The 115,343-nt window shown below is 54.3% G+C and carries 94 protein-coding genes, 1 other RNA gene, 1 pseudogene and 1 riboswitch (1 of these 97 running past the window's edge); of the genes and pseudogenes, 38 read left to right on the top strand and 58 right to left on the bottom strand.

All coding sequences use genetic code 11. The features are described from left to right. Positions 1 to 501: the 5' portion of a TetR family transcriptional regulator gene (locus C8R21_RS05705; RefSeq protein WP_107761854.1), read on the bottom strand. 144 nt of this gene lie to the left of the window's left edge; the window shows 501 of its 645 coding nt (coding positions 1–501); its start codon is at positions 499 to 501; its stop codon lies off the left edge, out of view. Positions 502 to 595: 94 nt separating this feature from the next. Between C8R21_RS05705 and C8R21_RS05700 the strand changes: the two genes are divergently transcribed. From C8R21_RS05700 to C8R21_RS05680, 5 genes are all read left to right on the top strand, one after another. Next, positions 596 to 1,837 (top strand): efflux RND transporter periplasmic adaptor subunit, encoded by a 1,242-nt coding sequence (locus C8R21_RS05700; protein WP_107761832.1) that lies wholly within the window; start codon positions 596 to 598, stop codon positions 1,835 to 1,837. A 34-nt stretch (positions 1,838 to 1,871) separates the two neighbouring features. Then, positions 1,872 to 4,988 (top strand): efflux RND transporter permease subunit, encoded by a 3,117-nt coding sequence (locus C8R21_RS05695; RefSeq protein WP_107761831.1) that lies wholly within the window; start codon positions 1,872 to 1,874, stop codon positions 4,986 to 4,988. After that, positions 4,985 to 6,409: an efflux transporter outer membrane subunit gene (locus C8R21_RS05690; RefSeq protein ID WP_107761830.1), complete on the top strand. Its 1,425-nt coding sequence runs from the start codon at positions 4,985 to 4,987 to the stop codon at positions 6,407 to 6,409. Before C8R21_RS05695 ends, C8R21_RS05690 begins: the two co-directional genes overlap by 4 nt. A gap of 120 nt (positions 6,410 to 6,529) precedes the next feature. Then, on the top strand, positions 6,530 to 7,738 hold the full coding sequence (locus tag C8R21_RS05685; RefSeq protein WP_107761829.1) for an efflux RND transporter periplasmic adaptor subunit: 1,209 nt from the start codon (positions 6,530 to 6,532) through the stop codon (positions 7,736 to 7,738). Further along, on the top strand, positions 7,735 to 10,908 hold the full coding sequence (locus C8R21_RS05680) for a multidrug efflux RND transporter permease subunit (RefSeq protein ID WP_107761828.1): 3,174 nt from the start codon (positions 7,735 to 7,737) through the stop codon (positions 10,906 to 10,908). The genes C8R21_RS05685 and C8R21_RS05680 overlap by 4 nt, the downstream gene beginning before the upstream one ends. A gap of 80 nt (positions 10,909 to 10,988) precedes the next feature. Here the strand turns inward: C8R21_RS05680 and C8R21_RS05675 are convergent, their stop codons facing one another. Further along, positions 10,989 to 11,135 (bottom strand): type II toxin-antitoxin system RelE/ParE family toxin, encoded by a 147-nt coding sequence (locus C8R21_RS05675; RefSeq protein ID WP_219906616.1) that lies wholly within the window; start codon positions 11,133 to 11,135, stop codon positions 10,989 to 10,991. Positions 11,136 to 11,502: 367 nt separating this feature from the next. Between C8R21_RS05675 and C8R21_RS05670 the strand changes: the two genes are divergently transcribed. Further along, entirely contained in the window at positions 11,503 to 11,805 is a 303-nt protein-coding gene (locus C8R21_RS05670) for a hypothetical protein (protein WP_107761827.1), read from the top strand. An 86-nt stretch (positions 11,806 to 11,891) separates the two neighbouring features. On the opposite strand, the gene C8R21_RS05665 is transcribed toward C8R21_RS05670, so the two are convergent. Next, complete coding sequence (locus C8R21_RS05665; RefSeq protein WP_107761826.1) at positions 11,892 to 12,818, bottom strand: LysR family transcriptional regulator; 927 nt, start codon at positions 12,816 to 12,818, stop codon at positions 11,892 to 11,894. A 141-nt stretch (positions 12,819 to 12,959) separates the two neighbouring features. Between C8R21_RS05665 and C8R21_RS05660 the strand changes: the two genes are divergently transcribed. The 5 genes from C8R21_RS05660 (at position 12,960) to asd (ending at position 19,279) form a co-directional block, all read left to right on the top strand. Then, positions 12,960 to 14,429, top strand: a complete 1,470-nt coding sequence (locus C8R21_RS05660; RefSeq protein ID WP_166636952.1) for a ribulose-bisphosphate carboxylase large subunit — start codon at positions 12,960 to 12,962, stop codon at positions 14,427 to 14,429. A gap of 23 nt (positions 14,430 to 14,452) precedes the next feature. Next, entirely contained in the window at positions 14,453 to 14,887 is a 435-nt protein-coding gene (locus tag C8R21_RS05655) for a ribulose bisphosphate carboxylase small subunit (protein ID WP_107761824.1), read from the top strand. 184 nt (positions 14,888 to 15,071) lie between these two features. Next, the gene (cbbX, locus tag C8R21_RS05650) at positions 15,072 to 16,034 is read left to right on the top strand and encodes a CbbX protein (RefSeq protein ID WP_107761823.1); all 963 of its coding nucleotides are present in this window, start codon (positions 15,072 to 15,074) and stop codon (positions 16,032 to 16,034) included. Positions 16,035 to 16,445: 411 nt separating this feature from the next. Then, entirely contained in the window at positions 16,446 to 18,266 is a 1,821-nt protein-coding gene (locus C8R21_RS05645; RefSeq protein ID WP_107761822.1) for an ABCB family ABC transporter ATP-binding protein/permease, read from the top strand. A gap of 143 nt (positions 18,267 to 18,409) precedes the next feature. Further along, positions 18,410 to 19,279 (top strand): archaetidylserine decarboxylase, encoded by an 870-nt coding sequence (asd, locus tag C8R21_RS05640; protein WP_107761821.1) that lies wholly within the window; start codon positions 18,410 to 18,412, stop codon positions 19,277 to 19,279. Positions 19,280 to 19,519: 240 nt separating this feature from the next. On the opposite strand, the gene galU (C8R21_RS05635) is transcribed toward asd, so the two are convergent. The 8 genes and pseudogenes from galU (C8R21_RS05635) to C8R21_RS05590 all read right to left on the bottom strand — a co-directional run. Next, entirely contained in the window at positions 19,520 to 20,548 is a 1,029-nt protein-coding gene (gene galU, locus C8R21_RS05635; RefSeq protein ID WP_107761820.1) for a UTP--glucose-1-phosphate uridylyltransferase GalU, read from the bottom strand. A gap of 89 nt (positions 20,549 to 20,637) precedes the next feature. After that, complete coding sequence (locus tag C8R21_RS05630; protein ID WP_107761819.1) at positions 20,638 to 22,182, bottom strand: cytochrome B6; 1,545 nt, start codon at positions 22,180 to 22,182, stop codon at positions 20,638 to 20,640. A 226-nt stretch (positions 22,183 to 22,408) separates the two neighbouring features. Then, complete coding sequence (locus C8R21_RS05625) at positions 22,409 to 23,188, bottom strand: Crp/Fnr family transcriptional regulator (protein WP_107761818.1); 780 nt, start codon at positions 23,186 to 23,188, stop codon at positions 22,409 to 22,411. Positions 23,189 to 23,575: 387 nt separating this feature from the next. Then, the gene (locus C8R21_RS05620; protein WP_107761817.1) at positions 23,576 to 23,980 is read right to left on the bottom strand and encodes a DUF4870 family protein; all 405 of its coding nucleotides are present in this window, start codon (positions 23,978 to 23,980) and stop codon (positions 23,576 to 23,578) included. Positions 23,981 to 24,168: 188 nt separating this feature from the next. Continuing rightward, entirely contained in the window at positions 24,169 to 24,957 is a 789-nt protein-coding gene (locus tag C8R21_RS05615) for an MlaA family lipoprotein (protein ID WP_258192272.1), read from the bottom strand. Between the two features lie 303 nt (positions 24,958 to 25,260). After that, positions 25,261 to 26,418, bottom strand: a complete 1,158-nt coding sequence (locus C8R21_RS05605; RefSeq protein ID WP_107761815.1) for a cysteine desulfurase family protein — start codon at positions 26,416 to 26,418, stop codon at positions 25,261 to 25,263. 70 nt (positions 26,419 to 26,488) lie between these two features. Then, complete coding sequence (gene iscR / locus C8R21_RS05600) at positions 26,489 to 26,962, bottom strand: Fe-S cluster assembly transcriptional regulator IscR (protein ID WP_074972651.1); 474 nt, start codon at positions 26,960 to 26,962, stop codon at positions 26,489 to 26,491. 547 nt (positions 26,963 to 27,509) lie between these two features. Further along, positions 27,510 to 28,232 (bottom strand): annotated as a pseudogene (locus C8R21_RS05590) (RNA methyltransferase); the annotation flags it as partial. Positions 28,233 to 28,295: 63 nt separating this feature from the next. Between C8R21_RS05590 and C8R21_RS05585 the strand changes: the two are divergent. From C8R21_RS05585 to mutS, 3 genes are all read left to right on the top strand, one after another. Continuing rightward, positions 28,296 to 29,117, top strand: a complete 822-nt coding sequence (locus C8R21_RS05585; RefSeq protein WP_107761814.1) for an inositol monophosphatase family protein — start codon at positions 28,296 to 28,298, stop codon at positions 29,115 to 29,117. 137 nt (positions 29,118 to 29,254) lie between these two features. Next, a complete protein-coding gene (locus tag C8R21_RS05580; protein WP_107761813.1) occupies positions 29,255 to 31,933 on the top strand; it encodes an MGH1-like glycoside hydrolase domain-containing protein in 2,679 nt (892 codons plus the stop codon). Positions 31,934 to 31,987: 54 nt separating this feature from the next. After that, on the top strand, positions 31,988 to 34,705 hold the full coding sequence (gene mutS / locus C8R21_RS05575; protein WP_107761812.1) for a DNA mismatch repair protein MutS: 2,718 nt from the start codon (positions 31,988 to 31,990) through the stop codon (positions 34,703 to 34,705). A 37-nt stretch (positions 34,706 to 34,742) separates the two neighbouring features. Here the strand turns inward: mutS and C8R21_RS05570 are convergent, their stop codons facing one another. The 13 genes from C8R21_RS05570 to rpsB all read right to left on the bottom strand — a co-directional run bounded on the left by C8R21_RS05570 (position 34,743) and on the right by rpsB (position 47,273). Next, positions 34,743 to 35,237: an FKBP-type peptidyl-prolyl cis-trans isomerase gene (locus C8R21_RS05570; protein WP_074972653.1), complete on the bottom strand. Its 495-nt coding sequence runs from the start codon at positions 35,235 to 35,237 to the stop codon at positions 34,743 to 34,745. Between the two features lie 231 nt (positions 35,238 to 35,468). Then, positions 35,469 to 36,068 carry a ribonuclease HII gene (gene rnhB / locus C8R21_RS05565; RefSeq protein WP_107761811.1) on the bottom strand — a complete coding sequence of 200 codons (600 nt, stop codon included), beginning with the start codon at positions 36,066 to 36,068 and terminating at the stop codon, positions 35,469 to 35,471. Positions 36,069 to 36,099: 31 nt separating this feature from the next. After that, positions 36,100 to 36,540 carry a 3-hydroxyacyl-ACP dehydratase FabZ gene (gene fabZ, locus C8R21_RS05560; protein ID WP_107761810.1) on the bottom strand — a complete coding sequence of 147 codons (441 nt, stop codon included), beginning with the start codon at positions 36,538 to 36,540 and terminating at the stop codon, positions 36,100 to 36,102. A gap of 82 nt (positions 36,541 to 36,622) precedes the next feature. Next, positions 36,623 to 37,150, bottom strand: a complete 528-nt coding sequence (locus tag C8R21_RS05555) for an OmpH family outer membrane protein (protein WP_107761809.1) — start codon at positions 37,148 to 37,150, stop codon at positions 36,623 to 36,625. Positions 37,151 to 37,164: 14 nt separating this feature from the next. Continuing rightward, positions 37,165 to 39,447, bottom strand: coding sequence for an outer membrane protein assembly factor BamA (gene bamA / locus C8R21_RS05550; RefSeq protein ID WP_107761808.1), 2,283 nt, complete (start codon positions 39,445 to 39,447; stop codon positions 37,165 to 37,167). Positions 39,448 to 39,450: 3 nt separating this feature from the next. After that, a complete protein-coding gene (gene rseP, locus C8R21_RS05545) occupies positions 39,451 to 40,818 on the bottom strand; it encodes an RIP metalloprotease RseP (RefSeq protein WP_107761807.1) in 1,368 nt (455 codons plus the stop codon). Between the two features lie 306 nt (positions 40,819 to 41,124). Then, entirely contained in the window at positions 41,125 to 42,312 is a 1,188-nt protein-coding gene (gene ispC / locus C8R21_RS05540; RefSeq protein WP_107761806.1) for a 1-deoxy-D-xylulose-5-phosphate reductoisomerase, read from the bottom strand. A 2-nt stretch (positions 42,313 to 42,314) separates the two neighbouring features. Beyond that, complete coding sequence (locus C8R21_RS05535; RefSeq protein WP_107761805.1) at positions 42,315 to 43,127, bottom strand: phosphatidate cytidylyltransferase; 813 nt, start codon at positions 43,125 to 43,127, stop codon at positions 42,315 to 42,317. A gap of 45 nt (positions 43,128 to 43,172) precedes the next feature. Next, entirely contained in the window at positions 43,173 to 43,970 is a 798-nt protein-coding gene (uppS, locus tag C8R21_RS05530; RefSeq protein ID WP_107761804.1) for a polyprenyl diphosphate synthase, read from the bottom strand. Positions 43,971 to 44,084: 114 nt separating this feature from the next. Then, a complete protein-coding gene (frr, locus tag C8R21_RS05525; protein ID WP_107761803.1) occupies positions 44,085 to 44,642 on the bottom strand; it encodes a ribosome recycling factor in 558 nt (185 codons plus the stop codon). 143 nt (positions 44,643 to 44,785) lie between these two features. Then, positions 44,786 to 45,502: a UMP kinase gene (gene pyrH, locus C8R21_RS05520; protein WP_074972155.1), complete on the bottom strand. Its 717-nt coding sequence runs from the start codon at positions 45,500 to 45,502 to the stop codon at positions 44,786 to 44,788. Between the two features lie 16 nt (positions 45,503 to 45,518). Continuing rightward, positions 45,519 to 46,427 (bottom strand): translation elongation factor Ts, encoded by a 909-nt coding sequence (tsf, locus tag C8R21_RS05515; RefSeq protein WP_107761802.1) that lies wholly within the window; start codon positions 46,425 to 46,427, stop codon positions 45,519 to 45,521. Between the two features lie 90 nt (positions 46,428 to 46,517). Then, positions 46,518 to 47,273 (bottom strand): 30S ribosomal protein S2, encoded by a 756-nt coding sequence (gene rpsB, locus C8R21_RS05510; RefSeq protein WP_107761852.1) that lies wholly within the window; start codon positions 47,271 to 47,273, stop codon positions 46,518 to 46,520. A gap of 519 nt (positions 47,274 to 47,792) precedes the next feature. Here rpsB and C8R21_RS05505 point away from each other — a divergent pair. From C8R21_RS05505 to C8R21_RS05485, 5 genes are all read left to right on the top strand, one after another. Further along, positions 47,793 to 48,212 (top strand): DUF883 family protein, encoded by a 420-nt coding sequence (locus C8R21_RS05505; protein WP_107761801.1) that lies wholly within the window; start codon positions 47,793 to 47,795, stop codon positions 48,210 to 48,212. A gap of 37 nt (positions 48,213 to 48,249) precedes the next feature. After that, a complete protein-coding gene (locus C8R21_RS05500) occupies positions 48,250 to 48,618 on the top strand; it encodes a phage holin family protein (protein ID WP_107761800.1) in 369 nt (122 codons plus the stop codon). Next, on the top strand, positions 48,615 to 48,962 hold the full coding sequence (locus tag C8R21_RS05495) for a hypothetical protein (RefSeq protein ID WP_107761799.1): 348 nt from the start codon (positions 48,615 to 48,617) through the stop codon (positions 48,960 to 48,962). The genes C8R21_RS05500 and C8R21_RS05495 overlap by 4 nt, the downstream gene beginning before the upstream one ends. A gap of 264 nt (positions 48,963 to 49,226) precedes the next feature. Further along, positions 49,227 to 49,517 carry an EF-hand domain-containing protein gene (locus C8R21_RS05490; RefSeq protein ID WP_146162447.1) on the top strand — a complete coding sequence of 97 codons (291 nt, stop codon included), beginning with the start codon at positions 49,227 to 49,229 and terminating at the stop codon, positions 49,515 to 49,517. A gap of 102 nt (positions 49,518 to 49,619) precedes the next feature. Further along, complete coding sequence (locus C8R21_RS05485; RefSeq protein ID WP_181258862.1) at positions 49,620 to 50,207, top strand: shikimate kinase; 588 nt, start codon at positions 49,620 to 49,622, stop codon at positions 50,205 to 50,207. A gap of 55 nt (positions 50,208 to 50,262) precedes the next feature. Here the strand turns inward: C8R21_RS05485 and def are convergent, their stop codons facing one another. The 7 genes from def to smc all read right to left on the bottom strand — a co-directional run bounded on the left by def (position 50,263) and on the right by smc (position 60,057). Further along, the gene (gene def / locus C8R21_RS05480) at positions 50,263 to 50,796 is read right to left on the bottom strand and encodes a peptide deformylase (protein ID WP_107761797.1); all 534 of its coding nucleotides are present in this window, start codon (positions 50,794 to 50,796) and stop codon (positions 50,263 to 50,265) included. After that, positions 50,786 to 51,532 carry an S-methyl-5'-thioinosine phosphorylase gene (locus tag C8R21_RS05475; RefSeq protein ID WP_107761796.1) on the bottom strand — a complete coding sequence of 249 codons (747 nt, stop codon included), beginning with the start codon at positions 51,530 to 51,532 and terminating at the stop codon, positions 50,786 to 50,788. Before C8R21_RS05475 ends, def begins: the two co-directional genes overlap by 11 nt. Positions 51,533 to 51,548: 16 nt before the next feature. After that, positions 51,549 to 52,094 (bottom strand): hypoxanthine-guanine phosphoribosyltransferase, encoded by a 546-nt coding sequence (locus tag C8R21_RS05470; RefSeq protein ID WP_107761795.1) that lies wholly within the window; start codon positions 52,092 to 52,094, stop codon positions 51,549 to 51,551. Between the two features lie 64 nt (positions 52,095 to 52,158). After that, positions 52,159 to 53,052 carry a UTP--glucose-1-phosphate uridylyltransferase GalU gene (galU, locus tag C8R21_RS05465; protein ID WP_107761794.1) on the bottom strand — a complete coding sequence of 298 codons (894 nt, stop codon included), beginning with the start codon at positions 53,050 to 53,052 and terminating at the stop codon, positions 52,159 to 52,161. Positions 53,053 to 53,064: 12 nt separating this feature from the next. After that, positions 53,065 to 55,155, bottom strand: a complete 2,091-nt coding sequence (gene ligA, locus C8R21_RS05460) for an NAD-dependent DNA ligase LigA (protein ID WP_107761793.1) — start codon at positions 55,153 to 55,155, stop codon at positions 53,065 to 53,067. Beyond that, complete coding sequence (locus tag C8R21_RS05455; protein WP_107761792.1) at positions 55,152 to 56,477, bottom strand: cell division protein ZipA C-terminal FtsZ-binding domain-containing protein; 1,326 nt, start codon at positions 56,475 to 56,477, stop codon at positions 55,152 to 55,154. Before C8R21_RS05455 ends, ligA begins: the two co-directional genes overlap by 4 nt. A 7-nt stretch (positions 56,478 to 56,484) precedes the next feature. Then, a complete protein-coding gene (gene smc / locus C8R21_RS05450; RefSeq protein WP_107761791.1) occupies positions 56,485 to 60,057 on the bottom strand; it encodes a chromosome segregation protein SMC in 3,573 nt (1,190 codons plus the stop codon). 143 nt (positions 60,058 to 60,200) lie between these two features. Here smc and queF point away from each other — a divergent pair, with 143 nt between their 5' ends. Beyond that, positions 60,201 to 60,620, top strand: a complete 420-nt coding sequence (gene queF / locus C8R21_RS05445; RefSeq protein ID WP_107761790.1) for a preQ(1) synthase — start codon at positions 60,201 to 60,203, stop codon at positions 60,618 to 60,620. Positions 60,621 to 60,651: 31 nt separating this feature from the next. Here queF and C8R21_RS05440 read toward each other — a convergent pair whose 3' ends face one another. Both C8R21_RS05440 and C8R21_RS05435 read right to left on the bottom strand, forming a co-directional pair. After that, positions 60,652 to 61,791, bottom strand: coding sequence for a PEP-CTERM sorting domain-containing protein (locus tag C8R21_RS05440; RefSeq protein ID WP_107761789.1), 1,140 nt, complete (start codon positions 61,789 to 61,791; stop codon positions 60,652 to 60,654). A 238-nt stretch (positions 61,792 to 62,029) separates the two neighbouring features. Next, on the bottom strand, positions 62,030 to 62,359 hold the full coding sequence (locus C8R21_RS05435; protein WP_107761788.1) for a DMT family transporter: 330 nt from the start codon (positions 62,357 to 62,359) through the stop codon (positions 62,030 to 62,032). Between the two features lie 331 nt (positions 62,360 to 62,690). Between C8R21_RS05435 and C8R21_RS05430 the strand changes: the two genes are divergently transcribed. From C8R21_RS05430 to C8R21_RS05415, 4 genes are all read left to right on the top strand, one after another. Further along, a complete protein-coding gene (locus C8R21_RS05430; protein ID WP_107761787.1) occupies positions 62,691 to 63,854 on the top strand; it encodes a DUF1207 domain-containing protein in 1,164 nt (387 codons plus the stop codon). A gap of 89 nt (positions 63,855 to 63,943) precedes the next feature. Then, positions 63,944 to 65,785: a single-stranded-DNA-specific exonuclease RecJ gene (gene recJ / locus C8R21_RS05425; RefSeq protein ID WP_107761786.1), complete on the top strand. Its 1,842-nt coding sequence runs from the start codon at positions 63,944 to 63,946 to the stop codon at positions 65,783 to 65,785. A 226-nt stretch (positions 65,786 to 66,011) separates the two neighbouring features. Next, complete coding sequence (mfd, locus tag C8R21_RS05420) at positions 66,012 to 69,479, top strand: transcription-repair coupling factor (RefSeq protein WP_107761785.1); 3,468 nt, start codon at positions 66,012 to 66,014, stop codon at positions 69,477 to 69,479. Positions 69,480 to 69,668: 189 nt separating this feature from the next. Beyond that, positions 69,669 to 71,306: a sensor domain-containing diguanylate cyclase gene (locus C8R21_RS05415; RefSeq protein ID WP_258192271.1), complete on the top strand. Its 1,638-nt coding sequence runs from the start codon at positions 69,669 to 69,671 to the stop codon at positions 71,304 to 71,306. Positions 71,307 to 71,309: 3 nt separating this feature from the next. Here the strand turns inward: C8R21_RS05415 and C8R21_RS05410 are convergent, their stop codons facing one another. Further along, entirely contained in the window at positions 71,310 to 72,173 is an 864-nt protein-coding gene (locus tag C8R21_RS05410) for an SH3 domain-containing protein (protein WP_107761784.1), read from the bottom strand. A 511-nt stretch (positions 72,174 to 72,684) separates the two neighbouring features. Here C8R21_RS05410 and serB point away from each other — a divergent pair. Then, positions 72,685 to 73,515 carry a phosphoserine phosphatase SerB gene (gene serB / locus C8R21_RS05405; protein WP_107761783.1) on the top strand — a complete coding sequence of 277 codons (831 nt, stop codon included), beginning with the start codon at positions 72,685 to 72,687 and terminating at the stop codon, positions 73,513 to 73,515. Positions 73,516 to 73,559: 44 nt separating this feature from the next. Here serB and C8R21_RS05400 read toward each other — a convergent pair whose 3' ends face one another. The 3 genes from C8R21_RS05400 to C8R21_RS05390 form a co-directional block, all read right to left on the bottom strand. Further along, entirely contained in the window at positions 73,560 to 76,181 is a 2,622-nt protein-coding gene (locus tag C8R21_RS05400; RefSeq protein WP_107761782.1) for a TonB-dependent receptor, read from the bottom strand. Between the two features lie 125 nt (positions 76,182 to 76,306). Beyond that, complete coding sequence (locus C8R21_RS05395) at positions 76,307 to 77,536, bottom strand: exo-alpha-sialidase (RefSeq protein ID WP_107761781.1); 1,230 nt, start codon at positions 77,534 to 77,536, stop codon at positions 76,307 to 76,309. A 153-nt stretch (positions 77,537 to 77,689) separates the two neighbouring features. Beyond that, on the bottom strand, positions 77,690 to 78,940 hold the full coding sequence (locus C8R21_RS05390) for a dicarboxylate/amino acid:cation symporter (RefSeq protein ID WP_107761780.1): 1,251 nt from the start codon (positions 78,938 to 78,940) through the stop codon (positions 77,690 to 77,692). On the opposite strand from C8R21_RS05390, the gene C8R21_RS15615 reads away from it, so the two are divergent. The 4 genes from C8R21_RS15615 (at position 78,921) to C8R21_RS05375 (ending at position 83,563) form a co-directional block, all read left to right on the top strand. Then, positions 78,921 to 79,127, top strand: a complete 207-nt coding sequence (locus tag C8R21_RS15615; RefSeq protein WP_146162446.1) for a hypothetical protein — start codon at positions 78,921 to 78,923, stop codon at positions 79,125 to 79,127. The genes C8R21_RS05390 and C8R21_RS15615 overlap by 20 nt on opposite strands. A gap of 48 nt (positions 79,128 to 79,175) precedes the next feature. Then, on the top strand, positions 79,176 to 80,168 hold the full coding sequence (locus tag C8R21_RS05385; RefSeq protein WP_107761779.1) for an MraY family glycosyltransferase: 993 nt from the start codon (positions 79,176 to 79,178) through the stop codon (positions 80,166 to 80,168). Position 80,169: 1 nt separating this feature from the next. Next, the gene (locus C8R21_RS05380; protein WP_107761778.1) at positions 80,170 to 82,182 is read left to right on the top strand and encodes a polysaccharide biosynthesis protein; all 2,013 of its coding nucleotides are present in this window, start codon (positions 80,170 to 80,172) and stop codon (positions 82,180 to 82,182) included. Positions 82,183 to 82,294: 112 nt separating this feature from the next. Beyond that, the gene (locus C8R21_RS05375; protein WP_258192270.1) at positions 82,295 to 83,563 is read left to right on the top strand and encodes an NAD(P)/FAD-dependent oxidoreductase; all 1,269 of its coding nucleotides are present in this window, start codon (positions 82,295 to 82,297) and stop codon (positions 83,561 to 83,563) included. Positions 83,564 to 84,089: 526 nt separating this feature from the next. Here the strand turns inward: C8R21_RS05375 and C8R21_RS05370 are convergent. The 3 genes from C8R21_RS05370 to C8R21_RS05355 all read right to left on the bottom strand — a co-directional run bounded on the left by C8R21_RS05370 (position 84,090) and on the right by C8R21_RS05355 (position 91,343). Next, entirely contained in the window at positions 84,090 to 86,159 is a 2,070-nt protein-coding gene (locus tag C8R21_RS05370) for a putative bifunctional diguanylate cyclase/phosphodiesterase (protein WP_107761777.1), read from the bottom strand. Between the two features lie 954 nt (positions 86,160 to 87,113). Continuing rightward, entirely contained in the window at positions 87,114 to 88,967 is a 1,854-nt protein-coding gene (locus C8R21_RS05360) for an ABC transporter transmembrane domain-containing protein (RefSeq protein WP_258192269.1), read from the bottom strand. A gap of 309 nt (positions 88,968 to 89,276) precedes the next feature. Continuing rightward, positions 89,277 to 91,343, bottom strand: a complete 2,067-nt coding sequence (locus C8R21_RS05355) for a TonB-dependent receptor (protein ID WP_107761774.1) — start codon at positions 91,341 to 91,343, stop codon at positions 89,277 to 89,279. Between the two features lie 110 nt (positions 91,344 to 91,453). Further along, positions 91,454 to 91,691: riboswitch (cobalamin riboswitch) on the bottom strand. A 151-nt stretch (positions 91,692 to 91,842) separates the two neighbouring features. On the opposite strand from C8R21_RS05355, the gene C8R21_RS05350 reads away from it, so the two are divergent. From C8R21_RS05350 to C8R21_RS16375, 5 genes are all read left to right on the top strand, one after another. After that, positions 91,843 to 92,043 carry a hypothetical protein gene (locus tag C8R21_RS05350; RefSeq protein WP_074972208.1) on the top strand — a complete coding sequence of 67 codons (201 nt, stop codon included), beginning with the start codon at positions 91,843 to 91,845 and terminating at the stop codon, positions 92,041 to 92,043. Then, entirely contained in the window at positions 92,040 to 92,354 is a 315-nt protein-coding gene (locus C8R21_RS05345; RefSeq protein WP_074972210.1) for a cell division protein ZapA, read from the top strand. Before C8R21_RS05350 ends, C8R21_RS05345 begins: the two co-directional genes overlap by 4 nt. Before the next feature lie 80 nt (positions 92,355 to 92,434). Then, a non-coding RNA gene (gene ssrS / locus C8R21_RS05340) (6S RNA) lies at positions 92,435 to 92,614 on the top strand. A 58-nt stretch (positions 92,615 to 92,672) separates the two neighbouring features. Continuing rightward, the gene (locus tag C8R21_RS05335) at positions 92,673 to 94,166 is read left to right on the top strand and encodes an amidohydrolase family protein (protein WP_107761773.1); all 1,494 of its coding nucleotides are present in this window, start codon (positions 92,673 to 92,675) and stop codon (positions 94,164 to 94,166) included. 341 nt (positions 94,167 to 94,507) lie between these two features. Further along, positions 94,508 to 94,642, top strand: a complete 135-nt coding sequence (locus tag C8R21_RS16375) for a hypothetical protein (protein ID WP_258192268.1) — start codon at positions 94,508 to 94,510, stop codon at positions 94,640 to 94,642. Between the two features lie 59 nt (positions 94,643 to 94,701). Here C8R21_RS16375 and C8R21_RS05330 read toward each other — a convergent pair whose 3' ends face one another. The 3 genes from C8R21_RS05330 to C8R21_RS05320 form a co-directional block, all read right to left on the bottom strand. Continuing rightward, a complete protein-coding gene (locus tag C8R21_RS05330; protein ID WP_258192267.1) occupies positions 94,702 to 95,205 on the bottom strand; it encodes a MaoC family dehydratase in 504 nt (167 codons plus the stop codon). A gap of 2 nt (positions 95,206 to 95,207) precedes the next feature. Next, positions 95,208 to 95,810: a hypothetical protein gene (locus tag C8R21_RS05325; RefSeq protein WP_107761772.1), complete on the bottom strand. Its 603-nt coding sequence runs from the start codon at positions 95,808 to 95,810 to the stop codon at positions 95,208 to 95,210. 333 nt (positions 95,811 to 96,143) lie between these two features. After that, positions 96,144 to 97,439, bottom strand: a complete 1,296-nt coding sequence (locus C8R21_RS05320) for a CapA family protein (protein WP_258192266.1) — start codon at positions 97,437 to 97,439, stop codon at positions 96,144 to 96,146. Positions 97,440 to 97,833: 394 nt separating this feature from the next. On the opposite strand from C8R21_RS05320, the gene C8R21_RS05315 reads away from it, so the two are divergent. Then, positions 97,834 to 99,168, top strand: coding sequence for an alpha/beta hydrolase (locus C8R21_RS05315; RefSeq protein ID WP_107761771.1), 1,335 nt, complete (start codon positions 97,834 to 97,836; stop codon positions 99,166 to 99,168). A 48-nt stretch (positions 99,169 to 99,216) separates the two neighbouring features. Here the strand turns inward: C8R21_RS05315 and C8R21_RS05310 are convergent, their stop codons facing one another. After that, the gene (locus tag C8R21_RS05310) at positions 99,217 to 100,782 is read right to left on the bottom strand and encodes a peroxidase family protein (RefSeq protein ID WP_258192265.1); all 1,566 of its coding nucleotides are present in this window, start codon (positions 100,780 to 100,782) and stop codon (positions 99,217 to 99,219) included. 319 nt (positions 100,783 to 101,101) lie between these two features. On the opposite strand from C8R21_RS05310, the gene C8R21_RS05305 reads away from it, so the two are divergent. Both C8R21_RS05305 and C8R21_RS05300 read left to right on the top strand, forming a co-directional pair. Further along, positions 101,102 to 101,557 (top strand): EVE domain-containing protein, encoded by a 456-nt coding sequence (locus C8R21_RS05305; protein ID WP_074972670.1) that lies wholly within the window; start codon positions 101,102 to 101,104, stop codon positions 101,555 to 101,557. 81 nt (positions 101,558 to 101,638) lie between these two features. Beyond that, positions 101,639 to 102,436: a sulfite exporter TauE/SafE family protein gene (locus C8R21_RS05300; RefSeq protein WP_107761769.1), complete on the top strand. Its 798-nt coding sequence runs from the start codon at positions 101,639 to 101,641 to the stop codon at positions 102,434 to 102,436. A 4-nt stretch (positions 102,437 to 102,440) separates the two neighbouring features. Here C8R21_RS05300 and C8R21_RS05295 read toward each other — a convergent pair whose 3' ends face one another. The 13 genes from C8R21_RS05295 to C8R21_RS05235 form a co-directional block, all read right to left on the bottom strand. Beyond that, positions 102,441 to 103,364: a phosphoribosylaminoimidazolesuccinocarboxamide synthase gene (locus C8R21_RS05295; protein WP_107761768.1), complete on the bottom strand. Its 924-nt coding sequence runs from the start codon at positions 103,362 to 103,364 to the stop codon at positions 102,441 to 102,443. Next, positions 103,333 to 104,553, bottom strand: coding sequence for a 5-(carboxyamino)imidazole ribonucleotide synthase (locus C8R21_RS05290; RefSeq protein WP_107761767.1), 1,221 nt, complete (start codon positions 104,551 to 104,553; stop codon positions 103,333 to 103,335). The genes C8R21_RS05295 and C8R21_RS05290 overlap by 32 nt, the downstream gene beginning before the upstream one ends. Continuing rightward, the gene (gene purE / locus C8R21_RS05285) at positions 104,550 to 105,053 is read right to left on the bottom strand and encodes a 5-(carboxyamino)imidazole ribonucleotide mutase (RefSeq protein ID WP_107761766.1); all 504 of its coding nucleotides are present in this window, start codon (positions 105,051 to 105,053) and stop codon (positions 104,550 to 104,552) included. The genes C8R21_RS05290 and purE overlap by 4 nt, the downstream gene beginning before the upstream one ends. Before the next feature lies 1 nt (position 105,054). Beyond that, positions 105,055 to 105,504: a phosphate-starvation-inducible protein PsiE gene (locus C8R21_RS05280; protein WP_074972236.1), complete on the bottom strand. Its 450-nt coding sequence runs from the start codon at positions 105,502 to 105,504 to the stop codon at positions 105,055 to 105,057. A 159-nt stretch (positions 105,505 to 105,663) separates the two neighbouring features. Beyond that, on the bottom strand, positions 105,664 to 106,443 hold the full coding sequence (locus tag C8R21_RS05275; protein WP_107761765.1) for an HAD family hydrolase: 780 nt from the start codon (positions 106,441 to 106,443) through the stop codon (positions 105,664 to 105,666). Positions 106,444 to 106,454: 11 nt separating this feature from the next. After that, the gene (locus C8R21_RS05270) at positions 106,455 to 107,549 is read right to left on the bottom strand and encodes an L-threonylcarbamoyladenylate synthase (protein WP_107761764.1); all 1,095 of its coding nucleotides are present in this window, start codon (positions 107,547 to 107,549) and stop codon (positions 106,455 to 106,457) included. Continuing rightward, entirely contained in the window at positions 107,549 to 108,301 is a 753-nt protein-coding gene (locus C8R21_RS05265) for an endonuclease/exonuclease/phosphatase family protein (RefSeq protein ID WP_107761763.1), read from the bottom strand. The genes C8R21_RS05270 and C8R21_RS05265 overlap by 1 nt, the downstream gene beginning before the upstream one ends. Positions 108,302 to 108,337: 36 nt before the next feature. After that, positions 108,338 to 109,438, bottom strand: coding sequence for a quinolinate synthase NadA (gene nadA / locus C8R21_RS05260; RefSeq protein ID WP_107761762.1), 1,101 nt, complete (start codon positions 109,436 to 109,438; stop codon positions 108,338 to 108,340). Positions 109,439 to 109,605: 167 nt separating this feature from the next. Next, entirely contained in the window at positions 109,606 to 110,079 is a 474-nt protein-coding gene (nudB, locus tag C8R21_RS05255) for a dihydroneopterin triphosphate diphosphatase (protein ID WP_107761761.1), read from the bottom strand. Positions 110,080 to 110,196: 117 nt separating this feature from the next. Then, positions 110,197 to 111,963, bottom strand: a complete 1,767-nt coding sequence (aspS, locus tag C8R21_RS05250) for an aspartate--tRNA ligase (protein ID WP_107761760.1) — start codon at positions 111,961 to 111,963, stop codon at positions 110,197 to 110,199. Positions 111,964 to 111,993: 30 nt separating this feature from the next. After that, on the bottom strand, positions 111,994 to 112,680 hold the full coding sequence (locus C8R21_RS05245; RefSeq protein WP_107761759.1) for a DUF502 domain-containing protein: 687 nt from the start codon (positions 112,678 to 112,680) through the stop codon (positions 111,994 to 111,996). 28 nt (positions 112,681 to 112,708) lie between these two features. Then, entirely contained in the window at positions 112,709 to 112,996 is a 288-nt protein-coding gene (locus C8R21_RS05240) for an FmdB family zinc ribbon protein (protein ID WP_107761758.1), read from the bottom strand. 572 nt (positions 112,997 to 113,568) lie between these two features. Then, the gene (locus tag C8R21_RS05235) at positions 113,569 to 113,763 is read right to left on the bottom strand and encodes a hypothetical protein (protein ID WP_107761757.1); all 195 of its coding nucleotides are present in this window, start codon (positions 113,761 to 113,763) and stop codon (positions 113,569 to 113,571) included. A 144-nt stretch (positions 113,764 to 113,907) separates the two neighbouring features. On the opposite strand from C8R21_RS05235, the gene relB reads away from it, so the two are divergent. Next, positions 113,908 to 114,135 carry a type II toxin-antitoxin system RelB family antitoxin gene (gene relB / locus C8R21_RS05230; RefSeq protein ID WP_107761756.1) on the top strand — a complete coding sequence of 76 codons (228 nt, stop codon included), beginning with the start codon at positions 113,908 to 113,910 and terminating at the stop codon, positions 114,133 to 114,135. Positions 114,136 to 114,606: 471 nt separating this feature from the next. On the opposite strand, the gene C8R21_RS05225 is transcribed toward relB, so the two are convergent. Further along, on the bottom strand, positions 114,607 to 115,343 hold a 737-nt coding region (locus C8R21_RS05225), incomplete at its 5' end, for an IS3 family transposase (protein WP_107761755.1).

Here is a 115,343-nt window from a genome sequence, read left to right as displayed (position 1 = left end):
ATCAATGGCCAGTTGCACGGGATCGTGAGATGAATGCAGTAACTCCTGAACCCTGGCGCGTTCGTAAACCAGCCTCAACTTCTCCGAAATGTGCGCACAGTTGAATAAAATCTGCTGCAAGACCATGGCGAATTCATCCACGTACTCGCACTTGATCATCATGATTTCGTATATCTGGCGAGTCTCCTTGCTATCCGCCAGAACCTGAATCGTGCCGCACAGGAAATTTTCGATACAGGTGAGAGGATCGTCCACGCCTTCAACCAGCAGGGTATCGTCCATGCGATCGATGAGAGGCAGGAATACCTGCTCGCGCATGGCCTGAATCAGATCGATTTTATTGTTGAAATGCCAGTAGATCGCTCCCCGGGTGACGCCGGCCTCGCGCGCGATATGCTCCATGGTGGTACGGGCGACACCTCGCTCCAGAAAAACCTGGCGCGCCGCATCTATGAGACGCTGCCGTGTCAATTCCGCATTTTCCTTGGTTTTTCGGACCATGTACGAATCGCTATTTACATCTGTGAAGGTTGGTTTATAATTTACATACATACACGTATGTATGCAAGTTCCAAATTTAGCTGCACGGAGCATGATGACAGCCACGCAGGATTATAAAAGTAAACCCGGCAACTCTTTAATGTTCAGCCAGAGAAAAACGCCCGGCCTGCTGCACGCGGTCATGCGGCTTGCCATAAGCATTGCCGCGGGCATCGTCCTGATCGTTACGGTGCCGGGCTGTGGCAAGAAGCCTGAAACGCCCCCTCATCCACCGGCCCTTCCCGTAAGTGTAATCGAGGTTCAACCTACCAGCGTACCCATCAGCGCCGAAGCCGTGGCCCAGACCGAAGGCGCCAAGGAGGTCGAAATACGTCCCCGCGTGGGGGGCATTCTGCTCAAACGCCTGTATGAGGAAGGCGCAGCGGTAAAAGCGGGTCAGTCTCTGTTTCTGATTGATCCGGTACCCTACCGATATGCGCTTGCTCAGGCGAAGGCGCAACTAGCAGAACAGAAAGCCCGCATCATTCAGACCGAGCGCGAAGAAAAACGCCTGAAAGACCTGCTGGATACGCAGGCAATCAGCCAGCGCGAGTATGATAACGCGGTCTCCGATAACGCGATTGCGCATGCCGCGCTCCAGCAGGCCGAGGTGCGCGTGCGCGATGCGGAACTCAGCCTCTCCTATACCTCTGTAACCGCTCCGGTCAACGGCATTTCGGGCCGCTTCCAGTTTTCGGAAGGCGCGCTGGTGGAAGCTAACAACAGCCTTTTGACCACGCTGGTGCAATTGTCGCCGATCTGGGTGCGTTTCAGCCTGTCGAGTAACGAACTAACGCAGCTCGGTGGTCCCCTGACCGAGAAAAAAGTAAAACAGGTGACTTTGATATTGCCGGACGGCTCGGAATACGAAAAGAAAGGGGAACTGAATTTCGCTGCCAGTCAGATCGACCCGCTGCTGGGCACGCAACAACTGCGCGCCACGTTCGAAAATGCCGGACAGCGATTGCTGCCGGGACAGTTTGTCAGGGCGAAAGTGGTCATTGGCCAGCGTGACGGTGTATTCCTCGTCCCGCAGAGCGCAATACAGACGTCTGACCGCGGTCAGTCAGTGTATGTGATCAACGAAAAAAACGAAGCGACTCTGCAGCCGGTGATTACCGGGAAGTGGATGGGTACGGACTGGGTAATCCTTGACGGACTCAAAGCCGGCGATAAAGTCATTGTCGATAACATCATCAAGCTTCGTCCCGGCTCGCCCGTTTCCCCTCACCCGCCCGGAGAAGCACCGGGAATGTCCCCTGCCCCGCTGGATTCCGGTTCCGGCAAAGCCGTTTGAGCAAAAAACCGGGCGGAAAACCGCCGGATAAATCATGACCAGATTTTTTATTCTGCGACCGATATTTGCGTCGGTTATCTCCATTATCATCGTCCTTGCCGGACTCGCCGCCGCATTGCAGCTCCCCATTGCGCAGTATCCGGAGATCGCGCCCCCTACCGTGCTGATAACCGCGACCTATCCCGGCGCCAGCGCTGAAACCTTGACCAAAACAGTGGCCGCCCCCATCGAAGAGCAATTGAGCGGTGTTCAGGACCTTTTGTATTTCAGTTCAAGCGCCGACTCCAGCGGAACGCTGACCATTACTGCAACGTTCGAGGTCGGTACGGACGTTGATCAGGCTACTTTCAATATCAGTAACCGCGTAAACGTCGCGCTACCACGACTGCCGGATGAAGTGCGCCGCACCGGCCTGAAAATTGAGAAGCGCTCCAACGACATCCTGATAGTTTTCATGCTGATCTCGGCCGAGAAAGGCAAATATGATCCGCTCTATCTCAGCAACTATGCCACGCTCAACATAATGGATGAGCTGAGACGTACGGATGGAGTGGGTGATGCCACTGTCTTTGGCGGCCAGGATTATTCCATGCGCATCTGGCTGCATACCGATCGCATGGCCCAACTGGGCGTGACTACCACGGACATCACTGCCGCTATCCAGGCGCAGAACGCGCAATATGCTGCCGGCAAGATCGGTCAGGAACCGGCTCCGCCTGATCAGCAACTGATTTACACCGTAAATGCAAGGGGTCGGCTGATAACACCTGAACAGTTCGGCGATATCATTTTGCGGGCGGATGGCCCGCGCGGGGTCCTCTACCTCAAGGATGTCGCCCGTATTGAGCTGGGGGCGCAAAGCTATGATGTTCGCACGGCCTTGAATGGTCAGCCCGGCGCCGGCATTCCTGTCTTCCTGCAACCCGGGGCGAATGCGCTCGACACGAAAAACGCGCTGGTCGCCAAAATGGAAGAGCTGAAGAAACACTTTCCGGAGGGAATGGACTACGTGGTGCCGTACGATACCAGTCTGTTCGTCAAAGCTTCGATGTGGGAGGTGGTCAAGACGCTCGGCGAAGCGATGGCGCTCGTTCTGCTGGTTGTTTATCTGTTCCTGCAAAGCTGGCGCGCCACGCTGATTCCCATTATTGCCGTGCCCATTTCCCTTGTGGGCACTTTCGCCGGATTGTGGGTATTCGGCTTCTCCATCAACACCCTTACACTTTTCGCCATGGTGCTTTCCATCGGCATTGTGGTGGATGATGCAATCGTCGTATTGGAAAATATCGAGCGGCTGATGGACGAAGAGAAGCTGCCGCCGCTGAAAGCTGCCATTCGCTCCATGGAACAGGTTGCAAGCGCGGTGGTTGCGATTGTCCTGGTACTGTGCGCCGTATTTGTGCCGGTTGCATTCATGGGGGGAATCGCAGGCGAACTGTATCGCCAGTTCGCAGTCACCGTCGCCGTGGCGGTAACCATTTCCGGCTTGGTGGCACTGACCTTGACGCCTGCCTTGTGCGCCATTCTGCTCAAGCATACCCACGGTGAATCCCGGTTCTTTCTTGCGTTCAACAGCGGTTTTCAGCGGGTGACGAATTTTTATATCCGCATGGTCAATATCACGCTGCGCCATAAGGTTATCGGTGCCTTCGTATTCCTAAGTATCATTGTCTTATCGGCCTATCTGTTCAAAACAGTACCGGAGAGTTTCGTGCCGCCGGAAGATCAGGGCTATGTCGTCACCGCAACCATCCTGCCGGATGGCGCCACACTGGCTAGAACAACAAAAACCGCGGAATCGGTGCGAGCGGGGATTGCGGATGATCCAGCCGTGGCCCATCAATTCGTTGTAAACGGCTTCGATCTGATCGGTGGCGGAAATAAAACCAGTTCTGCTACCATGTTCGTCGCATTCAAGGACTGGTCGGAGCGGAAGGCAACAGCGGAGGATATCATCCAGAAGCTGATGGGTATCGGAATGCAGCAGCCGGATGGAATCGCGATCTCCTTCAACCCGCCCACCATCCGCGGGCTGGGAACCGCAGGCGGCTTCGAAGTCTATGTGCAAAGCCGTGGGGGCGCTAATCCGGTTCAATTATCCACAGTGGTGAACAACCTTATCACTGCACTGAACCAGGAACCGAGGCTGGCCGGCATCAATACCTTTTTCCGTCCCACCGTGCCGCAATTCTTCATTGAAGTGGATGAGGAAAAAGCGATTTCTCAGCAAGTGAGAATCGCGGACATTTACGCCACGCTGCAAAGTACGATGGGTTCGCTGTATATCAACGATTTCAATTACTCCGGTCGTACCTACCGGGTGCAAATGCAGGCAGAACCGCAATACCGGATGCATCCCGAGGATCTCGGCAGAGTGTATGTACGCTCACAATCCGGCGCGATGGTACCCATGTCCGCCCTCAGCAAACTCAGCACCATTGTGGGCGCGGAGCAGCTCGAGCGCTACAACGGCCTCCTTGCCGCAAAGATTCTGGGAGGCGGCGCACCTGGGGTGAGTTCAGGCGACGCTATCCGGCTTGTAGAGGAGATTGCGGCAAAAAATTTGCCCGATGACTACCAGATTGCGTGGACGGGACAGGCTTATCAGGAAAAGCGGACCGGCTCAGCCGCAATTTTTGCCTTCAGCTTCGCGATCATAATGGTATTTCTCATTCTTGCTGCCCAGTTCGAGACCTGGGCCCTGCCGCTCGCCGTTATCATGGCGGTGCCTTTTGCTCTTGCGGGCGCCCTGCTTGCCGTTTTGACCCGAGGCATGCCGAACGATATCTATTTTCAAATCGGCCTGATCACGCTCATCGGCCTCGCTGCAAAAAATGCCATTCTGATCGTCGAGTTTGCTACGCAGAAAATGGCTGAGGGTCTGCCTGTGGCACAGGCAGCGGTTGAAGCGGCGCGTTTGCGTTTCCGGCCCATCGTCATGACGTCCATGGCTTTTGTGCTGGGTATCGTGCCGCTGCTGATCGCCACGGGGGCAGGTGCTGCCGCGCGTCGCTCCATGGGGACCGGCGTGTTTGGGGGAATGCTGCTTGCCACTTTTGTTGCAACAATATTTATTCCCTTGTTTTTTACGTGGCTTTCGCGCAAAAATAAAGGTAGGCCAGTCGAAAACCTGTCGCAGGAAACATCATGAAAAACATCGTGGCGAGCCATCGTGGCATGAGAGAGCGCCTGCGGAGCAGGATGGGGTTGTTGCTCTCGACTCTGCTCCTTGCATCCTGCGCAATGGGACCTGACTATATTCGCCCTCATGTCGAAACCTCCGAAAAGTTTCGCATGGCGCAGACGGAGGGGCAATCCATTGCGAACCTGTCCTGGTGGGAATTGCTGCATGATAATCAACTGCAACAGCTCATCCGTCTCGCGCTGGCCCAGAACAAGGATCTCAAGCAGGCGGTAGCAAGCGTTGAAGAGCTGGAGGCACGCCTTGCTACTGCACGCATGGATTTCCTTCCCAAGATGGACGCAAATGCCAATGCACCTGCTTTCGGAACCCTTGGAGGATTCAAGTTCCCTGGATTTCCCACACCTTACAGCTATTTCGGACAGGCGACCCTGAATTGGGAAATTGATATCTGGGGTCGCATTCGCCGTTCGAACGAAGCCGCCCTGGCTGACTTGATGGCACGGGAAGAAAACCGGCGCGCTGTGGTCCTGACCCTGGTAAGTTCGGTAGCGCAGGCGTATTTCGATCTCCTGCAATTCGATATGCAGATGGGTATTGCGCGCAATGCCCTGCACTCATGGGAGGAGTCGGTGGCGCTTGCGCGAGCCCAACTGCGGGGAGGAGTCATTTCCAGGCTTGACCTCGACCAGTTCGAAGCTGAGCGCGCGAATGCAGCCACCCGGGTGGCAGAACTGCAACGGCTGACTGCCCAGAAGGAAAACGAACTGAGTGTATTGGTGGGTAGAAATCCGGTTTCGATAGAACGGGGACGCTCTCTCACGGAGCAGTTGCTAGCGCCAGAGGTGCCAGCCGGGCTTCCTTCCGAACTGTTGCAGCGCCGCCCCGACATCCTGCAGGCGGAACAAACCCTTGCAGCGGCAACCGCCCGGATTGGCGCAGCCAAGGCGGCGCGATTTCCCAAGCTCAATATTACCGGTTTCCTGGGCGTGGCAAGTCCGGCGCTGTCCAATCTCCTCCTTTCAGGGAGCGAATTCGGGGTAGGCGGACTGGGTCTGGCTGTTCCATTGATCAACGCGCAAGCCTTGGGGATGGAGCAGCGCGCAGTGGAAGCACAGGCCAGGCAGATGCTTGCCCAGTACGAACAAACCATACTGCTCGCCTTCAGGGAAGTCGAGGATGCCCTGATCGCGGTAAGCACCGCCAACGAGCAGCGCAAGGCGCAGGAACAGCAGGTGAATGCACTGCGCTCGGCTCTGCATATCGCCGATCTGCGGTATAAGGGTGGTATTACCAGTTACGTGGACGTGCTGCTGGCCAAACGTAACCTGTTCGATGCCGAATTTGCGCTTACGGCAACCCGCCGCCTCCATCTGATATCCGTGGTCCAGCTTTACAAGGCGCTCGGCGGCGGATGGACGCCTGTCTGACGGCATTGGGAACAGTCTGGCGATCCGAAACCTGACCCGCCATAAAAAAATAAAGATTATCATCACCCTCAATCAGCTTATTGTTGCTCCTCCCTTTTCCGCAGCCGACAGGAGACGTACATGAATCTGTCTCGCCCGTGGTTCCTTTCCAGCGGCGTATCTGTCGCCGCTCTAGGCGCCGGACTCATCCTGATCTCCTTTGCCGGTTGTTCCCAGAAAGCATCCCCTCCTCCCCAAGCTGTCCCCGAAGTGGAGGTGATTACCGTCACCACGCAAACTGTTCCCGACGAGCCTGAGTTTATCGGGCAAACACAGGCTTTTCGTCCCGTCGAGATTCGCCCGCAGGTAACGGGAATAATCAAGAAAGTTTTTTTTACAGAGGGGACGAATGTCAAGAAGGGCAACAAACTTTACCTGATCGATCCGGTGCCCTTCGAGGCGAACTATTTCAGCGGAAAGGCGAGGGTCGCGCAGGCCCAGGCCCGCGTCGTTCAGGCAGAGCAGGAAGAAGCGCGCGTAAAACCGCTGCTCGAGGAACAGGCTGTCAGCCGCAAGAGTGTCGATGACGCAGTCGCGGAAACACTGGCAGCCAAAGCAGGGCTGGAGGCGGCGCAAAGTGACCTGATCAGGGCGAAATTCGATCTGGACAATACGATCATCACAGCCCCGGTAAACGGACGGATAGGACGCAGCCATTTCTATGAAGGGCGCCTGGTATCCGCCCAGACAACCCTGCTGACCACCATCGACCAGCTTGATCCCATGTACGTTAATGTCAATGTTCCCGAAAGCTATCTTCTCAGAAGGCGGCGTGAGTTGGCGGAGAAGAAAGTGCAAAGGCCGGATATTTTCCAGTTGCGGGGAGTGATCACCTTTTCCGATGGAAGCGTGTACCCGCAGGAAGGCGTGCTTGATTTCTCCGACGTATCCATACGACCGGAAACCGGTACGCTGGAGGGAAGATTCACGTTTCCGAACCCGGAAGGAGGTTTTTCTCCGGGACAATCCTATTTTTATCCGGGGCAATTTGTTCATGTCCGTGTCAAGGGATATATCCGGACAGAGGCGATCCTGATTCCGCAACGGGCTGTGCAACTGGGACCCCAGGGTTCCTTCGTCTATATCGTCGATGCCGAGAGCAAGGCGCAGTCTCGACCCGTCACAGCGAGCTCATGGCATGGCAAAGACTGGTTGATCGAAAACGGCCTTCGCCCAGGCGAGCAAGTGGTTGTGGAAGGATTACACCGGATCCAGCCAGGAAACCCGGTGAAGGCCATCCCCTACAAAGAGGATCGCTCCGCGAGTGAAATGAGCAGGAAATCGTCATGAACTCCCGCTTTTTTATTGATCGTCCAATTTTCGCGTCCGTCCTGTCCATCATTATTGTCGTGGTGGGGCTCGTTGCGCTGAGAAGCCTGCCGATCGCGCAGTTCCCGGAAATCACGCCACCCATGGTGCAGATCGACGCCGATTACCCCGGGGCGAGCGCAGAAGTTGTTGCGGAATCCGTCGCGCGCCCCATCGAGGTCCAGCTTCCGGGTATCGATAATCTTCTTTATTACGAATCCACCAGCTCGAACGACGGACATATGACCATGAAGCTCACGTTCGAGATCGGAACGGACGTGGATATCGCGCAGGTCCAGACACAGAACAGGCAGCGCCTTGCCGAACCGCAACTTCCGGACGAAGTCGTGCGCCAGGGTATCACCGTGAAAAAAACATCGCCTGATCTTCTGGCGGTCATTGCCCTGAGTTCTTCCGACCCACGGCACGATACCATTTACCTCTCGAACTACGCGCTGCTGCGGGTTCTTGACAACATCAAGCGCCTTCCGGGCGTAGGGGATGCAATTATCTTCGGCAGCCAGAATTACTCCATGCGGCTGATCCTGGATCCTGTCCGCATGGCGCAACTGGACCTCACTCCCACCGATATCGCGGCTGTGGTACGCGAGCAGAACCGGGATTTCCCTGCTGGCAGAGTAGGGCGGGAGCCTTCACCCAAGGGAACAGAGCTTACCATTCCGGTCATTACCCAGGGTCGCATGAGTGAAGTGAAGGAATTCGAGGATATGATTGTAAGGGCGTATCCCGATGGTTCCATGGTGCGAATGCGGGACGTAGCGAGAGTGGAACTGGGCGCGCAATCATATGATCTCGAAGGGAGATGGAACGGAAAGCCCAACACCTTTCTTCTGACTTTTCTTGCCCCCGGCGCCAACGCGCTCGATACGGTTCACCGGGTGCGCCAGGAAATGGACAAGCTCGCGCGCAGTTTCCCAGCGGGTGTCTCCTACGACATACCCTATGACACTACCATATTCATCGACGTTTCCATCAAGGAAGTCCTGAAGACGCTGATCGAAGCAACGCTCCTTGTCATACTGGTCGTTTTTGTTTTTCTGCAAAGCTGGAGAGCGACGATCATTCCAGCAGTCGCGGTTCCTATTTCACTGATCGGAACCCTGGCGGGGATGGCAGCGCTTGGGTTTTCAATCAATACCCTGACTCTGTTCGGCATGGTGCTTGCAATCGGGATCGTGGTGGATGATGCAATCGTCGTGGTGGAAAATGTCGAGCGGCATATGCAGGAGGGGTTGCTCCCCAAAGAGGCGGCCAGGATCGCCATGGATGAAGTGGCGGGCCCCGTCATTGCCATCGTCCTGGTGCTGGGGGCGGTGTTTGTTCCGGTCGCCTTTCTGGGTGGAATCACCGGCGAATTATACAAACAGTTTGCGATTACCATCGCCCTGTCCGTTGCGATATCGGGCTTCGTGGCGCTTACTCTGAGTCCCGCGCTCTGTGCGCTTATTCTCAAGCCGGGGCATGGGGAGCCCGCAAAGTACTGGAAGCTGTTCAACCGGTCGTTTGACTGGATGCAGACACGCTATACAAACGGCGTCGGGATGATATTGAAACGATCCATGATCGCCCTCTGCATTTTTGCCGTCATGATATTCGTCCTCCTTGGCCTGTTCAGAACGGTTCCCGGCAGTTTTCTCCCGGAAGAAGATCAGGGCTATTTCATTACCGTTGTCCAGTTGCCGGATGGAGCTTCCAAGGAACGCACGATTGATGTATTGAGCAAAGTAGAGCAATACTTCCTGTCGATTCCAGCGGTACACTCAACAGATGCGCTGGCCGGGCAGAACTTCGTGTTCGGCACACGGGGGGCGAATCAGGCGACGATGTTCGTTCCGCTCCAGTCCTGGGACATGCGCAAGAGTGCCGGGGAGCATGTCACCGGCCTTATCGCATCCGCCTTCCAGGAGTTTGCAAAGATACCGGAAGCGCTGATTCTTGCCTTCAATGCCCCATCCATCCGGGGACTGGGCTCCACTGGAGGCTTCTCCCTGCAAGTACAGGATCCGAGCGGAGGGGATTTCACAGAGTTTGCCGAGATTACCCAGCAGTTCATCACCAAGGCCGTGGAACATCCTGCTATCGCCGCTGCCAGCACCAATTTTCGCGTAAGTGCGCCCCGGCTTTACGCTCGCGTGGACCGGGAACGCGCCAAAGCCCTGGGTGTACCGATTTCTGAAGTCTTCGACAGCATGCAGGCTTATTTCGGTAACCTTTATGTCAACGACTTCGTGAAATATGGGCGCATCTATCGCGTCCAGACGGAGGCTCTGCCGGAGTACCGATCGAACCCGGAGGACATCGAGAAGATTTACGTGCGTGCACAGAACGACAAAGGCCACGTCATGATTCCGCTCAATTCGGTGATCACCACCGAATTCACCAGCGGGCCTGATCCCGTCACCCACTTCAACGGATTCAATTCCGCACTCGTGCTGGGCGGCGCCGCCCCCGGCTACAGCTCGGGGCAGGCGCTCGATGCGCTGGAACAGATCGCAGATGAGGTATTGACACCAAAAGGTTATACGATCGACTGGAGCGGAATATCCTTCCAGGAACGCCAGGCAGGAGGGAAATCGGTTCTGGTATTCGCCTTCGCCCTGCTCATGGTCTTTCTGGTACTGGCCGCCCTTTACGAGAGCTGGTCAGTTCCGTTCGCAGTGATTCTTGCAATCCCGTTCGGAATTTTAGGCGCACTACTGGCCATCTGGGTTCGTGAATTGACCAACGACATCTATTTCCAGATCGGGCTGGTGACATTGATCGGGTTGTCCGCGAAGAACGCGATCCTGATCGTGGAATTCGCCAATCAGCGGTATGCGGATGGAGAGCCTTTGCTTGACGCCGCGCTCGAGGCGGCACGGCTTCGTTTCCGTCCCATTATCATGACTTCCATGGCTTTTATCCTGGGTGTGTTTCCGCTGGTTGTCGCTTCCGGTGCAGGCGCCGCCAGCCGGAATTCCATCGGGACGGGTGTTTTCGGGGGAATGCTGGCCGCGACCTTTCTTGCCATCTTTTTCGTACCCCTCTTTTTTGTAGTGATAAGAAAAATGACACGTCAGCGCGGGCAACCAGGGGTTGGAGCGTCCCATGCGACATCGGGTAATCCTCCTTCCACCGTTGAAAACGAGTGAGCATGCGGAACGAACGGCATATGTAATATGTGCACCGGCAGCCTTCCGTTCTTGGAGGCTGACGTAGATGAATTTACTCTCTAGTCGCCTGAGGCTGAGGGTTTTCCAGGGAGTTCTGCATCCGCTTTCCTGATTAGCTGTCTGTAAAATCGCTTCTCACTTCCCCCTGATTTATCGCCTGCGATAAGCACAATGGCTCTTCGTTCTGGATCGAAGGCAAAAGCCACCCGCCGTACCTACACTATCTAAGGAATGAAAAAAGACAATTCTAATGAAAAGCGCGGTATCAAAATGCGAGAGCAGGATGAGGCAAAAGGATGAAGCTTCCGGATACCTTACAGCTAGACCTGGATTCTTGAGCAGTGCGAGGCTAGCGAGCCCAGATCTTAACTGCGGGAAGAAAGGCCGGCCCTGTCACGCCATAAGTTTTACCTGGTATTTGCTGATCTCGCCCAACTGACATCAAGGGCATTTTGGCCTAAACTGAAGATAGCGTAGTCTTTCAGAGCCTTTCTTTCAGAGACTATCGCAGGAATTTGCGATTCGTGATTTTGGTAGCCACTATTGGATGGATTTAATCAAGGAGACATCACCATGTCACAAAAACGAAAAATGGGACTCATTATTGCAATCGTTCCTTTTTTAATAGCCACGGGCAGTCTCACAACTGGTGCCAATGCAAGTGAACATGAAGGAGGAAGCGATGCTTCTGTGATGAAAAGAGAAGCAGATGGTAGTGTCAGTAAAAAAGAATTCATGAAACACCACGAGTGGATGTTTGACCAAAACGACAAAAACCATAATGGTAAGCTTGAACCCGATGAAATGAGAAACCTGCACAAAATGGTGAGTAAAATGCATGAGCGCTTTGAACAGGAATATAGACAAAAAAAATAGCTGGCGTATAGGAATTTATTCGAAGCCTTAGCCGACAGTATTTTTACTCTGTCGGCTAAGGCTTGGGGTGGTGTTTAGTCCCGCAGTCAAAATGAGGCGTCAGCCCTGTTGTGTGACATCAATCCGCGAGCCTCTTTCAGCAGAAATTCCTGGAATGCCTGTGCAACGCTGGAGAGCCGCTTGTGCTTTCGATGAACGATATGCCAGTAGCGCATGATGGGAAAATCCTCGACATCGAGAATCTTCAACCGTTTCGTTTCCAGTTCCAGTTCCACTGTATGCAACGAGGTGATGCCCAGACCCATACCGGCCTGGACCGCCTGCTTGATTGCCTCGCTGGTGTCGGTTTCCATTCCCCTGTTGAGTGAAATATGGTGTGATGCGAAAAAACGCTCCATCGCGCCGCGTGTGCCGGATCCTGGCTCCCGCACAAGAAATGTTTCCTGCTCCAGTCGCTTGACTGGAATCCTCCGCACCTTGCATAACGGATGCTCAGGCGGAGCGATGACAACCAGGGGATTCTCCATGAATGATTCGGTTGCAATATCCAGGTCTTCCGGCGGCTGACCCATGATGGCAAGATCGATTACATTGTCGGACAGTTGCTTGAGCACTATTTCACGATTGGATACGTTGAGGCTGACAGTAATATCCGGGTAGCGCTGGCAGAACTTGGCCAGTAGATGTGGGGCAAAATAGTTGGCGGTGCTGACCACTGAAATATTGAGCCTGCCCCGTTCCAGCCCTTTCAGTTCATCGAGCGCCAGTTCCATGTCTGCCAGTTGCTGGGAGATGGCACGGCTGTAATGATAAAGTTCGCGTCCCGCGTCGGTCAGATAGATTTTCTTGCCCATCTGCTCGAATAACGGAAGTTCAATAGTGTCTTCCAGTTGCTTGATCTGCATGGAGACTGCCGGCTGGGTAAGATGCAGACCCTCTGCCGCACGGGAAAAACTCAGGTGGCGAGCAACCGATTCAAAGACCTTTAACTGCCGCAGCGTAATATGCAGCATCTTGCCTCATGGTTCATGGAGAGTGAAAACATATAAGTAAAATGTTATCATAACAATCAAAACACGTGACTGTTATTTATAGTAATACCCATTACAATTCTTTCCGTAGCACCTTTAACTACCCCTATGAGGAGAACTGACATGAGTGAAGAAATTACCGGCAAGGAACGCTACAAATCCGGCGTAATTCCGTACAAGAAAATGGGCTACTGGGATTCCGACTATGTGCCCAAAGATACGGATGTCATCGCCTTGTTCCGTATCACACCCCAGGCAGGGGTAGATCATGAGGAAGCCGCCGCCGCTGTCGCCGGCGAATCTTCCACCGCCACTTGGACAGTAGTATGGACCGACCGTCTGACCGCCTGCGAACTGTATCGCGCCAAGGCCTATCGTTCAGAGTTGGTGCCTAATACAGGTCCCGGTACCAAGACCGAAGCTCAGTATTTCGCCTACATCGCCTATGACCTCGATTTGTTCGAGCCGGGCTCCATTGCCAACCTGACGGCTTCCATCATCGGCAACGTGTTCGGCTTCAAGGCGGTGAAAGCACTGCGTCTCGAAGACATGCGCATCCCCGTGGCTTATCTGAAGACCTTCCAGGGTCCCGCAACCGGTATCGTCGTTGAGCGTGAGCGGCTCGACAAATTCGGCCGGCCGCTGCTCGGCGCCACCACCAAGCCGAAGCTGGGCCTCTCCGGCCGCAACTATGGCCGCGTGGTATATGAAGGACTCAAGGGTGGTCTCGACTTCATGAAAGACGACGAGAACATCAACTCGCAACCCTTCATGCACTGGCGTGACCGGTTCCTGTACTGTATGGAAGCGGTCAACAAGGCCTCCGCTGCTACCGGTGAAGTCAAGGGTCACTACCTGAACGTTACCGCTGGCACCATGGAAGACATGTACGAGCGCGCGGAATTTGCCAAGTCCCTTGGCTCCGTCATCATCATGATCGACCTGGTGATCGGCTACACCGCGATCCAGTCGATGGCGAAGTGGGCACGCAAGAATGACATGATCCTGCACCTGCACCGCGCCGGGAACTCCACCTATTCCCGTCAGAAGAACCATGGCATGAACTTCCGCGTCATCTGCAAGTGGATGCGGATGGCAGGCGTGGATCACATCCACGCAGGCACCGTGGTGGGCAAGCTGGAAGGCGATCCGCTCATGATCAAGGGCTTCTACGATACCCTGCGCGACCGCCATACGCCGGTAAGCCTGGAGCATGGGCTGTTCTTCGAGCAGGACTGGGCTTCACTGAACAAGGTCATGCCGGTTGCTTCGGGCGGTATCCATGCCGGGCAGATGCACCAATTGCTGGATTATCTCGGCGAAGACGTGATACTGCAGTTTGGCGGTGGTACCATCGGGCACCCTCAGGGCATTCAAGCCGGTGCGGTTGCCAATCGCGTTGCGCTGGAAGCAATGGTACTGGCACGCAACGAAGGCCGCGACTATGTGAAGGAAGGCCCCAAGATTCTGGAAGAAGCCGCCAGGTGGTGCACGCCGCTCAAGCAGGCGCTGGAAACGTGGAAGGATATCACCTTCAACTATGAATCCACCGACACCGCCGACTTCGTGCCGAGCGAAACCGCCAGCGTTTAATCGTATCAAGGAGAAACCACATCATGATGACCAATTTTCAAAACCGTCTCACGCAAGGGCAATTTTCCTTTCTGCCCCCGCTGACGGACAAGCAAATTTCGGCGCAAATCAAATACGCGCTGAAGAACGGCTGGGCAATCGGGATTGAATATACCGATGATCCACATCCCCGCAACACGTATTGGGAAATGTTCGGGAACCCGATGTTCGACCTGAAGGACCCCGCGGGTATCCTGCAGGAGATCAACGATTGCCGGAAGACCTATCCGAACCACTACGTCCGTGTCACGGCTTTCGACTCGTCACGCGGTGTGGAAAGCCCGGTTATGTCCTACATCGTCAATCGTCCGAAGAACGAGCCTGGCTTTGGCCTGGTGCGCCAGGAAGTGGATGGCCGGCAAGTCCGCTATACCATCCATTCCTACGCCACGGAAAAACCGGAAGCCGAGCGGTACTGATGACTTCCTCCCCTTCCTTCCCCGGAAGGGGATAGCCAACTTCGGACAGGGCAGCGGACGCTTTACCGGCCTGCTGCCTTACCTGATCCTGATTTCCCTGGTAATCCCATGTAAGGCCGCTTTCCGGTAAACCAATAACCGAGGCACGAGTCCTAATATTTTATTTCCTTTTGGGTGGATCAACGTGACAACACAACTGAAAGAAATTCCCCCTTCCGATAACAGTTCCATCGATCTGGAAGCCGAGTTTCAGGCTTCCAATATCAAGGAAGTACTGGATAAGCTTGACCGCGATCTGATTGGCTTGAAACCGGTAAAAACCCGCATCCGCGAAACCGCCGCCTTGTTGCTCGTGGACCGCGTCCGCAAGAAACTGGACCTTACCGCCGGCGCGCCCAGCCTGCATATGTCCTTCACCGGCAATCCGGGCACCGGAAAAACCACGGTGGCACAGCGTATGTCCGAGATCCTGCACCGCCTGGGTTATGTGCGTGAAGGACACCTTGTTTCCGTGACTCGTGATGACCTGGTGGGCCAATATATCGGTCATACCGCGCCCAAGACCAAGGAAGTTATAAAGAAGGCCATGGGCGGCGTGCTGTTCATCGACGAGGCCTATTACCTCTACAAACCCGAAAATGAACGCGATTATGGGGCTGAGTCGATCGAAATCCTGCTGCAGGTGATGGAAAACAACCGGGAGGATCTGGTTGTCATCCTTGCCGGTTACAAGGACCGCATGGACAAATTCTTCCGCAGCAATCCCGGCATGCGATCGCGGATAGCTCACCACATCGATTTTCCTGACTATTCTCCGGATGAACTGGTGGCCATCGCCAAGCTTATGCTGGCAGCACAGAATTACCGTCTCAGTGCAGAAGCGGAAAAGGCCTTTGGCGAATACATCCGGTTGAGGATGAAAATGGAGCATTTTGCCAATGCACGTTCCGTACGCAATGCTCTCGATCGCGCAAGACTGCGTCAGGCCAACCGCTTGTTCGAAGGAGCAAGGAAAAACCTGTCACGCACCGATCTGATCACCATCGAAGCGGAGGATATCCGGGCAAGCCGTGTATTCCTGGAAGGCGCTGTTGATCTGGATGGAGATGAGGGCGCAAGCCGGGAATTATCCGAAGAATCGACATAAGGTGCTTTCATGGGTCAACCAGGTATTGCAATACCTGGCAACTCAACATTGCAGCACGCATCGAACAAGGCGCCCGATTGGGCGCCTTTTTTATCAGCTTATCTGAACCCTGCTCCTACCTGATACGGTATTTCACCAAACTGGCCTTGAGAATTATAGAAAGTGGCATGAACACGGGTATTTGCTCAACAGCGCTGAAATCCGGTTTGTACCATCGGCCTTCGCGCGCGCCGAAAAGTGTTTTGTAGCATCTTTACGCCTCCGCTTCGCGCCCATAGGCTTGGCTCCTGGCTTGCAGGATACGCAAATCCACTCTCAAAACACCTCGCCATTATCCCGTTGATCCGGCGATATCCAGCTAAGGGCGCGTTATACTCCTTCTGAACCACCCTCATTACCTGGAATTCAACGATGCGCCCTACCCGTCTGGAAAAGCCGCCCACCAACCGGAACGACTGGAAGACCGTCCGTACGCTGCTGCCCTATTTATGGGAATTCAAAGGCAGGGTAGTGGCGGCAGTGGTATTGATGTTCATGGCCAAGCTTGCCAACGTGGCAATACCACTGGTACTGAAAGAAATTATCGACGCGCTCGACCGTCCCCGCGCCCTGCTGGTCTTGCCGGTTCTGTTGCTGTTAGCGTATGGGCTCCTGCGCCTCTGCAGCACGCTCTTCGGAGAGTTGCGTGACGCCGTGTTCGCCAAGGTAACCCAACGCGCCATTCGCCGGGTGGCAATCAAGGTGTTCAGCCATTTGCATGCGCTGTCGCTGCGCTTTCACCTGCAAAGGCAGACGGGAGGAATGTCGCGGGATATTGAGCGGGGAACCCGCGGTATTTCGTTTCTCCTCAATTTCATGCTGTTCAACATCCTCCCCACTCTGCTGGAAATCAGCCTGGTTGCGATCATCCTCATCTCGGGGTACAGCATCTGGTTTTCTGTGATCATCCTTGGCACGCTGGCGGCCTACATTGCGCTCACGCTCATCGTGACTGAATGGCGAATGATTTTTCGGAGAACCATGAATGACATGGATTCAAAAGCCAACACTCAGGCAATTGATAGCCTTCTGAACTACGAAACGGTCAAGTATTTCGGCAATGAATCCTGGGAAGCGCGGCGCTACGATGAGCACATGCAAAAATGGGAAATTGCGGCAGTTCGTAATCAGACATCTTTGGCCGCACTCAATTCGGGGCAGAGCGCCATCATAGCAATAGGAATAACTGCGCTGCTGTGGCTTGCCGCCGACGGTGTGATTCAGGGTTCCATGTCATTGGGAGACCTGGTGCTCGTCAATGCTTACATGCTCCAACTCTATATGCCACTGCATTTTCTTGGATTCGTTTACCGGGAGATCAAGCATTCTCTGGCGGACATGGAAAAGATGTTTAATTTACTGGCGGAGAATGAAGAGATCCAGGATAAACGAGGTGCAGTAACCCTTATTGCCGGAAACGCACCCGTACGCTTCGAAGCGGTAAATTTCAGTTATGAACCGGACCGGCAGATTCTGTTTGATGTCAGCTTCGACATTCCGGCAGGACGCAGCGTCGCAGTAGTTGGTCACAGTGGATCAGGCAAGTCCACCCTCGCACGGTTACTCTTTCGCTTTTACGATGTCAGCAGCGGGCGCATCCTGATAAATGGGCAGGATATCAGGGATGTTACCCAGAGCAGCCTGAGAGCGACAATAGGTATCGTTCCGCAGGACAGCGTGCTGTTCAACGATACCATTTATTACAATATTTCCTATGGCAACCCTAAGGCGAGCACTGAAGAAGTATTTGAAGCTGCAAGGTCCGCTCATCTTCATGATTTCATCGAGAGTCTGCCGGACAAGTACCAGACCGTCGTTGGAGAAAGAGGGTTAAAACTTTCCGGCGGTGAAAAGCAGCGGGTAGCGATAGCTCGCGCAGTCTTGAAAAATCCCGGAATCCTTATCTTCGATGAGGCCACCTCCGCTCTGGATTCAAAATCGGAGAAAAGCATTCAGGGGGAGATGCGCCGTATCGCTGCCCATCGCACCACACTGACGATTGCCCACCGTTTATCCACCATCGTCGATTCCGATCAGATTCTGGTAATGGACCATGGTCGCATCGTCGAGCGCGGTACTCATCGGGAACTCCTCTCGATGAATGGAGCCTATACTTATATGTGGGAACTGCAGCAACAGGAAGAACAAACCAGACTTCAACTTGTAACCGGCGGTCTGGGACACAGGCTATAATAGGGTGTTCGCATCCGGATTCACATCCGGGGGAAAAGGATATTATGACATCCCGATGACGCGAATCTGGAGTAAAAATCGACTCACGAAGATTGATCGCTTAATACACTATAACCGCCCCTCTTCTTATCTCAAAAATTGCCATGCAGACAGCTTCTCTCTCTGTATTTCCTCAGTACTTATTGCCTAAACACGCGTTGACACTGCTGGCTGGACGTATTGCCAATGCCGATGCCGGCAGTCTCACCACGCTTCTTATCCGCTGGTTTGTCTGGCGCTACGCTGTCAATATGGATGAGGCGGTCAATTCGGATATCCGCAGCTACCGAACCTTCAACGATTTTTTTACCCGCCCTCTGCTTCTGGAGAGCCGTCCGATATCCGACGCGGATTATGTTTGCCCAGCCGACGGCCTTGTAAGCCAACTGGGTGTCATTTCCGGCGACCAGATATTTCAAGCCAAGGGACACAATTATTCCGCCGCTGCGCTGCTGGGAGGGGATACGCGGTTGGCGGAAAAATTTTACGGAGGCAACTTTGCCACACTGTATCTGAGCCCACGGGATTACCACCGGGTCCATATGCCTGTAGATGCGCGTGTGAGCCGAATGATCTATGTTCCGGGAGATCTGTTCTCCGTGAACGCGAAAACGGTCCGCGGTGTCCCGGGGTTGTTCGCCCGCAACGAGCGGGTGATTTGCATATTTGAATCGGAATTCGGACCATTTGCTTTAGTACTGGTGGGTGCCACTATTGTCGGGAGTGTGGCCACCGTATGGCATGGGGTGGTCAACCCGCGGGACTCGGAGGGCGCGCGCGATGTGCGCGAGTGGCGGTATGACTCATCGGATCTGGTGCTCAAGAAAGGGGATGAAATGGGCAGATTCCAATTGGGATCAACAGTGGTAATGTTATTCCCGAAAAACGAAATAGTGTTTAATCCGGCCTGGGCTCCCGGTCGAACCATACGGTTCGGGGAAACGATGGCGGCCAAAGCTGATCAAGCCAGATAGAGAGAAAAGAGAAGAGCGTTCCTCATTTCCCTTTCCCCCTTCCCTCTCGCTCGCAGAGACGGCGGGTTGGAGGCAGGCTGAAGAAGTGCTATCAGGAAGAATACGGGAAGTGACGGGCCTCCCTGATCTCTTTGATCTTCACGACGACCCGCACGCCCCGGAATGGAGCCGGGTGAACCACGAGCAGGCAGGTCATCTTTAACTGGAAAATATAAGGATCTCGCTCTCTCAGGCGATCGATCATGCCTGGGCCGTCTTCAATATAGGTTCGTCCGCAGCAGTGGGTTCCGGTTCCTGTTGAAATTCCTGGATGAGCTCCTGCCCTACCCTTAATAAGGTTTCCCTGAACTCCATCGCCACCTCCGGGTGCTGCAAGCCATAGGCGATGGTCGCCTCCAGGAAGCCTGCCTTGCTGCCGCAATCATAATGCTTCCCTTGGTAACGGTAGGCCAGGACAGATTCCAGCTTGAGAAGGCCGGAGATTCCGTCAGTAAGCTGAATTTCCCCTCCTGTTCCAGGGTTCAGGTTGCTGATGCAGTCAAAGATGGCGGGTGACAGAACGTAACGGCCTACGATAGCCATCGTGGAAGGCGCAGCGTCAGGAGAAGGCTTTTCCACTAACCCCCTGATTTTCAGTGTCTCGCTCTCTGCATCTGCATCAAAAGCATCCACGATTCCATACCGCCGCGTCTGTTCGCGCGTAACCTGACGCACCGCTATGAGACTGCTTTGGACTTGTTCATACTGGGACACCATCTGTGCGAGTACAGGAGGATCTCCATCGATCAAATCGTCCGGAAGCAGTACGGCAAACGGTTCGTTGCCCACGAGATGCCGCGCGCAGTAAATTGCATGCCCCAAACCCCGGGGCTCCTCCTGCCGGACAAAGCTGAAATGAACGCCACTTGGCGTTAACTGTCGCAGCATTTTCAGCGAAGCGTGTTTTCCCTGCGAGGCCAATTCGCTTTCCAGTTCCACTGCCCGATGCAGATGATCTTCAATGGCGCGCTTGCTCCGATGGGTAATGAAAATGATTTCTTCGATACCTGCCGCAGCCGCTTCTTCCACCGCATACTGGATCAACGGCTTGTCTACAATGGGCAGCATTTCTTTGGCCACTGCTTTGGTCGCGGGCAAGAAGCGGGTGCCAAGTCCGGCTACGGGAAACACAGCCTTGCGCACCGCTCGCGGGGATTTACGAACAGCGGGTCCAGCAGTCAACGAAAGCACATCTTTTCGGTTCATTACAGGTTTGGCAGTAATGTTCATGAGTAATCTCCCTCTAAAGTCTTCATCTATACATTAATAATGTTACAAGAGCGGCAAGCTCGAAAGATAATGCCCCTTAGGGGCATTGGTTATAGTTGCCGCATATACGCGACCAGGTCAGACTTCTCCTCATCTGTGAGCTTGAGCCCCAGCACTAGGTTGAAAAACTCGACTGTATCTTCAAGGGTCAGCAGGCGACCATCATGAAGGTACGGGGGACTATCCTTGATACCCCGCAGTGTGAAAGTCTTTATAGGCCCATCCCCCGGCTCATTCAGGAAGCGTTCGAGCTTCAGGTCATGCATCTGATGATCCAGAAACGTGGGGGGCTGGTGGCAGCTTGCGCATTGCCCCTTTCCAAAGAAGAGTTTCTCGCCGCGCATTTCCTTTTCTGTGGCTTTGGCTGGATCAAGTTTCCCGTCACTCTTGAGTTTTGGCGCGGGCGGAAAATCGAACATGTTCTGAAGCTGTGCCATATGACTTACATGAATCCGGTCAAATACGGGAAAGCCTTTTTTCATTGCACGAATCGGATCGCCATTGAAATAAGCGGTACGGAATTCGAACTCTGTGAAGTCTTCCACTGAACGCAGGCTACGTTTCGAACCGTGTATCTGCTGGTTAAACAGACCGCGCAGGCTTACCGTGTCGAGACGGAATCGGCGTTCTTCCGGGCGGATATCGGGACTCAGATGAAATTGCCCTGTCGTGTGGCCATTGATGTGGCAATCGAGGCAAGTCACTCCAAGACTCGGTTCGGTACTTTTACGATCGTCCGTCGGATTGAATTCTTCCTGAGGCAGTGGCGTGAGTAACATCTGCAACCCGTTGAGCTGTACGGGGGTCAAGATGTCCTTAAATAACCGATGAAAATTATTGATGGAAACCACCTCTCCGCGCGACACATCCCCTAATTCAGGCCGATTCTGGAGAAATATCGCTGGTGGAAACTCCGGCAAGAATTCTTCAGGTAAATCGAAATCGACATCAAACCTTTGCAGCCGAGGAAACATATCGATCTGCATTTGGGGAAACACCTGACCACCCGTGGATTGCTTGGGATGCGGAAGGGCTGGATACGGAAATGCGTTTTTGCTCTTTATCTCTTCAGGCGCCATTCCGGCGAGTCTTTGCCACGTCATGCCCGACGATAAGCGTGCCGTAGGGCCCACCGCCAGCGGCTTGCCGCGGGACATTTTTGCCTCCTTATCCAGCCGAGGCTTCAAATCATATCGTCGCTGCAGCAATTCACGCTGCGTTTGCATTACCTTTGGGCGCTCAGCCACATCTGCTTTCATGATTTCCTCAAAAGTTTGCATCGGCTTTTTGGCGTTGAACGGATCTCGGGAAAAATCAAATCCCAGAACCTTTCCGTTGTCAGGCTGATTCCCAAAAGCTTGCGAGGAAGGCATTGCATTCTTTGCATCAAAAATACTGGAACGATCGTGTTCGTCTTTTTTCTGCTCCGGCCGGGTGACAGAGGGGCGGCGAGGTGTCTGGGCAGCTTCAACCGCATCATGGGGGGCACGATTTGCGGAATGCTTCGCACGATCGTCCTGACTCAGAGCGCCATTCATTCCCGCACTCAAGCTGAGGAATCCTGCACTCAGGATAAGGATATTCATATTTTTCATCGTTGATCCTCCTTTCTTGACTGCGGTACCCAGCAGCGGGCGGTTAGCACGCGCTTATTCCCGCATTTTCTTGTCTGGGTTTCCCATGTTCAGCTAAACAGTTGAAATAATGTCATGTCCAGGAAAACAGCTCTGTTCGAAACCGCACACACATCGCCGGTCAGGCCCGGAGCGGGGGAGGCGGTACTCAGTACTTCTGGCAGGAGGAGCCGAATGGTATCCGGGCTTACCCGGTTGACTGAAAAAACCGCTTGAATCTTGCAGGAGACAGTTCGGAAGAATGGACAGCATGCGAAGCATAAAACGCTGCCAGGCACTCGTATTCTTTTTTTACGACCTCATACTGCTCGCCCGCGCTTGCCTCCAGTTGCTGACGGTCTGCAACTGCAAGGTGCCCCCGACGGCAGCGAATCGCACCGGCCGCCTGAAGCTTGTGTGCCGCAACCGTTACACTTTCGCGGCGTACGCCCAGCATGATTCCTGCCTGTTCATGGGTTATATGAAGCTCATTTCCCGGCAGACGGTCCAGACTCATCAATAAAAGATAGCTCAACTGTTGATCAACCGTATGGTATCGATTGGAGACGGCTACCTGTTCAGTTTGAACCATCAGAGCATGGGCAAAGCGCAGGACGAATTGCCTCAGTTCGTCGCCTAGCTCAAACTCATCCCTTACGAAACTGGTTTTAATGCGATAACCCTTACCGGTGCTCAGCACCACAACGCGAGCCGGATAGTTTTCACCGCCCAGCAGTGCCGAAACACCGACCAACCCCTCGTTTCCGATGATTCCGGTCTGTGTACACGCTCCGCTTGCCGTCTCATACAGCCGTGCAACTACGGAGTTTGTCGGGAAATACACATATTTGAAAGGAAGACCGGGGTCGTAGATGACTTGACCGGCTGGCATGGGCACATGTTCAAGAAGAGACAGCAAGCGGGTATAGCTTGAGAGAGGCAGCGCTGCGAGAATCTGGTTCTGCTTGGGACTCTGCGGTGGAAGCATGATGAACTTCAATATAGGTCTGGCATCGGAAAATGTAGCCGGCACATGTCGCCTATAACGCTTGTCGTTTTACAGCAGTATTAGCAGTATTTCTAAGCCTGGGCTTATTCCTTTGCAACTCTGGCCATCTCTTCCGGGCATAAGACAGTCTTCAGTTGTCATTCTTCGATTTCAGAATAGCTATCTCTGCTACCCGAAGAATGAGAATGTTAAATATTAGCGGGTGCAGTTACCCGATTCTGTACGGTGGCACACATAACACTTCCGGAGTTCTATTGATAAGACCGGCAAAGGAAGATGGCAGAAATGGGAGCGAATCTGGCAATGGAAAAGAATCGAGCAGGCGAATACAGAAGCCAGGACGAGTGAACTGATTGAAGTGGGCGCTCACATTGGCATGGATCTGCCGTCGGTCAATGCGAGCCAGCCGCGAATGAGGCGGTACGCCACCCAGACTCCCGTGCCTACGACGAGAATGTACGCAAGCATGATGCCGATGATGGTCGCAAACAATACGGCTGCAATCACCAGCCAAAGCAAGGTGTACCAGAAAGTGCGTATCTGCCAGCCGAAATGGGAATCAAGCCAGGTGCCGCGCACATCGCTCCGCTTCGTGTAATTGAGAATCACTGCGATGATCGAGGGCCACCCGGTGAGAAAGGCCGTAATGATGAATGCCGGTCCCAGGACTCCCATCAGGACGCTGAAACCATGCAACAGATAGACGAGATGAGTGAGATGAAGCAGCCCAGCAGATACAGGGCGTTCCATTCTTCGGCCGAACTCGCTCATGGTTGACGCTCCTCGCGCTTTTACGATAAGGAAGATGGGAGGACAATACATCCTGCCCAGCCTTCACGCTTGCAGGATTTCAGGGAGACGTCACCGGGTCACTACCCCGTCAGGCAGAAAGTGGCATGGCAGCACTCCAAAACTCCTGATCCCTCCTGAACCGCTATGCAGGATTGCCGATGGCAGGACTACTTGGTTGGGAGATCCTCCTCAGCGGGATCGTCGTAAAACTGGGGAGGAGGATTCCCGTCGTAGATCAAATGCTTGCGCTGCTGCAAGTAGGCATCGCGCACGAACAGATAAGGCTCAAGCGCTGCTTCATCACGGATTTTCATCGGGCCTGAGAGCCTTGCCCGTTTGTCAATGACGCCCAGAACGGAAAGCGGCACCGTGACGGGAGCACCGATCACATAAGTTCCGATGTAGAAAAGGACATTCGTAAATAGAGCGACTGGATACGAGGCAACATCGCGGTCGCTGCTGGGCCCAAGCAAGGGAACAAAAAGATAAGTGTTTGCATCCACCCCCCACACCCCCAGTGTTTGCCCAAAATCTTCATCGTGCTGCGTCAAACCCATGGAAGCAGCCGGATCAAAGAGCCCGGCGATACCAATGGTGGAATTGACGACGAAGCGCAAGCCGTCATGAAACCCCTGGCGTACCTTGCCTTGCAGGAAATCATTCAGGACGACGTTCGGGTACTGGATATTGTCATAGAAATTCCCCACCGAGCGCTGCACCCGGACAGGAACGTAATCCATATAGACGTCGGCTACCGGCTCGATGAGTTTCCGATCGACCACGTCAGTAAAAGTGTAAAACTTGCGATTGATACCCTCAAATGGATCGATCGGATCCGTATAGTCTGTGCCCTGATCGTTCGACGCCGTCGATCCCTGCGTGCGGGTAGTAGCACATCCCGGGACGAGCATTGTGCAGGCAAGCAGCAAGAGGATAGTGATACGGTTATATGTCACGGATTTATGATGAAAATGACAAAAAGGCTACGGGTCAATGAAACATGGAGACACCTAATGCAAAGTATAAACATAAATCGTTCCAGTGGCAGATAAAAAAAGACGAGCCTGGGAACGGGCTGGCAGGCACTGCGAAGAACTCCGAAAAAGACTGGAGGTCGGATAGAAGGCGGGTAAGTATGGTGAGAATAACTCGGAAAAGCTTCTTGGACCGCTTTACAGTTGATGCATTTTGAGTGTTTCAGCACCGATAGTCGTTAACTGTTGATCTCTATCTGGACGCCCAGGCATCAGGCGAAACAGTCAGATCGAGAGTGCGCTCATCTGCCCCAGTTCCTCCACGATAGCACCGAGAGCGCGAAGGAAATCAGCGACCTGCTCCGAAGAATTGGAGGCGCCCAGGCTTACCCGCACAGCGCAACGAGCCAGGGCGGGATCCACCCCCATCGCTTCCAGCACATGGCTTCGGCCGGGATTGACACTGGAACAGGCAGCCCCGCTTGCCACCGCGAAACCTGCCTTATCGAGACGCACTACCAGAGTATCTCCTTCGATACCCGGTAGCGCAAAATAGCAGGTATTGGGCAGACGGGAAGCATCGAGACCAAAAATAGTCACCCCCATCTCCATCAGGCCCTGCTCCAGTTGCTGGCGTAATGCCGAGATATGCTTGGTATGTTCCGCTATTCGTCTCTTGACTAACTCGCAGGCCACCCCTAATCCCACAATTGCGGGAACGTTTTCGGTACCCGAACGCAATCCGCTTTCATGCCCCCCCCCGTAGATGAGAGGTTTGAGCAGGACCCGCTTATCCATGATAAGTGCCGCGGCGCCCTTGGGACCGTAAATCTTATGGGATGACAGTGTCAGGGCATGTACATTGAGCGAAGCAAAATCGACAGGTATCTTGCCAAATGCCTGTACCGCATCTGTATGAATCCACGCACCTCGCGCGCGGGCCTTCTCCGCCACCATCGAGACATCCTGAATCACGCCTGTTTCGTTGTTTGCCAGCATGACTGAAACCAGCCCCGACTGTTGATGCGACAGCGCCTCGTCAAGGTCGGCCGGGTCCAGCCGGCCCTGATTATCGACTGCCAGCCGACGCAGATTCCAGCTTCCGCGCGAAGCACGCGCCAATTCCTGCGCGGTTTTCATCACGCAGGGATGCTCGATTGCGCTTATGGCAATCTGTCCCGGCTTCATGTAACCCGCGGCACCTTGGATGAACAGGTTATTGGCTTCCGATCCGCCGCTGGTGAAAATCACCTGCGACGGCTGCACCCCCACTGCATCCGCCACCTGCTCGCGCGCGCGATTAATCGCCCGGCGAGCTGCAATGCCAGGGGCATGCCGGCTGGAGGGGTTTCCGTACTCTTCCTGGAAGTACGGCAACATGACATCAAGCGCGGTTTTATCGACAGCAGTCGTGGCGTTATGGTCGAAATAGGCGTAAGTCATTGTCCGGGCTCTCGCTCTGCGGGCGCGTCGGAATGGAAAATCGGACCTGAAACCAGCAAACTGTTACCGCTCAGGCAAGAACTGTATGATGTTGCGATGGAGCGCAGGCTCTCACATCCTGCAGGACAGCAATATCCTTCACCTTGGGGTTTGATACGAGCTGCTCCAGTGTAACCAGCGCCAGGTAATCGCGTATCCGCGCGTTCAGGTTCGCCCATAAATCGTGCGTCATGCAGCGCTGATCATTGTGGCAGTTTTCCTTGCCTCCGCATTGGGTGGCGTCGATGGGTTCATCCACAGCCAGAATAATGTCTACTACAGATACCTCGTTCATGGGTTTGGTCAAGCGGTAGCCGCCGCCGGGACCGCGCACGCTGCCTACCAACTTGCTGCGCCGCAGCTTTCCGAACAACTGTTCAAGATAAGACAATGAAATTTTCTGACGTTCACTGATACCCGCCAATGTAACCGGCCCATCCGCGCTGTGCAACGCAAGATCAATCATTGCCGTTACTGCAAAACGACCCTTGGTTGTTAACCGCATTTTCTGCCCCCCAATAGAAATTGACACTGAGTGAAACCACAAAATAATCGGCGACAAGTCCTGCACAGTTGCCGGAACAAAACGCTCCAAACAAGTCTTCCTGATTCAATTCAACAAAGTGCCGCTGTGCATCAAGCTGGAATTCAGATGCTCCCTCCGAACGCCTTCCTCGCGTAAACAATTCCAATACCCGACAACATTGGTCAAGTATATAAATCCCCTTTGTCATGGTCAACTATTTTGTCCGGCTATTTTCGTTTAAACCTGACTGCCGTCAACTCTTCCTGTCATTATTCAATTTCGTTTGCATCCAGGGAGCATGAGGGGTATCAGGGGTATCAGGGGTATCAGGGGTATCAGGGGTATCAGGGGTATCAGGGGTATCAGGGGTATCAGGGGTATCAGGGGTATCAGGGGTATCAGGGGTATCAGGGGTATCAGGGGTATCAGGGGTATCAGGGGTATCAGGGGTATCAGGGGTATCAGGGGTATCAGGGGTATCAGGGGTATCAGGAGTAAGCGGGAAAGCAGCAGCGTTCGCCTGCATCCGCTTCTCGCAGGCGCTCAGTATCCCTCGTAATATATTGATCTCCTCCTTTTCCAGCCGCGCGCGGGCAAACAGCCTTCGCATGCGCTGCATCAGCCGTTTCGGCTCCCGGGGGTCGAGAAAACCGCTGCTGATCGCGACTTGCTCCAGGTGAGCGTAAAGCAATTCGATTTCATTAAAGGTCGCTGCCGCTCCGCCGCCACGCAGGGTCGACAACAGAGGCTTGATTTCCAGCAAGCCCATGCAAGCCATGCGCAATTCATATGCCATGACCTGCACAGCGCTGGCAAGATTGAGAGAGGAATATTCCGGATTGGCTGGAACATGGATGATGATCTGGCACTTGCTGACTTCAAGCGTGGTAAGGCCGGACATTTCCGTGCCGAACACCAGTGCAATGAAATCCTTTTGCGCAAGATCGAGCAGTTTGGCCGCACCCTGCCGGGCATCAAAAACTTCATGAGAGAGATCGCGTTGCCGGGCCGTTACAGCCGCTGCCAGAACAGTGCCACTGAGCGCTTCATCGAGCGTGTCGCAGACTTCTGCCTTATGGAGGATATCCAATGCGCCGGTGGCCCGTCTTTCAGCTTCCTTGTCAGGGAAAAACCTGGGATTCACAAGATAGAGCGACTCCAGCCCCATGGTCTTCATTGCCCGGGCCACCCCTCCGATGTTACCGGGATGGCTGGTATGGCTCAGGACGATTCGGACTTTATCGAGCATCTCGCGTCCTGACGGATTATCTGGGTTAAAATCCACGATTCACTTTATTTTGAATTCCGACAAATGCATCCCATGCTCACCATCGCGGTAAGAGCCGCGCGCCGCGCAGGCGGCATCATCAATCGTGCTGCACAGAACCTGGATTTACTGAATGTTTCGCGCAAGGCGCACAATGATTTTGTCAGCGAAGTAGACGGCGCCGCAGAAAATGCGATTATCGAGATGCTGCTCGATGCCTATCCCAGCCATTCCATTCTAGCAGAAGAAAGCGGCGCCCAAGGTGATCCGGGCAAGTCTGAATATCAGTGGATCATCGACCCCCTGGACGGCACCACCAATTTTCTTCATGGCTTCCCGCATTACTCGGTTTCGATCGGATTGATGCATAAAAATGTCTTGTCGCAGGCAGTGGTCTATAACCCGGCTGCCAACGAATTATTCACCGCAAGCCGTGGGGCAGGCGCGTATCTCAATGACCATCGCTTGCGCGTGAGCAAGCGCAGCAAGCTTGGTGACTGCCTGATCGGCACGGGCTTCCCGTTTCGTGAATTCACGCATGCCGAGGCCTACCTTGCCATATTCAAGGATATCATGCCCCGGGTGGCGGGAATCCGGCGTCCCGGTTCCGCCGCGCTCGACCTGGCTTACGTCGCGGCAGGACGATACGATGGCTTCTGGGAGTTCGGCCTGTCAGCCTGGGATATAGCGGCTGGCTGCCTGCTCATTACCGAGGCAGGCGGACTGGTGGGAGACATGGAAGGAAACGATACCTATCTGAAAAGCGGCAACGTGATTGCGGGTAATCCGAAAGTCTTCGGCCAGCTGTTGCAGGTCATTGCCCCGCACCTGACACCGGAACTGAAGATGGCTCAAGGCGTGGGATGATGCATGCGGGAGCGCCTCGTGAAAACGATGGCAGCGGTAATTCCGTTTTCCTGGCGCGACCCGCCCGGCGTCAATCCCGATGTCAATCCTGGCAGGCAGCCGAGGAAGGTGTGTGAAACAACCGGAGAAATAACATCATGTCCACCTCCCCGGATGCCGAACGGCAGCGATTGGAAAACCAGCGGCAAGGCCGGGAAGCCTGGCGTCTATGGGGACCTTACCTCTCAGGACGCGCATGGGGCACCGTGCGGGAGGACTACAGTCCGGATGGAACGCCCTGGGAATATTTCGACCATGACCAGGCACGTTCGCGCGCTTATCGCTGGAATGAGGACGGGCTGGGCGGTATCTCGGACGAAGCGCAGCATCTCTGTTTCTCACTGGCGCTCTGGAACGGTAAGGATCCCATCCTCAAGGAGCGCGCCTTCGGTCTCACCGGAAACCAGGGTAATCGGGGAGAAGACGTAAAGGAATGCTATTTCTACCTCGATGCCACGCCTTCTCACGCGTGGCTTCATTACCTCTACAAATACCCGCAATCCCCCTTCCCCTATACGCAGCTGATCGAGGAAAACGCCCACCGTTCGCGCGCGGAGCCGCCGTTCAACCTGATTGACAGCGGCGCTTTCTCGGAAGACCGGTATTGGGATGTGGAAGTCTTTTACGCCAAGGCGTCCCCGCATGAACTGCACATCCGCGTAGTTGCGAGCAACCGTGGGAAAGAGGAAGCTTTATTGTGGCTGCTGCCGCAATTGTGGTTTCGCAATTACTGGTCCTGGTCCGGAAAAGATGAGGTAAAACCCCTCCTGCATGCCATCTCCGCGCCCCGGAATGCCGTCTGGGCGATAATGGCAGAGCATCCCGCGCTGGGAAACTACTATCTCTATGGCCGGCAGCAAGCCGATCTTCTCTATACGGAGAATGAAACCAACAATACCAGGTTATGGGGCGTACCCAATGCAGGACCTTATGTTAAGGATGCCTTTCACCGTTATCTCGTGCAGGGTGAGCAATCCGCTGTAAATCCCGCGAAAAAGGGAACGAAATTCGGCGCAGCGCATAAGCTCGCAATCCCGCCCGGCAAGACAGGCATGGTCGAGCTGGTGCTCACGGCGGAGCCCCATCTTCAGCCATTCGAAAATCAGGACAGTATTTTTGCGCAGCGCCGCGCCGAAGCCGATGCTTTTTTCCACACGTTCCTGACAGACGAGGCGCCCGCCGAGGATCAGCGCATCCTGCGGCAAGCACTGGCGGGCATGATATGGACCAAGCAGTTCTATCACTACGACGTCTCCGACTGGCTGAAAGGAGACCAGGCAACACCGCCCGCATCGAGGCAGCAGGTGCGCAACCACGCGTGGCCCCATCTCAAGGCGAGCCATGTCATTTCCATGCCGGACACATGGGAGTATCCCTGGTTTGCCGCCTGGGATCTCGCATTTCACTGCACCACGCTGGCGCTCATCGACGTGGATTTTGCCAAGGAACAGATCGAACTGCTGCTGAATGAAAACTACCTGCATCCCAACGGGCAAATCCCCGCATATGAATGGACATTTAGCGATGCGAATCCGCCGGTGCACGCAATGGGTGCGCTCAAGGTATTCCGAGCCGAGCGGGTGCAGCGAGGCAGGGGGGATATCGGTTTCCTCAAACGCGTGCTGCACAAGCTTTTGCTCAATCATACCTGGTGGATCAATCTCAAGGATTCAACAGGCACGAATGTATTCGAGGGAGGATTCCTCGGACTGGACAATATCTCGGTATACAATCGCTCTGAGCCGCTCCCGCCGGGTTACACACTCAAACAGGCTGATGCAACCGGCTGGATGGCGATGTTTTCCCTGCAATTGACTGTCATGGCGCTGGAAATTGCAGTGGAAGACCCCGCCTATGAGAATATCGCTGTCCAGTCCTATAGCCAGTTCCTGGCAATTGCCAATACGATTGCCGGACATACCGGAGCTGGGGTTTCCCTGTGGGTCGACATCGACGACTTCTTCAAGGATCTCGTCGTTGAGCCGGATGGAAGCACACACCGCATCGATGTTTTCTCCTGGGTGGGCATCATTCCGCTGTTTGCGTGTGAGGTCGTGGATGCCCGGCTGCTTGCAAACCGCAAACGTTTCACCGCACTGCTGTGGGAACACAAGGGCGGCATGTTCGATGGAAGCGTGATATGCGCTTGTCCCGTCGACACCAACGAACGGGGCGAGCATCTGCTATCCCTGGTGACCCCCGCGATGTTCGTCAGGATGTTGCCGCGGATTTTCGATGAAGAAGAGTTCTTTTCGCCCCATGGGGTGCGCAGCGTCTCCAAGCGCCATGCCACGCAAGGAAACCTCGGCCATATCCCGGGCGTCGGCGATGCTGTCATCCGCTATGTTCCTGGCGAATCCGACTCCCCCCTTTTCGGCGGCAACTCGAACTGGCGCGGACCGGTGTGGATGCAGACCAACTATCTGCTGATTCAAACTATCGAGAAGATGCACCGCTACCTCGGCGATGCCTTCACTTTTCCTGCCCCCTGCCTGAACCATTACGAAATCGACCTTAAACACGCTGCCAATATGCTGGCGGAACGGCTGGTGGATATTTTTCGCCGGGATGAATCCGGCTTGATCCCGGCCTTCCCCGAAAAGAGCCCTCATCAGACCGATCCTCACTGGCGCGACCTGCTGCTGTTCCATGAGTATTTTCACGGTGAAACCGGTCAGGGTTTAGGTGCCGCTCACCAGACCGGCTGGACCGGCCTGGTAGCGAACCTGGTGATGCGCCGATATCGGAAGGGGATTCCGGAGTTTTGGAAGCAATAGGGCCCTGCAAAGATTTAGCATGGTTAAATGGTTAATTTACAAAGAAATAAATGAATGTCTCAATCCAGTAAAGCCAGATTTTTAACCAATCCCCCAGTATTTGAAGCGTTATTGAATAACCATACCCCCATGATGCAGCAATACCTGCGCATCAAGGCGCAACATCCCGATATGCTGATGTTTTACCGGATGGGGGATTTCTACGAGCTGTTTTTTGAGGACGCGGAAAAGGCGGCGAAGCTGCTCGACATCACGCTGACCCGTCGCGGCACCTCGGCGGGAGAGCCGATCAAGATGGCGGGCGTGCCTTACCATGCGGCGGAGCAGTATCTGGCAAAGCTCGTCAAGCTTGGCGAATCGGTCGTCATCTGCGAACAGGTGGGCGATCCCGCCACTTCGAAAGGACCGGTAGAACGCCAGGTGACGCGCATCATCACCCCCGGCACCCTGACCGATGCTGCGCTCCTGGAGGACAAGCGGGACAGCGCCCTGCTTGCCTTGCTCGTGCATGAATCCACCCTGGGGTTAGCGTGGCTGAATCTTGCAGCAGGGCAATTTTCTGTGATGGAGACTTCGGTGAACAATCTCACAGCCGAACTCGAACGCCTGAAGCCTGCCGAGATTCTTTTGCCGGAATCGCTGAATCTTGCCGGGATCAACGACAGGGTGATGCAGGGGAAGTTATGCGTGAAGCATTTGCCGGCATGGCAGTTCGATACCGGCGCGGCTGTGCGCAATCTCTCCCGGCAGTTCGGTACCCATGATCTTTCCGGTTTCGGCTGCGAGGATCTGGATGTTTCTCTCGGCGCCGCAAGCGCGTTGCTGGATTATGCCCGGCTGACGCAGGGCGCCAGCATAGGTCATATCAAGGGGTTGCGGGTTGAGCGGGAGGATACTTATCTGCGCATGGACGCCGCCACCCGCCGCAACCTGGAGCTCTCCGAAACCATACGAGGCGAGGCGGCGCCCACTTTATTGTCCCTGCTGGATACCTGTTCGACCAACATGGGTAGTCGGCTGTTGCACCACTGGCTGCATCATCCGCTTCGCGACCGCGGGCTGATCCAGAATCGGCTCAATGGTGTATCTTTTTTGATGGGGGAAGCAGGATCAGGTCCCTACCTTTCGGTGCGCGACTGCTTGAAGCGCGTGACGGATATCGAGCGCATTACTGCTCGTATCGCGCTGAAATCGGCAAGGCCAAGGGACTTATCCGGGCTGCGAGACAGCCTGAAACGGCTGCCCGCAGTCAACAACGCCGTTGTCGGTACTGCCACTACAGGCAGTGACAGCAGTGACGGCAGTGGCGTCAACGCGCATGTTGCGGCACTCATCCACTTGATGGCGCCAGACAATGCTCTCGTTGCGCTGCTGGAGAAATCGCTGAAGGAAGAACCGGAGGTGATGCTGCGTACCGGGGGCGTGATTGCCGATGGCTACGATGCCGAGCTGGATGAGCTGCGCGCGATACACAACAATTGCGACGAGTTCCTGCTGCAACTCGAAACCCGGGAAAAGACCCGTACCGGTATTGCGAATCTCAAGGTGGAATACAACCGCCTGCACGGTTTTTACATTGAAGTGACGCATGCGCACATCGAGAAAATCCCCGACGACTATCGGCGCAGGCAGACACTGAAGAATGCCGAGCGTTATATTACGCCTGAGCTCAAAGCTTTCGAGGAAAAGGCGCTTTCTGCGCAGAGCCGGGCACTGGAGCGGGAGAAATTGCTGTATGGCGAGCTGCTGGATATGCTCTCGCAATATATCGACCATCTACAGCAGGTGGCGCGCAGCGTGGCCGAACTGGATGTCCTTGCGACCTTTGCCGAACGTGCACTGGCGCTTGACTACACCCTGCCCCTTTTTACCAATGACAGCGTTATCGAAATCCAGGCAGGGCGGCATCCGGTAGTTGAAAAACAAGTGGACAGCTTCATCGCCAATGATGTCCAGCTTGGCGTCCGCGTGGGTGGCAGGCGGCAGATGCTCGTCATTACCGGGCCCAACATGGGCGGGAAGTCTACCTACATGCGCCAGGTTGCCCTGATTGCGCTGCTCGCCCATTGTGGCAGCCTTGTTCCGGCACAAAGCGCCCTGATCGGGCCGCTGGATCAGCTTTTTACGCGGATCGGCGCATCCGACGATCTGGCTGGAGGACGTTCCACCTTCATGATGGAAATGACCGAGGCCGCGAATATCCTGCACAACGCCACCGCACAAAGCTTGGTGCTGATGGATGAAGTGGGCCGGGGAACCTCTACGTTCGATGGACTGGCGCTCGCTTTCGCAATCGCCCGTTACCTGTTGGAAAAGAACCGCAGCTACACGCTATTCGCCACACATTATTTCGAATTGACACGGCTTGCGGAGGAGTTTGCACAGGTCGCAAATGTGCACCTGCGCGCGGTGGAGCACAAGCATCATATCGTGTTCCTGCACGCCGTCAACGAGGGGCCCGCCAGCCAGAGCTACGGTCTCCAGGTGGCGGCATTGGCTGGGGTGCCTGATCCGGTAATAAGAACAGCGAGAAGATACCTGCTGAAACTTGAACAGGATGCGTTGAGCAATCAGCCACAAGGAGACTTGTTCGCCGGGGGCGATCTCTTCTGGAAGCAGAACAGAATGCCGGAAGGTGCCGTTGACAAAAATGACGGCCTGCCGGAGCATCCTGTGTTTGCACTGCTGCGCACTATCGTACCCGACGATTTGAGCCCGAAACAGGCTCTGGACCAGCTCTACGCTTTGAAGAAGGCGGCAGAGAAAGAATAGCTTCGACTTAGATCTCTATCGGAGGCAGACTGACATCTTAATGCTCATGTCCATGGCCATGGCCATGCGGACCGTGGGCATGGCCGTGTGCCAGTTCTTCGGCAGTAGCCGGACGCACATCGGTTACTTCGCATTCAAATCGAACCGACTGTCCTGCCAAAGGATGATTGCCGTCCACCACGACCTTATCTTCGGCAATGTCAGTCACTGTATATATCCGGACATTGTCCGACTCTTCCTCGCCCCCTTCGAACTTCATGCCCACCACGACATCCTCGGGAAAGCGGCTGCGTGCCTCGACCCGCACGAGATCGCTGTCATATTCGCCAAAGGCATCCTCCGGTTCCATCACGACCAGGCAACGGTGCCCTGCTTCTTTGTGATTCAACTCCTCTTCCACCTTCGGAAACATTTCATCATTGTAACCACCGTGGAGGTAGCTTACAGGAAAATTGGATTTCTCCAGAATTTCACCAGTTGAATCAGACAAAATATAATTGAGCGATACCACGGTGCCTTTTTCAATTCGCATATCGTTGAGCCTGCAGGTTAGGTTATCAGGAATTTCCTCAGGAAATGATAAAAATGCTACGAGCCCATGCTCTCCAGGACTCGATGCCTTCATGGAGAATCATTCATTATTGCATTCGCAATCCTGAAATGGAATACGGCTTTTTTGTGAGCCGGGCCAGGTCAACCGAAACGGGGACGGTCAAGTGGTGTCAGTCGACCTGACAGAAGCCTGATTCAGGGCAGGATTTATTCATGATTTCGGGTCTTTTTCATTTGCCATGAGTTCCCTTACCGGCGCAAAGCTGCGACGGTGCACAACGGAGACGCCGTGAATTTTCAGCGCCGCAAGATGCTGCTCCGTGGAATATCCTTTATGCTGATCGAAGCCATAAGGGGGAAAACGCCGGTGTAAGGCCCTCATCTCGGCATCACGAGCGGTCTTGGCAAGAATCGAGGCAGCGGAAATTTCCGGCACCAGGCTGTCGCCCCTCACGATGGTAGTCACGGGAAACTTCAAGCGGGGACTGTGGTTTCCATCCACCAATACCCGCGCTGGCGTCACCTGCAATTTTCCGATCGCACGTTTCATCGCCAGCAGGCTTGCTTGCAGTATATTCAGCCGGTCGATTTCCCCGACGGATGCGGACCCGATAGCCCAGGCAATCGAATGCGCCTTTATGGCAAGGGTCAGGCTGTTGCGCTTTCCCTCGGTAAGCGTTTTCGAATCTGCCAGACCCTCTATAGGAGAAGCGGGATCGAGTATCACACAGGCAGCAAACACCGGTCCTGCCAGCGGCCCCCTGCCTGCCTCATCCACACCGCAGACCCAATGGTATTCATCGCTGCACATGGGTTGACTCGCGCACTCTTCCGGAAGTATTTCAGGTTTCTTTTGGCCTGACGGTACACATCAGTTCGGCCTCGGCAGCAACGCGGCCGTCCACTTCCGCCCGTGCCGCATATTTCCAGATTCCGATCCTCTCCTTCAGAACTGTAGCCTTGAGTATCAACTGATCGCCCGGTTCCACCGGCCGCTTGAAACGCGCCTTATCGATACCGACGAAATAATAGATAGAATTCTCGTCGGCTTCCACATTGGCTGTCTTGAGCGTCAGAAGAGCAGCCGCCTGCGCCAGCGCTTCGATCACCAATACCCCGGGCATGACGGGATGATGAGGAAAGTGTCCTGTAAAAAAAGGTTCGTTGATCGTTACATTCTTGAGTGCGGTGAGACTCTTTCCCGGTTCGAAAGCGAGAACGCGATCGACGAGGAGCAAAGGGTAACGGTGAGGAAGGTACTTCAGAATTTCATGGATATCCATTAGCGCGATGTTTTCCCGGATTCTTGATAAGAAGTGAATAAAGGATGATCAGAGGGCTTGCCCGTTGCACCTGCCCGACGAGCTACTTGTCGGCCAGCGCTTTGAGTACCTTGTCAGTAATATCAATTCGTGAGCTTCGATAGACGAGATCGCGCAGGGGCAATATGAGGTCGTATTTCTCGGTCTCGGCAATGATTTGAATGGCCTTGGTGGCGGTCAACTGAAGCGCCGCAACCTCATCGTTCTGGCGCAGGCTCAGATCTTCGCGCATCTGCCGTTGCCCGCGCTGGTATTCCCGGTTAAGCGCAGCCAGGTCGCGCTCCTTGCTGCGGCGCTCCGCTTCCGGCATGCGCTTTCCTTCTTTTTCCAGCAAATCCTGAAGCTCCTTCGCCTGTATTGCGAGTTTCTTGAGGTCCTGGTCCCGCGGGAGGAATTCCCTTTCGATTTTTCTAAGCGCTCTGACGGCGGGCGCAGATTCAGCCAGAACGCGTTCCGTGTCGACAACACCGATCTTGATATCTTCTGCCAGCGCACTTGCGGTTCCGTAGATAGATGCGACGAGAATGCACGTTATCGCGATTAAAGTTCGTCCCAGTATCTTGTGTTTCAATTTTATCTCCGAATCTAGAATTGTTGCCCAAACTGAAACTGAAAACGCTGTATGTTGTCGCCGGGCTGACTGTTCAAGGGCTGGGCCACGCTGATTTTGAGCGGTCCCATAGGGGATATCCAGGTAACAGCGACACCGGCAGAATAACGCAAGCCCTCCTGCTCCGGTCTTACCCCGCCAGGTCCCCAGACCGTGCCGCCATCCAGAAACGCGCTCAGGCGTACCGTGCGGTCATTCCTCATGCCGGGCATCGGAAACAGGATCTCGATATTACCTACCGCACGTTTGTTGCCTCCCAGGGTTCTGTTGGTTGCGTCCCGGGGACCAAGCGAACTGATGTTGTAACCCCGTACGGAGGTATTGCCGCCCGCGAAGAAATTCTTGAAAAAGGGAAGCTCTTTACCGGAATAGCCCTCCCCATATCCGAGTTCTCCATTCAACATCAGCGTAAATATCTCGGTGATGGGGAAATACCAGCGAAGGTCATAACTCAATTTGTAATAAGTGAGGTCTCCTCCCGGCAGGCCCACCTCGGCGAACACCCGCTGCGTGGTTCCCGAAGTTGTCCAGATTGCACTGTCACGGCCATCCCGTCTCCAGCTGAGCGTTGCAGGTATGTTGATCGTGGTCCGCCCGAATTTGTTCACGAAATCGATATTACGCTGCGGGCTGTCAGCCCCAAGATCGATCGTGGTTTGTTCCGCCCCCAGCCCCCCCATGATACTGTCATTTTCATTGATGGGAATGCCGAAACGCAGACCTGCGCCCAGGGTGTCGGTATTGAAGTTCATCACGGAGGACAGGGTACGCGTGTTGAGCACTCGCTTATAGAGATCGAGTCCTGCCGTGACACCATCCTTGGTGAAATAGGGGTCGGTATAGGACAATGAATAGGTCTTGTTGACGCTACCGGTATTCACCATGAGATTGACGAACTTGCCGGTACCGAATATATTGTCCTGCGCAACAGACCCGCTCAGTATCAGCCCCTCCATGTTGGAATAGCCGGCACCGAACATCACGGCGCCCGTCGGCTTTTCCTTGACTTCCACATTCACATCGATCTGGTCCGTGGTACCGGGAACCGCCGGGGTTTCAACATTGACGGCGGTAAAGTAATTCAATCTGTCGACCCGCGTCTTGGAGCGATTTATCTTGCTGGTTGAATACCAGCCCCCTTCGAACTGTCGCATTTCCCGCCGTATCACTTCATCCCGGGTTCGGGAGTTGCCGGTAATATTGATGCGTCTGACATAGACGCGACGGCCGGGATCGATAAAAAAGGTGAACGCCACCTGCTGCTTTTCCTTGTCCAGCTGGGGAGAGGCGTTGACATTGGCGAATGCATAGCCGTCGTCGCCGAGCCGATCGGTGATGAGTTTGATGGACTCCGTCAGTTTCTCGCGGGAAAACGTATCTCCCGCCGAGAGTTGTATGAGCTTGCGCAGTTCCTCTTCCGGAACCAGCAGTTCACCGGCGAGCTTGATTTCGGAAACATCATATTTAGGACCCTCAAGGATATTTACCGTAATGTAAATATCCTGCATGTCGGGTGTGATCGATACCTGCGTCGATTCTATGCTGAATTCGAGGTAACCGCGATTCAGGTAATAGGAACGGAGCGATTCGAGGTCGCCGCCGAGCTTCTGCTTGGAATACTGGTCTTCCTTGGTGAGCCAGGTCAAAAGGCCAGGGGTCCGCAGCGAGAATGCGCCCAGCAGATCCTTTTCCTTGAAAGCTTTATTTCCGACGATATTGATCTTGCGAATCTTGGCGGTCCTGCCTTCGTCCACATGGAAGGTAATGCCCACCCGGTTTCGTTCAAGCGGAGTTGTGGTCGTGGTGATTTTCACGGCATATTTGCCGCGTGCCATATATTGCTGCTTGAGTTCCTGTTCGGCCTTTTCCAGCGTCGAGCGATCGAAAATACGGGATTCCGCCAGCCCTGCCTGTTTCAGCCCCTCCTTGAGCTTGTCTTTCTCAAACTCCTTGGCGCCGACAATATTGATCTGAGCAATCGCCGGCCGTTCCTCTATCACTACGATCAGGACACCGTTCTCGGATTCGAGTCGCACATCCTTGAAAAAACCGGTGGCATACAGTGCCTTGATCGCCGCCGCAGCCTTTTCATCGTCGAGCACCTCCCCGACCTTCACCGGCAGGTAACTGAACACGGTTCCGGCCTCGGTACGCTGTATGCCTTCCACCCGGATGTCCTTCACTTCGAAGGGCTCACGTGCCCACGAAACCGAAGCGCACAAGGCAGAAACAAGCGCGACCAGATACCTGACTTTCATGCTTTAACCGGGGATGAGGCGGTTTATGTCGTTATAAATGGCAAAAGCCATCAGGGCAAACAAAAGTGCCATCCCCACCTGCTGACCGATTTCCATCGCTTTCGCGGAGAGCGGACTGCCCTTGACGATTTCGATGACATAATACATTAAATGCCCTCCATCCAGTACGGGAATGGGCAGCAGGTTCAATACCCCCAAACTGACACTGATCAGGGCGAGAAAACCCAGATAAGGCGAAAGACCCATCTGGGCAGATTTTCCTGCATAATCGGCAATAGTGATGGGGCCACTTACATTCTTCCAGGACACTTCACCTGCCAGCATTTTTCCGAACATTTGCAAAGTGAACTTCGAAGTTTCCCAGGTTTTGTTTATCGCCTTGACAAAAGCGGTGCCCAGGGGGTAGCGCACCTCGATCAACAGCTTTTCGATCTCATCGGAATCAATCCGCGGCGCAATTCCAATTTTCCCGATTTTTTCTCCATTCTCTGTGACGCTGTCCGGAATAACCTCCTTGTCGATCACGGCCCCGTCACGCCGGATTTCCAGCATGAGCGATGATCCCGGCCGGTCTCGCACCTGTTGCACCAGGTCTTGCCACAGGGAAACTTTCCGCCCGTTTACTGCCAGGACCTCATCGCCTGGCAGCAAGCCCGCGCGGCTTCCGGCACTATCGGGTATAACCTGAGAAATGACAGGCTTAACCTCGGGCTGATAAGTGCTGAGGCCGATTTTCTTCAAAAACTCCGCATCCAGATCATCCGCCTGGATGCTGCTCAAATCCAGCGTCCGCAGCCCGGCCTGCCCATGGATGTCAGTCACCTCCACGGCAAGTGAAGGAGGTCGTTCCACGGCATGGGACAATAGCAGCCAGCGCGCATCCTGCCAGGTTTCCACCGGTTCACCCTCGATTCGCCTCAGAGTGTCGCCCTTCTCGAAGCCGGCAAATGCCGCCGGGGTTGCGGGAGCAACAGGTCCGAGAACAGGCTTCATCGCATTGATGCCCAGCATGAACAGCAGCCAGTAAAGGACGATTGCCAGCAGAAAATTCGCGACCGGCCCCGCTGCAACAATAGCAAACCGCTGCGAAACCGGCTTGCGGTTGAATGAGCGTTGAAACTCCTCCGGTGCAACCGTTCCTTCACGTTCATCGAGCATCTTCACATAGCCGCCCAGAGGAAAGGCTGCGATAACCCATTCGGTCTGGTCTTTTCCCACCTGCTTCCGCATCAGCGGGCGACCAAAGCCGATGGAGAAACGCAGCACTTTTACTCCACACCAACGAGCGATGAGGTAATGACCGAATTCGTGAAACACGATCAGCAGGCCGAGGGCGACGACGAAAGCGGCAAGGGTGAAAAGGAATGTCATGCTTCTGCAGGTCTGCGTTCCGGCAGACTCTCTGATACGGGGAAGTAAAGGAAGTCTTCCATCTTCGCATGGATGAAATGGAAGTCGCAATTAGGACTGATGGAGCCTGCGCAATCGGCGGAACGGGTAAAGCTGACCCCGCAAACGGATCCGACGCACTGCGGACTCACATCTGCCACAGCGCCTGGATAAGCACTGCCGGAACCAGCCGAATATTCGGGTCCCCCGGATGAATGAGAAGCTTTCCTCAGAGGGAGTGGATAAACCGTTGTCCGGCCTGCCGGAAAGGCCAATGATTGGGACACGTTACGCCAGGCACGTCAGCCATTCTCGGGCCGCTTCGCGCGCCACGCCGTCTGCCGCCAGCACATCATCCAGAGTCGCAATGTCCCTGCGGTCAATTGTCTGCATGACATCCTCGATCATGGCGGGAATGGCTGTGAATGGCATTAGGCATTTGAGAAAGGAATCCACCGCCACTTCATTGACAGCGTTCAGCACAGCCGGGGCGCTTCCCCCGCTTGCCAGCGCCTGATATGCCAGTCGCAGGCAGGGAAAGCGTTCAAAATCGGGGGCTTCGAAATCCAGCCGGGCGATCTTGAACATATCCAGAGGGTTGACTCCAGTCTCCATCCGTTCAGGGAAACCAAGTGCATGGGCAATGGGAGTACGCATATCAGGATTCCCCAGTTGTGCCAATACCGAGCCATCCACATATTCCACCATGGAATGAATGATGCTCTGCGGGTGAATGACGACCTCTATTTGCTCGGGCGGCGCTTCGAACAGCCAGTGCGCTTCGATCACTTCGAGCCCCTTGTTCATCATGGTAGCGGAATCGACAGAAATCTTCTGCCCCATTACCCAATTGGGATGAGCACACGCCTGCCCGGGTGTTACATTTTCCAGTGCGGCCAGCGGCATCTGGCGAAACGGCCCACCTGATGCGGTCAGCAGAATGCGGCGCACCCCCACTGCGCGCAGATCGCCGCTGAAGTGCTGCGGCAGGGACTGGAAAATGGCATTGTGTTCGCTATCGATCGGGAGCAGGGTGGCGTGATTTTCCTTGACCACGTCCGTGAATATGCGCCCCGCCATCACCATTGTTTCCTTGTTGGCAAGCAATACCCGCTTGCCGGTCGCAGCCGCTGCAAATGTGGGACGTATCCCGGCCGCGCCCACGATCGCTGCCATCACGGTATCCACATCCGGCAGAGAAGCGACCTTTTCCAGCGAATCCACACCCCAAAGCACTTCAGTGGCAAGGCCTGCTCCACGAATTTCCACCCGCAGCCGTTCCGCGCTGGCCTCATCGAGTAGCACCGCATAGCGCGGCTCGAAGCGCCGGCATTGTTCCAGAATTTTCTGGACACTCTTGTTCGCGGTAAGGGCCACGACGCGAAAACGGTCGGGGTGACGCGCCACTACGTCCAGCGTGCTTACGCCGATGCTTCCTGTGGAACCCAGAATGGTGAGATGACGAACAGCGATCATGATCAGGTATGTAGCAGGAGAAGTGCCAAAGCCGCAATCGGCAGGGTTGAAGTCAGTGCATCGATCCTGTCAAGTATACCACCGTGGCCCGGCAAAATAGCGCCGCTGTCCTTGAGCCCGGCGTGACGCTTCATCAGCGATTCAAATAAATCGCCCACGATTCCCAGCGCGGCAAGAAGCAGCAGCAGCGGGATCAATACCGTGGCGGGAATCGCGTCCTCGCCGTAACTCCAGATAAGCGCGTAAAGCAGTACCGCAACAAGCGCTCCAGCCACACCCTCCCAGGTTTTACCGGGACTGATGCTCGGCGCAAGTTTGTTTTTTCCCCAAGTGCGCCCGGAAAAATACGCTGCCGTATCGGATAGCCAGATGGCGCTCATGAACCCGAGCAGGAGGAGCGGATCGATTGCGCGCAGCTGGTATAACGCAAGACAAGTCGGCAGCAGCACCAGCCAGCCGATAAACGCGAGCAGGACGGGACTCCCGACAGGACGCTTTGATTTCAGGAAAATCGTCGCGCCGAAGATCCAGAATATCAGCGATGCAACGTAAACCCCCACGAATGAGGGCGTATAGGGATCAACAGCAACTGCGTCGCTCAATACAAACAGGAGCTCGCCTGCCAGCAGTACCGTTAATAAAAGATAAGCGATGGTATGGTTGAGAGAGAACCTGGCAAGCCGGGTCCATTCCAGGGAGCCGGCGGTTGTCAGCGCAAGCAGTAACGCCATCCAGAAGATGGGAGATAGATAGAACAACGCCGCCAGAAAGGCGGATAACATAATGACGGCGGTAAGAATCCGTGCCCGGAGCATAGTTGAGACGGTCAGTAAAAAGCACGGATCCGGAACGTGTGGAAGCTATGCCGTCGCTTTCTCGGCGACTTCTCTCCCCCCACGCAAGGATGATGCCGCCTGAAGCTGCTCGCTGGTTCGTCCAAATCGGCGCTCGCGTTGCTGATAAGACTGGATGGCGAGATCCAGGGCGCGCGTATCAAAATCCGGCCATAACGTGTCGGTAAAATAGAGCTCGGTGTATGCCAGTTGCCAGAGAAGGAAGTTGCTGATGCGCTTTTCGCCTCCGGTACGAATGAATAGATCGGGTTCCGGCGCATGGTTGAGGGCAAAATACTGCATCAGGTCTTTTTCATCGAAAGTCGTCGCCAAATGAGGACATTCGGTAAGCATTTTTCGAACAGCTTGCATGATATCCCACCGTCCGCCGTAATTAGCCGCAATAGTCAGCGTAAACCGTTCATTGGCAGCCGTGAGCGCCTCGCCGTTGCGTATGAACTCGACGATCTTCGGTTCGAATCTCGATAGATCCCCGATTACCTTGAAGCGGATACCGTTCTCATGCAGCTTGGACACCTCCTGCTCCAGGACGCTTATGAACAACTGCATCAGGAACGCGACTTCTTCAGGTGGCCTGCGCCAGTTTTCGCTGCTGAAGGCAAATAATGTCAGGTATTCGACACCCCGCTCCATGCAGGACCGGATTGCGGAGCGCACTGTCTCCACCCCACGCTTGTGGCCTGCCATGCGCGGCATGAACCGGTTTTTTGCCCAACGTCCATTGCCATCCATGATGATGGCGACGTGCCGCGGTACTTCGCCAGTTTCAGGTATTTCCCGGGTCGAACTGATGATGGCTGGCATGGAGAATACGGTTGAGATGCAAAATTGAAATCGAAGGTGTTTTTATTTCAGGTGCGGTACTCCGGAACAAGCAAGCGAAGACACCTGCTTTCACTTCCCGCAATATTACTCCATTTATACGGCCATCAACTCGGCTTCTTTGACCTGGAGGAGCTTGTCTATTTCCGCGATATAGCGATCGGTAAGTTTCTGGATATCATCCTGCCCCCGGCGTTCTTCATCCTCGGCAATCTTTTTTTCCTTGAGCAGGTCCTTCAGATGCGCATTTGCGTCCCGGCGAATGTTTCGCATTGCCACGCGCGCCGCTTCCCCCTCATGCTTTACCACCTTGGTGAGATCGCGCCTCCGTTCCTCGGTGAGCGGCGGCATGGGTACGCGGATCAATTCACCTACGGTCGCGGGATTCAACCCCAGGTCTGAATTGCGGATAGCTTTTTCTATCGCCCCCAGCATCTTTTTTTCCCATGGCGCTACGGTAATGGTGCGGGCATCCGCAAGGTTGATGTTTGCCACCTGGTTGATTGCTGTCGGATTCCCGTAATAATCCACGGTGACGTGATCCAGCAGACCCGTATGGGCGCGCCCGGTTCGTATCTTGCCCAGATCCAGTTTCAATGCTTCCAGGCTTTTCTGCATTTTCTGCTCGGCGGATTTTTTTATCTCGGCAATCATGATAGTTAGAAATGACGTAAATGATTATAGCCCAAGGCCATCCTGATTTCGGCACCCCTGCCGCAGCATGATGCCGACAATTCAAGCTGTGGTGCTCTATAAGTCCGGCCAGATAGTCAGTAGTCAGGGTAGCCAGAAAGCACTCAGACCTCTACCAACGTACCCTCTTCTTCACCCATGACTACCCGTTTCAACGCTCCCGCCTTGAAGATACTGAAGACTTTGAGCGGAAGCTTCTGGTCGCGGCACAACGTCAGCGCCGTCGCGTCCATTACCTTGAGATTCTCGGCAATAGCTGTATCGAACGACAGCCTCTGGTAGCGTTCTGCGTCCGGGTTTACCTTGGGATCAGTGGTATATACGCCATCGACCTTGGTGGCCTTGAGCACGATATCCACGTTCATCTCCATTCCCCGCAGAGCCGCCGCTGTATCAGTCGTAAAAAATGGATTACCGGTGCCGGCGGCAAAAATGACCACCTTGCCTGCCTCCAGGTAGCGTATTGCCTTGCCCCGGATATACGGTTCCACCACCTGATCGATGCGCAGGGCGGATTGCACCCTGCTCACCAGGCCCGCCCGGCGCATCGCATCCTGCAACGCTAGCGCATTCATGACGGTAGCCAGCATTCCCATATAGTCCGCGGTCGCTCGGTCCATGCCTTCCGCGGAGGAGGTCATCCCCCGGAAAATGTTGCCACCGCCTATCACTACCGCAACCTCGACACCCATCTGATTCACTTCGGCTATCTCGGCCACGATTCGCTCGATTACATCCCGGTTGATGCCATAACTATCGTCACCCATGAGAGCTTCGCCCGAGAGCTTCAGCAGGATGCGCTTATAAGCGGGTAAGGTCATGAGCAATCCGGCCGGGCTAAGAAGCTTTTTCCTGGTTGGCCTGACCCACTTGCGCCATGACTTCGGCAGCAAAATCGCCAGATTTCTTTTCTATCCCTTCCCCAACGATATACAAAGTAAAACCGTTGACCTGGGCGGATTTTTCTGCGAGCAGCTGTTTCACCGTCTGATCCGGATTTTTGACGAACGACTGCCCCAGAAGCGTTATCTCGGCGAGATATTTGGCAATACGGCCATCGACCATGCGCGCAACGATATCGGCCGGCTTCCCGCTCTCCGCTGCCTGGGCGGTATATATCTGGCGTTCACGCTCCAGCAGCTCCGGAGAGACCTGTTCGCTTGACACGCACACCGGCTTGCTGGCGGCGATATGCATCGCGAGGTCCTTGCCCAGGACCTGATCGCCACCCGTATAATCGATCATGACTCCTATTTTTGCCCCGTGCAGATAGGATGCAAGACGATCCTGCGAACCGGCCACCTGATAGTGCGCAAAACGGCGTATGCTGATATTCTCGCCCAGCCTCATTACGAGGGCTTTCCGGAACTCCTCTACACTTTCACCGTTTGCCAACCTGGCATTTGCGAGCGCTTCGTTGTCCGCTATGCTTTCCGTTGTCAGCAATTCTGCAAGACTGTGCGCAAAGCGGATGAAGTCCTCGTTCCTTGCGACAAAATCGGTTTCGCAGTTGACTTCCACCAGCGCACCGCTCCTGCCGTCACGTGCGATATGAGCCGCCACCATCCCTTCCGCTGCAGTCCGTCCGGCTGCCTTGCTCGCCTTGGCACCACTCTTGATCCGCAGAAGGTCTTCCGCGGCTTTCATGTCTCCGTCGGTTTCAGTCAAGGCCTTCTTACACTCCATCATGCCGAGACCCGTCATCTCGCGCAATTCCTTCACCATTTGTGCGGTGATTTCCGCCATATTCGCTCCAGATAATTTTCAAAAAAGAAGCGCTGGATGTGTGCGCCTCCGGCACGGATTCACGTGCCCCACTCCGACGAAATTTATCCCTTATCCCTGTTCGCCGGCTACTGCCTCATCCACTTCCTCGAAATCGCCCTGTACACCCTGTACAATTTCCTGGATGGCCTGATTTCGGCCTTCCAGAATGGCGTCCGCGACACCGCGAGCATAAAGGCGAATTGCCTGGCTGGAATCGTCGTTTCCGGGAATGACATAATCCACACCGGCCGGACTATGGTTACTGTCCACAATACCGACGATAGGGATACCGAGCTTCCTGGCCTCGGTTATCGCCCCTTTCTGATAGCCGACATCGATAACGAACATGGCATCCGGCAGACTCTTCATGTCCTTGATGCCTCCCAGACTGCGATTGAGTTTCTCCAGTTCGCGCTGCAGATCCAATGCTTCTTTCTTGGAAAGCTTGTCAAGCGTTCCATCCTCCATCATCGTTTCCATATCATGGAGTCTTTTAACGGATTGCTTGATCGTCTTGAAGTTGGTGAGCATTCCACCGAGCCAGCGTTGGTCGACAAAGGGCGACCCGCAGCGCATCGCTTCCTCGCGCACGATGTCCCGTGCCTGCCGCTTGGTTCCGACAAATAAAATCGTGCCCTTGTTGGCCGCCAACTGACGCACGTAATTCATCGCTTCCTGGTACATTACCAGGGTTTTTTCCAGATTGATGATGTGTATCTTGTTGCGATGGCCAAAAATATAGGGTGCCATCCTGGGACTCCAGAAGCGGGTCTGATGTCCGAAATGGACTCCTGCCTCCAGCATTTGCCGCATCGTTACTGACATAAAATTTCCTCTTTTAAGGGTTGAGCCTCCATCCGCCATAGTTGCTCCCCTTCTATGCAGAGCACCCTTTTCGAAACAGGCAGATGTGTGAATTTGAACCGACAACCGACGTTTAACTTGGCCGTCCCATCTGGATGCAGTAATGAACGCTACCCGCAGCAACTGTAGCGGCGCGAAGCAGTACCGCGGAAAGAATGGCAGCAGGACTCAATCTTGCGAACAAACCTGCGTCTGCAAACTGGATGAGGCCGAGCTAACTATAGATTATACCATTCCTGAATTGATTCACTCAATTGAACTTGTGCAACGCCAGGTACGGATACAGTGGTCCCACTATTCACAGGAGAGGAGCACCCCGCTCGCGGAGGGGAGTTGAGGGGAATCTGCGGATTAGAACCTATGGATGTGCTATGTGTGTCAACGAACAGACCGGCATCTGCAACTGCCGGAAACTGGCACCTGACGCGTACTGAACAAGTACCGCCCATCTTTCAATGAAACCAAATAAAGGAGAAGAACATGGCACAGGATACCTCAAAGAATGAGAATGCGGCGAACGATACTCGGGAAGCTGCGGAGAATATGACTCAGCATGCGGGCGATGCGGCCCGGCGTGTAGGCCGGGCAGCGAAATCGGCAGGTCAGGAAGTCGGATCGGTGGCAAGGGACGAATTTGCAAAACTGAGAGCTGACCTGGATGATCTCATTTCCCGCATTCCCAATCTGTCAGACGTTGACCTGGAAGAAGCCAAGGAAAAACTTATGGCAAAAATTGCTGACACTCGCGAGGCTGCCCACGACCTGGCGGAGGATGCCCAAGAACAATTCGACTATGCCGTCGAGTGCTCGAAGGAGTGCATACGTGACCACCCTCTTCAATCGGTTGGCTACGCGGCCGGGATCGGCCTGATAATCGGCCTGTTGCTGGCCCGTCGTTAAGCTACGCGTTCCGCTACTTAACCCGAGATGAACCGCCATGTTTGAGACCATTAAAAAAGCGAAAGAAATTGGAGCTCTTATCCTGGAACGCCTCAGCGAATACCTTGAGCTGGTAAAAATATCCGTGGAGATTCAGGGGAAGAATTTCAAGCGACGGTTGATCGGCTACGTCGTGATAGGGTTTCTCTCCGTCTTGAGTCTGGTGTTCGCAGGAGTTGCGGTGATCGTTACTTTCTGGGACACCCCCTATCGCGTGGTCTCCGCCTGGGGGGTTGTCGCTTTCTATGCCTTGACTGCCTTTGTAGTTTATTTCACAACCCCCGGTCAGACAGATTCTGTTTCAGCTTTTGATACCGTGCGTGATGAACTGCAGCAGGATATCAAGCTGATGAAGGATATTGTATGAGCACCTCACTGGAATATGAAAAAAAGGCGCTGTTGGAGCGGATGAACGCCACCCGCAGGGAATATCGATCCAGATATGGACATGAGGATGAGCGAACGGAGGCGACGGACGACGATGTTTTTCCGCGCAGCCGAACATTCAGGTTCATAGCGCGCCACCCCTACTCTATCTCACTGGGTCTGTTAGTCGTGTTGTCCACAGTACCCTCCAGATCGTTGAGCAAAGCGGTAAAAAGCGGCATTGCCCTGTCCTCCGGCGTCCTGGGCAGCAGCGCGAGAACCCTGCTGATGCGTGAGGTTCTGCCGGCGGTGATAAGGTCGCTGAATTCCCGCGGGCGGATGTAACTTCGAGTGTGGAAGCAATAGAAGCACCGTCATTTAAAAAGCACAGGAAAAATTGTCATGGAGAAAGGTTTTTCAGTTTTCTCGGGAGAATTATGATGGGGAAATATTTTATTGCCTGGCTTCTGGGTGTGCCTGCGTTTGTTTTAATCATCGTTTACTTTTTGATGAATTAGGCGAGCCAATCCCAATCCATACGGTCGCGCGGAGTTTTCTGCTCCCTCCGCCCCCTGCGTGCAATCGCAACCGCAATTCAGTGGAGTTGATTTGAAAAGTCGCTATATATCAGGAAGCATTAGCATCGCGTTTATAATCGTTGCTTTCGGCCTTCCGGCCTTGGTCTTCGCGGAAGTTTCCGCGGAACGAAAACCGGATGTGCGTGAAGTTGTCACGCCGCCCTGGGAACTGTACGACACCGATGAAGATGGGTACATAACCATGAGGGAGGCCGCGGTGCAGAAAATGTCTCCCCAGGTTTTCCACAGTCTTGATATCGACCGGGATGGCAGACTGAACAGGAATGAGTTCACCAAAGTGCCTCCCATGCGGGAGAAGTGAGCAGCGGTCTTTTGATATTCCCTGTGAAAAATCGGGCGGAGCATTGAAAACTCGAGGCGGTGGAATAGGTGTAACACCTGTATTTCCGCTACAATTCTCCCGATGATTTCAACAGATGCAGTTGTTCCCGCAGTTGATGCGAAAGGGGAGCCTGACACTCGCACAGCCACCGGCAACATCTTCCTGGTCGGGATGATGGGCGCCGGAAAAACGACGGTGGGCAGACTCCTCTCCCATTTCCTGGAAAAAACCTTTTACGACTCGGATCGGGAAATACAGAAACGAACGGGTGTCAGCATTCCCACGATCTTCGAGATCGAAGGAGAAGCCGGCTTTCGCAGGCGCGAAACCGAGATATTGTCCGAACTCATGAATGCAAGGAATATCATTCTGGCGACGGGAGGCGGAGCCGTATTGAGCGGAGCAAACCGGACAATGCTGAAGCACGGCGGCACCGTGATATATCTGCGAACGTCCATCGACGATTTATGGCGCCGCACCCGGCATGACAAGAACCGTCCGCTGCTGCAAACCTCCGACCCCCGCGCAAGACTGGCTGAACTGTTTGTGCAGCGTGACCCGTTATACCGGGAGACAGCGCATATCGTGGTTGAGAGCGGGAAACGAAGCCCTCGGCATCTGGCTCAATCGCTGGCACAACAGCTGACGATCTCATCCCGTACCGGATAAAATAAAAAGCGGTTGGAAGGTTCTGTTCGTTTCCCTTCCGCCGATTGGGAAATCGCTACTCGGCTAAGGGTGGCCTGTCCGGGAACAGCACATCGGTAAAACCGAACGTGCGAAAATCAGTAATCCGCATCGGGTAGAGAATCCCCTGCAAGTGATCGCATTCGTGTTGCACCACCCGGGCGTGAAATCCCTCCACCGTCCGGTCTATGCGGTTACCATATTGGTCCGAACCCTCATAACGTATTCTGGCATACCGGGGGACCATCCCGCGCATGCCGGGAACGCTGAGGCAGCCTTCCCAATCCTGCTCCATATATTCCGTGAGAGGGGTCAGTACCGGATTTGCCAGCACCGTGTAGGGTACCTCCTCCGCATCTGGATAGCGCGGATTACTCTTCACCCCGAAAATGACAACCTGCAGGCCGATCCCGATCTGCGGTGCAGCCAGGCCGGCGCCTTCCAGCGCCTCCATCGTATCATGCATGTCTCGAAGCAATGTTTCGAACTCAGGGGTGCTGAAATTCTCCACCTTCCGAGCCACTTCCAGTAAGCGGGGATCGCCCATTTTGAGGACAGGTTTAATCGGCATCGAGCGTTACCACCCATTCGAGAATATTTCTGACCCTGACCATCGTTTTTTCCAGAACGGCATGCGCCTCATCCAGGCGGATGAGATGAGCACTGCTTTTACGGCCGGCCGCATAATTTGCGACTACTCCCATGGTTGCATAGCACAGGCCCAACTCCTTGGCAAGCGCGGCCTCGGGCATACCCGTCATTCCAACCATGTCAACCCCATCCCGCTCCAGCCGGTTGATTTCAGCCGCAGTTTCGAGTCGCGGCCCCTGGGTTGCCCCATAAACCCCTCCGTCAAGCACCTTTTCGCCGGCACATCCTGCTGCTTCCAGGAGACGCTTGCGGGTCAAAGGACAATAGGGCTCGGTGAAATCGATGTAGGTCACTGACCGGTCCTTGCCATCGTAATAGGTGTACTTGCGACTGTGGGTATAGTCGATGATCTGGTCGGGAATCACCACCGTGCCCGGTGCGAGATCAGGACGGATTCCACCTACCGAAGCAACCGCTATCACCCTCGTCAGATTCACCGACTGCAATGCCCACAGATTGGCGCGGTAATTCACCTCGTGAGGGGGAATCGTATGGCCATATCCATGACGCGCCAGAAAAACGACCGTATTGTTACGTATCTTGCCAAAAGTCAGAGGACCTGATGGTTCCCCATAAGGGGTCGTTACAACTTTCTGATGGGAAATTTCAAGACACTCAAGCTGGGCCATTCCGGTCCCGCCAATAATTGCAAGCATATCTCTGGATTTTACCTCACTCTTTCAAGGCATAGATGGCGGGCAAATTGCGCCAGGCGCCATATATATCCATGCCGAAGCCGAAGACGTAGCGGTTCGGCACCACAAGACCCACAAAATCCGCCCTGATCGGCTTGGGGCTGGCAATATCCTTATCGGCGAAAACGGCGCTATAAAATGCTGCTGCGCCGTGGCTCATCACCCATTCACGTATGGCGGCGAGCGTAATTCCTTCATCAAGGATATCATCCACCACCAGTACGACCCGGTCTTGCACATTCTCGCCCGGCGAGACTTTCCAGTCGATCCTGCCACCCCGCATTTTTTCAGCGTAACGGCTGACATGAAGATAATCGAAATTAAGCGGGAACTCCAGCAGGGGAAGCAGTTGCCCGGTAAACACGACCGCGCCTCCCATGATGCTCAGCACCAAAGGATAACGATGTGCCAGGACAGCCGTAATATCGACTGCCATACGCCTGACGGTTTCCACTACAGCATCAGCAGGAAATATCTGCTCTGCTTCTCTCAGAATTTTCTGTGCATCCTGGTATGGGAGCATCGGCACGGATAACCTGATGAAGAATGAGGAACAGGAAAAATTCGATCGGGCAGCGGATAGATGGCTAGACGCTGGTATGCGGGGTGCCTTTGGCGCATCTGGCATCGAGATACGCCGCAAACTCCTGCCCGACCTCCGGGTGCTGGAGCGCCAGCGCAATCGTGGCCTTGAGGTATCCTATCTTGCTCCCGCAATCGTAACGCGTTCCGCGAAATTCGTACGCCAGCGCCCGTTCTTCCCGCAGAAGCGATGCGATTCCATCGGTCAGTTGAATCTCCCCTCCGGCACCCGGTTGCACCCTTTCCAGATGCTCGAAGATCTTCGGGGTCAAAATATAGCGGCCCACGACACCCAGGGTGGAGGGTGCATTCTTCGGCTGAGGTTTTTCCACGATACCGGTAATGGGATGCAATCCATTCATTCCGGGGCCGCATTTCACGATGCCATAGTTTACCGTGTCTTCAGGCTCGATATTCTGTACGGCCAGAATCGAACAGCCATTCTCCTCGTACACCTTGCCCAACTGCCGCATGATCGGCTCATCTCCCACGAGCAAGTCGTCTGCCAGCAGCACGGCAAAAGGATCATTTCCGACCGCGGGACGCGCGCAAAGTATCGCATGGCCTAACCCAAGCGCTTCTGATTGGCGGATATAAATACAATGAATATTTTTAGGCAGAATGCTTCGCAACATTTCCAGCGTTTCATTTTTGCCACGTGCCTCCAACTCGCTTTCCATTTCGTACGCTTTGTCGAAATGGTCTTCAATGGCGCGCTTGTGACGGCCTGTTATGAAAATCATCTCCGTGATACCCGCTGCGATCGCCTCTTCGACCGCGTACTGAATCAGCGGCTTGTCTACAATCGGCATCATTTCCTTGGGACTTGCCTTCGTCGCGGGGAGAAAACGCGTGCCCATTCCTGCCACAGGAAAAACTGCTTTACGTATTTTTGGCATTAACCCACCCGTTCAAGAATCCGCCTGCGAAGCCTGCAACAATCGTATCAATTCCGCTTCGTCAAGAAGCGCCACTCCCAATTCAACCGCCTTGTCATACTTGCTGCCCGGGTCCGCGCCCGCGACGACGTAATCCGTTTTTTTGGACACACTGCCGGCAACCTTCCCTCCCATCGCTTCAATTTTCTCCCTGGCCTCCTCCCGGCTCATGGTCGGCAGGGTTCCCGTCAGCACAAAGATTCTGTCAGCAATTTTGCTGCGTGCGGGGCCTGCCTCCAGATGTGCAGAACCGGCTGCATGATCTGTTGTCTGTGTTCCCGCATCTTCTTTCCAGCGTATTCCCGCAGCGCGCAGTTGCTCTACAACCTCACGATTGTGCCTTTCGCCAAAAAAATCGGCAATGCTTTGGGCGACGACAGGGCCCACATCCGATACCTGCTGCAAAGTTTCCACGTCTGCGTCCATCAGGCGGTCGAGCCCTCCAAAATAGCGGGCTAGGTCCCTCGCAGTGGCCTCGCCTACGTTGCGAATACCCAGGGAATAGATGAATCGGGCCAGGATCGTGTCTTTGCTTTTTTCAATTTCGTTGATAATATTTCCCGCCGATTTTTCCCCCATCCGATCCAGCTCGGCGAGCGCGGCCAACCCCAGCTTATACAAGTCTGCGGGGGTTCGAATGATGGCATTGTCCACCAGGTGATCCACCAGCTTATCGCCCAGCCCGTGGATGTTCATGGCGCGACGCGAGGCAAAATGCAGAATTGCCTGTTTCCGTTGAGCGGGGCAAAACAATCCGCCCGTGCAGCGGGTCAGGGTTTCTCCGGGCAGTCGAATCGTCCTGGAGCCGCACACTGGACAGTGCTCAGGCATCACGAAAGGTTTCGCGTCCGACGGTCGGCTTTCTTTCTGAACTGCGACCACTTCCGGAATGACATCTCCCGCTCGCCGTACCGTTACCCGATCACCTATCATGACGTCCTTGCGCCGGATCTCATCTTCGTTATGCAAGGTCGCATTGGTGACGGTCGCGCCCCCGACGAATACGGGCTTGAGGCGCGCCACCGGGGTCAGCGCCCCCGTTCTGCCTACCTGCACATCGATTCCAAGCAATTCGGTCGCTGCCTCCTGTGCCGGGAACTTATGGGCGAGCGCGAATCGCGGAGCGCGCGATACAAAGCCGAGTTTTTCCTGATACTCCAATTCGTTGACCTTGTACACCGTACCATCGATGTCATAAGGCAATTGTTCGCGCAATCCACTTATTTCATGATGATACTCCAACAGACCGGCAACGCCGGTCACCGTCCTGCGTTCACGCATTACAGGAAAACGCAGTGACGAGAGATAGTCAAGCAAGTGGCTGTGTGTATCATGGGAAACATTTCCCCCTTCGGGCGCACCGATGCCATATGCGAAGAACCTCAGGCTGCGATTGGCAGTAATGCGGGGATCGAGCTGCCGCAGGGAACCTGCGGCAGCATTGCGCGGATTTATAAAGGTCTTTTCGTTCTTTTCACGCTGCTGCCGATTCAATCGCTCGAAATCCGCTTTCAACATCAATACCTCACCCCGGACTTCCAGAAATGCAGGAACTTCGGCGCTCCCGTCTGCCGCCTTCAGACCAAGAGGAATGCTGCGAATGGTTTTCAGGTTCAAAGTCACATCCTCTCCGATGTAACCATCTCCACGGGTGGCTCCCGAGACAAGCATGCCATTTTCATAGCAGAGGCTTATTGCCAGACCATCGAATTTCGGCTCTACTGCATACTCGACGTGAGTGATGCCGAGGGACTGGCGCACGCGTCGATCGAATGCCTCTACCTCACCCTCCGTGAATGCATTGCTCAGGGAAAGCATCGGGGTACGGTGAACGACCCGGGGAAACGCTTTGAGGGGAGGAATACCGACGCGCTGAGTGGGGGAGTCGGGCGTTATGAGTTGGGGATGACGTTGCTCAAGCTCCTCCAGTTCACGGAACAGCTTGTCGAAGTCCGCATCGGGAATCGTCGGGGTGTCCAGTTCGTAATAACGGATATTATGCAGTTCGATTGCATCGCGCAGTTCCCGCAGATGACGCGATATCTCGCTCAAGCGTTCACTCACCCAAACAGCCTCAGCGCTATCTGACCCCCCGGCGGGATATTGCGCGCCATCATCACGGATTGAATGCTGCTCAATTGCTGCTTGATTTTCCGGATGCCGCTATCGCTCAATGGCACGCGGTTGTCATCCACCATGAAACCCCCGAGTGCTTCGGAGAAAGTTTCAGCCAGATGCACCATCTGATTGAAAACGCGTTCACCATTGGCAACTCGCGGCACGTCAAGAAAAAACGTGATGCCACGAGTGGTGAGCGTTCGAATACTGTCGGGAAGAAAAGGAGGTGGCTCATAATTGCCCAGGGAAAACAAAACAACGTTGTTTTCGTCCCGGTAATGAAACATCCCCTCGTCCCCCAGTTTGAAGCCGCATGCTTCCGCCATGACGCGAATCTTGGCGCCGGTAAAAACGCTGTTATCCCTGCTGATGATATTGATACCGGCCATGACATCCACCTGGGTACAGAATTCATCGAGCATCAGGGCCCGGCTGTAGCTTTTATGTATGTCAGGACAATGGGCAGTTGCATTGACGCGGGCCGCAAAACTTTCCGCCATGTCGCGAAATTCACCCAGGCTCACTTCGCTCACAGGTCCTGCGCGATCAGCCAGTTGCAGGCAACCCTTCAGATTGACGTAGCTCGCTTTGCCCTCCCGGCTACGTGTATCCGCCGGGATTTCTTCCCAGGATGCATCTGCTTCCTGCTTCCCCATCCACCGCACCGGCTTGCTGAAATCAAATTTACGATCCAGCACGTCCGCCAGAGTTAAATCAGCGAACGGTGTCTCACGGGCGATCTCAACCACATAATCCACTGCGTCGGAGACACTGTCTCCTTCGACCGATCTTTCCTCATCGCCCGATGCGGCAACAGGTATACTGAATCTTTCATGAACAACGGCTCCTTCACGGCGAGAATCTTCATCGACCGATCTGCGGGCAGGCACAGTGAATGAAGCCGGTCCTTTAAACCGGGTGCGCTCAACCGCTTTCCCGGCCTTCGGCCTGGATGGAGGATGGAGAGCTGGATGGACGTTCGCTTTCTGGGCCGGTTCGGCTACTTCCGGGGAAGCACTTGAATGCGTACCGGGTTCGGCTTCAGGATCGTGCGGCTCGGCGCCGGTGCTGAGGCGAGGTTCTATTCTTTCCTCTCCTTTGGCAGATACACCCGCTCCCAGGAGTATATCCTCGTGCTCCCGGCTGAATGCCTGCTCTGCTTTCCGACGGTAGCGGCGTTGCTGCGTCCAGTTAAAAACGATTACCCCGAGCACCACGACGATGCCAATGCCGATCAGGCTGATTTGCAATTCACTTAGATTGCCCATGGTCGCTTCACGTTGCCAAGGCTGTATCGCCCAGTCTTACAGCCTCCTCCATTTCTACCGCCACCACGCGCGACACACCTTTCTCCTGCATGGTAACCCCTATTAATTGCTGCGCCATTTCCATGGTAATTTTGTTATGACTGATAAATACAAACTGGGTTTGACGCGACATCTTCCGCACAAGATTGCAGAAACGTTCAGTATTGCTGTCGTCCAGGGGAGCGTCCACCTCATCCAGCATACAAAATGGCGCCGGGTTGAGTTGAAACAGCGAGAATACAAACGCCAGCGCGGTCAGCGCCTTTTCGCCCCCGGATAACAAATGAATCGAACTGTTTTTCTTGCCAGGCGGTTGAGCGACAATCTGTATGCCTGCATCCAGAATTTCTTCACCTCTGAGCATCAGCTTCGCATGCCCACCCCCGAATATGGTAGGGAACATGTCGCCCAGATGATTATTCACCTTCTCGACCGTTTCGAGCAGTCGCTCACGGGTTTCACGATCTATGCGTCGTATTGCGTTCCTGAGTGTTTCCGACGCCTCTTCCAGGTCCTGAGCCTGTGAATCGAGATAGGTTTTTCGGGTCTGGCAAGACTGTAATTCATCGAGCGCCGCAGTATTGACCGGTCCCAACGCGGCGATATCGCCACGCAACCGGCTGACCTCGCTCTGCAATGCGGCAGGACGTGTCTTTCCCAGAGAATTTATCAATTCCTCTTCAGAGATTTCGCACCCCTGCAGTTGTTCGCCAAACTGATTCTCGGTAATTCTGGCCTCCTGCTCCTTGAGGCGCATATGGTTGATTGCCTCACGCAACGGATGCAATTTTTGTTCGGAAGCCATTCGCTCCTGCTCTATCTGCCGCAATTCCGCACCCAGGGCTTCCAGGGCATTACGCGCCTCCGCCAGTTTCTGTTCACGCTGCTCACGCAATTCCAGCCGTTCCTGCAGCATTCCTACCAGATGGCTTTCATCGAAACTGTCTTGCTCGACCTGCAATTTCTCCAACTGAACTCCGAGTTCACCGACACTCCGCTCGATTCCCCCGATAGTATTTTGCGCTTCCGCGATTTTGTGCTCGCAGGTTTTTTCATGAAAGGCAGCTTCCTGCATTTCCCTCGATGCATTCTGAGCAAGGTGGCGCTGAGTGACGAGTGACTCCTCAGCAGCCTCGCGCGCGCGTTGCTCCGTTCGCACCTGCTCCTGCAGGAATTTGATCCGCTCGCCATGCTCGACAAGCCTTGCTTCGGCGTCGCACTGACGGGAAGCTTCTGCCTCTGCATCCTGTTTGATTTCGGCCAGATCGCAATCGATCTGTTCGCGCCTCTGCTCGTTGCGTTCAGTTGCCTGGGTCAGCTTCAATGCCTGCATTTGCACATTATGATGCAATTGCTGAAGCTGTTCATTCTCATGACGCAGACTGGACAGGGATGACTCCAGATCGTAACACGTGTCTCCGGCGGTATCGAGCGCCGACTGCTCGACGTCGAGCTTCGCCCTCAGCGCTTCCATTTCCACTTCAATCTGCGCGATCTCCCGTTGCCGTGCAAGCACGCCATGCAATTGCGAGTCAGGGGAGTAAAAGGTGAGGCTATGGCAGGTAACCACACAGCCTTCCCGCGTCACCAGCATTTCACCAGGCGAGAGCAGGTTTCGCCGGGAAAGCGCTGCATCGAGGCTATCAATCGCAAATATGCCGCTCAGCCATTCATCCACTACAGATTTTACGCCCGTATCGCTGCAGGTCAGATAGGATCGCAATGCGACTCCTGCCCCCCCGTCTCTGGCAGGTTTGTCGCCCACCTCTTCAGCCTCTGCTACCTTTGCAGCCTTTGTAGTCTTTTGCAGCCTCATCCCTGCCGGCTCGAACAGCGCACACTTCCCTGGCGGGGGGTTGGCCCACTCGAGCGCCGCCTCCAACTGCGCCACCCGTGTACCATTCAAACGCTCGCGCAGCACAGCTTCAAGCGCATCTTCCCAACCCTTCTCGATCTGTATGCCTTGCCACAACCGCGGTAGAGAATCGAGCCGATGCCTTGCAAACCAGGCGTTCAGTCCTTCACTGCTTTCAAGACGTCCCTGCAGACGCTGTAGTGCGCTCAGCCGCGCCTCAGCCTGCACCATCTGCTGTTCCAGCACCTGTACGTTGCGCGCAAACTCGCGTTTGACTTCCTCAGCGTCAAGCAGCAGGTTTTCTGTTTGCGCAAACTCCTCCTGCTTTTGTTTCAGATCATGAGCAATTGCTTCCGTCTCCCGAGTCAGATCCGATAACTCCTCGATCTTTGATTCCGGCAAGGCGTCGCGCTCAACCAGCAATCGTTTGCGGCGTATTTCGAGTTGCTGAAGCGTCTTTTCAGCATGGGCATGATGACTTTTTTCAAGCTGCTGCGACTGCTCTGCCAGCAGCAGGTCGCGCTGCGTCCCGGCAAGCTTTTCCTGCCACGTGCGAAAGGTGGTCTCGGCCAGCGGCAATTTTTCATTCTCCACCGTGGCTTTCTGTTTACTTGCCTCGCTGCCCGATCGCGCCTGTTCGTACTCTTCGCGCCAGCGATTCAAGCTGTCCACCGCAGTATCGGCCTGCCTGGCATAATGCTCAAGCTGGTGCTTCATCGCGGCAATCTGTTGCGCGATGCGCTGATAATTTTCCCGCACGTGCTGTATCTGCTGTTCAGTGTACGCCACGTCGGCATTGGCCGCATACAGTTCGCCCTGAGCCTCATGCAAGAGATCGCTGGCCCCAAAATGGTCCGCGCGCTTTTCCTCAAGCTGTTTTTCGGCCCTGCGCAACGCCGCTGCCTCGGCTTCGTGAGTTATTTGCAGAGATTGAATTTCCTTTTCCGCCAGTGCCCGCTGTGATGCGGCTTCCTGTTTGCGGGCAAACCACAGGAGATTTTGCGCCTTGTCCAATCGACTCTGCAAGTCCTCGAACCGCCGGGCTATTTCCGCCTGCTGCCCAAGACGCACCAATTGCTTTTCCAGTTCCTGGCAAATATCATTTACGCGCAAAAGGTTTTCGCGGGTGTCCGCCAGACGCGATTCCGTCTCACGCCGCCGCTCCCGGTATCTGGAAATACCGGCTGCTTCCTCCAGAAATACACGGACCTCCTCCGGCTTGGCTTCGATGATGCGGGAAATCATTCCCTGCTCGATGATGGCGTAGCCGCGCCCCCCCAATCCGGTGCCAAGAAAAATATCGGCAATATCGCGACGCCGCACGTGAATATTATTGATGTAGTATGTGGATTCTCCGTCGCGCCTCAATATCCGCTTGATGCAAATCTCCGCATAACTCGACCACTGCCCTGCTGCCTTGCCCAGGCTGTTGTCAAACGCCAGTTCCACGCTGGCCCTGCCCACAGGCTTGCGGCTCGTGGAGCCGTTAAAAATGACGTCCTGCATCGATTCACCGCGTAGCGCGGAGGCCCTGGATTCACCCAGAACCCAGCGGACAGCGTCGATAACATTGGATTTCCCGCACCCATTGGGACCGACGACCCCCACCAGATCCCCTGGAAAGGGAATTTCCGTAGGATCAACAAAGGATTTGAAACCGGCGAGTTTGATGTGGGAGAGACGCAATTTGTCGTTTGCAAGCAGTTATAATGTGCAGCCGCAGAAGGTGATCTCCTGGATGAAGCTTCCGGTTCGGTAACATTTCAAATCATCCTGGGAAAAGCCTCCCAAGGGAACTCATTCTAACCGATTTTGACAGAGATAAGAGAATGCCCAGCAACCCCGGCAAAAACCTGGAAACCTTCCCCAATCCTGCTCAGGAACGGGACTACCATATCCATATGGAGATTCCCGAGTTTACCTGTTTGTGTCCCAAAACCGGACAGCCCGATTTCGCGACCCTGATTCTGGATTATATTCCTGACAAGAAGTGTGTCGAACTTAAAAGCCTCAAGCTCTATATCTGGTCTTTCCGCGACGAGAACGCTTTCCACGAAGCGGTGACAAACCGGATTGTCGATGACCTGGTTACAGCCCTGGAACCTCGTTATCTGCGTCTCGCGGCAAAATTCTACGTGCGCGGCGGCATTTTCACCACGGTCGTTGCAGACCACCGTCAATCCGGCTGGGCTCCCCTGCCCTCCGTAGACCTCCTCCGTTTCGATAGCCAGTCCTCCACCCGCGGATGAATCGCCCATCCGCATACCGTGCAGACCCTGTTCAGCAAGAACCTCTGTCCGCCATGCCAGCCCGCAGTCTTGCCTGATTTCTGCGCATGGCGCACAGCGCAGCCAGACCCAGCGCGAGAAGCGCCAGCGTAGCGGGCTCAGGGAGGATCGTTATTTCACTTGGGGGCGGGCCTTCCCCCTCCCCCGGATCGTTCCAGTTCCCGGTATCGCCATTTCCGCCACCCCAATCCTCATTTCCTCCGACTCCTCCACTTCCGCCGTTGCCTTCGCCCGTTCCACCATTCCCATTACCCTGATTGGGCCCGCCCCCCTCGGTTCCGCCTAGGTTGCCTTCACTACCATTATCCGGGTCAGAATTATTACTGCTTGGTGGAAACACGCCGCCCCCATCGCCATTCCCACCTGTACCTAGAGTGGCAGCGTCACGGCTTCCCCCTGCTCCACCTCCGCCACCGCCTCCTCCACCGATATAGGCGCCATCACCGGCATTGCCGTCGCGGGCATTTCTATTTCGAGCCATGATGGCGTTGGAGCCTCCCCCAGCCCTGCTCCCATTTCTATTCGCATTACCGCTTCCATCCGAACCACCCCCGAAGCCAATGCAGTCACCATCCCTTGGCTCCAGCCTGTTTCTCCGAACCCCTCGCAGTTGCGCGCATTCTTGCAGCGTATTTCTTACCCGAGCTACGTTGCCACTATAAGGATGTGGAGCAAACGGTGTGGTTTGTGAATTGCCTTCGGTGGACTGCCACTGTGCCTGCATGAACAGATCCGGAACGGCTAGCAGGTTTACCAGTCCTGCCTCATCATTGATGAAACCTGGAATATTGACGCCGGAAGCTTCATTCCCTCCGAGCAGAGGGAGATCTAAGCCGGTCGATGGAGAAGCAAAATCCTCGGACAGGGGAAGCATATCGAAATATCCCGCAGCCAATGGCAGAATGAAGTCCGGCGACCGGTTCCAGGACGGATGACTTGAATGTCCCCCTGTACCCCCTATACCCTCAGCACCATCCGCTTTCACCCTGAGCCGGGGGACATGGTATTCGAATTGAGGGGCGGCAGACGCGACGGATTCGGACTGAAATAATGCGATCGCATACGTATTTGCCGAAAGCGTAATCCCCGCACACATGCCCCACCGCCACACAGCATTCCTGATACTCATCATTCGATCTCCAATCCCATGTCCATTCTCACAATGCCCGCTTCGGCCTCGTATTCCGTTACTGCCAATTGGAGAGGCCGGCCGCAACAAGCCGGACGGGCAGGTGAATCGAATCTTAGCAACTCCCGCCGCCAAAACAATTGGACGTTGGTACACCGGGTGAAGAAAGCGGCGATAAAAGTGGGTGAACGGGGAAGTGGAGAACCAGGGCCTGTATTTCCTTCCCGGGCCAGTATATCCGTCAATGAACGGTGGATCTGGAAAATACGTTCAGGATAACCACGCCGGCAACGATGAGTGCGAGACCCAGGATAGCGGGACCATCGAGCGCTTGCCCGAGAAAGAGCCAGGCGACAAGTGATATGAGCACGATGCCGGCGCCAGACCAGATAGCGTATGCGATCCCCACAGACAGGGTGCGCAAGGCAAGGGAGAGAAAGAAGAAAGCAACAGCATAGCCTGCCACGACCACGATTGATGGCCAGAACTGCGTGAAACCATTACTCGCTTTCAGGGCTGAGGTTGCCACCACCTCGCTGACAATTGCAACAGACAGGAAAAACCATTGCATACCGGGAATCCTCAGGCAATTTCAGAAAAGCGCAATGAGGACAATCAATCCCGATGCGCGGTGTGTGCGCAATCATACCGACTTGTTATGGAGTCCCCGCTAGCATCCCCGACGGTGTTGGCGGTTGCAGGTTCAAGGCACGCGGAGTCCACGGGCGGCAGCGTGGACGCTATTCTAAAATAGAACAAAAAGTCTTTTTATTTCCCGATCTTTTAGCGCATTATTTCTTATACGCTCTGGCGAGCAAAGAGCCAGCGCGAACCAAACAAAGCAGTAGAAAGGCTAAATGTCATACCCTGTTCTCGGTTGAATATCAAAAAAGGGGGAAACCGTGCGTTATCTGAATACCATCGCAGTCATGTTGTTTTTTACCTCAACTGTCCATGCTGCGGTAACGGAGGATGCCTATATCGCTGGTTACGCTGCGGGTGTCCTGAAACATGGCTTTGGAATGGAGATTCCGACTCTGGTGGTGAAAGATGGCATCATTACTGTAAGTGAGGATAAACTGAAATCCGAGAATCGCGCGCAGGTTGTTCAGGCACTGTTGAAAATCCCGGGTGTGACCGGAGTAACCATAGCGGAAGAAAGTATCAGCAGAATTGCGGAACGCGAGGCATTCAAGCCTATTCAGCACCCTTCCGCCACCTCTCGGGAGCCTGGAGCGGCAACGACCGAAACCGAAGCAGGCATACCCGCAGCGGGTCCCACCGTTCTGGCAACCGGAATGCTGCCCGAAGGGCATTTATTCAAGCCCTTACTGGCCGATCCGCGATGGGCACATTTCTCCGCCGCATATCGCAACTATGTCGGAAACAACATTGACGGAAACAACAATGGCTCCGTCAGCTTTGGCGAAACCATTCCGTTCTACCGCGCGAATTTCGGACAATCCACGGTGCAGTGGGAAGCAGGTCTTCAAGCAGCTGTCTTCAGCGATTTCAATCTGGGCGCGCCTTCGACTGATCTCATCAATAGCGATTTCATAGCATCCGCTTATGGAAGCGTGCGGGCAGGCCACTTTTCTGCTTTCGGCCGTGTCTATCATCAAAGTTCTCATCTTGGAGATGAATTGTTACTGCGCAGGTTAACCAACCTGGAGCGGATAAACCTCAGCTATGAGGGAGCCGATCTTAGGCTGTCGTATGAACTTCCGTACGGGCTGAGGGTTTACGGGGGCGGGGGTGGAATCTTCCACAAGGAACCCTCGAGCATCAAGCCCTGGTCGATCCAGTATGGCGTCGAATTCCGAAGCCCATGGCGGATCGCATTTTTACCGCTGCGGCCGATTGTGGCGGTTGACCTCAAGAATCATCAGCAGAACGACTGGAACGCCGATGTATCCGCCCGGGCGGGCGTTCAACTGGATCACTTCCGGGCATTCGGCCGCAACCTTCAGTTCCTGGTTGAGTATTTTCACGGAAACTCCCCGACGGGCCAGTTTTTCAGACAGCGGGTAGACTATCTCGGTATTGGAGCGCACTATCATTTCTGACCCTCATTACTGTAAAGAAACCGGGAAGGGTAAAGCGCTATACTGGGCATGTCTGAGCCTTCTGTCCCTTTTGTCCCCTCTGTCCTGGCATGCCCAACACCATCGTCCGCAATTACTCTCGCCAGACTTTTGATGCGCTAATCCGGCACGGTTTCCACCCGGTCCTGGCCCGTGTCTATTCTGCACGCGGTATCGAAGAGCCACGCCAACTTGAGATCGATTGGTCCCGACTGATCCCCTTTGCACACCTGAAGAATGCAACTGTGATGGCGCGATTTCTGGCCGAGGCGATTGCCCTTCGCAAGCGCCTGCTGATCGTGGCTGATTACGACTCGGACGGCGCCACGGCTTGTGCCGTAGGAATACGCGCATTGAGGAAATTCGGTGCCCAGGTCGACTACCTCGTCCCCAATCGCTTCGAGTACGGCTATGGTCTTACCCCGGAGATCGTACGCGTGGCTGCCGCGAGCGCTCATCGTCCGGATATTCTGATTACGGTCGATAATGGCATTGCCAGCGTGGAAGGCGTTGCCGAGGCCAATCGCCTTGGAATGCAGGTTCTCGTCACTGATCATCATCTTCCAGGCGATACGCTGCCTGAGGCGGTCGTCATCGTCAATCCCAACCAGCCCGGCTGTGATTTTCCCAGCAAGCACCTCTCCGGCGTGGGCGTCCTGTTCTATGTCATGCTCGCGCTGCGGGCTGAACTACGGGCAAAAGGCGTGTTTGCATCTCCGCGGCAGGAACCAAATCTGGGGAGTCTGCTGGATCTGGTTGCGCTGGGCACCGTGGCGGATGTCGTGAAGCTCGACGACAACAATCGGCTTCTGGTACAGCAGGGTTTGAAACGCATTCGTAAGGGAAGCGGATGCGCGGGCATCAACGCTCTGATCAACGTTGCGCGGCGGGATTTCAGGCAAACTTCCACCTACGAGCTGGGTTTCATGATTGGACCGAGACTGAACGCGGCAGGACGGCTGGACGATATGTCCCTGGGCATCGAGTGCCTCATTACCGATGACCCCACGCGCGCTGCCCAGCTTGCGCTGCAACTGGACACATTCAACCGCAAGCGGCAGGAAATTGAATCCGGCATGCGGGATAGTGCCCTGCACATGCTGGAGAATATCTTTTCTGGTAGCAGTGGTTTGCAGGACTCGGCCACGCTGCGGTCATCGGATATGCCCCAAGGGGCAGGCCTCTCCCAATCGAATGATTCCGCGCGAGAGGCGCCGAACGCGTACGCCTTGACCCTGTTCGATCCCGGCTGGCACCAAGGGGTAATCGGCATACTGGCGTCGCGCATAAAGGATAAATTTCATCGCCCGGTTATCGCATTTGCACCGGGGGGCCAGGATGAGCTGAAAGGGTCGGGGCGGTCCATACCGGGCTTCCACTTGAGAGATGCGCTGGATCGGGTTTCCAAACGCTGTGCCGGGCTTTTGCTCAAATTCGGTGGTCATTCCGCGGCAGCTGGCCTGACCATACGTACATGCGATTTCGAAAAATTCTGCGATGCCTTCGAACAGACTGCCCGGGAATTGCTGGGGCCGGCGGATCTCAGGCGGGTCATCGAAACCGACGGCGACCTGGATGAATCCGAAATAACTCTGGAACTGGCTGAACATCTCATGCGGCAGACATGGGGACAGGGATTCCCGCAACCTGCATTTCACAGCCGCTTTCATGTGGAAGACCAGCGTGTCGTCGGACAAAAACACCTTAAATTAAAATTAAGAAAGGCGCGGGCCGAAACCGGAAACGGCCAGCCGGAGAAATCATTCTTTCTTTATGACGCCATACTGTTCCTCCATGACACCCCTCTTCCCGGGGTAATAGACGCCGTTTACCGGTTGCAGGTAAATGACTTCAAGGGTGACGCTTCCCTGCAATTTGTCCTGGAGCATTGGTCAGAAGCAACCATGATGTAATCAAGAATCCTCGGTCATTCTGCGCGCCCGCGTTTACAGCATGTCCACTCCATGACTGACATATAATATTTGACCGGCCAGCATAATGCGCGAGCCGGTCAACTCCCGTTGGGGTGGCTGTCCAGTTCCTGTTTGATTACAATCCACCGATTTTTTGCGCCCCGGCGCTCACCCAACTGTCACCTGCTGTCACTTGTTAAAACCACCTGGCTCAAATTAAAACAGAATGGCATTCAATCTGACCATTCCCTCATCCGGATCGACTATTCGCTACGGTCACTTTGACGGATCTTCCGACTCGCTTGCCCTCGCCCAACTGGCACTGGAGGCGAAAGCAAAGCCCGTTGCCATTATTACGGCGAGCGCTTTGGCCGCCCAACGGCTGCTGGAGGAAATACCTTTTTTTGCACCAGCGCTGAAAACCCGGCTGCTGCCGGATTGGGAAACGTTGCCCTACGATACTTTTTCGCCCCATCAGGACCTCGTTTCCGAAAGACTGGCCACGCTCTACCAGCTCATGAATGGCGCCTGCGACATATTGATCGTTCCCGTCACCACGGCTCTGTACCGCATGCCGCCGCCCGAATACCTTGCGGCACATACTTTTTTTCTCGCTCGCGGCGAAACCCTTGACCTGAACGCGTTGCGCGGCCAGATGACCCTGGCTGGCTACAGCCACGTTACCCAGGTACTTTCACCTGGGGAATACAGCATACGCGGCGGGCTGATCGACCTGTTTCCGATGGGAAGCCCGTTGCCCTATCGGATCGACCTGCTCGATAACGAAATCGAAACCATCCGTACCTTTGACGTCGATACCCAGAGAAGCGTTTATCCCGTCACCGAGATACGATTACTGCCCGCGCGCGAATTTCCTCTCGATGAGGAAGGCCGAACCCGCTTTCGAGGCAAATTCCGTGAAAAATTCGAGGGAGATCCTTCCAGGAGCCTGATTTACAAGGACATCAGCAAGGGTGGCAGTCCCGCGGGCATCGAGTACTACCTGCCTCTTTTTTTTGAGCACACTGCTACACTGTTCGATTATCTACCGCAAACGACGCTGTTGTGCCTGCATCATGAACTATATCAAACGGTAGAGAGTTTCTGGCATGACACTCAGGCGCGGTATCAGCTTCTGCGGGGCGACAGTGACCGGCCGCTGCTGAAACCCGCAGAGTTGTTCCTTACCACGGAAGCATTCTTCGGCGCGCTGAAGCCCTATTCCCGAATTGAGATTCCGTCGGAAGAACAGGCGAGGAAAACCGGTGGAGTCGAAGTGCAAGGTTTCAGCACTCCTTTGTCCCCGCTCCAGGTCGATCGCCGCGCCGTGAATCCGGCAGAGAAGCTTTCTGCCTTTATTGCCGAATTCGCATCCTCCGAAGGTGGAAGAACGCTGCTCCTTGCCGAAAGTCTGGGCAGGCGTGAGTTGATTGCTGATCATTTGAAGCAATACAGGCTCAATCCGGACATATGCGACAACTATGCGCAATTTCGCGCAAGCGCTAAACCCTTTATGCTCGGTGTGGGGCCGTTGCACAATGGCTTCATATACCGGGCGGAAGGAATAGCCTTTGTAACCGAGAGCGAGCTCTATGCAAGACATTTGCACGGCCGGAGTGAACGGGATTCGCGCAAAACCAGTGCGATTGCCGATGCCGTTCTGCGCGATCTGTCCGAGATCAAGGCGGGCGATCCGGTCGTACATGAGCAACACGGCATAGGCCGTTATCTCGGACTCGTCAGTATGGATCTGGGAGAGGGCGAAACGGAGTTTCTGTCGCTGGAATACGCCGGCGGCGACAAGCTGTACGTACCTGTCTCGCAACTGCATCTTATCGGCCGATACAGCGGCGCTTCACCGGAATCCGCACCCCTGCACAAGCTGGGCAGCGGCCAGTGGGATAAGGCAAAGCGCAAGGCGATGCAACAGGTACGGGATACGGCGGCGGAACTGCTCAACATCTATGCCCAGCGTGCTGCCCGCGTTGGTCACGCATTTCGCCTGAAAGAGCAGGATTACGAGGCCTTCGTCGAAGGGTTCGGATTCGAGGAAACGCCGGATCAGGCGACCGCCATCGCTGCGGTAATCGACGACCTGACCTCTGCGCGGCCCATGGACAGGCTCATCTGTGGGGATGTGGGTTTTGGCAAAACGGAGGTGGCGCTAAGGGCTGCTTTTGTCGCTGTCGCGGATGGCAGGCAGGTCGCGGTACTGGTCCCTACCACGCTGCTGGCGGAACAGCATTTCCAGAATTTTTCGGATCGTTTCGGTCTGATTGCCGAGGAATGGCCGGTTAAAATTGCCGAGCTGTCGCGTTTCCGTTCAGGCAAGGAGCAGGCTCAAGCGCTGGCGGGCTTGGCGGACGGGCAGATAGACATCGTGATCGGTACGCATAAGCTGATCCAGAAAGGTGTCAGATTCAAGAACCTTGGGCTGGTCATTATCGACGAGGAGCACCGCTTTGGTGTGCGCCACAAGGAGCAGTTGAAAAACCTCCGCTCTGAAGTGGATATCCTGACGCTTACCGCCACGCCTATTCCGCGCACCCTGGCCATGTCATTGGAGGGACTGCGTGATTTCTCGGTCATTGCAACGGCACCGCAACGGCGGCTGGCCATCAAAACCTTTATAAACCGTTTTTCCGAGGGAATCATTCGCGAGGCCTGTCTGCGGGAGTTGAAGCGGGGGGGGCAGATATACTTTCTACATAACGAGGTGAGTACCATCCAGACGATGCATGACAAGCTCGCCCGCCTGCTGCCCGAAGCGCGAATAGGCATCGCCCACGGACAGATGCGGGAACGCGAGCTGGAACATGTGATGAAAGATTTCTACCAGCAGCGGTTCAATCTGCTGCTCTGTACAACGATCATCGAAACCGGCATCGATGTGCCTACTGCCAATACCATTATCATCCATCGTGCGGATAAATTCGGGCTGGCGCAACTGCATCAACTGCGTGGGCGGGTAGGACGCTCGCATCATCAGGCGTACGCCTACCTGCTGGTACCGGAGGAGGAGGCATTGGGGGCTCAGGCCAGAAAGCGTCTGGAAGCTATTCAATCCATGGAAGAGCTCGGGGCCGGCTTCTATCTCGCCATGCATGATCTCGAGATTCGCGGCGCCGGTGAAGTCCTCGGAGAGTCCCAAAGCGGCGAGATGCAGGAAATCGGCTTCAGCCTTTATGCCAGCATGCTGGATGCGGCCGTGCGGTCACTGAAGGAAGGCAAGGAACCCGACATGCAGCATCCCCTTGGCGTTGCCACGGAAATCAACTTACATGTTCCCGCTTTGCTGCCTGAGGATTATTGCAGTGATATACATGAGCGACTGATCCTGTACAAACGCATGGCCAATTGCACTAGCGATGAGCAACTGGATGAAATGCAGATTGAATTGACGGACCGCTTCGGCCTGTTACCGGATCCGGTCAAGGCATTGCTCGATTGCCACCGTTTACGTATCGCTGCAGCGCCGCTGGGAATCATCCGTGTTGAGGCAAGCAGCGAATCCATTCAGGTTCAATTTATGCCTAATCCCCCCGTGGATGCGGCAAAGATTGTCGCCCTTCTTCAGCGCAGTCGCGACTACCAGCTTTCCGGACCTGATCGATTGAAAATAAAAACGTGTATCGTGGGGGTGAGAGAACGGGTTGCGCGGATAATAGACTTGTTTACCGAATTGAGCACGTAGGATAGGGTGGAAAGTGACGCATTCTCAGTGGTGGAGGCGGGAACGGGATATATCGAATGGTGCATCGTTCCCGGGGGCATTGATTTAGCGATCTGCAGCCCTTATTTCAATCGCTGTTTTTCGGAATAATGCTGCTGAATTTTTGACAGTATTTGTCCGTTAAGTAACCTTTATCCGGAACTCCGTCCAATGGCCCTTCTAAAGAGCATTAAGAGCAAACTCGTGGTGTTCGCCACCATGGCTACGCTGATCCCGTCGCTGGGACTCGGATTATTGACATTCAGGCAGAGTGAAGCGCAGATCAACGCCAACGTCACGCGCGAGCTTCGCGCTCTCACGGATTATGCGGGCCGGGAAATAGAATTCTGGCTGGACAGGCGCGTACATGAAGCGCACGTTACCGCAGCATCCGGGGCTGTCATCGAAGCATTATCCGCGTCTTATCAGCGCCGCACGGATATGTCAGCCAAATATCCGGGAGCCCTCGCGCATTACCTGCAGTCTGTTCAGGGAAAGCTCGATGCGATACGGGAATTGACCGTGATGAACGCATCCGGAAAAATTATCGCCAGCAGTGCCGAAAAACCCGCGGGAGCAACGCTCCCCAATGAGTGGCCGCAAAACTCGGTCACGGAAGGCCTTGTGATCGCGCCTCCTCACTGGAACGAGCAGTACAACACTGCGACGCTCAGCATCGCGGTCCCGGTATTGTCATACGACAACGTATTGATGGGCGCCCTGGTAGCCGTGCTTGACCTGCGCAACCTGCAACCCCATTTGAAGAGTTCCGCAATATCGCCGCCCGGCGAAGTACTTCTGCTGGATTCAGCGGGTCGGATTCTCATCGGCACCCAGACAGAGGGGGGTACACTAGTTCAACTCGATACTCCACTGTTGCGGGATCTTCTCGCACGCCCTGGCGAGTCCCTGGTCTTTGAGGGATTGACACATCGTGAAGTAATAGGTCTGGCCAATGTATCCCGTGAATTCCCCCTTACCATTCTGGCGGAACGCGACCGGGCCGCGGTCTATGGCGCCTGGATCGAGTTGCGCAATATGTTCTTGATACTGGTCGGCACACTGGTTTTGATAGTAGCCGCAGCAGCATTCGAGATGGGTCGCTCGATCGTCGTGCCGCTGCAGCGTCTTATGCGTGCGGCGGACCGGATTGCAGATGGCGACCTGGAAGTGCGGCTCTCTGCGACACGGAACGATGAGATCGGTCATCTCACGAAGGTATTTGATCAGATGGCAGACAGATTACGCCGAAACCATGCCGAAATCATGGCTGCGCATGAAGCCATGCAACAACAAAACCAGGTGCTTGAAACACTCTCGATTACCGATAGCCTCACCGGCCTCTATAATCGCAACAAGCTCGATGCCATCCTGACCGATCAACTCGCCCGATTCAAACGCACGCACCGTCCCTTTGCACTGCTAATGCTGGATATCGACCACTTCAAGACACTCAATGACACATATGGCCATATTACCGGCGATAAAATCCTGGCCAAAGTTGCACAAATACTTCTCCAGTCGATTCGCAGTATTGATTATGCGGCGCGCTATGGCGGCGATGAGTTCATCATCATCCTGGTCGAGACTTACATCGACCAGGCTGTCAAAACCGCTGAGCGCATCCGCGCGCATGTGGAAAACCTGACCTACGGAGCTGGAAAATCGGCGATATCAATCACGGTGAGTATCGGAGTCGTGGAGTGCCAACCCAACGACAGCACAACGACAGCTGTATTCTCCCGCGCCGACAATGCACTTTATGAGGCTAAGCGCGCAGGCCGCAATCAGGCATATTTCTCCCGCTAAATCTTATTTGGCAACCATTTCGCTCCCAGGGAGCACCCGCGCCTCCACCAACGTACTGAATATCCATCCCGAGCGGCCATCGGCGGTGAGAACTTGCAACCATTCTCCTCTATAGGCCTCCGCCGTCATTATCGACTCTTTTTTCAACACCCCTAGAATCGGAGCCTTCAGCCCCGGTTTTTCACGCAACTTACTGCTGACACTGGCACGCAGCGGAATGGGTACCTGGAACAGGACGGTGACGTGGTGTGGGTCCGAAGCTTTGCGCTCGCGGTTGTTTCTCATCATGTTGATGAATTCGCGTGCCTGAGAGGCGTAATCCATTGCGGCGGCATAATTGTCTACTGCATATGCGATAGCCGCCGCGTCCAGCAAGCGCTGGGCCTGGGTTTGCAGAATCAGTTCAGAATCCGTAAAGGAGGAAGACTTCAGGTTTTTCATGACCATTTCAACCTCTGCAATGGTAGAGGCAGCGGCAGGACGGGTGGCAAGCCGCCTGAGCCTGACTTGAGCATGTGCGGCGCGGTTGCTGGTTTCCTGCAACGTCTTCTGCTGATCCTGCTGCCGCACTTCCTGACTGCGAATATAGACCTCTTTCTCTGCCAGCAGCTTCTGCAGGCGTTGAATTTCCTGCTGCTGCGCCTCCCTTTCTGCCCGCAGATTGCTGCAGCCGAACTCAAACTGTGCCATTTCACGGGTGAGAGGAAAACTTCCTGTGGCCTCGGGTGCGGGCGAATGCACTTTCTGGATATGGCTGCACGCCGCGATATTCATACCAATAAGCACGAATACGACTCGAGCGGATATTTTCTCCGGCCACATTTTCAGATATCTGTAAAGCCTGAGGGCCTGTCTGAGTAATTGCACGATTTTTCAACTCCGATTCTTATATAGAAATACTTTGGGATGATTATTATTACCCGAGGTCAGGCGCACGTCTGAAAGAACCGATTGTGCGGTCTCCGGTTTTAACACGTGCCCGATGATCGCTCGAAACTGGAAAAACTGATATCAGGATTAGGATTATATAACCCTGAAAAGCAGGCTTCTTCGAGAATCAGCCCGGGTTCACATCATTGTTCGAGGGATGGCAAGCGGATCAGGATAGGGAGAGAATGCTTATGGAAGTTATTGGAGATTGATGGCAAAATGCTGGGTTTGTGAGAAATATCCGCTTCCGCTAAAAACACTCGCTTCTTTCAAGCTTTACAGGCGGTAACTGATTGACTTTGATTGCCGCCACCCGCGTACAGGGGCAAGGCTCTAACTGCTCCACGCCCATTCGCAGGAAATGCCCCTGGCCACTGCCGAACAGAGTTCCTTCGGCTTTCCTTGCACGGCTGTTGGACATTCTTGACAATAAATTGGAACAACAAACATGAACCTCATCATACAAGGACTCGAAATCCAGAACAGCGATTTAAGGGAACTGGCGAAACTGGTCGACGCAAACCATATCGAACGTATCACGGATCAAGCCTTCCGGCTTAAAAGTGCAGCCCGGCGGGAGGAAGTGGCCGCATATTGTGCTGAAGCCGGCCTTGATTTTGCTTTCGTCGACCCATCGGCGCGATTATCCGATTTCGGGCTGGTTGCAATGGATATGGATTCGACCCTGCTCGCGATCGAATCCATTGATGAGATCGCGGATATGCAGGGCGTAAAGGCGCAGGTCGCGGAAATTACCCAGAGGACCATGCGCGGAGAAATCGTCTTTGCCGAAAGCCTGCGGCTCCGAACTGCATTGCTGGAGGGACTGGATGAAGACGCCCTGCAGCGGGTATATGACGAACGGGTTCGATTGAGCCCGGGAGCGGAAAAGATGCTGCAACGCATGAAATCAGCTGGTCTCAAAACCATGGTCATTTCCGGTGGTTTCACTTTTTTTACCGACCGAGTAAAAACCAGACTGGATCTCGATTATGCCGCAGCCAATCGTTTTGAGGTCTCAAACGGCAAACTGACAGGCAAGGTATTGGGAGATATCATCGGGGCGACCGGAAAAGGGGAAGTGCTGAAAAAAGTGCGCGAAGAACTGGGACTGAAGCGGGAACAGGTCATTGCCATCGGCGATGGAGCCAATGATCTCAAAATGATGGAAGAAGCGGGCGTCAGTATTGCGTATCATGCAAAACCCGTTGTGCAAGCGAAAGCTACTTACTCGCTCAACCATGTCGGCCTTGATGGCGTCATTAATCTGTTTGAGTGATGGCAGAAGGGGACCGGACGAAACGTGCCGGTCTATTTACGAGTCTAATAACTGAATGCGGCCTCGACCAGGTATGTGCGTTGCGGATAGGGGTGAAACACCCAGGCCTTATCGTTGTTGAGGTTGCTGATGCCAAATGAAAAGCGGCTTTTCAGCCCGTTCTGGAACTTGTGGCGATAGCTGGTCTTGAAATCCATGAAGAAGAAATCGCTCTGGGAGCCAAATACGTTGTTTACATGATCCCCGTTGTCGAGATCGTTGAAGGAATCGCTGGTGTAGCGGCCGGAAAGCGAGATATCCCACGCCTCAGTCATATGATAAGTGCCGAAAAAATTAGCCCGCCAGTGAGGAAGGCGGATGCGCTGCTTGCCGGTCAAATTGAAATCAGCTGGTGCCCCAGTGGGATCCGTATAATTCACGAGGGGGCCTTTGTCTACTTTGGCATTCATCCAGGTGCCATTGAACATGAAATCAAATTTCGAACCGAGAATACGCCGTTGATCGAAAATAAGCTCGACCCCAGTCGTGCTGGTCTGATCAATATTCTGAAAGGAATTCTGGATTCTTCCGTCCAAAAATGTTTGCACTTGTTGAATGGCGTCCTTGATATCATCCCGGAAAGCATTCACCCGGATATAACCCTTAGGCAACCCGTATTCGACCATCAAGTTGTGATGCACGCCGTTTTCCGGCTTAAGCGCCGCATTGGCCTGAGTTATACTCTGGGGCGTGGCTAACGATTGATATAACTCTGCAATAACCGGGAACCGATGAGCGCGCCCGAACGAGTAACGGACTTTCCAAGGTCCCGGCTCATAACCCAATGAGATCTTGGGTGATGTTCTCGCTTCGGAGCGATTGGGTACAGCCAGGTTCCCCACCACACCTTTGGTTGCTGCCCACCATTCCTGGCGCACGCCGGCGGTAACGTCCCAGTTGGGCAGGAAACGAAATGCGGATTGTGCGAAAAATGCGTGCATTGAAGTTTGTCCGTCATTGTTGCGGTTCGCCTGCAACGCTCCGCGAGTAAGAGTTGCATAGTCAATCAGATCATATTGCCGGAAGCTCAGGTTATATTGATCAAAGTGATATCCAGTCAAGAATGACACCTTCTCGTTGCCCAGCAAGGTTGGCGTCGCGAGTTTTAGATCATAATTCAGCCAGCTGAATTTCCTGAAATCCTGGAGCTGCCCGACCCCGGTATCCCGTGAATCACCTGGATTGAAAAAAGCCGAAGCGCGAATATCCTTCAGGACATCGAAATGGCTGATGGTCGTGTCGATATTCCAGTCAGGGGTCAGTGCGCCGCGAAGCGACAAACCGAGGTTGAGCGTCTCGCGCTTATCTCTATTGCCCCCAAAATTTCTCCGTAACACGTCGAAGGATGAACCATCGAAAACGGCATTCTGCAAATTTCTATCGCTGGGTACAAAATTATTTCCGCCTCCTCCCCAGAAAGCCTGAGCCGAACCATCCAACAGATAATTGCGAGGCCTGTTTCCGTTACGTGTGCGATCTTCATAAGCAACTGTGAACAGAGCCTGAAGCTCTGAAGTAATGTCGTACCCAAACTTACCCTTGAACAAGTGGGTATTCACCTTTTCCGGTCCAGTATCGCCATAGATGATGCTGGGCGTACCCCGAGTATCAGGCGTACGTATAGCGCCGGTAACAGTGGTTTCACCAATGCCGTCGGGAACTCTAAGACCTGTATTGTCGAGGAAATAAGACTGTGGATGACTCTGCGCTTCGAGCCGGTTATAGGCAAGAAATACCGTAAACTTGTCCTGGATCCTGTTGCCGTACGAGACATACTGCCGATCGCCTATGAATGTCCCTTTATCCGGCCCGTAAATCTTGAAGGGCTGAATGAAAAGACTGCTCTCGACGTAGAATTCCTGCTTGTGCGGCATGCGGGTTTTTATGTTGACGACGCCGCCAATCGAGTTGCCGCTGTACTCGGCCGAGAAGGGGCCATACACGACATCGACGGAATCGATCTCGTTCGGTCCCACCAGCGACCAGCGCGGCGCACCATTGAAAGATGCCTGCAGGAAGTTGTGCAAAGGCAGGCCGTCCGCATAAACCATGTTGCGCGCAGTCGAGAACATATCCGCACCGCGGATGCCCAGAACACCGTTGGGATCACCCACGTAGCGCTGGCGGATTTGCAGGCTGGGCATGTACTTGAGCACTTCTTCCGTGGTCTGCGCATTCTGCCGCTCGATCTGGGCCCGGGTCACGCGTGTCGAGGGGGAAGTAAAGTGCGTATCCCGCTCCATCTCGCCGGTGACAACCATTTCCTTGAAGACGGTTTCTTTTTGAACCACCGGCGTATCATCTTTCTTCTCCTTGCTGCCCTTGTTCTCCTTATCCTCTCTATCCTTATCCGGTTTGCCGCTGCTACTGGTTTCATCGATCTGCGGTTGACCGGAAGCCGTTGCGGCTGTCGTTTCCGCTACCAGCGTTCCCGAGGGTGTCTCACTTCCCGCCAGTGAAACGGGTGCATCCGCCTGCGGGGGGTTCATGGATGAAGTGTTGCCCACCAGGTGAAATGGAATACTTTTCCGGGAAAACTGTTGCGGCTGCTCTATCTCTTGAACCGCCCACGCTGGGGCTGGCGGGACGCAAAGCAGACCAACCAAGGCAAAAGGAATCCGTTTCATGACCTGAATTATCTTTCTCGATTTATTTTATTATTGATAAGTACAGCCATGCGGGATGATGCTTACACTCGTTTTCCGAGCCACGCATCCGCTGCTCGTTGTCTATGCAGAAAAAGGAATTGGGGTTAACCGGAATATCGAGCGGTCACCCGCTCGATCGGTAAAATACGCAGGCCTTCTTTTGCAGTATTCCAAACGATCAGAACTTTCCTGTTATCGATCAGCGGCACAGGGTAGTCGCTCGCGCCAGCGGATTCCATCAGGCGCATCGGCTCACTCCAGGATTCGCCACTATCATTCGAGTACATCATCTTTGCGGAATAAACGTTTCCATCGAATTCGCGCCAGGTAAGGATGACGGTTTCCCCATGGGCAACCACCGAAGCGTGGTTTGCCTGCGCGTCTGCGTTGCCTATCGGCCTGGGTTTCGATTCCCAACTGCCATCGATCCGCTTATAGAACAGCCCCTGGCTTGCCGCGCCATTTGTGAACCAGACGAGATGCAACTGCCCCCTTCGGTCCGTCGCAAGGCTTCCCCCATTGTGAGGACAAGCGTCTATCTGCCATTCGTCGCGAGCAACCCTTCTTACGCCCCCCTTATCGAGATTGACGACGGCAAAATCGCGCGTATTGGCGCCAAAAATATTCCGCAGTAAAACGACTGGTCCGTCCCTGGTCCAGGTAAGCGCGGTCCGACAACACTCGCATGTATGTTCCTGGATTCTTCGATTCTGGCTAAAACTCTCGCCATTGTTGAACGATTGCGCGGTATAGAGCGATACACCCCGGTACTCTTCGCCTTTTTCCCTGGCTGCATCGCGATCCCTGGCGTCCAGCCAGGCAACCATCACCCTGCCGTCCCCGTCGATTGCCAGAGAGTCGAAGCGGTGGCTGGTGACGCGACCATCGTCATTGAGGGTAATGGGTACCGAAAACGTCCGGCCCGAGTCGATGGAACGCGAAAATCTCACATTGCCGGAATATTTCTGCGGAAGAACCTGGGTCCAGGTTACAAGTACGTTGCCATCGCGCGCAACCTCGATCTTGGGACGGTTCTCGCCATCGATGGATATGTTTTCCGGTTCAGGTGTTACGACTGCGGGTTCGGAAAAACTGCTCCCGCCGTCTTCCGACCAGGAAACCAGCAAACGCTGATCGACAATCCTCGCCAACCATAACCGCCCATCCTGATCCAGCGTCACCCCCACCGCCAACGTGGTCTTGATGGATTTTGGAGAATGCATTGCCGGATGATGATGGATTTCACCGGTCGAATGCGGCTCTGCTGCAACAACAGCCGGGGAAACAAGCGATGCCAGAAAAAAGAGTCTGGCAAAACGGAGAATGGCAAACATCGACTTCCTCATGGAATAACTACACAAGAATAATCGATTTCGGAAAGGGTGGGAATGTGACAAATTGTCGCACCTGAAGAGCTTTCGGGCATTTTCGAAATGAAGAGTCTTGCAACCCTCCGCTACAGGTGTTGCCAGCAAAATCGGGGATGATCAGGAGTCAGGAGTGGACTCTTCCCTCACCCATTTCTGCACGACCAGACTCCCTACCATGTCCCCCTCGACATTGACCGCGGTGCGGAATGTATCCAGCAAGCGGTCGACAGGCAGCAGAATGGCGATAGCCTCCGCCGGCAAGCCGACCGATTGCAGCACGACCACCATGGTGACCATTCCCGCACTGGGTATGCCCGGAGCACCCATGGCCGCCAGCATCGCGGTCAAAAATACAATGGCCTGTTGTGCGAGATTGAGTTCTATCCCGACAAGGTTGGCAACGAACAATGCTGCCACGGCCTCGTACAAAGCGGTGCCATCCATATTCAGTGTCGCACCCAATGGGATGACAAATCCGGCAATGTCGCGTTTGACGTGCAGGTGCTGCTCCACGCAGCGTAACGTGACGGGTAAAGTGGCCGAACTGGAACTGGTCGCAAAAGCTGTTATCAGTGCTTCGCGCGCGCCGCGCCAGAATTTGAGCGGTGTCATTCCCGTGACCAGATAAAGAATCAGCGGAAGCACTACTATCCCGTGCAGCAGAGTGGCTCCAATCACCAAAACGATGAACTCGACCAACGTGGCAAGCAAAACCATGTCCTGTGTGGCAGCGAGTTTTACCAGAAGCCCCATGATGCCGAGCGGAGCAAGGCGCATGATCCAGCCAACCAGCATCAGCATCAGCTCCAGCAGCTCCTGCAGCAGTATGAGGATATTGGCATAGCGCTCCCCGCCCACCACCATTGCAATGCCCAGCAAGAGTGCGAAAACGACTACTGCGAGCACATTACCCTGAGCCAGAGCTGTCATGGGGTTCTGAAACAGCGAATGAAGCAGTTGCGCAATAAACTCCGTTAAAGGCATCTGCCCGGCCTGAAACTTCTGCATGTCATCCTGGAACATTGCAAGCTGCAACCCTTCTCCGGGACGGACAATGTTGGCGGCGGTCAAACCCAGCAGAACAGCCAGTGCCATCGAAAGCAGGAAAAAACCAAGCGTTGCTTTCCATACCTTATGCATCTGCTGGTGCATCCGCAAGTTGGCCACGCCCACTGCGATCGATGTGAACACGAGCGGAATGAGCACCATTTTCAGCAGGTCGATAAACAGCGTTCCCAGCAACTCGGCGGCATACAGTCCGGCCTGGAAGGCGGCTGACTCTTCATCGAGCAGGGATAAACCCAGACCCAGGAAGAGTCCGGCGAATACGCCCCATAATATCTGGGTATTGAGTGAAGTTTTTTTCATCAATGTTTTTTACGATTTGCGCTGCTATGTGCGCACGCGTACAGACGCTTCCGGGATGACGCGCAAGGATAACGCGTCCAGTCCTGAGCTGGAAGCAGAGTATGCGTTGTCCATGAGTGCTGGCGGAGGATGGTCGAAAATCGTTATTATTGACCACTTTCTCCTGGTGTGGATGAAATGGGGCTGAGGTATCCACGCTTGCGCGCTCATAAATCATCAGCGCTATAATTCCATCATGATTTCCGGCTCCTCGATTCCATATCTGATTCCCCCATTCATAGCGTTTATCGTGTCGCTAGGGATGATTTCGTATCTGATCAGGGGGAATATTCTCAAGGTACTGGATCAGCCGAATTCCCGATCGCTGCACACTCGTCCTGTTCCTCGCACAGGAGGCCTGGGACTGATATCGGGAGTTCTCATTTCCTGGGCGTTTCTGCCTGTCAGGCCGGCATTGTTGATATGGGTAGCGATCGTGCTGCTGGTAACGATATCTTTCGCCGATGATGTGCGCGGCTTGCCTGTATGGCCAAGACTTGCCATGTATATGGGACTGGGAGCCTGGTTCTCCGCCATGACCCTCGCCGCTACTCACGGCTGGATTGTCGCGATAGCAGCCGCGCTTGCCGTTACCTGGATGCTCAACCTCTATAATTTCATGGATGGTTCGGATGGATTGGCAGGCGGCATGACCCTGATCGGTTTCAGTTGCTATGGGGCAACTGCCTGGGTTTCCGGAAACGAGGCCTTTGCGATTGCCAACTTCTGCATTGCCGCGGCAGCAGCGGCTTTTCTATTGTTTAATTTTCATCCCGCGCGCATTTTCCTGGGGGACGCCGGCTCGATTCCGCTCGGATTCCTGGCTGCGGCCTTGGGTATGACGGGATGGATGAATGGGTGTTGGCCCCTGTGGTTCCCCGTGCTGGTATTTTCGCCGTTTATTGTCGATGCTTCCGTCACCTTGATAAAGCGCGGGCTGCGGGGGGAAAAAGTCTGGCGGGCGCATCGCGAGCATTACTACCAGCGCCTGGTGCGCAGCGGCTGGGGCCATCGCAATACAGCTCTGATCGGTTACATTCTCATGGCAGCCTCAGCGCTCAGCGCCCTCTGGGCAGCCCGGCAACACCCTAGCGTTCAGTTCGGGATGGTGGCGGCGTGGATCGCAGTTTATCTCATCATGCTGCGCCTTTGCGATCGCCATTTGCGGCATAGCGCTGACGGTTCATAACATGCCGACACCCAAACTCAACATAAGAACGGTTATTGCATTCGGGCATGATGTTGTAGCTGCCGCTATCGCCTGGTCGCTGGCTTATCTGTTCCGCTTCAATTTCGAGATACCCTTCGTTTATCTGGCATCTTTAGAAGAGATCCTGCCGTGGGTGGTCCCGATACACGCGGCGGCCTTCTTATTCTTCGGCCTTTATCGTGGACTCTGGCATTACGCAAGCCTGCCTGATCTGCGGCGCATCCTGTTTGCCGTATCCGCCTCGGCCACAGCCGTTCCATTGGTGCTATACATGTTGCAGATACTGGTCGGTGTGCCCAGAACGGTGCTGATACTGGCTCCCATCCTGCTGCTGTTCATCATGGGAAGCAGCCGTCTCGCTTACCGGTTCTGGAAGGAACACCGGCTCTACGGCCAAAGTAAAGCGGGCGGCAATCTCGTCCTGGTGATGGGAGCAAGTGATGCTGCTGTTGGCCTGGTAAAAGAGTTGGCGCGCAATGTGGAATGGCGTGTCGCAGGTTTCCTTGACGACGATCCGGCCAGGCAGGGGCTGATGCTGCACGGATTCAAAGTACTGGGCCGCATCAACGATCTGCCGGTGGTAGCCCGGAAACTGGGTGTCGCCCACGCCATCATCGCCCTCACCTCCTCCACTTCAGAGCGCCGCAAATCCTATCGCGCCCGCTCTGACCGCCGCCGTCCCGACCGCCTCCTGCGCGACCGCCGTCGGGCCTTGCAAATGTGTGCGGCGGCAGGGGTAAAGGCCTTGATCGTCCCTTCCTATAACGACCTGATCAGCGGCAACATCAAGGTGTCGCAAATCCGGACAGTCGAGCCGGAAGATCTGCTGGGGCGGGATCCCGTCGTGCTGGATAACGATGGGCTTCACGATTTGCTGACGGGAAAAACCGTGCTGATTACAGGCGCTGGTGGTTCGATCGGATCGGAATTGTGCCGGCAGATCGCCAAATTCACCCCGGCCCAACTGGTGCTGTTCGAATTGAATGAATTTGCGCTGTACAGCATAGAGCAGGAATTCCAGGCTGATTTTCCCGAGATTCCCATGATATTCGCCATTGGCGATGTCAAGGATGAAGCGCGGCTGTCCCAGGTATTCCTGCAATACAGGCCGGCTATCGTGTTTCATGCTGCCGCCTATAAGCATGTGCCCCTGATGGAACAGGAAAATGCATGGCAGGCAGTGTTGAACAACGTCCGCGGAACCTATGTGCTGGCGCAAGCCGCGATCCGGTACGGGGTGGAGAAATTCGTACTGATTTCGACCGACAAGGCCGTCAATCCCACCAATGTCATGGGCGCGAGCAAGCGCCTGGCTGAAATGGTGTGCCAGGCGTTACAGCAGTCGATTGCCTCCCCTGACAGTCCTGCCGAAAATGTCTCCGGCAGAATTGTTTCGGGCGGCAGGCTCGAAAGGAGGCAGGAGCCGCGATTTGTCATGGTGCGTTTCGGTAACGTGCTGGGCAGCGCGGGCAGCGTGATTCCCAAGTTCCGGGAGCAGATTGAAAAAGGGGGACCGATAACGGTAACCCACTCGGAAATCACCCGATATTTCATGTCCATACCTGAAGCAGCGCAGTTGGTGCTACAGGCGGGGTTGATGGGTGGCAAGCGGCGTGGGGACGAAATTTTCGTGCTGGATATGGGTGAACCGATCAAAATCGCCGATCTTGCGAGAGATTTGATCCGTCTTTCCGGATTGAGCGAGGATGAAATAAAAATTGTCTACAATGGCTTGCGTCCCGGCGAAAAACTTCATGAAGAACTGTTGGCGGATGACGAAAATACGCTTCCCACACCCCACCCAAAATTGCGTATCGCACAGGCGCGCCAGGTAGACAAAAAATGGCTGACAGCTCTGCTGGCATGGCTTGACGAGCATCCGGCCCTGAGTGACGAAGAAGTCAGGCGGGAACTGCCCAGATGGGTTCCGGAATACTCGAGCGCGGAATCAATTGCCCCTGTTTCCCAGGTGCTCCAGTCTCGTATCGCATAGGCATTGCTTCTCATTGCATTGCCATTGCAGCTTTTGATCAAACTTCTGCTCCAGATCGGAGTATTGATAAAGAATTGCAGCTATTTTCCCGTTCATCTCTGTCGATTACCACATGATGAAAACCAGAATCGCTATTATCGGTGGTGGCTTTGCTGGACTAAACTTAGTCAAGCATTTGGCTGGGAAAGAGGAATTTGATGTAACGCTGGTGGACATGAATAACTACCACCTTTTTCCTCCGCTTCTGTACCAGGTTGCGACCGGCTTCCTGGACGTGTCCAATATCGCATACCCCTTCCGAAAATTTTTCCATGGCAAGGAAAACATTCACTTCCGGCTGGGCAAATTGCAAAAGGTGATGCCGGAAGACAACAAGGTGCTGCTGTCCACGGGTGAGTTGGCCTACGATCATCTTGTTCTCGCCACGGGGACCGAGCCCAATTATTTTGGTATCGAAAATATCCGTCGGGCTGCGCTGCCCATGAAGACGGCAGATGATGCTATAGAAATACGAAATTACATGCTTCAAAAAATGGAAGAAATAACTATTGAGCCTGCTGAAATGAGAAGGAAAAAGCCGTTTTCGGTCGTGATTGCCGGGGGTGGCCCGACGGGAGTTGAAATTGCGGGCATGTTGGCAGAGATGCGCAAGAAAATCCTGCACAGGGATTACCCTGAATTGACTGGTCTCCAGCCACGGATTCACCTTGTTGACAGTGCATCCGCTCTATTGGGCGCTATGAGCGTTCAATCGCAAAAATATACCTACGAAGTGCTGCTGAAAATGGGCGTTGAAATACATCTGGATGCCCAGGTGAAGGATTACATAAACAGTACCGTGATTTTCTCCGACGGAAAAACCATAGAGACGCAAATCCTGCTGTGGACAGCAGGCGTGACTGCGAGGATATTCGAAGGCCTGCCCCAGGAATGTTATGGACGAGGTAACCGCCTGCTGGTGAATGAATATAACAAAGTCAGCGCAACAGGGAACATCTACGCCATAGGCGATACTTCCCTGCTGACCTCGGATAGAAATTTTCCCCAGGGGCATCCCCAGCTCGCGCAAGTAGCGCTTCAGCAAGGCAGAAATCTGGCTGCTAATCTTGTTGCCCTCATCCGTAACCAACCTTTGATATCGTTTACGTACAATGACAAAGGATCGCTGGCTATTATCGGCAGAAACAAGGCCGTGGCAGACTTTCCCACACCCGCCTTGCATCTCAAGGGGTTCATGGCATGGGTAATCTGGTTATTTGTACACCTTTTTTCTCTTGTCACCTATCGCAACCGGTTTATGACCCTAACAAACTGGGCAGTTGCTTTTTTCACCAAAGATCAATCATTGAGAATGATTATCAGGCCTCGATCAGATCAATAGAGCAGCAGGAATGGAATGATTGCACAACGCCTGTTGACGACGACGACGAGAGGGCGAAGGCTCTATCCCCACGGGTTGCAGCGAAGGCGATATCATTTGTGATTCAGGGTTTGCCCTTGGAACTCATGATTTAACTATAAGAGCTGGTTATAGGAATATAGGAACCCGGACTCATCTAAACTGCTGATAATCCGGGTTCTTGTTGAAGCAGCACAGGTATATCAGGTTGATTCTCGGTTTGACGCAACATCGGCAAGCTATTCCTTGCTCCACATTGAGGATATCGAGGAATACGAGAGACTGTCTTGTTGCTCCGCAAAGCCTAGCGCGGTGGCCTCCAGTGCCTTGCCGTATTGATTTTTGGTGCCGTAACCCGATGCGTAATGCTCTGTCCGATTTTTAACATTGGCTCGAACTGGTAAGATACTTCGCGCGGAAAGCGCACACTCGTGCCATTCGACAGGATTACTCCATTAATCTCGCCATGCTTGCCGTAATGAAGATTAACGAATGGTAGTGCGAGCACCTAAAAACCCGACTTCCTGCTTTTCAGCCACGCTTCAAAGTCATTTGGCATCATGGGCTTCGCGTATAGATAACCTTGGCTTTCCGCGCAATTGATGTCTTGAAGAAAGCGAGCTTGCGCTTCCGTCTCTACACCTTCCGCCATTACACGCAAGCCAAGGCTGAGTCCCATCGCCACAATGGCGCAAATAATAGCTTTGGCGTCGGTGTTCTCGGGGAGATCACGAACGAAGCATTGATCTATTTTTAGCCGGTCAATGGCAAACTGCCGTAAATATGACAAACTGGAATAGCCGGTACCGAAATCGTCAATAGCCAGCTTTATACCGTGAGATTCCAGGATACGCATTTTCTGTGCGACCGATTCCACTCCATGCATCACGACGCTTTCGGTTACCTCTAGTTCCAGGCACTCTGGCGAAAGGCCGGTGTCTGCAAGTGCGCGCAGTACAACATCTGTGAAATCATTCTGACGGAATTGCACCGCTGAAACGTTTACCGCGATTGTTCCCTCAAATTGCTGCTGCTCATGCCACTGGCGTGCCTGCAGGCAGGCTTCCCTCAGGAAGTGCTCACCGAGAGACAGAATTAAACCGCTGTCCTCGGCTACAGGAATAAAGCTCGCAGGCGAGACTAATCCCTGCCCAAGGCGTTCCCAGCGCATGAGTGCCTCCGCACCTACGACGCGTCCGGTAGCAAGCTCTATCTGTGGCTGGTATACCGGAAAAATTTCATCACGCGCAAGAGCACCGCGTAGATCATGTTCAAGGCTGAGCCGCTCAACGGAGGTAGAAGTCAAGTCTTCAGAATAGAACTGATAGCGGTTCCTGCCCTGCCCTTTGGCCGAATACATCGAGGCGTCAGCATTGCGCATCAAGCTGCTGGCGTCCTTACCACTATCCGGATAAATGCTGATCCCGATGCTCGCCGTCAACAAGAGTTTATGCTGTTCTATTTGATAGGGCTGAGACAAGACTGCAGCAAGCTTCTCAGCGACTCCCGCTGCGTCCGTAGCTGTATGAATCTGACCTAGCAGGACAATAAACTCGTCACCTCCTAGCCGGCTGACTGTATCGGTTTGGCGAACCGTAGACTGCATGCGCCCTGCAACCGCCTTAAGCAGCTTGTCGCCGATCTCATGACCGAGCGAATCGTTGATCAGCTTGAAGCGATCGAGGTCCACGAATAGTAACGCCAACCGGAAGGAATATCGGCTAGCGTTCTCGATCGCGATCCTCATGCGGTCAGCAAGCAGCGCGCGGTTGGGCAGCCCGGTCAGCGAGTCATAATGGGCCAGATACTCGATACGTTCTTGTGATTCCTTGCGCTGAGTGATATCCCGCGCAATCTTCGATGCACCGATGATGTTGCCTGCGCTATCCTTCACCGGCGATATCGTGACAGAGACATCAATCGGTTTCTTGCCCTTTTTCCATCGCACGGTTTCAAAATGGTTTGTGCGTTTCCCGCTCTTGATGAGGTTCATGATTCTGTTCTCTTCCTCCAGGCCGTCGGGCGGAATCAGTGTCAATACGGAAGAGCCTATTATTTCACTGGAACGATACCCAAAAAGCTCTTCTGCCGCCCCATTCCAACTGGTAATAATGCCGTTTAGATCCTTTACAACGATTGCATCGTTCGAGGACTCGACGATTGCCGCTAACTGCGCTTTGTAGCTCTCCCCCTGCCTCCGTTCAGTAATGTCCCTGAAACTCCAAACGAGCACGGCAGTAGATCCTTCCAGAGTTTTGACTTTTGCACATCGCTCAAATACCCGCCCATCGCGAAATTCAAAGACATCAAAGCTTTCTGGCGCCAACATCGCATAAATTTCCTCGATTGAACGCAGGAATCGCTCGGGATCTCTTAATTGCCCTGCACAATATCCGAGGATTGCGTGATGGCTCGCATGAGTCAGGAGCTCACTTGGAATGGGCCACATATCCACGTAAAGCTGGTTGTAGCAAAGCACCTTGCCCTGCTTATCTGTCACCAGAAGACCGTCAACGGTTGCCTCTATCGCTGCTTTCAGCACGGGGAGTGAGTTATTCAATTCAGACTCTTTTTTCATGCCTTTTCGTTTCTCTTATCTATGTCTATCTGTCCTTTCCTCTTTCTGATCGGAACGATTGACCCGAAATCCAGTCCACGTCCAATAATGGCGTGCTTTGAACGTCACTTGATACGGCTTCAGCCGATATGACGTTAGTACTGTATGTTCGCTGACTCAAATAGTCCGAGTTTTTGATTGGAAAAACCGGTTGCGAAACTAGCGAAGGAGTATCTACACCCGGCTGGGGTAAGCGTAGAAACAGGCAGTTTCGCTACCCTTGATAAATACGAAAACCTCCATAAGGAATCTCAGCATTAAAGGGTAACGGAGGTTGATAACAAAGCAGAAATCTGCTCCTTGCATTCCTCTGTAGAAAAATTCCAAGCCTTGAATGTAGTGGTTTAACTCGCTGTAGGTGTTACAGGCAAGAGCTTGCAGCACTGGAACCTGCACTGTTCCAGTCAAGCAAAAAATAATGGTTGCTTATTCTCCATGTGCCGTAGATGAAACCCCGTTTACAGAACTCAGAAGGAGCAAGACATTTTTTGCTTGGTAAACGCACAATAACCTTAAAGTGTTCAAAGTTCTGTTCGTAACCTCACTTTCTCCAGCTTCCGATGCTGATCGGCATCAAGATGACAACATCGCCCAGGCGGTCACCAGTTCTCACATGTCAGCGACCGCTCGTTTTCCTTTCCTGATACGTATTGACTAACCTCGGCAGATCTACCTATATGACGCTAGCAGAAAAATGACATATATATATTCCGGGCGATCCAGGTGCAAGGCGAGATCCAGTTCCTGGATCAACTGGTCAAAAGGGGGATACAATGAAATGTCGTGGGCTTGCCTTTAGCAGGCGACCTGATCTTGCTTATTTGGCTGAGTGTTTGGTCAGTTGATCAATAGCTATTTGGTCTTCTGAGCAACAACTGGCGATGGCGGATAGAACGCCTGTGATCTGCTCGTCACTCATCGAGCTACTACTGCACCTCTCGAAACAAACAACCTGCGAACCAAGCGGGTATAAGCTCCATCTCTTGCCATCAATTCCCGATGTGAGCCCCTTTCCACAATGCGCTCTTTGTCCACCATGACCACCTGGTCTGCTTTCTCCAGCGTGGATAAACGATCCGCAATAACGAACGTGGTACGGCCTTGCATCGCGGTATCCAACGCTGCCTGCACAAGAGGCGCTGACTCCGGCTCCATCATTCCAAGCTTCTCGTTCAGGATCAATAGAGGCGCATTTTTCAGAAGCGCCCGCGCAACGGCGATGCGCAGCCGCTGGCTGACGGGAAGTTCCACGCCGTCCTGCCCGACCACGGTCTGCAACCCATCCGGCAACCTCCGGATGAACTCGGATGCGTGAGCGGCGCGAGCTGCCCACGTAATCCGTCCTTCGGTGGCACGCCCCATTGCACCATATGCAATATTCGCCGCGACAGTGTCATTGAACAGCGCCGTGTGCGGAGATACCAATGCAATGTTGGCTCGCAGGCTCGCCAGCGTGATGTTCCTGAGATCATGCCCATCCAGCAGGATTCTCCCGGATGTGGGATTGAGGAAACGCGGCACCATACACGTAAGTACATCCATGGTTTCCGCGCACCCGACCACCGCCACTGTCTCACCCGGCTGAATGATCAAGGTAACGTCGCGCAATCCGGGATGAAGTGCGCTCCCCTGTGCTGCCGCCGGATCGGAATCCGCCATGGAATGAACCTTTAACGAGGCGCCAGGATTCCCCTCCGCACGCTCGCCGTAACCGACCTCCTCGAATTGCAGCTCCCCGCGCGCCCGCTGAATAACGATGGTTCCTGTCTCCGGCTCCACCTCCCCGTCAAGTAATGAAAACAGGCTTCCAGCGGCGAGCAGTCCGCGTTGGAGTATTTCTCCCACTTCAGCCATTCGCTTCGCGGGAGCAATCAGCAGCAGAATGGCCGCGATAAGAGAAGTAAAGCTTCCTGCCGTGATTTCACCGGCAACTGCCTCACTTGCGGCGAAATAGAGGGTGAGCACTACGGCAGCAGCACCAATGGTTTGTATCAAAGGAACATAAAGAGAGGCAACAGCAACTCGTTTCATGAAAAATCGGCGTGTCTCCTCCGCCTGCTCTCTCATGCGCCGGTTCTCATATTGCTCGCCGCCATAGAGCTTGACCACCGTGAAATTCACTGCAGAGCCTTTCAGAATCCGGGTGAGGCCCTCCATCGCTCGCCCGCTTTTCCGTCCCATCTCCCGCAGCTGTTCTCCAAGCAGTTGCGTGACCAGCAGAATCACGGATGACATCAACAAAACCAGCAAGGCAAGCGTCCAGTTAAGATAAAACATCCATGCAAGCAAACCAATGGCAGTGAACGTGTCTTTGATCATCACCGTCACCACGTTGACAAAAGCGCGTGCCACCTCCGGGGCATCGGATGTTATCCTGGAGACATGATCGACCGAAATGTGATTGCTGCCGGAGCAGGATTCGTAATACGAATGCGGCAATACAAGCAGCTTGTCGAATATCTCGCAGAGCAGATCCGCCACCAGTTTGCTGCCTGCCCAATGGAGTACGTAAGTCGCGAGGTGCCCGGCTACCGCGCGCACCGCAAACAAGCTGATGATTCCCAAGAGCACGAGTTGCAGCAACTCGGGATTCCTGTTCGCGATAACCTCGTCCATGGTCGGCTGCACCAATGCAGCCAGCATGGGAACGGTCGCCGCTGTCGCAATCATGCAAGCTGCTGCAAGGATGAGCGCGTCCCAGTACGGCGCGACGTATCTCATCAGGCGCAGGCATAATTGGCGGGTGCCGCTATTTTGTGTGTCTTGCATGAGACGTACAGGCCGAATCGCGGAAGCAGATGCGGCAGGTTCGGCAAAAGCCGTATTATGGCACTCGCCTTGGCGGCGGATAAAGTATGGAAAGCGACGAGAGTTCAGGAAATCTTTGTAAAATCCTCGCCTGACCCATTGCTGGCGAAATCAGAATGATCATAAAGCACGCGACAAATGTATAGGCCGACAATTTACATGGAGAGTGGCGCCATGAGGCGCAGAAAAGGCAGCCCAGTGGCGGCCAGGGCGCTAGCCGCGGGGCTTGGCGCTGCTAGATCGGAGCGTGCTCAGGAGACTCAAGGGAGCTCAGTCGAATTGATACTTTACCGTGAGCCAGACGTTGCGTTCCCGGGCAGGCAGTGCGCTGAAGCTCGTGCCCGCCGAATTGCGAATGGCATAGGAAAAATACTTTTCATCAAACAGGTTGTTCACGGCCATGCTCAACAGCAGTTTCCTCATCTGATGAGTCACCTTGAGATCTACAGTGACATAATCCGGCATACGACGCGTGGCGGTGTTGGCTTGATCGTTATCGAAAACCTGTTCACCTACATAATTCATGACCACTGCCGCGCGGGTATTGGAGCCCAACCGGTATGTACCTCCAGCCGAAACCTTATGACGCGGCACTAGCGGGACGAGGTTGCCGGATACATCCACACCACCAAAATCCCCCTTCCGAAAGCGTGCATCGATAAACGTATAGTTGCCGAATATATCGATTGCGCTCGTCACTGTCCATGAGCCTTCCAGCTCAAAACCCTGCCGCCGCGTGGGCGGCAGATTGACGTTGGCAAAGAACAGGAACGGGTCTATGTTTATGAAGCTGATTTCATTGTTGAGGTTGGTTCGGTAGAGCGAAGCGCGCGCCCGTAGGGACTTCTGCTTGTAATCCAGTCCGAGCTCCCCAGTATGGGCAGTTTGCGGTTCGAGAATCTTCACTATGGAATCGAACATTGGACCGCCAAACTGGTTGTAGTTTTCGTCCACTGTAGCTATCCGGAAACTGCGGCCAAATCTGCCATAGACCGAAAAAGCTTCCCCCAGGGGCTGGCGAAGACCTGCATCATAGGCATAAACCGTACGACTCTGCCGGCCGCTGGCGTAAGCAGCGGGATTGAAATGGTCATTCGCCCGGTTGTCTACCCATTGCAGCCGCCCCCCAAGGCTGACAACGGTACCTTTAGGTAAAGTGGAGGCTTGTTGAAAATAAATCGCACGGTTTAGCTGGGTCGCCACTACATCCGTTCGCGGGATATCGGCGGATGCCGAACCTGGCATTGTTTCCGGTCCAGTAAACCGTCTCGATCGATAATCCCACCATTCGAAATTCGCGCCCAGTACCAGTTCGTGTTCCATGCCGAAAGCCGCAAAGGGCAACTTCATCCTCGGGTTGAACAGCCACTGGTCTGAGCGGGAATTGACGAATGTTTTGGCGTTGAAGTCGTCCAGATTGTAATCGTCGAATAATGCGGTACGGTGGTTGTCCCGAAATGAAAGGTCCGCGGCAAGATCACCGAATCCCGTCTCTTTCTCTCCTCTCAGCGTGACGTATGCACCTTGGCGAGTGCTGAAATCGCGCGGAGTCGAGGTGCCTCTCCGGTCGGTTTGCAACTGTGCTTCAGTGCGATTGGCAGGCAGTTCCAGTTTCTGATCATCCAGTCCGAACTTCAGCAACGCCCTGCCGCTGTTGAACCGGTAACGCAGATCGCCCTGCAGATTCGATTGACGCAGCGCGTTATTCACGCGGTAGTTGTCTGTTCGCAACGCATTGGCCGTGAGCGCCAGCCCGATGTTGCTCCCTGCCGCGTTGAGTGTTCCGTTGAATTCCGTGCCGCTGTAGCTGCCGAAGGAAACTCCTCCCGTACCCGATATGCGACCGGGCTTGGCAGCACGTGTTACGATATTGATGACACCCCCGGTAGCGCCTGCTCCATAAACTACGCTGCCGCTGCCGTGCAATACTTCGATGCGCTCGATGGTATCGAGAGGAATCGTCGACCAGCGGATACCGGTCAGTTCATTTTCGTTCATGCGTTGACCATCCAGCAAAACCAGAGTGTTCTCGTTGCCGGTGATACCAAATCCGCGCATATCGATCTGCGGATCGGGACTGCCATCGACATTTCTGGTATGTATGCCAGACAATTGTTGCAGCAACTCCGGTAAAGTCGAGGCGGCGCTGTTTCTGATCTGTTCCGCATTGACGATGGAAACCCCGGTGGGCAGCTTGTCGATGGGCTCGCTGAAGCGGGTTGCCGTGACAACGACGTCAGGGAGCAATCGCTCCGCCGGATCGCCGGACACGGCAAGCGCCCCTGAAGGAACGGAAATGAAGACCAATGGCACGACATGCCTGCGAAACAAACCCATGATAATTGCCCGAGGGATATGTATCCCCGCCGTGAGAACAAGGAAACAGGAAAATATCGCGGGAGCTTCGAACGAAAGAAATATCGATCAGGATACCGCCCCACGCGATATGTCCATACGCATCCGAGGCCGGTATCCGGGCTCGCAGGATTTGACGCATCGCCTTCCCATGAACTGGAGAATTCACAGTGGCATTAGGAAACCCTGGAGGATTTCCCTGATACGTCCACGCCTGCTTACCGTTGCGGGGGCAGCCCAGGCATCCGGGGATCTTCATCGATCCCTGACCTGGTTCCCGTTTAACCTGACCGCGGGAAGCGGGCAGGCACCTCAAACGAGGCAGCATTCTACCAGAACCGTGGAATAGATCATGCGAAATGATTTAAAACCCTTGCTGTAAGCTGAGCTGTCTCATATATCCCACACCTTTCCTGAAGCCACATTCGAAAGACCGTGCTAGCAGTTGACTGACTGAGGATTTCCAAACTATAGTGCTTTGATGGAACCGGAACTGGATACTCTAGAAGAAAAAATCACCCAATTCGTACGCTTGTGCCAGCAACTGCGCACCGAGAATATTCAGTTGCGCCAGCAACTGGCAGTTACCACAAGCCACAACCGGATATTGGTGGAAAAAATAGGTGCAGCTACCTCACGGCTCGAGGTTCTTTTGGCGCGCATTCCTGAGAGCAAAGAATGAATACAGGCACGGGCAAGACCCTGGATGTCACTATCATGGGGCGGGAGTTCAGAGTGAGCTGCTCAGATGAAGAGCGCGAGGGGTTGCTACAAGCGGTAGCCTATCTCAACAAGAAGATGCGCGAAATCAGGGACAGCGGCAAAGTACTCGGCTCTGAGCGCATCACCGTCATGGCAGCCCTGAATATCACCCATGAGTTGCTCAATGCGAGAAACAAGGAAGGCTTTGACACGGAAGAATTTAGGCGTAGAATCGATCACATGCAGGCAATGCTCGATGCTGCCATGCCGGAGCAGGACAAACTGTTTTAAACCGGAAATCAGCCTCTGAAGCAGCCGAACAGAGGTCGCATCTGCGGGTTTGCGCTGAATACCGCGGGAGTGGCAAGGGTCGTTCCCTGCGGTGTTTGTCAAGGTCTATATTCTTTGAACCAACTTTTTGAGAAACGGTTGCGAACCAGAGCGATGCTGTTGTGCGCATCCCATGCGGAAGCGCCTGATGCATCCGGCAAGTGACCACCTTGAACCCTAAGGTTCAAGATAAAAGACCTGACGGCATTTGCGGGGACTTTATTCAGGAAAAGCAAAAAAAGCGGCAATGCCGCTTTTTTTGTTGGAAGAATTGTCCACATGAATCCACCCAAATGGAATCCAGCTGAGGACATCGATCCCGATGGCAATCGTCTGCCAATCAAGCTCGACACGACATCCAACGGAGAATTCAAACCAGTTCCGCTATCGCCTGCAAATCTTGCCGCGAATCGTCTTGCCCATGAAACGGCTGACACAAACGCGAAACGCCTGGGAGTTTCACGGCGGCATTTTCTCATTTCCGCTTGTGGCGCCGCTTCCACCCTTCTTGCATTCAATGGCGCTAATGCTGCCGCAGGCAGGACAGGCGGATTTTTCGATCTGGCAAAGGAAGCTGCGCTCGAACCTGCGCTCGCTCAGGCGGGGATCGGTGATAAAGGCGAATTCATTTTTGACGTGCAAGGCCACTTCGTGAACCCAAAAGGCGCATGGCTGCAAAAGCTTGTCCCCGGTGCAAAACCTTTGAGCCAAATGCCCAAGACCGGGTGCGCACTTGGATTGGAGCCAGGTTCACATAGCTATTTACAGTGCCTCGGACCGGATGAGTTCATCAAGGACGTGTTCCTTGATTCGGATACGGACATGATGGTGCTCTCTTTCGTGCCATCGCGGCCGGATGCGGAGCCACTTACCATCCAGGAGGCGGACGCAGTGCGCAGGATCGTCGACAGGATGGAAGGAACACACCGCCTGCTGCTGCACGGGCGCGTCAATCCCAATCAGCAAGGTGACCTGGAGCGGATGGATGAGTTGAAGGACCTGTGGGGCGTATCCGCCTGGAAGACTTATACACAGTTCGGCCCCGAAGGAAAAGGTTACTTTCTGTCGGATGAAACTGGAACGCGCTTCATCGAGAAGGCGCGCAATCTCGGCGTGAAAGTAATCTGCGTGCACAAGGGCCTGCCTTTCGGCAAGCAATCCTACGAGCACAGCAAGTGTACCGACATCGGCGTGGCGGCCAAAAAATTCCCTGACGTTGCATTTCTGGTCTACCACTCGGGTTTTGTAACGAGCTTCCCCGAAGGTCCCTTCCAGGGCCGAGGCGCAGATGACGGCGTCGATACTCTGATCCGCTCACTCATCGACAATGATGTTCCTCCCAACAGCAATGTTTACGCGGAGCTCGGCAGTACCTGGCGATACCTGATGCGCGACCCTGAAGCCGCGGCGCATGTGTTGGGAAAGCTGTTGAAGTACTGCGGAGAGGACAACGTCCTGTGGGGAACGGATTCTATCTGGTATGGCTCACCGCAAGACCAGATCCAGGCGTTTCGCGCCTTTCAGATCGCCCCTGAATTGCGTGCAAAATACGGTTACCCGGAAATTACTCCACAACTACGAGCGAAGATTTTTGGCCTCAACGCTGCCAGGGTTTATTCGATCAGCCCGGAGGAAGTAAAAAAATATACCGGCCGCGACCGCCTTGCGCACGAACGACTTGCTTACCTCCAAAACCCGCAGCCGCATTTCCTTACCTACGGGCCAAAGACGCGGCGGGAGTTCCTCAATCTACCTGGAGCCGGCCAACCTTGATCGGCCAGGAGATCCTTTGAATAATCACGCTGGATCAGTCCTTAATGCATTAATCATGAAGGGGGCGGAGTGGACTCACCCGGCAAACTCAAGTCGGTCACTTCATCGCAAATTCGTAATCCATAGTAAAAATGCTTCTGAATGAGAAGTGAATTAAATAAAGGAGCCGCCATGAACCATCTTTTTTCCTCTGGAAGTAAAAAGCTTCAAGCAATTGTTTTTATCAACATCCTGCTTCTGGGCTCCATAAATAAGTATGGTATATGCTCAGTCGCAAAATATTAACAGTGAAAATACGCGAAAACCGGTAGTAACCGAAGAAAAGCTTTCGAATAAGAGTGATGCAACAAACGAAGCAAAAAAAGGAAAAAAAGAAATCAAAGCAAGATCTGATGAAGACCGAGAATTATAAAGGTGGTCAGTCTCCTGAAGGCGGTCGGTTAGGTCAAGGCGGTTTTGTTGATCCCGATCTCTAATGTAATCAAATCAAGTATGACAATTGAGCCGGACATAACGGAACGGGTCACGGCTAATTTTATGCGGATCTACTTTTGCGGCGAAAAACAAGAAGATTGGCTGTCAAGGTTTGTACGACGTCACCATTCTGGTTTTTGGTTTCAGTGCGAACCGTGACAATACCGCGATCATCATGCGACCGTGAAGGTTTGACGGCGCTGACTTCACCTTCGATGTGAATGGCATCATTGGCGCGCACCGGATTGGGCCATGCCGCTTCGCCGCCAAGTCCGATCGTGCCATCCCCTATAGGGAAGGCTTCAAGCAGCAACCGCATCGTCATGGCTGCCGTGTGCGAGCCGCTGGCGATCAGGCCGCCAAACAAAGTTTGACTTGCCAGGCCGGGGTCAATATGGAAGGGTTGGGGATCGAATTGCTTGGCAAAAGCAATAATTTCTTGTTCCTGCACGACACGTGGATCTCCAGCGAAGCGCAGCCCTACTTTCATATCGTCCAGACAGCGGGCAGGTGGTGCATCCCGAGGAGGGGGCATTACTGTCACCTCATTTTCTAGCTTATTCAATACTATTCTCCACTTAGCAACAATTTAGGGACGACCTCGACGATGCTGGCAGCCGTGAATATTTCCTCGCGGCTCATGCTTGCCACAGTGTGACGCCAGCTTTCCATCCAACGGGATCGCGTAAAGTCGACGGACAAATGGCCGTTATCGATCAGCCAGACCAGTCTTCGGATGACATCCTGAACTCGGAGTGTCCCACCGGGAATATCAAAATATTGCAGCACGAGCTTCCCGCGAATCGCGCAGAAGTCGATTTCCTTGAATGTGCGAAGCGCAAGGATCGTATAGTCGATTAGCGATTGCCAATAGATGTCGTCGTATTTTTTCCAGGATGGAATACGGAAGCGGTTATAGGATGAATTGCATTTTCCTCTCTGCGGCAGATCGCGCTCGAGCAAGACCTGTACGGGCAGGAGTTGATCTTCCGAGACTTGCGACAGAATGACATATAAGCGTTCCCGCTGCTGAATCCTCACAATTTTTTCGATTTGCTCAAGCAGGTGGCCTTGCCCCGGTTCATGACTCACCGTTTCCAGAATATCCTGGAAGGTCAAATAAGACCGGGAAGAGTCTGTCTGCGCCGTTGAATCAGAATGTGTGTTCATGTGCACCTCCACAATGGTTGGTGAGCGGCCAGATGGATTGATATCTCTTATTGAAATTTTAGTATCGTGTATTGCATTAAGCAGGGAATTTTGCCACCCTGCTTGCTGCGATTACACCAAAATTGCACTTGAAGCCGCCTAATCCGCAGTGCTCTACGTCAGCCAATTTTGACCAGTTTCTTCTCCCTGCCTGCATGCGCGCTCAGCTTGAATACAGCGTTCCGATTCCCGGCCTAATACCTGCACGCCCTCTCCAAAGCTTCCCGCTCACTTTTCCAGGTGTTTAGCCCCGCAGCAGCGAGCTGCTTTCTGAGGGCTCATCTTTGACTTGCACTATCCCTGGAGCGTCCATCGGAGCATCAAGGTATTATCCGCGGCCAGTTCCGCCGACGTCCCCAGCTTCTTCCCCTCCCTGTTCAGGACATTCTTCAGCCAGGAAGCATCGACATCAGATGTCCGGTTCAATCTGAAATGCTTGACCTGCATGGGCACCATGGACAGACTGACCAGCTTGCCGGTTTGCGGTTCCGCGCTCACGAAATACATCAACGTCAGGTCACCCCGATAAGCCTCGTGCCCCGAAATGCCCTCATAATCATTCAGGAAGTCGCCGCATCCATAAAGAATGAGCTTTCCCTTGTAAACCTCGATTCCCTTCACATGATGCGATGAATGGCCGTGGATGACATCAACACCCGCTTCATCGATCAGGCCATGTGCAAAATCCTGTTGCTCGGCCGGAATTGCATAACCCCAGTTATTGCCCCAATGAATCGAAGCAACCACAATGTCGCCGGGCAGGCGGACCTGTTTTATTCTGTCGCGAATTTCCCGAACCGTTTTTGCTGAAAAATTAGGCAACAGATTCACGCCTGGTCGATCTGCTCGAGCTGCCCAACCCCAGGGTATGCCGCTTGTTTCCGATCCAAATGAAAAAACCAGGACCCTCCCCTTTCCAGAAACGGCGAACTCGGCAGGCTTCTGTGCCTCTTGAATGTTCAGGCCGGCGCCAGCTATTTTTATATCGGCTTGTTTGAGCGTTTTCAGCGTCTCGGCGAGACCTGCATACCCCCAGTCCAGGACATGGTTGTTCGCCAGAACACAGCAATCGATTTGCGCAGCAGTGATACAGGGAATATTGTCGGGATTCATGCGGTAGTTGACTGCCTTGTCCTGTACGTCGTCACTGCGGGTAACCGCAGTTTCGAGGTTAATGATGCGAACATCGGGTTTTCTGCGTGCCAGTTCGGCAAGCGCATCCCCCCAGATATCGGAAAAGGAGACGGGTTGCGGAATCGGCCCGTTTGCCTCTTCGGCAAGCTCAACATAGCCTGTTGCGCTTTTCATGTACCCCTCAAAAAGGATGGGATTGCCCGGATGAGGCAAGACCTGGTCTATGCCTCTGCCCGTCATGACATCGCCACAGAGAAATAAGCTGATTGGAGTATTGCCGCCCGGCGATCGAGGTCCAGGAGCGGTCTGATCACCATTCTTTACAGAAATCTGGAGGCCATTCGTCACGGCTTGGGCGTAAAGCGGACCTACCGTTATTGCGAGCCCCGCCGAAAGTGTAGAGACGATGAATTCACGTCGTTCCAGCTGATATCCGGGGTTTTCAGCACGCTTCATGACAACACCCCATTTGGACTGTAAGCTCTATAACGGGTGGTAGTTGGAATACGTTTGTTAATGCCATTTTCCGCCCCCCTTGCCATCAGAAGTTCAACAAACCGGTGGCATGAGCCCGGTCACTTACTCCAGTTTACCCAGTGTCCCTGATGGGTGCTGAGAAGCGAGCTTGTTCACACGGACACCTGATCTGCAGGAACAAATCCGAAAATACACTTTACCAAATCAACATAGACATATACTACTAACACTACTAACCTTCATTATGAATGCGCCTCCCGTCTTTAAGGTGGAATATTCGGATTTCCACCCGATACGAAACGCGTTTCAGGAACACATGACCGTTCCCCTGATATAGTGTTGACCAGAACATCTCTTCGGAGTAATAAATACCATGAAATTCCACACCGTCGAATTGCATGTCACTGTTCTGATTCTCCTGATGGTACTTGGCGGGTGTGCGCCGTTTGTACAGTATCGGACGGAGTATGATTTATGCGTTAACCCGACGCCGGAATTGTCTCAGGACTGCAAAAACCACGCGATCCTGGAATTTCCCACAGCAGATGGAGCTCGATATCTCTTAAATTTTATTGAGTTCGATGACCAGGGCCAGCTTTGGGATCGCAAGCAAATGTGGTCGGTTATCGATAAGCTTTCGGCTGAAGCCGCCAGCAAAGATTTGTTGATAACAGTATTCGTTCATGGCTGGAAGCATAATGCGGAGCATGCCGACAAGAATATCCAGACTTTTCGTAACGTTCTTGCCGGGTTGAGTGAGAACGAACTTCTTATCAGCCAGAAAACGGGGCGACCGGCACGACAGGTGGCCGGTATTTATTTAGCTTGGCGCGGTGAGTCCATTACCATGCCTCTGGTTGAGGATCTGACTTTCTGGGACCGGAAAAATACCGCACAGAAAGTCAGCCGGGGTGGCGTTACCGAGGTATTGAGCCGCCTCGAACTACTCAAGCGCGTTAAGGAAAATGTCTCGGAGGGTAACAGCAACACTCGCCTGGTGATTGTCGGGCACAGCTTCGGCGGCGCCATCGTACATGCCTCACTGGTTCAAATACTCGAAAACCGGTTCGTTCGCACAATGGGGCCAGTGGGCGTGCAGAGCGACGTGGAAGGGTTTGGGAATCTGGTTGTGCTCATAAACCCCGCCTTCGAAGCCTTACAATTTGCATCGCTCAGTGATATGTCCACAGAGCGTGGCACTTACTTCAAGTCCCAATTGCCTGTCATGGCCATACTGACATCCGAGGCCGATAAGGCCCTTGGTAATTCGTTTCCCATTGGCCGCCATCTGTCTACCTTTTTTGAGAAGGATCGCGATATCAGGCGAACAAATGCCGTAACCCGGCAGGAAGAAATCATCGACGAGGGCGAGGCAAATGTAACCGCGGTTGGCCTCTTCCAACCGTATGAGACTCACAGGCTCTATCCGTCCCACGATCTGCCAAAGGGAGTTGCGGGCCAATCGAGCAGTAGTGAGAGTGTCAGTTCCGGCCTGGCAGCAAAGTCCGCATGGGAAGACGACAAACCTGGCGGCAAGATCCCTATTGCGAGCCTTACACTGGAAAGGAGCAACATATCGGCTCCACGCAATCCCTACCTCGTTATTGGAGTCGATAAAAACCTGATTACGGATCATACCCACATCGATGACGGCCGCATTATCGAATTTATCAAGCAGCTTATTCTCATCTCGACCACCAGTCCCTGAATAAAGCGGTATGGTGCATAAACTTCGCGTTCGAGAGGGAACCTGTTTTCAGGAAGAAGGCGTCCAGCCAGACAAGGTCAAGCCGACGTATAAATCCCCGCGCTGATCGGAAGGCCTGTTCCTGTCCAGAATATCCCGAAATGTTCCCGTGCCCTGGATTGCGGCCCAACCCGGAGCGGAAAAGGTTTCTTCGTTATAAACGTACTGTGACAGCAAGGGATTGGTCAAAGCCTGGGAGAAAGCGTCCACCGCCACCATTCGGAGCATGAGTGATGGCAGGGGTGAATCTTCCACCAGATCCTCGGCAAACAGGCCGACGTAAAAATCGATGTCCTCTACGCGCCGGTACGTCTTTCTCAGAAAATCGACAACTCTTGGATCCGTGGAGATATCCGCGAAATCCTGAGGACGCTCCAAGGAAACATAATGACGATAATCGGTGTAGGGGGCCAGTTCTGCCAGACGACCCTGCTTTATTGCCCGGGTTTCGATTTCCCATAAGAACTCAGCCGTGTTGAAAGGGCCGAGACGACCGGCAGGCTGGCTGCTCATGTCGGCAAAGGCGCGTCGCAACCCTCCATCCACCAGCAGCTTGTTATTCATGGAAGTTTCTCCCAGGAGATACGAGTGTCCGTTCCAGGTGATGGCATCTGGAATGAGTGAATGCCAGCGATACAGCAAACTGAATTCGGTCGTGATCCAGTTCGGTTTGTTCCAGGGGGCATCCCAGGCCACCGAAGGGTCCGCCCGGTATGGCACCAGGGGAGAGATATGGCTAATGTACTCCTCCACGATGATCTTGATGAAGATCACGATGACGTTATTCCTGGCAGTCTGAAAAACGCGCTCATCATCCCACTGGGGATGGGCGCGCTCTATTTCGCCTGCAAGCCGGTTATGTTCCCGCAGAAACAAGGTATTCAACATGGCCACCTGAGGAACGGCATTTGTTCGATCCCCTCCAAAGGCAAAAATATGCGCGCGCAACTCTTCCCGGCGTTCGGGCACCCTATCCAATGCTTCCTCCAATCCGAGGGGCTCATCGAGAATGGCAAATTCCTGCTTCAGTATTCCGTTATCGAAAAGGAAAGGCGAAAACTCCTCTCCGCCGATAAACTGGGACTTCAATCGGCCCCGTTCGCCTTTCGCTTCGCTTTTGACACGAAGGGCGGCCGTCTGCTCTGCCAGCCTTCCGTATAGCGGACACATGTCGAGCTGATGATTGGATGTATTTTGCAGTCGAACTGTCTCGGATTCTCCTGCCTTAGGCATGCGCGTGCGGATAAAACCGTCGGTCAGATATTGGGCAACCGCGGGAAAGAGCAGGGTCGATTTGTCGGACAATCGCTGCTTTCCGTCCTGTTGCCTGAAAAGCCCGAGCAGTTCGCTGGGAGACGGAAGCTGTGCCGGATGCTTCTTCGCCGGCAAATGGCGCGCGCTCCAGTGCTGATCTGTAAGCGCGGTCCAGGAGGTATAGGGGTGAACGGTGCTCCAGGGATGTGGCCGGTGGCGGCAAACATTTACTACCCGATTGATTGCGAATTCGTTTAATTTCCTGGCCAGCCACGGCCAGCTTTCGCCTATCCGCCACAGGAGTTTCAGAAGACGATTCATTAACTTATTGTTTATCATTGCTCCTCCGTCTTGCTGTAACATTGATTGTTTATGTGAGAGTCCCCCACCCAGAAAATTTTGCCCAGGGGAATCTTGCTGAAAAGCCCGTTCAACTTCACAAGTACTGAATTCCGACCTATTGATCCGGCCAGACAACACTATGAATTTCGTCATTTCGGGCCTGACTCGAATCCAGCAAACCGGAATCCAGCTCAAACCAATAATGGCGCGCTTCGAACATCACTGGATACCGGCTTCCGCCGGTATGACGTTTGTACTGTTTGCTCGCTGACTTCAATAAGTATAGTTAATGATGGAAATGCGTTACTGGCTGATGAAATCGGAACCTTCCGACGTAAGTATTGACGACCTCGCCTCGATGCCCGATCAGACGGTGGCGTGGTATGGGGTGCGCAATTATCAGGCGCGAAATTTCATGCGTGACCAGATGCGCGTCGGCGACGGGGTTTTTTTCTACCATTCTACCTGTGAGGAGCCGGGAATCGCCGGGATTGCGGAGGTGAGCAAGCTGGCCTACCCGGACGCCACCCAGTTCGACCGGGAGAACAAATATTTCGATCCGAAAGCCACGCCGGAAAATCCGCGCTGGTTCAATGTGGATGTGCGCCTGGTCAGGAAAACCCGCCTGGTCGGCATCAAGGAGTTACGCAGTTACTCCGAGCTTGGGAACATGCGTATCCTGCAAAAAGGCAACCGGCTGTCTATTACGCCGATCGATCCGGCAGAGTGGGACTTCATCATGGGAATTCTGTAATGACAGACTCCCGGAAGATTTCCAGGTTGAGCAGCCGTTGTACAATTTCGAATCCCGGTATCTGCGGCAGTATGGCTTGACGTGGAGTGGTGGCTGGCATACCTGGTATTGGGCACCGTGGTCGGCTTCTTTGCCGGCCTGCTGGGCATAGGGGGCGGACTGGTCATCGTCCCCGTGCTTACCTTTATTTTTACTGCCCAGGGCTTCCCTCCGGACCGTATCCTTCACCTCGCCCTTGGCACCACCATGGCGGCCATCATTTTCTCCTCCGCCGCCAGCCTGCGCACTCATCATGTTCACGGTGCAGTGAACTGGCAAGTCGTGAAATTCATTACGCCGGGAATCATCCTGGGGACGCTTGGAGGCGCAACGGTGGTGAGCATGCTATCCAGCGGCTTTCTCAGCATCGTTTTTGTCGTCTTCATTTATTACGCGGCGACACAGATGCTCCTCAACATCCGCCCCAAACCCAGCCGCACGCTTCCGGGAAGGCTCGGCATGCTTGCCGCGGGGAGCGTCATCGGCGCGATTTCAAGCTTTGTTGCAATCGGAGGAGGTCTGTTGACGATCCCGTTTCTCTCTCTATGCAACGTGAGGTTGCAACATGCCATCGGTACCGCTGCCGCGGTAGGTTTTCCCATCGCTGTGGCTGGGGCTATCGGCTACATGATCAATGGCATGGCGCAGCCCGAACCGCTGCCGGAATACAGCCTGGGATACGTTTACCTGCCGGCACTGGGGTGGATCGTCCTGGGCAGCATGCTGACCGCACCTATTGGTGCAAAAACGACGCATGGCATGCAAACGGCTACGCTCAGGAAAATTTTTGTGGTGCTGCTTTATCTGCTGGGAACGAGGATGCTGATCCGGCTTTTCTAGGTGTTTAGCCCACCAGGCGATGCAGGGCTTCCCGGTATTTTTCAGCTGTTTTGGCGAGCACCTCGGGGGGCAAGGCTGGAGCGGGCGCTTTCTTGTTCCAGTTCTGCGTCTCAAGCCAGTCACGCACGAATTGTTTGTCATAGCTCGGCGGGTTTTTCCCCGGCGCATACTGGTCAGCAGGCCAGAAGCGCGATGAATCGGGCGTAAGCGCTTCATCGATGAGATAGAGCCTGCCGGCCTGATCCTGACCGAATTCGAACTTTGTGTCGGCGATAATAATGCCTTTTGTGATCGCATAATCCGCCGCCTGAGTATACAAGGCCAGCGCTATATCACGCACCTGGGCAGCCAGCCCCTCGCCCCCTTCATTCAGCAGCTTTTCCGCCTCCGCAAACGGGATATTTTCATCATGCGCACCCTGCGCAGCTTTGGTCGAGGGGGTAAAAATGGCTCCGCCCGGTATCCTGCCGGCTTCCTCCAGCCCGGCAGGGAGCGGAATACCGCAGATCATGCCGGTTTTTTTGTAATCCTTCCAGCCAGAGCCAACGACGTAACCACGCACGATCGCCTCGATCGGAAGGGGCTTGAGCCGCTTTACTACAAACGCCCGCTCGGTCACCTGCTCGCGTTCATCTTCCGTTACCACCGCTTCGGGTGCGATGTGGGTGAGATGGTTGGGAACGATATGCCTCAGTTTTTCAAACCAGAAACTGGACAAGGCGGTCAGCAGCCTACCCTTGCCGGGCACGGGAGTAGGCAGGATCACGTCGAATGCGGAAAGCCGGTCTGTCTGGACGATCAGAAGCTTGTCTTCATCCACGCCATAGATATCCCGTACCTTTCCCCGATGCAGAAGCGGCAGGCTCCGTATGCTCGTTTCAAACAGCGCGGGCTGGTCAGTTCCGGCTTTCGTTGGAGGGATGCTCATGTGTTTCAAGAGTGCTGTGAGATAGTTGCAGCGATTGCTTGATTTCCAGCGCAAGCCGCAGCGCGGCGTCGGTCGTTTCTGCCAACACCGTGTAGTGTCCCATTTTCCGTCCGGGTCTGGCGTCGCGCTTGCCGTATAAATGCAATTTGACGTCGGGATGCCGCAGCACCTGTTCCCACTCCGGCTCTCCCTTCTGCCAGAGATCGCCCAGCAGGTTCACCATGACCGCCGCTCCATGCATGGAAGTACTGCCAAGGGGCATTCCGCAAAGTATGCGTACCTGCTGCTCGAATTGAGAGGTAACGCAGGCATTGATCGAGTAATGCCCGCTATTATGAGGACGAGGAGCGACCTCATTCACCAGCAGCCGCCCATCCGCGAGCACAAAAAACTCGACGCACAGTACGCCGCGATAATCCAGCTTCCCGGCAATGCGAACTGCAATATCACAGGCGTTTCGGGCGATTTCGGGCGATACTCTGGCAGGAACGATGCTGATATCGAGGATGCCGTTGCAGTGCTGGTTCTCGGATACGGGAAAAGTAACCACTTCATCATCAAATCCCCTGGATACGATGACGGACACCTCGCGCTCCAGGGGCAGCAGCTTTTCCAGGACGCAGGATTCCCGGTTCAAACCTGCAAATGCGCTGTCAAGCTCTGATGCATTACTTACCCGCACCTGACCTTTGCCGTCATATCCGAACCGGCTTACCTTGAGAATTCCGGGGAAGAGGCCAGGAAAAAATTCCGGCTGCCCTTGGGAGAACACTGATCCCGAAGGGGCTGCATGCTGTGAATTTTGTGGATTCTGGATCACCGCATAAGGCGCGACCCCAAAGCCGCTGGCAGCGAGAAAATTCTTCTCCAGAATGCGATTCTGCGCGATGGCGACACTCCTGGCAGCCGGGCTGACGATGCAGCGTTCAGCCAGTATTCTGAGTGCCTCGGCAGGTACGTTTTCGAATTCGGTGGTGACGCCGGCGCAGGTGGAGGCGAGCTCATTCAATGCCTCGCTATCGAGGTAATCGGCGCGCAGGTGCCGTTCAGCGATGCTGCCCGCCGGGCTCCGCTCCTCGGGATCAAGAACGGTCACGCTGTAACCCAGGCTTTGGGCCGCCATCGTGAACATCCTGCCGAGCTGGCCACCGCCCAGCAATCCCAGCATCGCTCCAGGCCGGGTACTCATGACGATGGCAAGGTCATGGAAGCCACCGCTGCCGCCTGGGTTTCCCGGAACTCGGCAAGCTGTTGCGCCAGGTTTCCATCTTCCACCGCCAGCAGCGCAACGGCAAACAACCCCGCGTTAGCCGCGCCCGCCTCGCCTATGGCGAAGGTGGCAACCGGTACTCCCCTCGGCATTTGTACTATGGACAAAAGCGAATCCAGCCCTTGAAGCTGGCGGGAAGTAACCGGCACCCCCAGCACGGGCAGGAGCGTTTTGGCGGCGACCATTCCCGGAAGATGCGCCGCGCCGCCTGCACCGGCAATAATGCATTTCAGTCCCCGCTTGCCGGCAGTTTCCGCATATTCGAACATGCGCTCAGGGGTGCGATGGGCGGAAACCACTTCCGCTTCATAAGGCACATGGAATTTCTTCAACATCTCCGCAGCATGCTTCATGACCTCCCAGTCACTATTGCTGCCCATGATGACGCCTACCAGGGGCCTGTTGACCTGGTCTTCCATATCAATCGCGAATTTTTTGTTCTTTTTCCCTGGAAGCGGCCTCCGCCAGTTCCTCCAGGTCTTCCACGTAAGGGTAACGTACATGTCCGTAACGGATGACGAGCACCCCGAGCGCAATCAGCACGATTGCGGCAGAAACACCCAACAGGCGGATGCTGTCCATCTCCTTAACGTCCACGGTTATGTAGCGCGCCAATGCTACCAAGGCGATATAGAGGGGAAATCTTACTGGCAGCTTGCCTGATTCAAAATAAAGCCCGACCATCGTCAGGATTTCGAGGTAGAGAAACATGAGCAGCAGATCCGCCAGGGTCACCCTGCCGTTGTGAATCATCAGCATGGTTTCCTGATACCCCGCAAATATGGTGGCAAGCGCAATCACGACGAGACCGATGCCTTCAAAAAATTGAAGTACGCGGCGTGAATGGTTGATTGTGCGGGTTTGCAGCATTTGTTCTTCTTGTCAGGATCGCTCTGATAGGCCACTGGCGACTATACTACCTTTTCCAGATGACAATTCCAATTTGGGATGATGCAAACCGATGATGAGAGTCCTCAGAATTGGACATAATTCTCTTCGAAATTCTCTTCGACCGCTTCCTCAAGGCGTTCACCCCTTAAGCTTCAACATCAGGTCCACATCCACCCAGCCGCTGCCGTTTATGCCCTTTGCCTCTCCTGCCTCTCCTTCCAGCACGCTGAACGGCTGTCCCGGTTCACCCAGGTCGGACAAAACAAGCTTGGCGCCCGTGAAATCCTGAAAGCGGGTATATCCATTTACTGTAACCACTGTATCAAGCCCCGCGGCGAGCGATGCTCTCAACCCATTTTCCGAATCTTCGACGGCAATGCACTGCTCTGCCGGCAGCCCCAGTTGGTCCAGCACCCAGTGATAGATGTCGGGCGCCGGTTTTTTTCCCGGAACGATGTCTCCTGCGCCAATAACATCGAACCATCCTGGAGAATCTTCCCCGAGGGTGGACTTTAAAAGCGCCGTCACATTTTCCGGGGTGGTGGTAGTTGCAATCGCGATTTTTATGTTTCTGTCACGCAGATGCTGGATCAGGCGGGCCACGCCCGGCCGCAACGGGATGCCGCCGCTTTCCAGCATCCTGACATAATGCCTGGTTTTAATCTTATGCAGGCGCGCGATCCAGTCACCCAGCCCGCTTCTGTTCAACTCCCGGGGAACATGATATTCCATGAAATGAAGGATGCGCTCCTTGCCACCTGTGATTGCCAGCAACTTGCCGTAAAGATCGACATCCCACTCCCAGTCGAGACCGAGTTCTTCAAATGCGGCATTAAAAGCGGGGCGATGACCATCACGCTCCGTGTCAGCCAAGGTGCCATCCACATCAAACAGTACTGCGCGAACTTTGCTATCCATAAAATCGTTATTTATCCAGTTTGCCCGTAAATGGTTTCATTTTCATCCTCCCGCGCCACGGATGAACTGCTTTGCTCACCCGTTAGGACTGCGTTCGCGACAGAGCATGTCCTGCTGCTCGCGCGCCGCAGCCGGTCCGCGATTGCCACCCACGCCGCTGTCTCAGGAGGCGTCTCCACCAATAGCCGGTCGAAGTGCTGACGATCAAACCGACGCAAGGTGGCGTACAACTGACGTGCATATTCCTCCGCTTCTTCAGGCATCGCAGAGAATACGATGGATTCATTTTCCAGACGATGCCTGGGCGGAGAATGCTGCTGGCGTCGCCAACCCATGATTACTACCCGCATGCCTTTTGCTTCCAGCTCCAAAGCGTGCCGCCATAAGTGATCCGCCGGCAAGAGCTCGAGCGGCGTTGCGGGGGCGTAATGGGAAGGGAGGGCGCCCGGCACGCGTACAGAACGTTCTGCCCCTCGGGAAAGCACCACATTTCCATCCAATACTTCCGCCAGCGCCGCCAACTGGATGCCACCTGGCCGCAATATAACCGCAGTCTGGCCGTCAAAACCCACGATAGTACTTTCCAGGCCTACCTGGCACGGTCCGCCATCCAGGATCATGTCCAGCTCGTCGCCAAACTCCTCGCGCACATGCGCTACCGTTGTCGGGCTGACATGACCGAAACGGTTCGCCGATGGGGCGGCCAGCGCTCTGTCCGGCCCCAGCTCCTTTAGCAAGGCAAGTGCTACAGGGTGATCAGGAATGCGTAATCCCACTGTATCCTGACCGCCGGTCACGTTTTCCGGCACATGACGACTGCGTGGCAGTATCAGGGTCAAGGGACCCGGCCAGAAGTGCTCAGCCAGCCGCCACGCCTGCGGGGGCACCTCCCGCGCCCAATGCGACAACCGGGAAGCATCGGCGAAATGGACAATGAGAGGGTGATCTACAGGACGCTTCTTTATTTCAAATATGCGCGCGACCGCAGAGGGATTGGAAACCTCACCCCCGAGGCCATACACGGTTTCTGTCGGGAAAGCGACAACACCTCCTTTTTTCAGGAGCGCTGCGGCGGCGGCGATCTCGCGATGCGATGCAGGAGGCATTATCTGAGAATCATCTGCGCCGAAAGCACAGCGTGATCGGAGATTTTGGACCAGGGGTGCCCCTGATGCACTTGCGCCCTCTCGATATGAAAGCCGCGAACGTAAATGCGGTCGAGCCGGAACAACGGCAACGTGGCGGGAAAGGTCCGCGCCGATCTCCCTTCGGTCAACTCGAAGACTTCCGCCAGGGCAAGCCGCTGGACCAGGACACGACTGGCCATTTCGCGCCAATCGTTGAAATCTCCCGCGATAACCAGTGGCGCGTCTTTGGGTACCAGTTCCTCGATGTGCCTTTCCAGTAACTGTAACTGACGGGAACGGCCTCTTTTGAACAGGCCCAGGTGCACGCAGATGCAATGAAGATTTTCCCGCCATTGCGGAATGCCTATTTCACAGTGAAGCAAGCCTCGGCTTTCGAAACGATGCGCCGAAACATCCACATTGTCCCAGCGCACGATGGGATAGCGGCTCAGGATTGCGTTGCCGTGGTGACCCTCATCGTAGACCGCGTTTTTTCCGTAGGCAAAATCCGTCCAGATCGAATCAGCGAGGAATTCATACTGGGGACTCTCCGGCCAATTCTCGAAACGGGCTCCGTGACCTTTGTGCTCGCCGACCACTTCCTGCAGAAAAATGATATCGGCGTTGAGCGCGCGCAAGCTGTCGCGCAGCTGATGCACCATGACACGCCGATTGAAATGAGAAAACCCTTTGTGAATGTTGTAGGTAGCAATATGCAGCTTATTGAGCATATGACGAACGGGACGGAGCGCAATTGTATTTTTTCATTATCGCGAAACCTCCAGCATGCGCTCCAGGGCAAGTTTCGCCAGAACTGCATCGGCTGCCGCCACTTTGATCTGATTCACCACCTTTCCCGCAACCAGGTTTTCCAGCGCCCAGGCCAGGTGTTGCGGATCGATGCGCGCCATGGTGGAACACATGCAGATCGTCGATGCCATGAACTGGATGATTTTTTCCTGGGCCTTGAACTCCTCGGCAATACGATTGACCAGGTTCAACTCCGTACCCACCAGCCAGCGTGTTCCCGGCTCCGCTGCCCGGATGGTCCTGATGATATAGTCAGTGGAGCCTACGTAATCCGAGTTTTTACATACCTCGAAACTGCACTCGGGGTGCGAAATCACTTTCCCTTCAGGGTGCTGGTTGCGAAAACGAAGTATGTGCTGTGGCTGGAACATCTGGTGCACGGAGCAATGCCCCTTCCACAAGAGGATTTTCGCGTTCCTGATCTGCTCCGGTGAAAGCCCGCCCATAGGCTCATCGAAATCCCACACCGCCATCTGTTCGAGTGGAATGCCCAGTTTGTGACCGCTCCAGCGCCCCAGGTGCTGGTCCGGAAAAAACAGTACCTTTTCCCTGCGGGAAAAGGACCACTGCAAGATTTTCCCTGCATTGCTGGACGTACAGACAATGCCGCCGTGCTCACCGCAGAAAGCTTTGAGATCAGCGGCAGAGTTGATGTAAGTTACCGGCGTGACCACTTCGTCAGGATCGAGCACTTCCGAGAGCTCATGCCACGCGCGCTGCACCTTGAGAAGACTTGCCATGTCCGCCATGGAGCAGCCGGCGGAAAGATCGGGCAGGATGGTGATCTGCTCGGGCTTGGAGAGAATATCGGCCACTTCAGCCATGAAATGCACGCCGCAGAAAACCAGATAATCCGCATCTGTCCCTGACGCAAGGCGCGAGAGCTGCAGGGAATCCCCGGTAAGATCAGCGTGTTTGTAAACGTCCGGGCGCTGATAATGATGGGCGAGTATTACCGCGCGCTTTCCCAGGGCCGCTTTCGCCTGGACGATGCGTTGCTCGCAGTCATCGTCATTCAGATTGTCGAAACGTTCAAAGGCAATGGCTTCCGATTTCATGGCCTACTCCGTTTTTCCTTTAAAAACCACAGGTAATATAAGAAACTGCAGAGGTTCCAAAAGTATCATTGGACCAGCACACTAAGCATCGGTTCGATCGGCTTGTCCCGTTCCTCATTTTCGTGGGGGTGCTTCCGCTGTTTGCCCCTGCTACCTTTTTGTGCCCTTTACTGCCCTTTATTACTTTTGTTAACTTTACCGCCAGCTGTTGCCAATCTCCTGATCGCTTCGGCATTGCTTGGGGAAAATACTTTTTCCGCCGCCTCCTGCCAGGGCAGCCAGGCATGACGCAAATGTTCTCTTTCCGCTACCGAAACTGGGACAGGTTGCGGCACAAGCAGGCCAAAGACATGCTCGGTGTTATGGGTTACTTCGGGCGCGTAACGCCAGCGCCATTCCTCGTAGAGCTCATACTCGTTCACAATATTCCAGTCGGTCAACTCGTAGCGACTGGCATCCAGCCCCGTCTCCTCGGCTACTTCCCGCACCGCCGTTTGCACGAGTGTTTCACCTTCGTCCTGACTGCCGGTAACAGACTGCCAATAGCCGGGATGGTCCGCCCGTTCGAGCAACAAAACCTGCATACCAGGCGTATGGATGATTACCAGAACCGAAACCGGAATCTTGTAGATTCTCACCATGCACCAAGAGTAGGAACGGGATCAGAAAATCTTCGCTTTCGGAAAAATGGTTTTCCCAATCTCCACGCTTCTTTGTTTCTTTGTTTCTTTGTTACCCTTGTTTTATATCCTCCAGGGTTACGCGTGGCGGAGCTTGATGTGAAGTTCCCGCAACTGTTTTTCACCGACAGTACTGGGCGCATGCGTCAGCAGACATTGTGCGCGCTGTGTTTTCGGAAAAGCAATGACTTCCCGGATGGATTCGGCACCTGCCATCATGGCAACGATCCGATCGAGGCCGAACGCTATCCCGCCATGCGGCGGCGCTCCATATTGCAATGCTTCGAGCAAAAAGCCGAATTTTTCGTTTGCCTCATCTTCTCCAATATTCAAGGCGCGAAATACCTTCGACTGCACTTCCTGGCGATGAATACGCACCGAACCGCCGCCAATCTCGGAACCATTCAGCACCATATCGTAAGCCTTGGATAAGGCTTTTTCGGGATCGGTCTCCAGCAGGTCCTCGTGGCCCTCAGCAGGTGAAGTAAAGGGATGATGCAAGGCCTTCCAGCGGTTTTCCTCCTCGTCGCGCTCGAACATGGGGAAATCCACCACCCATAAAGGCTTCCATTCCGATTCTGCCAGGCCGCGATCATGCCCCACCCTCGCGCGCAATGCACCCAACGCCTCATTCACCACCTGTGCCTTGTCCGCGCCAAAGAAGATGAGATCGCCATCCTTCGCGCCCGTGCGTTCGAGAATGACCTGAATCACATTCTCAGGGAGGAATTTCAGTATGGGCGACTGGAGGCCCTCCACCCCTTTTTCCAGCGCATTGACCTTGATGTACGCGAGCCCCTTGGCGCCGTATATCGCGACAAAACTGGTGTAATCGTCGATCTCCTTGCGAGACAGTGCGCCGCCCTCAGGCACGCGCAATGCGGCTACACGTCCACCCGTTCTGAGCGCGGCTTCCCGGAACACCTTGAACTCCACCTCCTGCATCACATCGGTGAGTTCCGTCAGAACCAGCGGCACGCGCATATCAGGCTTGTCCGAGCCATATTTCGACATCGCGTCGCCATGCGCCAGGCGTGGAAACGGGCTGGGCAGATCAATATTCCTCACACTTTTGAACACCGTGCAGATCATCTCTTCCATCATCTGCATGATTTGCGCTTCATCTAGAAAGGATGTCTCGATATCGATCTGGGTGAATTCGGGCTGGCGGTCAGCCCGCAGATCCTCGTCGCGAAAGCATTTGGTAATCTGATAATAGCGGTCGAATCCGGAAACCATCAGCAACTGCTTGAACAGTTGCGGCGATTGCGGCAGCGCAAAAAAATGCCCCATGTTGACCCGTGATGGCACAAGGTAATCGCGCGCACCCTCGGGGGTCGATTTGGTGAGCATCGGCGTTTCCACGTCGATGAATCCATGCTGGTCGAGAAACACTCGTACTGCCATCGCGACCTTGTAGCGCAGCCTCAGGTTTTCCTGCATCTGCGGACGCCGCAGATCGAGATAGCGGTGCTCCAGCCGCGTGGCTTCGCTGAGGTTTTCGTCGTCCATCAGAAATGGAGGTGTCAGGGAAGCATTGAGGATATCGATCGAGCTCACCAACACCTCTATTTCCCCGCTAATGAGATTGGAGTTGACGGTTCCCTCCGGCCGATGCCGAACCCGCCCGGTGACTTTAACCACAAACTCGTTGCGGATTTTTTCCGCAACCTGGAAAGCAGTGGGATTATCGGGATCGCACACCACCTGCACCAGACCCTCGCGATCCCGCAGATCCACGAAAATGACACCGCCGTGGTCACGGCGCCGGTGTACCCAGCCGTACAGGATCACAGTCTGGTCCAGATATTGGACGTCGATAAGGCCGCAGTAATTGGTGCGCATGAAAGATCGGTAATCAGAAAAAAGAAGGAATCAGGGCTTGTCGCTGGATGCAGAACCGGCGGAACTTGCGGAACTGACGGAGTCCTGGGGATGCAGCAGCACTGCCTGCGACTCCGCCGGTTTCTTGCCGTTGGCAGGAGCAACAACGCCCATCGAGATTATATATTTCAATGCTGCGTCCACGCTCATGTCGAGCTCGATTACATCGCTGCGCGGCATCATCAGAAAGAAGCCCGAGGTCGGATTGGGCGTGGTCGGCACGTAAACACTCACATATTCTTCTGTAAGGTGATTGGCTACGTCACCACCTGGATATCCCGTCATGAAGGCGATGGTCCAGGAACCCTCGCGTGGGTACTGCACCAGTAGCGCCTTGCGAAAGGCTTCCCCCTGGCTTGAAAACAGTGTGTCGCTGACCTGCTTCACCCCGTAATAAATCGATTTCACGACCGGGATGCGCCATAACACGCCTTCCCAGAAAATAACCAGCCGCTGCCCGATGATATTGGTGGTGAAGATGCCGGTGAGGAAAACAACCAGCAACGTCAGCACCGTGCCCACGCCGGGAATGTATATGCCTACGAAGTTTTCTGGACGCATGCTCGATGGCAGCAGCAACAGCGACTGGTCCATGGTGCTGATCAGGAATTTCAACGCCCAGGCAGTAATACCCAGAGGTACCCATATGAGCAGCCCGGTGATGAAATAACGTTTCATGTCAGTAGTGAGCCTGATTCGTCACCTGTCAATCGGTTGTGCAAGCGGGGCATGCGCCATCCCCGGACGGCGCGCTCTCGCTCTTCGTCGCACATGTATCAGCATCGGCCTTGGGCTTGGTCTGCCCGCCATTCTTGTTCTTGAAATCGGTGACGTACCAGCCGCTGCCTTTCAATTGAAAACCCGCAGCCGAAATAAGCTTGTTAAACGCATCGCTGCCACAGGCAGGGCAAGCCGCCACCGGCGCATCACTCACCTTTTGCAGGTATTCCTTTTCGAAACCACAAGACCCACACCGGTATTCATAGATCGGCATGACAATCCTCCACCAAAGAAAGCTGAACGAAAAAAAATGGGATTATACCTTAAGGAGCCTCCGAACAAGTTACTGCCCTGTCGCCTCGCACGGCAACCTCCTTGCTCACCCCAACTCGATTAGATTCAAACGGAGGGGACAGAACGGACCTGCCCGGTGAATCGCTTGTGGCCAGGAGGAGTCGCTGTCATCCGTTCATCCGGTTATCCGGACGGGCGCCCTCTCGTTGACGGCACTTCTTACCCATTCCGCCTGCGAGGCAACCAACAAGCAACCAACTCTCGTATGACTACGGCCAATACCCTGGCAACCTGAGGGATCCCCTTTCCGGGATTCCATGCCTCCTGTCAGGAAGATATGGGTGCCTGCGATAATTACAAGAGGATAATTACAAGAGGGCGTGATGCGCGCAGTACGAGTGGACAGTAGTCATTATCGTCGGGCGGAGCCCCCTACTGCATCCGGCAATTTCGAAAGATCAAAAGAATCAAACGCGGCACCATCCTTCTTGACAGGTCATCCCAAGATGGCGACACAGCGTACCTATGAATGCTGTGCCTTCGAGGAGTGTCTCAGTTAACACTGATCGTGTAGTCATCGCGATTGTGAGAGCGAAAAGGGCCCTCCTGGCAAAACCGGGTAAAGGCCACTTCTTCAGCCTCGGTCTCTGAACTGGCTTCAATTTCATAATCGGCAAGAAGGCCGCTGAAATTGGGACGATCATCAATAGACGGCTCAACAGGCGTGATGAGAACTTTATATATCATTTGATCCCCCTTTTTGGCTTTGACATTGTTCGGGCATTTTTAATTCCAGGGTATATAGCCTGTTATTGCTGCTCATGAACAAGAAAGTGTCAGACAGAAATTCAGATACAATGAATACCCGCATTTGATTCAGGGATAATACGCATGCCCACTTCAATTCGCCTTACCCCCGAGATCGAGGAGCGGTTGAATTTCCTCGCCGCGCAAACGGGACGTTCCAAGGCTTTCTATCTCCGGGAAATCATCAAGCGCGGGCTTGACGACATGGAAGATTACTTCCTCGCGGCAGACGTGCTCGAACGCGTGCGCAAAGGCAAGGAAAAAATCTGCTCCTCCGCAGAAATAAAGAAAGACCGTGGTCTGGAGGATTGAATACAAGCTCCCGCTTGCCGTCCAGCTTCCACGAAGCAATTCTTACCGTTGCTTGGTAAGCCCGAGCCGAGAGTACTTACCACGACAATGCAGCGGTGGAGAGCGTCTTTCAACTCCTGAAGGGAAAGGAGTACGTGGGAAAATCTATGCCTGTAGGTAAAAGGCTCAACAGGAGATCTTTGATTACATCGAGTTCTTCTACAACTCAAAGCGTCCGCCATAGTTACGCCCGCTTCACTAGAGAATTCGAAAAGCAGTATTTCAATCAGCGCAAAAATGTCCACTAAAACTGAGGCGATTCACAGCCACACGGGCAAGCGACAGCACGAAGAATGCTTTGTACAATAACACTCAACCCTCAGCCAAACTTGTTGACTAATAGCGACGCCAAAAATTGGATAGCAGTTTAGATCATAAGGCTCGATAATCGCATGCGAAGGATGTTTAGAGAGCATCCTGCAAAGAAGGGTTTTACCCCATTTCTCCGGACGGTTTGGTTAAGCCTAAATCCTGCTTCTGATGCATTTCCAGCTGTCGCCGTTTTCGCGGGTTATGGAATCGCTCGATATAGTCGAAGATATCCGTGCGCGCCTCAGCCCGGGTTCGATACTGGCGACGATATATTCGCTCCCGCTTGAGCAAGCCAAAGAAGCTCTCTGCTGCCGCATTGTCGGCACAACTGCCGACAGCGCTCATGCTGCAAATCAGATTGTGTCCTTGCAGGAAACGTTGATACTCGTCACTGGTAAACTGACAGCCGCGATCTGAGTGCAGGATGACCGCAGTTTTTGCCTCGCGTTGCCAAAGTGCCATGAGTACGGCCTGCAGCACCAGCTGTCGATCCTGGCAGTGGCTCATCGACCAGCCGACCACGATGCCCGAGTACAGGTCCACGACCACGCACAGATAAAGCCAGCTTTCCTGAGTACGCACATAGGTTATGTCCGTCACCCACCGGCTGTTGGGCTCACTTGCTGTAAAGTCCCGCTGCAGGTGATTGTGCACATTCTCTGGTCGAAGGCCACAGACCTTCTTGCGCCAGCGTTTACGCTGCGGGATGCCATGCAATTCCTGCTCTCGCATCAGTCGTGCCACACGGTTCAACCCGCATGCCTCACCTTCATAACGCAATTCCTTCCAGACTCGTGGACTGCCCATCACCCCATCGCTGCCATCATGAATCTTCCTGATGCTCTCCAGCAAACGCC

It is taken from the genome of Nitrosospira multiformis, assembly GCF_003050865.1.
Lineage (GTDB): Bacteria > Pseudomonadota > Gammaproteobacteria > Burkholderiales > Nitrosomonadaceae > Nitrosospira > Nitrosospira multiformis_E.
This window is presented reverse-complemented; position numbering and strand designations above follow the sequence as displayed.

Excerpts from the sequence above, each read along its gene's own strand:
- C8R21_RS05655 (WP_107761824.1), top strand. The coding sequence starts at position 14,453 with ATGATGACCAATTTTCAAAACCGTCTCACGCAAGGGCAATTTTCCTTT.
- pyrH (WP_074972155.1), bottom strand. The coding sequence starts at position 45,502 with ATGACCTTACCCGCTTATAAGCGCATCCTGCTGAAGCTCTCGGGCGAA.
- C8R21_RS05265 (WP_107761763.1), bottom strand. The coding sequence starts at position 108,301 with ATGCTCAATAAGCTGCATATTGCTACCTACAACATTCACAAAGGGTTT.
- C8R21_RS05395 (WP_107761781.1), bottom strand. The coding sequence starts at position 77,536 with ATGTTTGCCATTCTCCGTTTTGCCAGACTCTTTTTTCTGGCATCGCTT.
- frr (WP_107761803.1), bottom strand. The coding sequence starts at position 44,642 with ATGATTGCCGAGATAAAAAAATCCGCCGAGCAGAAAATGCAGAAAAGC.
- C8R21_RS05360 (WP_258192269.1), bottom strand. The coding sequence starts at position 88,967 with ATGCAAGACACACAAAATAGCGGCACCCGCCAATTATGCCTGCGCCTG.
- C8R21_RS05700 (WP_107761832.1), top strand. The coding sequence starts at position 596 with ATGACAGCCACGCAGGATTATAAAAGTAAACCCGGCAACTCTTTAATG.
- ispC (WP_107761806.1), bottom strand. The coding sequence starts at position 42,312 with ATGATCGCTGTTCGTCATCTCACCATTCTGGGTTCCACAGGAAGCATC.
- galU (WP_107761794.1), bottom strand. The coding sequence starts at position 53,052 with ATGCCAAAAATACGTAAAGCAGTTTTTCCTGTGGCAGGAATGGGCACG.
- def (WP_107761797.1), bottom strand. The coding sequence starts at position 50,796 with ATGCCGATTAAACCTGTCCTCAAAATGGGCGATCCCCGCTTACTGGAA.
- mfd (WP_107761785.1), top strand. The coding sequence starts at position 66,012 with ATGGCATTCAATCTGACCATTCCCTCATCCGGATCGACTATTCGCTAC.
- aspS (WP_107761760.1), bottom strand. The coding sequence starts at position 111,963 with ATGCGCACCAATTACTGCGGCCTTATCGACGTCCAATATCTGGACCAG.
- C8R21_RS05380 (WP_107761778.1), top strand. The coding sequence starts at position 80,170 with ATGCCGACACCCAAACTCAACATAAGAACGGTTATTGCATTCGGGCAT.
- C8R21_RS05385 (WP_107761779.1), top strand. The coding sequence starts at position 79,176 with ATGATTTCCGGCTCCTCGATTCCATATCTGATTCCCCCATTCATAGCG.
- C8R21_RS05390 (WP_107761780.1), bottom strand. The coding sequence starts at position 78,940 with ATGAAAAAAACTTCACTCAATACCCAGATATTATGGGGCGTATTCGCC.
- mutS (WP_107761812.1), top strand. The coding sequence starts at position 31,988 with ATGTCTCAATCCAGTAAAGCCAGATTTTTAACCAATCCCCCAGTATTT.
- C8R21_RS05685 (WP_107761829.1), top strand. The coding sequence starts at position 6,530 with ATGAATCTGTCTCGCCCGTGGTTCCTTTCCAGCGGCGTATCTGTCGCC.
- C8R21_RS05535 (WP_107761805.1), bottom strand. The coding sequence starts at position 43,127 with ATGCTCCGGGCACGGATTCTTACCGCCGTCATTATGTTATCCGCCTTT.
- C8R21_RS05235 (WP_107761757.1), bottom strand. The coding sequence starts at position 113,763 with ATGATATATAAAGTTCTCATCACGCCTGTTGAGCCGTCTATTGATGAT.
- C8R21_RS05665 (WP_107761826.1), bottom strand. The coding sequence starts at position 12,818 with ATGCTGCATATTACGCTGCGGCAGTTAAAGGTCTTTGAATCGGTTGCT.
- C8R21_RS05455 (WP_107761792.1), bottom strand. The coding sequence starts at position 56,477 with ATGGGCAATCTAAGTGAATTGCAAATCAGCCTGATCGGCATTGGCATC.
- C8R21_RS05670 (WP_107761827.1), top strand. The coding sequence starts at position 11,503 with ATGTCACAAAAACGAAAAATGGGACTCATTATTGCAATCGTTCCTTTT.
- C8R21_RS05680 (WP_107761828.1), top strand. The coding sequence starts at position 7,735 with ATGAACTCCCGCTTTTTTATTGATCGTCCAATTTTCGCGTCCGTCCTG.
- C8R21_RS05290 (WP_107761767.1), bottom strand. The coding sequence starts at position 104,553 with ATGAGTACCCGGCCTGGAGCGATGCTGGGATTGCTGGGCGGTGGCCAG.
- C8R21_RS05435 (WP_107761788.1), bottom strand. The coding sequence starts at position 62,359 with ATGCAATGGTTTTTCCTGTCTGTTGCAATTGTCAGCGAGGTGGTGGCA.
- fabZ (WP_107761810.1), bottom strand. The coding sequence starts at position 36,540 with ATGGATATCCATGAAATTCTGAAGTACCTTCCTCACCGTTACCCTTTG.
- uppS (WP_107761804.1), bottom strand. The coding sequence starts at position 43,970 with ATGCCAGCCATCATCAGTTCGACCCGGGAAATACCTGAAACTGGCGAA.
- galU (WP_107761820.1), bottom strand. The coding sequence starts at position 20,548 with ATGAACATTACTGCCAAACCTGTAATGAACCGAAAAGATGTGCTTTCG.
- rnhB (WP_107761811.1), bottom strand. The coding sequence starts at position 36,068 with ATGTGCAGCGATGAATACCATTGGGTCTGCGGTGTGGATGAGGCAGGC.
- purE (WP_107761766.1), bottom strand. The coding sequence starts at position 105,053 with ATGGAAGACCAGGTCAACAGGCCCCTGGTAGGCGTCATCATGGGCAGC.
- C8R21_RS05505 (WP_107761801.1), top strand. The coding sequence starts at position 47,793 with ATGGCACAGGATACCTCAAAGAATGAGAATGCGGCGAACGATACTCGG.
- C8R21_RS05350 (WP_074972208.1), top strand. The coding sequence starts at position 91,843 with ATGGAACCGGAACTGGATACTCTAGAAGAAAAAATCACCCAATTCGTA.
- C8R21_RS05690 (WP_107761830.1), top strand. The coding sequence starts at position 4,985 with ATGAAAAACATCGTGGCGAGCCATCGTGGCATGAGAGAGCGCCTGCGG.
- C8R21_RS05275 (WP_107761765.1), bottom strand. The coding sequence starts at position 106,443 with ATGGATAGCAAAGTTCGCGCAGTACTGTTTGATGTGGATGGCACCTTG.
- C8R21_RS05315 (WP_107761771.1), top strand. The coding sequence starts at position 97,834 with ATGAAATTCCACACCGTCGAATTGCATGTCACTGTTCTGATTCTCCTG.
- C8R21_RS05570 (WP_074972653.1), bottom strand. The coding sequence starts at position 35,237 with ATGCGAATTGAAAAAGGCACCGTGGTATCGCTCAATTATATTTTGTCT.
- C8R21_RS05345 (WP_074972210.1), top strand. The coding sequence starts at position 92,040 with ATGAATACAGGCACGGGCAAGACCCTGGATGTCACTATCATGGGGCGG.
- C8R21_RS05625 (WP_107761818.1), bottom strand. The coding sequence starts at position 23,188 with ATGCTTCCACCGCAGAGTCCCAAGCAGAACCAGATTCTCGCAGCGCTG.
- C8R21_RS05485 (WP_181258862.1), top strand. The coding sequence starts at position 49,620 with ATGATTTCAACAGATGCAGTTGTTCCCGCAGTTGATGCGAAAGGGGAG.
- C8R21_RS05400 (WP_107761782.1), bottom strand. The coding sequence starts at position 76,181 with ATGAAACGGATTCCTTTTGCCTTGGTTGGTCTGCTTTGCGTCCCGCCA.
- C8R21_RS05325 (WP_107761772.1), bottom strand. The coding sequence starts at position 95,810 with ATGAACACACATTCTGATTCAACGGCGCAGACAGACTCTTCCCGGTCT.
- C8R21_RS05605 (WP_107761815.1), bottom strand. The coding sequence starts at position 26,418 with ATGACTTACGCCTATTTCGACCATAACGCCACGACTGCTGTCGATAAA.
- C8R21_RS05320 (WP_258192266.1), bottom strand. The coding sequence starts at position 97,439 with ATGAAGCGTGCTGAAAACCCCGGATATCAGCTGGAACGACGTGAATTC.
- C8R21_RS05500 (WP_107761800.1), top strand. The coding sequence starts at position 48,250 with ATGTTTGAGACCATTAAAAAAGCGAAAGAAATTGGAGCTCTTATCCTG.
- queF (WP_107761790.1), top strand. The coding sequence starts at position 60,201 with ATGCCCAGCAACCCCGGCAAAAACCTGGAAACCTTCCCCAATCCTGCT.
- C8R21_RS05495 (WP_107761799.1), top strand. The coding sequence starts at position 48,615 with ATGAGCACCTCACTGGAATATGAAAAAAAGGCGCTGTTGGAGCGGATG.
- rpsB (WP_107761852.1), bottom strand. The coding sequence starts at position 47,273 with ATGTCAGTAACGATGCGGCAAATGCTGGAGGCAGGAGTCCATTTCGGA.
- C8R21_RS05645 (WP_107761822.1), top strand. The coding sequence starts at position 16,446 with ATGCGCCCTACCCGTCTGGAAAAGCCGCCCACCAACCGGAACGACTGG.
- C8R21_RS05580 (WP_107761813.1), top strand. The coding sequence starts at position 29,255 with ATGTCCACCTCCCCGGATGCCGAACGGCAGCGATTGGAAAACCAGCGG.
- C8R21_RS05660 (WP_166636952.1), top strand. The coding sequence starts at position 12,960 with ATGAGTGAAGAAATTACCGGCAAGGAACGCTACAAATCCGGCGTAATT.
- C8R21_RS16375 (WP_258192268.1), top strand. The coding sequence starts at position 94,508 with ATGCAACAAACGAAGCAAAAAAAGGAAAAAAAGAAATCAAAGCAAGAT.
- asd (WP_107761821.1), top strand. The coding sequence starts at position 18,410 with ATGCAGACAGCTTCTCTCTCTGTATTTCCTCAGTACTTATTGCCTAAA.
- bamA (WP_107761808.1), bottom strand. The coding sequence starts at position 39,447 with ATGAAAGTCAGGTATCTGGTCGCGCTTGTTTCTGCCTTGTGCGCTTCG.
- nudB (WP_107761761.1), bottom strand. The coding sequence starts at position 110,079 with ATGGTGAGAATCTACAAGATTCCGGTTTCGGTTCTGGTAATCATCCAT.
- tsf (WP_107761802.1), bottom strand. The coding sequence starts at position 46,427 with ATGGCGGAAATCACCGCACAAATGGTGAAGGAATTGCGCGAGATGACG.
- serB (WP_107761783.1), top strand. The coding sequence starts at position 72,685 with ATGAACCTCATCATACAAGGACTCGAAATCCAGAACAGCGATTTAAGG.
- C8R21_RS05310 (WP_258192265.1), bottom strand. The coding sequence starts at position 100,782 with ATGAATCGTCTTCTGAAACTCCTGTGGCGGATAGGCGAAAGCTGGCCG.
- C8R21_RS05620 (WP_107761817.1), bottom strand. The coding sequence starts at position 23,980 with ATGAGCGAGTTCGGCCGAAGAATGGAACGCCCTGTATCTGCTGGGCTG.
- iscR (WP_074972651.1), bottom strand. The coding sequence starts at position 26,962 with ATGCGGTTAACAACCAAGGGTCGTTTTGCAGTAACGGCAATGATTGAT.
- C8R21_RS05355 (WP_107761774.1), bottom strand. The coding sequence starts at position 91,343 with ATGGGTTTGTTTCGCAGGCATGTCGTGCCATTGGTCTTCATTTCCGTT.
- C8R21_RS05240 (WP_107761758.1), bottom strand. The coding sequence starts at position 112,996 with ATGCCGATCTATGAATACCGGTGTGGGTCTTGTGGTTTCGAAAAGGAA.
- C8R21_RS05245 (WP_107761759.1), bottom strand. The coding sequence starts at position 112,680 with ATGAAACGTTATTTCATCACCGGGCTGCTCATATGGGTACCTCTGGGT.
- nadA (WP_107761762.1), bottom strand. The coding sequence starts at position 109,438 with ATGAAATCGGAAGCCATTGCCTTTGAACGTTTCGACAATCTGAATGAC.
- C8R21_RS05295 (WP_107761768.1), bottom strand. The coding sequence starts at position 103,364 with ATGAGCATCCCTCCAACGAAAGCCGGAACTGACCAGCCCGCGCTGTTT.
- C8R21_RS05270 (WP_107761764.1), bottom strand. The coding sequence starts at position 107,549 with ATGCCTCCTGCATCGCATCGCGAGATCGCCGCCGCCGCAGCGCTCCTG.
- C8R21_RS05280 (WP_074972236.1), bottom strand. The coding sequence starts at position 105,504 with ATGCTGCAAACCCGCACAATCAACCATTCACGCCGCGTACTTCAATTT.
- C8R21_RS05695 (WP_107761831.1), top strand. The coding sequence starts at position 1,872 with ATGACCAGATTTTTTATTCTGCGACCGATATTTGCGTCGGTTATCTCC.
- relB (WP_107761756.1), top strand. The coding sequence starts at position 113,908 with ATGCCCACTTCAATTCGCCTTACCCCCGAGATCGAGGAGCGGTTGAAT.
- C8R21_RS05305 (WP_074972670.1), top strand. The coding sequence starts at position 101,102 with ATGCGTTACTGGCTGATGAAATCGGAACCTTCCGACGTAAGTATTGAC.
- C8R21_RS05585 (WP_107761814.1), top strand. The coding sequence starts at position 28,296 with ATGCATCCCATGCTCACCATCGCGGTAAGAGCCGCGCGCCGCGCAGGC.
- C8R21_RS05475 (WP_107761796.1), bottom strand. The coding sequence starts at position 51,532 with ATGCTTGCAATTATTGGCGGGACCGGAATGGCCCAGCTTGAGTGTCTT.
- C8R21_RS05630 (WP_107761819.1), bottom strand. The coding sequence starts at position 22,182 with ATGAAAAATATGAATATCCTTATCCTGAGTGCAGGATTCCTCAGCTTG.
- C8R21_RS05370 (WP_107761777.1), bottom strand. The coding sequence starts at position 86,159 with ATGAAAAAAGAGTCTGAATTGAATAACTCACTCCCCGTGCTGAAAGCA.
- C8R21_RS05375 (WP_258192270.1), top strand. The coding sequence starts at position 82,295 with ATGATGAAAACCAGAATCGCTATTATCGGTGGTGGCTTTGCTGGACTA.
- C8R21_RS05415 (WP_258192271.1), top strand. The coding sequence starts at position 69,669 with ATGGCCCTTCTAAAGAGCATTAAGAGCAAACTCGTGGTGTTCGCCACC.
- C8R21_RS05440 (WP_107761789.1), bottom strand. The coding sequence starts at position 61,791 with ATGATGAGTATCAGGAATGCTGTGTGGCGGTGGGGCATGTGTGCGGGG.
- rseP (WP_107761807.1), bottom strand. The coding sequence starts at position 40,818 with ATGACATTCCTTTTCACCCTTGCCGCTTTCGTCGTCGCCCTCGGCCTG.
- C8R21_RS05470 (WP_107761795.1), bottom strand. The coding sequence starts at position 52,094 with ATGCTCCCATACCAGGATGCACAGAAAATTCTGAGAGAAGCAGAGCAG.
- C8R21_RS05335 (WP_107761773.1), top strand. The coding sequence starts at position 92,673 with ATGAATCCACCCAAATGGAATCCAGCTGAGGACATCGATCCCGATGGC.
- recJ (WP_107761786.1), top strand. The coding sequence starts at position 63,944 with ATGCCCAACACCATCGTCCGCAATTACTCTCGCCAGACTTTTGATGCG.